At 66.3% G+C, this 112,928-nt stretch carries 103 protein-coding genes; 54 read left to right on the forward strand and 49 right to left on the reverse strand.

All coding sequences use genetic code 11. The features are described 5' to 3' along the window. Window positions 1-264: 264 nt before the first annotated feature. A complete protein-coding gene (gene purB, locus AC2A1N_RS13850) occupies window positions 265-1,632 on the reverse strand; it encodes an adenylosuccinate lyase (protein WP_242891110.1) in 1,368 nt (455 codons plus the stop codon). A gap of 292 nt (window positions 1,633-1,924) precedes the next feature. Between purB and AC2A1N_RS13855 the strand changes: the two genes are divergently transcribed. Beyond that, window positions 1,925-3,352, forward strand: a complete 1,428-nt coding sequence (locus AC2A1N_RS13855) for a class II fumarate hydratase (RefSeq protein WP_242891112.1) — start codon at window positions 1,925-1,927, stop codon at window positions 3,350-3,352. Between the two features lie 108 nt (window positions 3,353-3,460). On the opposite strand, the gene AC2A1N_RS13860 is transcribed toward AC2A1N_RS13855, so the two are convergent. The 7 genes from AC2A1N_RS13860 to AC2A1N_RS13890 form a co-directional block, all read right to left on the reverse strand. Beyond that, a complete protein-coding gene (locus AC2A1N_RS13860) occupies window positions 3,461-3,886 on the reverse strand; it encodes a hypothetical protein (RefSeq protein ID WP_032953534.1) in 426 nt (141 codons plus the stop codon). 106 nt (window positions 3,887-3,992) lie between these two features. Continuing rightward, window positions 3,993-4,598 (reverse strand): YggN family protein, encoded by a 606-nt coding sequence (locus AC2A1N_RS13865; RefSeq protein WP_061480100.1) that lies wholly within the window; start codon window positions 4,596-4,598, stop codon window positions 3,993-3,995. 28 nt (window positions 4,599-4,626) lie between these two features. Beyond that, window positions 4,627-5,514: a GIN domain-containing protein gene (locus AC2A1N_RS13870; RefSeq protein WP_072168170.1), complete on the reverse strand. Its 888-nt coding sequence runs from the start codon at window positions 5,512-5,514 to the stop codon at window positions 4,627-4,629. A gap of 25 nt (window positions 5,515-5,539) precedes the next feature. Next, entirely contained in the window at window positions 5,540-6,568 is a 1,029-nt protein-coding gene (locus AC2A1N_RS13875) for an ABC-2 transporter permease (protein WP_065178601.1), read from the reverse strand. Continuing rightward, the gene (locus AC2A1N_RS13880; RefSeq protein ID WP_061480097.1) at window positions 6,565-7,440 is read right to left on the reverse strand and encodes an ABC transporter ATP-binding protein; all 876 of its coding nucleotides are present in this window, start codon (window positions 7,438-7,440) and stop codon (window positions 6,565-6,567) included. Before AC2A1N_RS13880 ends, AC2A1N_RS13875 begins: the two co-directional genes overlap by 4 nt. After that, entirely contained in the window at window positions 7,440-7,799 is a 360-nt protein-coding gene (locus AC2A1N_RS13885) for a GntR family transcriptional regulator (RefSeq protein ID WP_005417481.1), read from the reverse strand. Before AC2A1N_RS13885 ends, AC2A1N_RS13880 begins: the two co-directional genes overlap by 1 nt. Before the next feature lie 2 nt (window positions 7,800-7,801). Further along, the gene (locus AC2A1N_RS13890; protein ID WP_134969016.1) at window positions 7,802-8,038 is read right to left on the reverse strand and encodes a hypothetical protein; all 237 of its coding nucleotides are present in this window, start codon (window positions 8,036-8,038) and stop codon (window positions 7,802-7,804) included. A 366-nt stretch (window positions 8,039-8,404) separates the two neighbouring features. Here AC2A1N_RS13890 and AC2A1N_RS13895 point away from each other — a divergent pair, with 366 nt between their 5' ends. From AC2A1N_RS13895 to AC2A1N_RS13915, 5 genes are all read left to right on the forward strand, one after another. Further along, a complete protein-coding gene (locus tag AC2A1N_RS13895; RefSeq protein ID WP_061480095.1) occupies window positions 8,405-8,992 on the forward strand; it encodes a glutathione peroxidase in 588 nt (195 codons plus the stop codon). Between the two features lie 96 nt (window positions 8,993-9,088). Then, window positions 9,089-10,066 (forward strand): FKBP-type peptidyl-prolyl cis-trans isomerase N-terminal domain-containing protein, encoded by a 978-nt coding sequence (locus AC2A1N_RS13900; RefSeq protein ID WP_014037761.1) that lies wholly within the window; start codon window positions 9,089-9,091, stop codon window positions 10,064-10,066. A 23-nt stretch (window positions 10,067-10,089) separates the two neighbouring features. After that, window positions 10,090-11,439, forward strand: coding sequence for a UDP-glucose dehydrogenase family protein (locus tag AC2A1N_RS13905; protein ID WP_242891114.1), 1,350 nt, complete (start codon window positions 10,090-10,092; stop codon window positions 11,437-11,439). Beyond that, the gene (locus tag AC2A1N_RS13910; protein ID WP_005410256.1) at window positions 11,432-11,674 is read left to right on the forward strand and encodes a SlyX family protein; all 243 of its coding nucleotides are present in this window, start codon (window positions 11,432-11,434) and stop codon (window positions 11,672-11,674) included. The genes AC2A1N_RS13905 and AC2A1N_RS13910 overlap by 8 nt, the downstream gene beginning before the upstream one ends. Window positions 11,675-11,684: 10 nt before the next feature. Next, the gene (locus tag AC2A1N_RS13915) at window positions 11,685-12,365 is read left to right on the forward strand and encodes a DUF2058 domain-containing protein (RefSeq protein ID WP_242891116.1); all 681 of its coding nucleotides are present in this window, start codon (window positions 11,685-11,687) and stop codon (window positions 12,363-12,365) included. A gap of 48 nt (window positions 12,366-12,413) precedes the next feature. Here AC2A1N_RS13915 and AC2A1N_RS13920 read toward each other — a convergent pair whose 3' ends face one another. From AC2A1N_RS13920 to AC2A1N_RS13935, 4 genes are all read right to left on the reverse strand, one after another. After that, complete coding sequence (locus AC2A1N_RS13920) at window positions 12,414-13,601, reverse strand: MFS transporter (protein ID WP_242891118.1); 1,188 nt, start codon at window positions 13,599-13,601, stop codon at window positions 12,414-12,416. A 79-nt stretch (window positions 13,602-13,680) separates the two neighbouring features. After that, window positions 13,681-16,365 carry a methionine synthase gene (metH, locus tag AC2A1N_RS13925; protein WP_242891120.1) on the reverse strand — a complete coding sequence of 895 codons (2,685 nt, stop codon included), beginning with the start codon at window positions 16,363-16,365 and terminating at the stop codon, window positions 13,681-13,683. A 57-nt stretch (window positions 16,366-16,422) separates the two neighbouring features. Then, complete coding sequence (locus AC2A1N_RS13930; RefSeq protein ID WP_242891123.1) at window positions 16,423-17,514, reverse strand: homocysteine S-methyltransferase family protein; 1,092 nt, start codon at window positions 17,512-17,514, stop codon at window positions 16,423-16,425. Between the two features lie 13 nt (window positions 17,515-17,527). Then, on the reverse strand, window positions 17,528-18,457 hold the full coding sequence (locus tag AC2A1N_RS13935) for an ArsR/SmtB family transcription factor (protein ID WP_019660391.1): 930 nt from the start codon (window positions 18,455-18,457) through the stop codon (window positions 17,528-17,530). A 153-nt stretch (window positions 18,458-18,610) separates the two neighbouring features. Between AC2A1N_RS13935 and AC2A1N_RS13940 the strand changes: the two genes are divergently transcribed. After that, window positions 18,611-19,759: an acyl-CoA dehydrogenase family protein gene (locus AC2A1N_RS13940; RefSeq protein ID WP_242891130.1), complete on the forward strand. Its 1,149-nt coding sequence runs from the start codon at window positions 18,611-18,613 to the stop codon at window positions 19,757-19,759. A gap of 72 nt (window positions 19,760-19,831) precedes the next feature. After that, complete coding sequence (locus AC2A1N_RS13945) at window positions 19,832-20,191, forward strand: hypothetical protein (protein WP_484372625.1); 360 nt, start codon at window positions 19,832-19,834, stop codon at window positions 20,189-20,191. 151 nt (window positions 20,192-20,342) lie between these two features. Here AC2A1N_RS13945 and AC2A1N_RS13950 read toward each other — a convergent pair whose 3' ends face one another. From AC2A1N_RS13950 to AC2A1N_RS13960, 3 genes are read right to left on the reverse strand one after another with little or no spacing between them, the layout of a single operon-like run. After that, window positions 20,343-23,516: a multidrug efflux RND transporter permease subunit gene (locus tag AC2A1N_RS13950; RefSeq protein WP_061480089.1), complete on the reverse strand. Its 3,174-nt coding sequence runs from the start codon at window positions 23,514-23,516 to the stop codon at window positions 20,343-20,345. Window positions 23,517-23,531: 15 nt separating this feature from the next. Further along, a complete protein-coding gene (locus AC2A1N_RS13955) occupies window positions 23,532-24,800 on the reverse strand; it encodes an efflux RND transporter periplasmic adaptor subunit (protein ID WP_242891135.1) in 1,269 nt (422 codons plus the stop codon). Further along, window positions 24,800-25,456, reverse strand: coding sequence for a TetR/AcrR family transcriptional regulator (locus AC2A1N_RS13960; protein WP_061480087.1), 657 nt, complete (start codon window positions 25,454-25,456; stop codon window positions 24,800-24,802). Before AC2A1N_RS13960 ends, AC2A1N_RS13955 begins: the two co-directional genes overlap by 1 nt. A gap of 250 nt (window positions 25,457-25,706) precedes the next feature. Here AC2A1N_RS13960 and AC2A1N_RS13965 point away from each other — a divergent pair, with 250 nt between their 5' ends. After that, window positions 25,707-30,683, forward strand: a complete 4,977-nt coding sequence (locus AC2A1N_RS13965; RefSeq protein ID WP_061480086.1) for an NAD-glutamate dehydrogenase — start codon at window positions 25,707-25,709, stop codon at window positions 30,681-30,683. Window positions 30,684-30,796: 113 nt separating this feature from the next. Here AC2A1N_RS13965 and AC2A1N_RS13970 read toward each other — a convergent pair whose 3' ends face one another. After that, window positions 30,797-32,611, reverse strand: a complete 1,815-nt coding sequence (locus AC2A1N_RS13970) for a hypothetical protein (RefSeq protein WP_242891137.1) — start codon at window positions 32,609-32,611, stop codon at window positions 30,797-30,799. Window positions 32,612-32,859: 248 nt separating this feature from the next. Here AC2A1N_RS13970 and AC2A1N_RS13975 point away from each other — a divergent pair, with 248 nt between their 5' ends. After that, entirely contained in the window at window positions 32,860-33,633 is a 774-nt protein-coding gene (locus AC2A1N_RS13975; RefSeq protein ID WP_053460818.1) for an NAD kinase, read from the forward strand. A 47-nt stretch (window positions 33,634-33,680) separates the two neighbouring features. Then, the gene (locus AC2A1N_RS13980) at window positions 33,681-34,625 is read left to right on the forward strand and encodes a 5'-nucleotidase (RefSeq protein WP_061480084.1); all 945 of its coding nucleotides are present in this window, start codon (window positions 33,681-33,683) and stop codon (window positions 34,623-34,625) included. 60 nt (window positions 34,626-34,685) lie between these two features. On the opposite strand, the gene AC2A1N_RS13985 is transcribed toward AC2A1N_RS13980, so the two are convergent. The 12 genes from AC2A1N_RS13985 to asnS form a co-directional block, all read right to left on the reverse strand. Continuing rightward, a complete protein-coding gene (locus tag AC2A1N_RS13985; protein WP_484372629.1) occupies window positions 34,686-35,237 on the reverse strand; it encodes a DUF2939 domain-containing protein in 552 nt (183 codons plus the stop codon). Window positions 35,238-35,279: 42 nt separating this feature from the next. Further along, on the reverse strand, window positions 35,280-36,272 hold the full coding sequence (locus AC2A1N_RS13990; RefSeq protein WP_061480082.1) for an aldo/keto reductase: 993 nt from the start codon (window positions 36,270-36,272) through the stop codon (window positions 35,280-35,282). Continuing rightward, window positions 36,272-36,958: a DUF2461 domain-containing protein gene (locus AC2A1N_RS13995; RefSeq protein ID WP_053500718.1), complete on the reverse strand. Its 687-nt coding sequence runs from the start codon at window positions 36,956-36,958 to the stop codon at window positions 36,272-36,274. Before AC2A1N_RS13995 ends, AC2A1N_RS13990 begins: the two co-directional genes overlap by 1 nt. Then, window positions 36,955-38,394 carry an exodeoxyribonuclease I gene (gene sbcB / locus AC2A1N_RS14000; protein WP_242891141.1) on the reverse strand — a complete coding sequence of 480 codons (1,440 nt, stop codon included), beginning with the start codon at window positions 38,392-38,394 and terminating at the stop codon, window positions 36,955-36,957. Before sbcB ends, AC2A1N_RS13995 begins: the two co-directional genes overlap by 4 nt. Next, window positions 38,394-39,761, reverse strand: coding sequence for an FAD-dependent oxidoreductase (locus tag AC2A1N_RS14005; RefSeq protein ID WP_242891143.1), 1,368 nt, complete (start codon window positions 39,759-39,761; stop codon window positions 38,394-38,396). The genes sbcB and AC2A1N_RS14005 overlap by 1 nt, the downstream gene beginning before the upstream one ends. A 31-nt stretch (window positions 39,762-39,792) precedes the next feature. Beyond that, window positions 39,793-41,067, reverse strand: a complete 1,275-nt coding sequence (gene kynU, locus AC2A1N_RS14010; protein WP_242891145.1) for a kynureninase — start codon at window positions 41,065-41,067, stop codon at window positions 39,793-39,795. A 138-nt stretch (window positions 41,068-41,205) separates the two neighbouring features. Continuing rightward, window positions 41,206-41,727, reverse strand: coding sequence for a 3-hydroxyanthranilate 3,4-dioxygenase (locus AC2A1N_RS14015; RefSeq protein WP_134968191.1), 522 nt, complete (start codon window positions 41,725-41,727; stop codon window positions 41,206-41,208). Window positions 41,728-41,746: 19 nt separating this feature from the next. Then, a complete protein-coding gene (gene can, locus AC2A1N_RS14020) occupies window positions 41,747-42,409 on the reverse strand; it encodes a carbonate dehydratase (protein ID WP_005417406.1) in 663 nt (220 codons plus the stop codon). 71 nt (window positions 42,410-42,480) lie between these two features. Further along, a complete protein-coding gene (locus AC2A1N_RS14025) occupies window positions 42,481-43,119 on the reverse strand; it encodes an FMN-binding negative transcriptional regulator (protein WP_134968192.1) in 639 nt (212 codons plus the stop codon). A 7-nt stretch (window positions 43,120-43,126) separates the two neighbouring features. Then, on the reverse strand, window positions 43,127-43,441 hold the full coding sequence (locus AC2A1N_RS14030) for a hypothetical protein (RefSeq protein ID WP_005417404.1): 315 nt from the start codon (window positions 43,439-43,441) through the stop codon (window positions 43,127-43,129). Between the two features lie 5 nt (window positions 43,442-43,446). Then, window positions 43,447-43,746: a hypothetical protein gene (locus AC2A1N_RS14035; protein ID WP_005417403.1), complete on the reverse strand. Its 300-nt coding sequence runs from the start codon at window positions 43,744-43,746 to the stop codon at window positions 43,447-43,449. Between the two features lie 30 nt (window positions 43,747-43,776). After that, on the reverse strand, window positions 43,777-45,171 hold the full coding sequence (asnS, locus tag AC2A1N_RS14040; protein ID WP_061480077.1) for an asparagine--tRNA ligase: 1,395 nt from the start codon (window positions 45,169-45,171) through the stop codon (window positions 43,777-43,779). Between the two features lie 128 nt (window positions 45,172-45,299). Between asnS and AC2A1N_RS14045 the strand changes: the two genes are divergently transcribed. The 4 genes from AC2A1N_RS14045 to rplI all read left to right on the forward strand — a co-directional run bounded on the left by AC2A1N_RS14045 (window position 45,300) and on the right by rplI (window position 47,088). Further along, complete coding sequence (locus tag AC2A1N_RS14045; RefSeq protein ID WP_061480076.1) at window positions 45,300-45,638, forward strand: HesB/IscA family protein; 339 nt, start codon at window positions 45,300-45,302, stop codon at window positions 45,636-45,638. Between the two features lie 216 nt (window positions 45,639-45,854). Next, a complete protein-coding gene (gene rpsF / locus AC2A1N_RS14050; protein ID WP_005417400.1) occupies window positions 45,855-46,292 on the forward strand; it encodes a 30S ribosomal protein S6 in 438 nt (145 codons plus the stop codon). An 11-nt stretch (window positions 46,293-46,303) separates the two neighbouring features. Then, window positions 46,304-46,534, forward strand: a complete 231-nt coding sequence (gene rpsR / locus AC2A1N_RS14055; protein WP_002804494.1) for a 30S ribosomal protein S18 — start codon at window positions 46,304-46,306, stop codon at window positions 46,532-46,534. Window positions 46,535-46,638: 104 nt separating this feature from the next. Next, window positions 46,639-47,088 (forward strand): 50S ribosomal protein L9, encoded by a 450-nt coding sequence (rplI, locus tag AC2A1N_RS14060; protein ID WP_021202733.1) that lies wholly within the window; start codon window positions 46,639-46,641, stop codon window positions 47,086-47,088. A gap of 130 nt (window positions 47,089-47,218) precedes the next feature. On the opposite strand, the gene AC2A1N_RS14065 is transcribed toward rplI, so the two are convergent. Further along, a complete protein-coding gene (locus tag AC2A1N_RS14065) occupies window positions 47,219-47,653 on the reverse strand; it encodes a hypothetical protein (protein ID WP_061480075.1) in 435 nt (144 codons plus the stop codon). 9 nt (window positions 47,654-47,662) lie between these two features. Beyond that, window positions 47,663-48,388, reverse strand: coding sequence for a DUF1963 domain-containing protein (locus tag AC2A1N_RS14070; RefSeq protein WP_156476683.1), 726 nt, complete (start codon window positions 48,386-48,388; stop codon window positions 47,663-47,665). Window positions 48,389-48,561: 173 nt separating this feature from the next. Here AC2A1N_RS14070 and smc point away from each other — a divergent pair, with 173 nt between their 5' ends. Together smc and zipA are read left to right on the forward strand one after the other, a co-directional pair. Further along, entirely contained in the window at window positions 48,562-52,065 is a 3,504-nt protein-coding gene (smc, locus tag AC2A1N_RS14075; protein WP_484372635.1) for a chromosome segregation protein SMC, read from the forward strand. A gap of 46 nt (window positions 52,066-52,111) precedes the next feature. After that, window positions 52,112-52,852, forward strand: a complete 741-nt coding sequence (gene zipA, locus AC2A1N_RS14080; RefSeq protein ID WP_061480035.1) for a cell division protein ZipA — start codon at window positions 52,112-52,114, stop codon at window positions 52,850-52,852. A 93-nt stretch (window positions 52,853-52,945) separates the two neighbouring features. On the opposite strand, the gene AC2A1N_RS14085 is transcribed toward zipA, so the two are convergent. Beyond that, entirely contained in the window at window positions 52,946-54,070 is a 1,125-nt protein-coding gene (locus tag AC2A1N_RS14085; RefSeq protein ID WP_061480036.1) for a pyridoxal phosphate-dependent aminotransferase, read from the reverse strand. A 252-nt stretch (window positions 54,071-54,322) separates the two neighbouring features. Between AC2A1N_RS14085 and ligA the strand changes: the two genes are divergently transcribed. The 10 genes from ligA (at window position 54,323) to AC2A1N_RS14135 (ending at window position 67,155) form a co-directional block, all read left to right on the forward strand. Beyond that, window positions 54,323-56,794, forward strand: a complete 2,472-nt coding sequence (gene ligA / locus AC2A1N_RS14090) for an NAD-dependent DNA ligase LigA (protein ID WP_404830561.1) — start codon at window positions 54,323-54,325, stop codon at window positions 56,792-56,794. A gap of 49 nt (window positions 56,795-56,843) precedes the next feature. Next, window positions 56,844-57,329: a GNAT family N-acetyltransferase gene (locus AC2A1N_RS14095; protein ID WP_061480038.1), complete on the forward strand. Its 486-nt coding sequence runs from the start codon at window positions 56,844-56,846 to the stop codon at window positions 57,327-57,329. Beyond that, complete coding sequence (gene epmA / locus AC2A1N_RS14100) at window positions 57,326-58,282, forward strand: EF-P lysine aminoacylase EpmA (protein ID WP_134968199.1); 957 nt, start codon at window positions 57,326-57,328, stop codon at window positions 58,280-58,282. The genes AC2A1N_RS14095 and epmA overlap by 4 nt, the downstream gene beginning before the upstream one ends. A gap of 138 nt (window positions 58,283-58,420) precedes the next feature. Next, window positions 58,421-59,149 (forward strand): DUF3011 domain-containing protein, encoded by a 729-nt coding sequence (locus AC2A1N_RS14105; protein WP_484372638.1) that lies wholly within the window; start codon window positions 58,421-58,423, stop codon window positions 59,147-59,149. Between the two features lie 47 nt (window positions 59,150-59,196). Further along, on the forward strand, window positions 59,197-60,261 hold the full coding sequence (mtnA, locus tag AC2A1N_RS14110; RefSeq protein WP_111201551.1) for an S-methyl-5-thioribose-1-phosphate isomerase: 1,065 nt from the start codon (window positions 59,197-59,199) through the stop codon (window positions 60,259-60,261). Between the two features lie 261 nt (window positions 60,262-60,522). Further along, a complete protein-coding gene (gene gyrA / locus AC2A1N_RS14115) occupies window positions 60,523-63,237 on the forward strand; it encodes a DNA gyrase subunit A (RefSeq protein ID WP_061480042.1) in 2,715 nt (904 codons plus the stop codon). 131 nt (window positions 63,238-63,368) lie between these two features. Continuing rightward, complete coding sequence (locus AC2A1N_RS14120; RefSeq protein WP_061480043.1) at window positions 63,369-65,897, forward strand: membrane-bound PQQ-dependent dehydrogenase, glucose/quinate/shikimate family; 2,529 nt, start codon at window positions 63,369-63,371, stop codon at window positions 65,895-65,897. Window positions 65,898-65,929: 32 nt separating this feature from the next. Then, window positions 65,930-66,316: a hypothetical protein gene (locus AC2A1N_RS14125; RefSeq protein WP_241776793.1), complete on the forward strand. Its 387-nt coding sequence runs from the start codon at window positions 65,930-65,932 to the stop codon at window positions 66,314-66,316. 81 nt (window positions 66,317-66,397) lie between these two features. Further along, window positions 66,398-66,823, forward strand: coding sequence for an XAC2610-related protein (locus tag AC2A1N_RS14130; RefSeq protein ID WP_241776794.1), 426 nt, complete (start codon window positions 66,398-66,400; stop codon window positions 66,821-66,823). A gap of 47 nt (window positions 66,824-66,870) precedes the next feature. Continuing rightward, window positions 66,871-67,155 (forward strand): hypothetical protein, encoded by a 285-nt coding sequence (locus tag AC2A1N_RS14135; RefSeq protein ID WP_061480044.1) that lies wholly within the window; start codon window positions 66,871-66,873, stop codon window positions 67,153-67,155. A 294-nt stretch (window positions 67,156-67,449) separates the two neighbouring features. Here the strand turns inward: AC2A1N_RS14135 and AC2A1N_RS14140 are convergent, their stop codons facing one another. After that, window positions 67,450-67,857, reverse strand: coding sequence for a DUF3037 domain-containing protein (locus AC2A1N_RS14140; protein WP_061480045.1), 408 nt, complete (start codon window positions 67,855-67,857; stop codon window positions 67,450-67,452). Next, a complete protein-coding gene (locus AC2A1N_RS14145; RefSeq protein ID WP_061480046.1) occupies window positions 67,835-68,611 on the reverse strand; it encodes a HipA family kinase in 777 nt (258 codons plus the stop codon). Before AC2A1N_RS14145 ends, AC2A1N_RS14140 begins: the two co-directional genes overlap by 23 nt. Window positions 68,612-68,851: 240 nt before the next feature. Here AC2A1N_RS14145 and AC2A1N_RS14150 point away from each other — a divergent pair, with 240 nt between their 5' ends. Further along, window positions 68,852-69,181, forward strand: a complete 330-nt coding sequence (locus AC2A1N_RS14150; RefSeq protein WP_061480047.1) for a hypothetical protein — start codon at window positions 68,852-68,854, stop codon at window positions 69,179-69,181. A 122-nt stretch (window positions 69,182-69,303) separates the two neighbouring features. On the opposite strand, the gene AC2A1N_RS14155 is transcribed toward AC2A1N_RS14150, so the two are convergent. Beyond that, complete coding sequence (locus AC2A1N_RS14155; protein WP_484372642.1) at window positions 69,304-69,975, reverse strand: DUF6602 domain-containing protein; 672 nt, start codon at window positions 69,973-69,975, stop codon at window positions 69,304-69,306. Between the two features lie 251 nt (window positions 69,976-70,226). Between AC2A1N_RS14155 and AC2A1N_RS14160 the strand changes: the two genes are divergently transcribed. The 11 genes from AC2A1N_RS14160 to AC2A1N_RS14210 all read left to right on the forward strand — a co-directional run bounded on the left by AC2A1N_RS14160 (window position 70,227) and on the right by AC2A1N_RS14210 (window position 81,942). Beyond that, entirely contained in the window at window positions 70,227-72,689 is a 2,463-nt protein-coding gene (locus tag AC2A1N_RS14160; protein ID WP_061480049.1) for a S9 family peptidase, read from the forward strand. A 165-nt stretch (window positions 72,690-72,854) separates the two neighbouring features. Further along, a complete protein-coding gene (locus tag AC2A1N_RS14165; protein WP_061480050.1) occupies window positions 72,855-74,687 on the forward strand; it encodes a M3 family metallopeptidase in 1,833 nt (610 codons plus the stop codon). Between the two features lie 132 nt (window positions 74,688-74,819). Continuing rightward, complete coding sequence (locus tag AC2A1N_RS14170; RefSeq protein WP_061480051.1) at window positions 74,820-75,164, forward strand: helix-turn-helix domain-containing protein; 345 nt, start codon at window positions 74,820-74,822, stop codon at window positions 75,162-75,164. Between the two features lie 205 nt (window positions 75,165-75,369). After that, window positions 75,370-75,660 carry a hypothetical protein gene (locus AC2A1N_RS14175; protein ID WP_061480052.1) on the forward strand — a complete coding sequence of 97 codons (291 nt, stop codon included), beginning with the start codon at window positions 75,370-75,372 and terminating at the stop codon, window positions 75,658-75,660. Window positions 75,661-75,682: 22 nt separating this feature from the next. After that, window positions 75,683-75,985: a hypothetical protein gene (locus tag AC2A1N_RS14180; protein ID WP_061480053.1), complete on the forward strand. Its 303-nt coding sequence runs from the start codon at window positions 75,683-75,685 to the stop codon at window positions 75,983-75,985. A gap of 65 nt (window positions 75,986-76,050) precedes the next feature. After that, window positions 76,051-77,295: a hypothetical protein gene (locus tag AC2A1N_RS14185; RefSeq protein ID WP_061480054.1), complete on the forward strand. Its 1,245-nt coding sequence runs from the start codon at window positions 76,051-76,053 to the stop codon at window positions 77,293-77,295. Further along, window positions 77,292-78,164 (forward strand): hypothetical protein, encoded by an 873-nt coding sequence (locus AC2A1N_RS14190; RefSeq protein WP_061480055.1) that lies wholly within the window; start codon window positions 77,292-77,294, stop codon window positions 78,162-78,164. The genes AC2A1N_RS14185 and AC2A1N_RS14190 overlap by 4 nt, the downstream gene beginning before the upstream one ends. Beyond that, on the forward strand, window positions 78,148-78,924 hold the full coding sequence (locus AC2A1N_RS14195) for a class I SAM-dependent methyltransferase (protein ID WP_185807429.1): 777 nt from the start codon (window positions 78,148-78,150) through the stop codon (window positions 78,922-78,924). Before AC2A1N_RS14190 ends, AC2A1N_RS14195 begins: the two co-directional genes overlap by 17 nt. Window positions 78,925-78,994: 70 nt before the next feature. Continuing rightward, window positions 78,995-80,251 carry an ABC transporter permease gene (locus AC2A1N_RS14200; protein ID WP_242891180.1) on the forward strand — a complete coding sequence of 419 codons (1,257 nt, stop codon included), beginning with the start codon at window positions 78,995-78,997 and terminating at the stop codon, window positions 80,249-80,251. Beyond that, complete coding sequence (locus AC2A1N_RS14205) at window positions 80,248-81,495, forward strand: ABC transporter permease (protein WP_061480057.1); 1,248 nt, start codon at window positions 80,248-80,250, stop codon at window positions 81,493-81,495. The genes AC2A1N_RS14200 and AC2A1N_RS14205 overlap by 4 nt, the downstream gene beginning before the upstream one ends. 126 nt (window positions 81,496-81,621) lie before the next feature. Further along, window positions 81,622-81,942 carry a hypothetical protein gene (locus AC2A1N_RS14210; RefSeq protein ID WP_242891182.1) on the forward strand — a complete coding sequence of 107 codons (321 nt, stop codon included), beginning with the start codon at window positions 81,622-81,624 and terminating at the stop codon, window positions 81,940-81,942. A gap of 13 nt (window positions 81,943-81,955) precedes the next feature. Here AC2A1N_RS14210 and AC2A1N_RS14215 read toward each other — a convergent pair whose 3' ends face one another. Next, a complete protein-coding gene (locus AC2A1N_RS14215; RefSeq protein ID WP_242891184.1) occupies window positions 81,956-82,939 on the reverse strand; it encodes a hypothetical protein in 984 nt (327 codons plus the stop codon). A gap of 138 nt (window positions 82,940-83,077) precedes the next feature. On the opposite strand from AC2A1N_RS14215, the gene AC2A1N_RS14220 reads away from it, so the two are divergent. Both AC2A1N_RS14220 and AC2A1N_RS14225 read left to right on the forward strand, forming a co-directional pair. Beyond that, the gene (locus AC2A1N_RS14220; protein ID WP_484372648.1) at window positions 83,078-84,043 is read left to right on the forward strand and encodes a DUF2268 domain-containing putative Zn-dependent protease; all 966 of its coding nucleotides are present in this window, start codon (window positions 83,078-83,080) and stop codon (window positions 84,041-84,043) included. Between the two features lie 49 nt (window positions 84,044-84,092). After that, complete coding sequence (locus tag AC2A1N_RS14225; RefSeq protein ID WP_484372650.1) at window positions 84,093-84,875, forward strand: SGNH/GDSL hydrolase family protein; 783 nt, start codon at window positions 84,093-84,095, stop codon at window positions 84,873-84,875. Here the strand turns inward: AC2A1N_RS14225 and AC2A1N_RS14230 are convergent. Continuing rightward, a complete protein-coding gene (locus tag AC2A1N_RS14230; protein WP_180869894.1) occupies window positions 84,850-85,734 on the reverse strand; it encodes a LysR family transcriptional regulator in 885 nt (294 codons plus the stop codon). The genes AC2A1N_RS14225 and AC2A1N_RS14230 overlap by 26 nt on opposite strands. Window positions 85,735-85,838: 104 nt before the next feature. On the opposite strand from AC2A1N_RS14230, the gene AC2A1N_RS14235 reads away from it, so the two are divergent. Next, window positions 85,839-86,969 (forward strand): agmatine deiminase family protein, encoded by a 1,131-nt coding sequence (locus tag AC2A1N_RS14235; protein ID WP_242891196.1) that lies wholly within the window; start codon window positions 85,839-85,841, stop codon window positions 86,967-86,969. 67 nt (window positions 86,970-87,036) lie between these two features. Further along, the gene (locus tag AC2A1N_RS14240) at window positions 87,037-87,759 is read left to right on the forward strand and encodes a hypothetical protein (RefSeq protein WP_231352190.1); all 723 of its coding nucleotides are present in this window, start codon (window positions 87,037-87,039) and stop codon (window positions 87,757-87,759) included. 3 nt (window positions 87,760-87,762) lie between these two features. Here AC2A1N_RS14240 and AC2A1N_RS14245 read toward each other — a convergent pair whose 3' ends face one another. Then, window positions 87,763-88,308: a thioesterase family protein gene (locus tag AC2A1N_RS14245; RefSeq protein WP_012511531.1), complete on the reverse strand. Its 546-nt coding sequence runs from the start codon at window positions 88,306-88,308 to the stop codon at window positions 87,763-87,765. A gap of 69 nt (window positions 88,309-88,377) precedes the next feature. Here AC2A1N_RS14245 and AC2A1N_RS14250 point away from each other — a divergent pair, with 69 nt between their 5' ends. The 4 genes from AC2A1N_RS14250 to AC2A1N_RS14265 all read left to right on the forward strand — a co-directional run bounded on the left by AC2A1N_RS14250 (window position 88,378) and on the right by AC2A1N_RS14265 (window position 91,037). Continuing rightward, window positions 88,378-88,953: a TetR/AcrR family transcriptional regulator gene (locus tag AC2A1N_RS14250; RefSeq protein WP_242891198.1), complete on the forward strand. Its 576-nt coding sequence runs from the start codon at window positions 88,378-88,380 to the stop codon at window positions 88,951-88,953. A 53-nt stretch (window positions 88,954-89,006) separates the two neighbouring features. Then, window positions 89,007-89,390, forward strand: coding sequence for a nuclear transport factor 2 family protein (locus tag AC2A1N_RS14255; RefSeq protein ID WP_242891200.1), 384 nt, complete (start codon window positions 89,007-89,009; stop codon window positions 89,388-89,390). A 153-nt stretch (window positions 89,391-89,543) separates the two neighbouring features. Then, window positions 89,544-90,323: a hypothetical protein gene (locus AC2A1N_RS14260; RefSeq protein ID WP_061480065.1), complete on the forward strand. Its 780-nt coding sequence runs from the start codon at window positions 89,544-89,546 to the stop codon at window positions 90,321-90,323. Window positions 90,324-90,518: 195 nt separating this feature from the next. After that, a complete protein-coding gene (locus AC2A1N_RS14265) occupies window positions 90,519-91,037 on the forward strand; it encodes a hypothetical protein (protein ID WP_061480074.1) in 519 nt (172 codons plus the stop codon). Window positions 91,038-91,083: 46 nt separating this feature from the next. Here AC2A1N_RS14265 and AC2A1N_RS14270 read toward each other — a convergent pair whose 3' ends face one another. The 6 genes from AC2A1N_RS14270 to hutI form a co-directional block, all read right to left on the reverse strand. Continuing rightward, window positions 91,084-93,192: a TonB-dependent receptor family protein gene (locus AC2A1N_RS14270; protein ID WP_484372655.1), complete on the reverse strand. Its 2,109-nt coding sequence runs from the start codon at window positions 93,190-93,192 to the stop codon at window positions 91,084-91,086. A gap of 191 nt (window positions 93,193-93,383) precedes the next feature. After that, window positions 93,384-94,820 carry a serine hydrolase gene (locus AC2A1N_RS14275; RefSeq protein ID WP_484372657.1) on the reverse strand — a complete coding sequence of 479 codons (1,437 nt, stop codon included), beginning with the start codon at window positions 94,818-94,820 and terminating at the stop codon, window positions 93,384-93,386. A 163-nt stretch (window positions 94,821-94,983) separates the two neighbouring features. After that, window positions 94,984-96,651: a urocanate hydratase gene (gene hutU, locus AC2A1N_RS14280; RefSeq protein WP_061480068.1), complete on the reverse strand. Its 1,668-nt coding sequence runs from the start codon at window positions 96,649-96,651 to the stop codon at window positions 94,984-94,986. Further along, window positions 96,648-97,502 (reverse strand): N-formylglutamate deformylase, encoded by an 855-nt coding sequence (hutG, locus tag AC2A1N_RS14285; protein ID WP_061480069.1) that lies wholly within the window; start codon window positions 97,500-97,502, stop codon window positions 96,648-96,650. The genes hutU and hutG overlap by 4 nt, the downstream gene beginning before the upstream one ends. Then, window positions 97,499-99,040: a histidine ammonia-lyase gene (hutH, locus tag AC2A1N_RS14290; protein WP_061480070.1), complete on the reverse strand. Its 1,542-nt coding sequence runs from the start codon at window positions 99,038-99,040 to the stop codon at window positions 97,499-97,501. Before hutH ends, hutG begins: the two co-directional genes overlap by 4 nt. Further along, on the reverse strand, window positions 99,037-100,260 hold the full coding sequence (hutI, locus tag AC2A1N_RS14295) for an imidazolonepropionase (RefSeq protein WP_242891204.1): 1,224 nt from the start codon (window positions 100,258-100,260) through the stop codon (window positions 99,037-99,039). The genes hutH and hutI overlap by 4 nt, the downstream gene beginning before the upstream one ends. Window positions 100,261-100,327: 67 nt before the next feature. On the opposite strand from hutI, the gene AC2A1N_RS14300 reads away from it, so the two are divergent. Continuing rightward, window positions 100,328-101,698, forward strand: a complete 1,371-nt coding sequence (locus AC2A1N_RS14300; RefSeq protein WP_242891206.1) for a formimidoylglutamate deiminase — start codon at window positions 100,328-100,330, stop codon at window positions 101,696-101,698. A gap of 27 nt (window positions 101,699-101,725) precedes the next feature. After that, the gene (hutC, locus tag AC2A1N_RS14305) at window positions 101,726-102,454 is read left to right on the forward strand and encodes a histidine utilization transcriptional repressor HutC (protein WP_134968801.1); all 729 of its coding nucleotides are present in this window, start codon (window positions 101,726-101,728) and stop codon (window positions 102,452-102,454) included. Between the two features lie 117 nt (window positions 102,455-102,571). On the opposite strand, the gene AC2A1N_RS14310 is transcribed toward hutC, so the two are convergent. From AC2A1N_RS14310 to AC2A1N_RS14320, 3 genes are all read right to left on the reverse strand, one after another. Next, entirely contained in the window at window positions 102,572-103,576 is a 1,005-nt protein-coding gene (locus AC2A1N_RS14310) for a restriction endonuclease (protein ID WP_242891208.1), read from the reverse strand. A gap of 236 nt (window positions 103,577-103,812) precedes the next feature. After that, window positions 103,813-104,304: a phasin family protein gene (locus tag AC2A1N_RS14315; protein ID WP_005417304.1), complete on the reverse strand. Its 492-nt coding sequence runs from the start codon at window positions 104,302-104,304 to the stop codon at window positions 103,813-103,815. A gap of 80 nt (window positions 104,305-104,384) precedes the next feature. Further along, window positions 104,385-104,660 carry a polyhydroxyalkanoic acid system family protein gene (locus AC2A1N_RS14320; protein ID WP_005417302.1) on the reverse strand — a complete coding sequence of 92 codons (276 nt, stop codon included), beginning with the start codon at window positions 104,658-104,660 and terminating at the stop codon, window positions 104,385-104,387. Window positions 104,661-104,785: 125 nt separating this feature from the next. Between AC2A1N_RS14320 and AC2A1N_RS14325 the strand changes: the two genes are divergently transcribed. From AC2A1N_RS14325 to aroA, 4 genes are all read left to right on the forward strand, one after another. After that, the gene (locus AC2A1N_RS14325) at window positions 104,786-105,592 is read left to right on the forward strand and encodes an FHA domain-containing protein (protein ID WP_088496097.1); all 807 of its coding nucleotides are present in this window, start codon (window positions 104,786-104,788) and stop codon (window positions 105,590-105,592) included. A gap of 181 nt (window positions 105,593-105,773) precedes the next feature. Beyond that, on the forward strand, window positions 105,774-106,859 hold the full coding sequence (gene serC / locus AC2A1N_RS14330) for a 3-phosphoserine/phosphohydroxythreonine transaminase (RefSeq protein WP_242891212.1): 1,086 nt from the start codon (window positions 105,774-105,776) through the stop codon (window positions 106,857-106,859). 51 nt (window positions 106,860-106,910) lie between these two features. After that, entirely contained in the window at window positions 106,911-108,110 is a 1,200-nt protein-coding gene (gene pheA, locus AC2A1N_RS14335) for a prephenate dehydratase (protein WP_061478961.1), read from the forward strand. Window positions 108,111-108,186: 76 nt separating this feature from the next. Beyond that, entirely contained in the window at window positions 108,187-109,494 is a 1,308-nt protein-coding gene (gene aroA / locus AC2A1N_RS14340) for a 3-phosphoshikimate 1-carboxyvinyltransferase (RefSeq protein ID WP_061478960.1), read from the forward strand. 110 nt (window positions 109,495-109,604) lie between these two features. Here aroA and AC2A1N_RS14345 read toward each other — a convergent pair whose 3' ends face one another. Together AC2A1N_RS14345 and AC2A1N_RS14350 are read right to left on the reverse strand one after the other, a co-directional pair. Continuing rightward, window positions 109,605-110,177, reverse strand: coding sequence for an energy transducer TonB (locus AC2A1N_RS14345; protein WP_061478959.1), 573 nt, complete (start codon window positions 110,175-110,177; stop codon window positions 109,605-109,607). 121 nt (window positions 110,178-110,298) lie between these two features. Continuing rightward, the gene (locus AC2A1N_RS14350) at window positions 110,299-110,937 is read right to left on the reverse strand and encodes an energy transducer TonB (protein ID WP_242891215.1); all 639 of its coding nucleotides are present in this window, start codon (window positions 110,935-110,937) and stop codon (window positions 110,299-110,301) included. 113 nt (window positions 110,938-111,050) lie between these two features. Here AC2A1N_RS14350 and serS point away from each other — a divergent pair, with 113 nt between their 5' ends. After that, on the forward strand, window positions 111,051-112,331 hold the full coding sequence (gene serS / locus AC2A1N_RS14355; protein ID WP_061478958.1) for a serine--tRNA ligase: 1,281 nt from the start codon (window positions 111,051-111,053) through the stop codon (window positions 112,329-112,331). A gap of 117 nt (window positions 112,332-112,448) precedes the next feature. Here serS and AC2A1N_RS14360 read toward each other — a convergent pair whose 3' ends face one another. Beyond that, window positions 112,449-112,805 carry an SH3 domain-containing protein gene (locus tag AC2A1N_RS14360; RefSeq protein ID WP_061478957.1) on the reverse strand — a complete coding sequence of 119 codons (357 nt, stop codon included), beginning with the start codon at window positions 112,803-112,805 and terminating at the stop codon, window positions 112,449-112,451. Window positions 112,806-112,928: the final 123 nt, after the last annotated feature.

Genomic DNA, 112,928 nt, shown 5'->3' on the forward strand with positions numbered 1-112,928 from the left:
GCGCTGGGCTACCACTCGCCTAACAACTACGCCCGGCAGCTCCGGGCTGCCGCCTGAAACGGCTTCATGGCGTCCGTTTTCAGGGGGCCAGATCAGTCAGCCGCATGGATGCGGCTGCCAAGCCTCCACGGACGGATTCACGGCGTCCCCCGCGAACCCAACCCGCCCCGCCAAGCACGACAGCAATCCAGAGCCGCTTTTGACGTCGCGGTTGCCGTTGCCTGCCGCAGGCAGCGCCCGCGGCCGCCGCCGCAAGCAACCCCCTTAGATCTTCTTCGCCAGCGACTCGGCCAGGCCGGTGTAGCTGCCCGGGGTCATGTCCAGCAGACGCTGCTTCGCATCCGCCGGCAGCTCCAGCCCCTGCACGAACGCACGCATCGACTCGGCGGTGATGCCCTGGCCACGGGTCAGCGCCTTCAGCTGCTCGTACGGATTCGGCAGGCCATGGCGGCGCATCACCGTCTGCACGGCCTCGGCCAGCACTTCCCAGGCCGCGTCCAGATCCGCATCCAGGCGCTGCGGGTTCACCTCCAGCTTGCCCAGGCCCTTGGCCAGCGAATCCAGCGCCACCTGGCTGTGGCCGAACGCGGTGCCCAGCGCACGCAGCACAGTGGAATCGGTCAGGTCACGCTGCCAGCGGCTGATCGGCAGCTTGGCGCTGAAGTGCTCGAACAGGGCGTTGGCGATGCCGAAATTGCCTTCCGCATTCTCGAAGTCGATCGGGTTGACCTTGTGCGGCATCGTCGACGAGCCGACTTCGCCTTCCTTCAGGCGCTGCTTGAAGTAGCCCAGCGAGATGTAGCCCCAGATGTCGCGGGCCAGGTCGATCAGGATGATGTTGGCGCGGCGTGCGGCATCGCCGATCTCGGCCACGTTGTCGTGCGGCTCGATCTGCGTGGTGTACGGGTTGAATACCAGGCCCAGGCCGCTCACGAAGCGCTCGGCGAAGGCCGGCCAGTCCACGTCCGGGTAGCTGGCGATGTGGGCGTTGTAGTTGCCGACGGCACCGTTGATCTTGCCGGTCAGTTCGACCGCGGCGATCTGCCGGCGCTGGCGTTCCAGGCGAGCGACCACGTTGGCCAGTTCCTTGCCCAGGGTGGTCGGCGAGGCGGTCTGGCCGTGGGTGCGCGACAGCATCGGCTGGCCGGCCTGGGCGTGGGCCAGGGTGCGCAGCGTGCTGGCGATGCCGTCCAGGGTCGGCAGCAGCACTTCACGGCGGGCCTGTTCCAGCATCAGGCCGTAGCTGAGGTTGTTGATGTCTTCGCTGGTGCAGGCGAAATGCACGAATTCCAGCGCCGGGGCCAGCTCGGAATCGTCCTTCAGCTGTTCCTTGATGAAATACTCCACCGCCTTGACGTCATGGTTGGTGGTGCGCTCGATCTCCTTCACACGCGCGGCCTGGGCCGGGCTGAAACGGGCGGCCAGCGCGCGCAGGCGGGCGACGGCGGCATCGGAGAACGGGGCCAGCTCGACGATGCCCGGCTCGGCGGCCAGGGCCAGCAGCCATTCCACCTCGACCGTGATGCGGGCCTTGATCAGGCCGTACTCGGAGAAGATCGGGCGCAGGGCGTCGACCTTGCCGGCATAGCGGCCATCGAGCGGGGACAGGGCGAGCAGGGCGGAATCGGACATGTCGGCAGGGCTGGGACGAGCGGCGGGGGCCATATTCTACGACGTGCCGGGCAGGCGTGCCCTGTAGAGCCGAGCCTACGCTCGGCTGCTCCGGGTAATCCAGCGCCCACGGGCCAGCCGAGCGCAGGCTCGGCTCTACAACACGGCCCTGCGGATGAAACGATCTGGCCCGCGCTCGTCATCCCACGCTGCGGGCAAGGGAGTATCGTTGGCGCAGCCGCCAGCCCGGGAAGCGACACCCTGCCAGCCGCCGCTTCCCTTTCCCCAACTGAAGTAGTGCGGAGTTGATGCAATGAGCAAAGCTGCAAGCAAGGGTTTCAGAATCGAACACGACAGCATGGGCGAGCTGCAGGTGCCTGCCGACGCCCTGTGGGGCGCGCAGACCCAGCGTGCCGTGCAGAACTTCCCGGTGTCGGGCCAGCGCATGCCGCGCGGTTTCATCCGTGCCCTGGGCCTGGTCAAGGGCGCCGCCGCCGGCGTCAACGCCGAGCTGGGACATCTGCCGAAGTCTGTGGCCAAGGCCATCCAGGCCGCTGCTGCCGAAGTGGCCGCCGGCAACTGGGACGCGCACTTCCCGATCGACGTCTACCAGACCGGTTCGGGCACGTCGTCGAACATGAATGCCAATGAGGTCATCGCCACCCTGGCCAACCGTGCTGGCAAGGCGGGCAAGACCGCCGTGCACCCCAATGACCACGTCAACCAGGGGCAGAGTTCCAACGACGTGATTCCGACCGCATTGCGCGTGTCGGCGGTGCTGGCCACGCACGAACAGCTGCTGCCGGCGCTGGTGCACCTGCGCAAGACTCTCGACAAGAAGGGTCGCAGCCTGCGCAAGGTGGTCAAGACCGGCCGTACCCACCTGATGGATGCGATGCCACTGACCTTCGAGCAGGAGTTCGGCGCATGGTCGGCACAGCTGGCCTCGGCGCAGGAGCGCATCGAAGACAGTCTCAAGCGCGTGCGCCGCCTGCCGCTGGGTGGCACCGCCATCGGCACCGGCATCAACGCCGACCCGCGTTTTGGCGCGCAGGTGGCCAAGGCACTGAAGCAACAGACCGGCTTCAAGTTCGACAGCGCCGAGAACAAGTTCGAAGGCCTGGCCGCGCAGGATGATGCCGTGGAACTGTCGGGCCAGCTCAATGCACTGGCCGTGGCGCTGATCAAGATCGCCAATGATCTTCGCTGGATGAACGCCGGTCCGCTGGCCGGGCTGGGCGAGATCGAACTGCCGGCACTGCAGCCGGGCAGCTCGATCATGCCGGGCAAGGTCAACCCGGTGATTCCGGAAGCGACCGTGATGGCCTGTGCGCAGGTCATCGGCCACCACACCGCGATCACCGTGGCTGGCCAGACCGGTAACTTCCAGCTCAACGTCACGCTGCCGCTGATCGCGGTGAACCTGCTCGATGGCATCGGCCTGCTCGCCAACGTGTCGACCCTGTTGGCGGACAGCGCGATCGCCGGGCTGAAGGTGCGTGAGGATCGCGTGGCCGAGGCGCTGGCGCGTAATCCGATCCTGGTCACCGCACTGAATCCGATCATCGGCTACGAGAAGGCTGCGGCGATTGCCAAGCGTGCCTACAAGGAACAGCGCCCGGTGCTGCACGTGGCGCTGGAAGACAGCGGGCTGGAGGAGGCCGAATTGCGGCGCCTGCTGGATCCGACCGCACTGACTGCAGGTGGCATCCAGGCTGGCGGTGGTGGCGCCGGCGGTTGATCTGCTGGTTGTAGAGCCGAGCCCATGCTCGGCTCAGATTCCGGGCAGTAGCCGAGCATGGGCTCGGCTCTACAAAAGGAAACGCCGCCCTGGGGCGGCGTTTCTGCTTCAGCGACGGTCGGCGACGATGTTGCCGAACGTGTCGGTGTAATCCTTGAACTCGGGTATGCGCTGGACCAGGTCCGCCGGGATCACTTCCATGCCCTCCGGCGGCTGGATCTTCACCGGTTGCATGTTGGGATCGGCCGGGGCGGCGACCAGGGTGTTCTGGCGCAGCACCTGCAGCCTGCCGAACATCGTCTGCAGCATCTGCTTCTGCCCTTCGTCCAGCGGGATCTGGATCTCGTCCACCTTCATCGTGCCATCGCCGAGGATGATGATGTTCGGTGCCGGCGGGCGACGCACGGTCACCATGCCTTCGCTGACGGAAATCTTGGGCTTGCCGCGCTCGGCGCGGTGGTTGCGGTAATCCTTGTCACAGCCGACCAGGCCCAGGCAGAGCAGGGCGGCCAGCAGCAGGAACAACTTCTTCATGGCATTCGGTTCGGGGGCGTCCGGGGCCGCCATTGTAAGCCGGTCGGCACGCTACGGCCGGCAGCGGGGCGCCGCTGCCGGCCGGGTGCGCTGATCTGTCACAGGCCTAGCGCTGGACCACGGTGTCCTTGCCGCAGTCGTCGACGTCACTCTGGTCCATCGTTGCGTAGGGCTTGAACGCCGGCAGCTCACGCGCCAGTGCCTGCTGGCTGGCCAGCATCGCCGGCATGCGGTTGCAGATGCGCTTGGCCTGGGCCTCGATCTTCTCGGCCTCGGCGTTGATCCGCTTCTCGATGCCTTCGCTGTCGCCGCTGAAAATGCCCTTCAGCGCTTCGCCGGCAGCGCTGGCGCCGAGCTTGGCGCCAGCCAGGCCGACATCCATGCCGTCCATTGCAATGGCGACGACGTGGCCGCGATATTCCAGCAGCCGTTGGCGCTGGGTTTCGTTGGCCGGCACGTCCTTGCCGTCGATCAGCAGGTGGCCATCCGGGGTGATCTCGGCACGCGGCTGCTTGTCGGCCGAGATCTTGATGTTGCCCTGAGTGATGTCCTTGCGGGCATCGTCCATGGCCTCCTTGACAGTCTGGCCGACCCCGCTGGTCGCGTCGGCCACGCTTTTGCCGACGGTGGTATCAGGCGTGGAGGACGTGCCGCCGCAGGCGATCAGCGGCAGACACAGCAGGGTGGCAGGCAGCACGCGCAGCAGATTCATGGCAGTTTCCTCGATCGGTCCGTAGCGGTTACTTTTTACGGGGCAGGGTGACGGTGCCGCTGACGTTGCGGTGGCCGACATCGCCGCTGCCGCTGTGGTCGACGGTCAGGCTGCCGCGCACGCCATCGACCTGGATGTCCCCCGAGCCGTGGCTGCGCACATGCACATTGCCGCCGATGTCGGACAGATCAACATCGCCCGAGCCGACCACACCGACCTCGACGTTGCCTTGCACGCGCTTGAACCCGATGTCGCCGGAACCGACCGTGTCCAGTCGTGCGTTGCCGCGGACATCGCTGATCTTCAGGTCACCCGAACCGACAGTGCCGGTGACCGCATCGCCACCGATGTTGCGCACCTTGACGTCGCCGGAACCCAGCGAGAGCAGGTTCAGCGAACTGCCGCCGTCAATGTCCAGGTCGCCCGAACCCACCGCTGCATGGATGCTGCCGCGGGTGCCACGCACGATGGCATCACCGGAACCGACATCCACGCTCAGCGACTGCGCGTTGTCCACGCTGGCATCGCCGGAGCCGACCTTGAACTGCAGCGGAAGGTTGTCCGGCACGCTGCCACGGATGTCCAGCCAGGCATAGCTGCTGCCCAGGCTGATGCCGCTGTCACGGCCCTCGCGGCGCAGACTCACCACCAGCTTGTCGCCCACCTTGCGCTGGTCCAGTACCAGCTGCTCCAGCCATTCCTGGCTGGACGCACAGGCACGGCCATCCAACTGGCCGCCGCCGGGGCTGGCGACCACCTTCAGGTCATGCTGATTGACCTCGAACACCACCGCTTTGGCACCGGCCACGTCCAGCTTCAGCGCGCGGGCAGCGGTGAACTTGCAGTTCGGAGCATCGGCGGCCAGCGCCGACAGCGGCAACAGCAACAACGCAGAACAGGCGAGCAGGGAACGCATGGGTGGTGCCTCCGGGTGGATGGAATCAGATCTCGCCGGCGCGCTTGCGCAGACGGATGGCAAGGACGATGAACACGGCGCCGACGGCAGCACCGATCCACAGTTCCGGCATCGCCAGTGACTTCAGCTGCGAGGCCGGCGACATCAGGCTGACCACCGATTCGAGGTCGCGACGCGTGCCTTCCTCGGCGCTGAGGCGATACACCAGGTCCGTGCCCGGTACGCCGCCCAGCAGCAGCCGGCCAACGATGTTCTGCCAGAACCAGCCCGTGGTCAGGCCGATCAGCGGCATTACCTTGGTGGTGCTGACGATGACGCCGGCGAACAGCGGCAGCATCACCGCCCACAGGAACGGCTTGCTGCGGGCCCAGGCCGAGCACAGCAGCAACCAGCCGGCGGTGGGTAGGGCCCACAGGGCGTAGACCGGGATCCAGGCAAGGTGGCCGGCGGCCAGGGTCAGCGGGCTGGCCGGACCCCAGATCAGGGTCATCGGGCTGCCACCGTGCATCAGCGCAACGATGCTGATCACCAGCATGAAGCCGAACATGGTGATGATGCCGGCAATCACCGCGATCAGTGGGGCCACGATCAGTGCGCTGATCACCTTGGACAGCACGGTCTGGGTATCCGACAGCGGCAGTGACTTCCAGAACAGGATGCTGCGGTCGCGGCGGTCGTCGTACAGGGCACCCAGGCAGTAGAAAAATACCACGAAGGCCAGTACCAGGAACGGCCAGGCCGAGCTGAGCACCAGGGTCAGGTCGAGGCCGTTGCCAAGGTCGGCCAGGTCCTTGGCACTGATGTCGCGGGTCAGCAGGGCCAGGTCCAGGCCGTTGATGTTCACGTCTTCGCCGTCGATGTGCAGGCCACCATCACGCGCGGCCCGGTGCAGGGCGAACAGGCCGAAGGCGATGCCGATGGTGCTCATCACCAGCGAGATCAGGCCGGCGATCAGCGGTGCATACAGGAAACCGCCACGGTTCTCCCAGTACTCGCGCTTGAGCAGCCAGCGCAGGGTGCCCATCGGGCTGACGGGGTGGTTGACGGCATTCATGCGTAGGTCCCCTTCATGATGGCGACGAACAGATCGGCCAGGCCCGGGCTGCGGGTCTCGCCAAGGGTGGAGAGCTGGGCGCGCGGCACGCCATCGAACAGCATCACGGTCTTGCCGAACGCCAGGCTGCGCTCGTCGATCGGCTTCAGCGCACGTGCGGTCTCCAGCTGGTCGGCGTTGACCAGCAGCTCGGTGTAGCGCTGGCCGACATCGTCCATGTCCGCGTCGAGCACGATGCGGCCATCACGGATGAACATGACGTCGCTGAGGATGTGCTCGATCTCTTCCACCTGATGGGTGGTGACGATGATGGTCTTCTGTTCGTCGAAATAGTCCTCCAGCAGGCGCTGGTAGAACTCCTTGCGATAGAGGATGTCCAGGCCGAGAGTGGGCTCGTCCAGCACCAGGATGCGGGCGTCGATGGCCATCACCAGCGCCAGGTGCAGCTGCACGATCATGCCCTTGGACAGTTCGCGCACGCGCTGCTTCGGTTGCAGCTTGGTATTGGCCAGGAAGCGCTCGCAGCGGGCGCGGTCGAAGCGCGGGTGGACGCCGGCGACGAAGTCGATCGCCTCGCGCACCTTCAGCCAGCGCGGCAGCACGGCGACGTCGGCGATGAAGCAGATGTCATTCATCAGCTCGTCGCGATGCAGTCGCGGATCCCGGCCGAGCACGCTCAGGTCGCCTTCCACCGAGGTGAGGCCGAGGATGGCCTTCAGTGCGGTGGTCTTGCCGGCGCCGTTGGGACCGATCAGGCCGACGATGCGCCCGCTCGGAATGCTGAAGCTGGCGTTGTCGAGGGCTACCGTGGTCCTGTAGGCCTTGCGAAGGCCTCGCGCGGTGATGACTGGTTCGCTTGCAGTGCTGTTCATCAGACGTTCCCCTGGGGCAGCAATTCGTCAAGGCTCAGGCCCAGGCGCTGGATGCGCTCCAGCACCGCGGGCCATTCTTCGTTGAGGAAGCGCTCGCGCTCGCTGCTGCGCAGCTGCGTGGCCGCCTGCTCGGTCATGAACATGCCCAGGCCGCGGCGCTTCTCGACCAGGCCTTCATCGGCCAGTTCCTGGTAGGCGCGCGAAACGGTGATGGGGTTGAGTTGATAGTCGGCGGCCACCTGGCGCACCGAAGGCAGGGCATCGCCCGGCTTCAGGATTCCGTCGAGCATCATGGCGATCACGCGCTCCTTCAATTGACGGTAGATGGGAGCGCCGTCGCTCCACTGGATGTCGCTCATGTTCAGCTCCGTGGGGTCAGCGGCTGGGCGAACGAGAAATACGGCATGGACAGGGAGCTGTGCAGCCGACGCGGGGGAGGGGGGGAGGAAGCGGCGTTCCCGGCCGGTGCAGCGTTTGCATCCTGCGCACTGTCAGGAGAGGCGGGGGTGGTGGGCGTGGCCAGCCAGGCCAGCACGATCAGGGTCGAAACAGCAGCGGCCGCGGGGGCGGTGAGGTTGCGACGGATGCGGGCGTTCATGGCTTCCCTCTGTCTCAGGTGACTGGTGTTGTATGCAACTATAACACCGGCACGCCTGGGTGCAAGCCCCTGCCGTCCCCAACTGATGGCAGGGGTGGTCAAATTGCTGAAATATCCACTTATCCATTTGATTGGAAAGGGAAATAAATTTGATGTAGGGGCTGATCCAGTTCCGCCTTCCATTCAGTGTTGTCCATGCTATGTCATCACTGTGCCGTCGTTGGTAAGGCCAGCGGGAAGACGCCACGCCGCGCAAAGCCGCTGGCGCTTGCCGCAACAAGGGGGGGGCGGGGGCGGTGCTATAGTTCGGCCGATTCCCGGCCGCTACCGGCCGGCCCTGTGAATGGCTACCGCGGACCGCTCTCGATGCCCCTGCCGACCGTTATCCCGCGCCGCCTGCGCGGCCTGTCCCTGCTGACCCTGCTGGTGGCCGGCCTGGCCGGTTCCGCCCATGTGCTGGCGGCCGATCTGCTGGACCTGGAGTACCGCCCACTGGCGAGCAAGCAGCAGGTCAACCTGCAGCAGCGCTACCACGGGCAGGTACTGCTGGTGGTCAATACCGCAAGCAAGTGCGGCTATACCCCTCAGTACGAAGGCCTGGAGGCGCTGCAGAAGCGTTACGCCGGCCGCGGCTTTGCCGTGCTCGGTTTCCCGTCCAACGATTTCAAGGGCCAGGAGCCCGGTGACGAAAAGCAGATCCAGGATTTCTGCACGCTCACCTATGGCGTCAGGTTCCCGATGTTCGAGAAGGTGCATGTCGTCGGTGCACAGGCGACGCCGCTGTACCAGAGGCTGACCGCGGCCACCGGCGTGGCGCCGGGCTGGAACTTCCACAAGTACCTGGTCGGCCGCGATGGCAAGGTCATTGCCCAGTTCGCCAGCAAGGTAACGCCGGACGATCCGCAGCTGACCGCCGCCATCGACAAGGCGCTGGCCGCAGCCGCCACGCATTGATATCCGGCACGGATGCCTCGACATCGACGGCATGCGTGCGACAATGTTTCTTTTCGCGCCGACGTCGGCGCCCAGACACTTCCAGGAATGCAGCGAATGAAGATGGGAATGCGCGGCGCCGCGGCGTCGGTTCTGATTCTGGCGATGGGCACTTCGGGTGTCGCTCTGTCGCAACAACCGGCTGCCCCCGCAGCCGCCAAGGAGACCGCAACCTTGAATTCCCCCAAGCAGAAGCTCGGCTACGCCATCGGCCTTGATGTCGCCAAGTCGTTTACCCCGATCGCCGATGAGATCGATGTGGCCGCGCTGCGCACTGCCGTGGAGCGTTCGTTCGAAGGCCTGCAGCCGCAGATCACCCAGGAACAGGCCAAGGCCACCGATGCCGCGTTGCGCCAGGTGGTGATGGCCCGCAGTGGCCAGCAGGTGCCGGGCATGGCGCCGGGTTCGCAGCCGCCGAAGGTCGATCGCGTCAAAGTGTCGCAGATGATCGGTTCGTACTCGGTCGGCCCGTCGCTGGCACAGCTGAAGGACGACATCGATGTCGCCTCGCTGTTTGACGCGATCAGCACCGGCCTGAGCAAGGGCCAGCCGAAGATGACGGAAGCTGACGCGACCGCCACCATCCAGGCCTTCATGGGCAGCAAGCAGGCCGAGATGCAGGCCAAGGCCGCCGCCGCTGCGCAGACCAACCGCGAGGAAGGCAACGCGTTCCTGGCCAAGAACAAGACCCAGCCGGGCGTCGTCACCACCCCGTCTGGCCTGCAGTACCAGATCATCCGCCCGGGTAGCGGCGAGCGCCCGCTGCCGAGCAGCAAGGTGCGCGTGAACTACGAAGGCAAGCTGCTCAACGGCACCGTGTTTGACAGCTCCTATGGTCGCCAGCCGGCCGAGTTCGGCCTGGACCAGGTGATCAAGGGCTGGACCGAAGGCGTCGCGCTGATGCCGGTCGGGTCGAAGTACCGCTTCTGGATCCCGGGTGAGCTGGCTTACGGTGAGAACGGCACCCCGGGTGGCCCGATCGGCCCGAATGCGACTCTGACCTTCGACGTCGAGCTGCTGGGCGTCCTGCCGTAAGCGACCACGGAGCCTGCACGGACATGCGCGTTGCGATTTTCGGTACCGGTTATGTAGGGCTGGTGACCGGTACCTGCCTGGCCGACGTCGGCCACCAGGTGGTCTGCGTCGATATCGACCAGGCCAAGGTCGATGGCCTCAACCAGGGCATCATCCCGATCTATGAGCCGGGCCTGGAGCCGATGGTGAAGGCCAACCACGCCGCGTCGCGGCTGGCGTTCACCACCGATGCCGCGGCCGCGATCGGCCACGGCCAGGTCGTGTTCATCGCCGTCGGCACGCCGCCGGACGAGGATGGAAGCGCCGATCTGCAGTACGTGCTGGCTGTGGCCCGCACCATCGGCCGGCACATGAGCGTGCCGACCGTGGTGGTCAACAAGTCGACGGTGCCGGTGGGCACCGCCGACAAGGTGCGTGCCGCCATTGCCGCAGAGTTGGCGGCACGTGGCGCGGACATCGCCTTCGATGTGGTGTCCAACCCGGAATTCCTGAAGGAAGGCGACGCTGTCGCCGACTGCATGCGCCCGGATCGCATCATCATCGGCGCGACCAGCGCCGAGCCGGTGGCGGTGATGCGGCGCCTGTACGCGCCGTTCAACCGCAACCACGACCGCGTGGTGGAAATGGACGTACGTTCGGCGGAGCTGACCAAGTACGCCGCCAACGCGATGCTGGCGACCAAGATCTCGTTCATGAACGAAATCGCCAACATCGCCGAACGTGTCGGCGCCGATGTCGAGCAGGTCCGCCAGGGCATCGGCTCGGATCCGCGCATCGGCTGGCATTTCATCTACCCGGGCGCCGGTTACGGCGGCTCGTGCTTCCCCAAGGATGTGCAGGCGCTGGCCCGCACCGCGCAGCAGGCCGGCCTGGAGCCGAAGCTGCTGAACGCCGTGGAAGCGGTCAACGATGCGCAGAAGGGCCATCTGTTCGCCCTCATCCAACGTCATTACGACAAGGGTGAAGACGAAGGTGTGCGTGGCAAGACCTTTGCCGTGTGGGGCCTGGCGTTCAAGCCGAATACCGATGACATGCGCGAAGCTTCCAGTCGTCGCCTGCTGGCGCAGCTGTGGGAAGGCGGCGCGACGGTGCGTGCCTACGATCCGGAGGCGATGCACGAGTCGCAGCGCATCTTCGGCGAGCGCGATGATCTGGTGTTCTGCAGCAGTGCCGACGAGGCGCTGCAGGGTGCCGATGCACTGGTCGTGGTGACCGAGTGGAAGCAGTTCCGCAGCCCCGATTTCCAGATGCTGCGCGAGCAGTTGAAGGACGCAGTGGTGTTCGACGGCCGCAACCTGTACGAGCCGGCGGATGTGGAAGCGGCGGGCCTGGCGTACTACGGCATCGGCCGGGGGCGCTCGCTGCATGTCTGATCTGCTGCCAACCGAACGCGAGCAGGCGCTGGAAGCGCGCCTGGTCGAACTGGAAATGCGCGTGTCCTTCCAGGAACAGGCGCTGGCCGAACTGAGCGATGCGCTGGCCGATGCCCGCATGCAGGGCATGCGCAACGCCGACGTGCTGCGCGTGCTGCTGGAAGACCTGGGCAAGGTCCGCAACGCGCTGAATTCTTCCGATCCGGCGAGCGAACCGCCGCCGCCGCACTACTGATCCGAATCCTATGAGCGATACCCTCCGCGACCAGCTGATGGGCCTGGGCTTCAAGCCCGCGCCCAAGCCCGAGCGCAAGAATGATGGCCCCCGCCGTGACGGTCGCCCGCAGGGCAAGGGTGGCAACGGCAATGGAAAGCCGCAGGGCGCTGGCAAGGGCGAGCACAAGCCCGGCGAGCGTCGTGGGCATGGCCACGGTCGCCCGGGCAAGCCCGGCCAGTCGCGTGGCCCGGGCCAGCAGGGCCCGCGCACGCCGCGCAGCGCCGAAGAGATGGATTTGGCCAAGGCCTATGCCATCCGCGCGCAACGCGAAAAGGAAGAGCGCATCGAGGCCGAGCGCCTGAAGCAGGAAGAGGCGCGTGTGCGCCGCGAGGCCAAGACCAAGCTGGAAGAACTGCTGAAGGACAAGAGCCTGAACTCGGAAGCGGCCGACATCGCCCGCCACTTCCCGTATGGCGGCAAGATCAAGCGCATCTATGTGACCGCCGAACAGCTGACCGCGCTCAATGCCGGCGAGCTTGGAGTGGTTCAGCTCAACGGGCGCTACCTGCTGGTGACCGCCGAAGTGCTGGCACAGTCCGAGGCGGTGTTCGCCCCGTCGGTGGCGCTGAAGGTCGATCCGAATGCGCCGGCCGAGGAAGATCCGTACGCGGATCCGCAGTACCAGGTGCCGGACGACCTGGTCTGGTAACTGCATCTGCCGCGTGATGAAAACGCCGGGCATTGCCCGGCGTTTTCGTTACCGGGTGCACGCAGTGCTGCGCCGCGCACGGATCAGCGGTAGGCTCAGCGCGAAGAAACAGAGCAGGGCGCCAATCAGGGCGAAGCCGCTGCCGGCCAGGAACGCGGTGCGGCCGTCGTCGATCTTCCACAGTTGGCCGGCAATGAGCGCGCCCAGCACACCGCCGACACCCGACGAGAATCCATAGAGCAGTCCCTGGCCGTGGCCATTGAGACGACCGGGGAAGTAGGTCGCCAGCATCTGCATCGCTGCAGCGAAGAACGCGGCAAAACCCAGCGCGTGCGCGGTCTGCGCCAGCAGCATCACCGGCAGGTTCTCCGGGAACAGTGCGGTCACGGCCCAGCGCAGGCAGGAACTGACCAGTGCGATCAGCAGCATCCAGCTGGCGTCGTAGCGGCGGAAGAAGCGGCCGATGGTGAAGAACACGCCCACTTCGAAGACCACGCCGATGGTCCACAGCAGGCCGAGTGTGGAGGTGCGGTAACCGTGATGGTCCATGTAGACCGAAAAGAACGTGTAGTACGGGCCGAACGACAGCTGTTCCATGAAGGCGGCCAGGAAGAATGCCAGCACCGGCGGTCGGCGCACGATCTGCCAGAAGCCGCTGGCGTCACCCGCCGTCCTGCCGATGTCGCGCGCGTAGTGATTGCTGAAGGCCGAGGCAACCAGCAGCACGAACAGGGGCAGCATCATCCACGGCAACAATCCGGCGTGGTTGCCGGCGTCATCGCCTTCGATCAGCCAGCCGAACAGGGTGACCACGGCGATGAAGCCGAGCGAGCCCCAGACCCTGATCAACCCGTAACGATGGCTGTCGTTGCCCAGGTGGGTGAGGGTGATCGACTCGAACTGCGGCATCACCGCGTTGTAGAAGAAGCAGAACACGATCATCGCCGGGTACATCCACGGCTGCGGCAGTGGCAGCAGGAAGGCAGCGAAGCTGAGCAGGGTCAGCATGCAGCCGACGCGCAGCAGGCGGACCGGTCGCGGTGATGCGGCCGCCAGCGAGGTCCAGGTACTGGGTGCGATCACGCGGGTGGCGTACCACAGGCCCATCATCACGCTGATCGCGGTCACGCTCATCCCGCGCGCGGTCAGGAACAGGCTCCAGTACGGCGTGAACGCGCCGAGCGCCGCGTAGTAGAACAAGTAGAAACTTGAGAGGCGGGCAACGGGAACGGTCATCGCGGGAATAATGCACGGTAGCGCCGGGCCATGCCCGGCGGACGGGAGATGACGCCGGGCATGGCCCGGCGCTACCGCCTCATTCGGGGTCGTAGTCGAGATTGGAGGCCAGCCAGCGTTCGGCCTGGGCACGGTCCACGCCCTTGCGCCGGGCATAGTCGGTGACCTGTTCGCGGCTGAGCCGCCCGACAACGAAGTACTGGCTCTGCGGATGGCTGAAGTAGTAGCCCGAGACAGCGGCCGTGGGCAGCATCGCGAAGCTCTCGGTCAATTCCATGCCCGCGTTCTTCTCAGCCTGCAGCAGGTCGAACAGGCGGCGTTTCTCGCTGTGCTCGGGGCAGGCCGGGTAGCCCGGGGCCGGACGGATGCCGCGGTACTGCTCGTCGATCAGGGCCTCGTTGTCCAGCGTCTCGGCGCGGTCGTAGCCCCAGAATTCGGTACGCACGCGCTGGTGCAGGCGCTCGGCCAGCGCCTCGGCGAAGCGGTCGGCCAGTGCTTTCAGCAGGATCGCGTTGTAATCGTCGTGCTCGGCCTCGAAGCGCGCGACGTGGGTGTCGATGCCGATACCGGCAGTGACCGCGAACGCGCCGATCCAGTCCTGCTTTCCGCTGTCGGCCGGTACAATGAAATCGGCCAGGCAGAAATCCGGGCGTTCGGCTGGCTTGTCCACCTGCTGGCGTAGGAAGTGCAGGGTGGTTTCGCCCTGCGGGTGCTGCACGCGGACATCGTCGCCGATGCTGGTGGCCGGCCACAGGCCGAACACGGCCTTGGCCGTCAGCCACTTCTCGCTGACGATGCGCTCGAGCATCGCACGGGCATCCTTGTACAGCTCGCTGGCCTGGGTGCCGACGATCTCGTCGGTGAGGATCGCCGGGAACTTGCCGGCCAGCTCCCAGGCCTGGAAGAACGGCGTCCAGTCGATGTAGTCGACCAGTTCGGCCAGGGGATAGTCGTCGAATACGTGCAGGCCGGGCTGATTCGGTGCCGGTGGAGTGTAGTTGTCCCAGCCGCCCTGGAATTTCTGCCCGCGCGCATGTTCCAGCGTGACCAGCCGCTTGGCGTCGCCGCGGTTGCGGTGGCGTGCACGGATTTCGGCATAGTCGGCTTCGTTGGCGGCAACGAAGGCCTCGCGCAGATCACGCGAGATCAGCGACTGCGCCACGCCCACCGCGCGCGATGCATCCTTCACCCACACCGTCGGCGCCTTGTAGTGCGGGTCGATCTTCAGCGCGGTATGCGCACGCGAAGTGGTCGCGCCGCCGATCAGCAGCGGCAGGTCGAAGCCCTGGCGCTCCATCTCGCGGGCGACGTGGCTCATCTCCTCCAGGGACGGGGTGATCAGCCCGGACAGGCCGATCAGGTCGGCGTTGTGCTCGCGGGCGGCATCGAGGATCTTCTGCGCCGGCACCATCACGCCGAGGTCGACCACGTCGAAGTTGTTGCAGGCCAGGACCACGCCGACGATGTTCTTGCCGATGTCATGCACATCGCCCTTCACCGTGGCCATGATGATCTTGCCGTTGCTCTTGGCGGTGTCACCGCTGCGCGCTTTTTCCGCTTCGATGTAAGGCAGCAGGTAGGCCACGGCCTTCTTCATCACGCGCGCGGATTTCACCACCTGTGGCAGGAACATCTTGCCGGCGCCGAACAGGTCGCCGACGATGTTCATGCCGTCCATAAGCGGTCCTTCGATCACGTCCAGTGGGCGGCTGGAGGCCTGCCGGGCCAGTTCGGTGTCTTCCTCGACGAAGGCATCCAGGCCGTGTACCAGGGCATGCGCCAAACGCTGTGCCACCGGCTTTTCGCGCCAGGCCAGGTCTTCGGTCTTCGCCGCGCCCTTCTTGCCCTTGTAGCGCTCGGCGATCTCCAGCAGACGCTCGGTGGCATCGCTTCGGCGGTTGAGGATCACGTCCTCGACACGCTCGCGCAGGTCCGGCTCCAGTTCGTCGTAGATCGGCATCGCGCCGGCGTTGACGATGCCCATGTCCATGCCGGCAGCGATCGCGTGGTACAGGAACACCGAATGGATGGCCTGGCGCACGGTTTCGTTGCCGCGGAACGAAAACGAGACGTTGGAGACGCCGCCGGAGACATGACAGTGCGGCAGGGTCTGCTTGATGATGCGGGTGGCTTCGATGAAGTCCACCGCGTAGTTGTCGTGCTCTTCGATGCCCGTAGCGACGGCGAAGATGTTCGGGTCGAAGATGATGTCCTGCGGCGGGAAACCGATCTCGTCGACCAGGATGCGGTAGGCGCGTGTGCAGATCTCGACCTTGCGCGCACAGGTGTCTGCCTGCCCGGCCTCGTCGAACGCCATCACCACTGCCGCGGCGCCATAGCGCAGCACCTTGCGCGCGTGCTCGCGGAACAGCGCTTCGCCTTCCTTCAGCGAGATCGAGTTGACCACGCTCTTGCCCTGCAGGCATTTCAGGCCGGCCTCGATCACGCTCCACTTGGAGGAGTCGACCATCACCGGGATGCGCGCGATGTCCGGCTCGGACATGATCAGGTTGAGGTAGCGCGTCATCGCCGCTTCCGAATCGATCAGGCCCTCGTCCATGTTGACGTCGAGGATCTGCGCGCCGCTGGCCACCTGCTGGCGGGCCACGTCCACCGCCTCCTCGTAGCGGCCCTCCTTGATCAGCTTGCGGAACTGCGCGCTGCCGGTGACGTTGGTGCGTTCGCCGACATTGATGAACAGCAGGTCCGGGGTGATGACCAGCGGTTCCAGGCCGGACAGGCGGGTAGGGCGGACAGGCGTCATGGCAGGCGTCGGCTCAACAGCAGTAGGGCGGGAAGTGCGGGACGGTGGCGGCAACGTTCACGCGGCCTGCTCCCGGGTGCCGGGCATTGCGCGCGGCGGCAGTCCGGCCACGGCATTGGCAATCGCACGGATATGCTCGGGGGTGGAGCCACAGCAGCCGCCGACCAGGTTCAACAGGCCATCCTCGGCGAAGCCGCGCAGCGTGGTGGCCATCTCTTCAGGGGTTTCGTCGTACTCGCCGAACGCGTTGGGCAGGCCGGCGTTGGGGTGGGCGCTGACGTAGCAGTCGGCGACCTGCGAGAGGGTTTCCACATGCGGGCGCATCGCATCGGCGCCCAGCGCGCAGTTCAATCCGATCGACAACGGTCGGGCGTGGGCGAGCGATGCGTGGAAGGCCTCGGCGGTCTGCCCGGACAGGGTGCGACCGGAAGCGTCGGTGATGGTGCCGGAGATCATCACCGGCAGCCGCCCGCCGCGCGCATCGAACGCTTCCTCCAGCGCATACAGCGCGGCCTTGGCGTTGAGCGTGTCGAAGATGGTCTCGACCATCAGGGTATCGGCGCCGCCGTCGATCAGGCCCTCGATGGCTTCGCGGTAGGTGTCGCGCAGCTCGTCAAAGCTGGTATTGCGGAAGCCGGGATCGTTGACGTCGGGGCTGATCGAAGCGGTGCGGCTGGTCGGGCCGATCACCCCGATCACGAAGCGCGGCTTGCCCGGAGTGGTTGCGGCCACTGCATCACAGCACGTGCGCGCGACCGCAGCGCCGGCCTTGTTCAACTCGTACACCAGGTGCTCGAGGTGGTAGTCGGCCTGGCTGACCGAGGTTGCATTGAAGGTGTTGGTTTCGACCAGGTCCGCACCGGCCTCGAGGTAGGCGGTGTGGATGTCGGCGACGATCTGCGGCCGGGTCAGCAGCAGCAGATCGTTGTTGCCCTTCAGGTCGTGACCCTCGGGCGCGGCGTGGTCGCAGCCGGGTCCATGGGCATGGTCGTAACCACCGGCGAAGCGCTCGCCGCGATAGTCCTGCTCCTGCAGCCCGTGGCGCTGGATCATCGTGCCCATCGCACCATCGATGATCAGGATCCGCTCGCGCAGGGCGTCGAGCAGGGCGTTGGCACGATCGGGATGCAACCAGGGCAGGGCGGGCATGGCGGTCTGTGGCTCAGGGCTTGTTGGCGATCAGCGAAATCACTTCGAAGTGCGGCGGCCGCTTCTCGCGGGTGACCGTCTCCAGGCTGGACACCTGCAGGCCGGCCTTGTCGACGAACCTGCGCAGCTCCTTGTCGCTGAAGCCGAGGTTGACGTGGCCATAGGCCTCCACCGCTGCCTTGTGCTCGTGGCGGGCCAGGCTGCACAGCAGCAGGCGGCCGCCCGGGCGCAGTACGCGTGCAGCTTCGGTCACCGCCTGCGCCGGTTTGCTGGCGTAGGTCAGCGCATGCATCAGCACGACCAGGTCGAAGCTGGCATCCTTGAACGGCAGGGCATGCATGTCGCCCTCGCGCACTTCCACATTGGGCAGCCGCCGCAGGCGTTCACTGGCGGCGGCAACCACGCGCGCGCTGGTATCGATGCAGATGTAGCGCTTGGCGTGGGGGGCGACCAGTTCGGCCAGCACGCCATCACCGGAGGCGATGTCCAGCACGTCGCCGGTCTCCAGCAACGGCAAGGCGGTGCGCGCCAGCGCCTCCCAGGTACGGCCCGGAGAGTAGTGGCGTTCCATGTCGCCGGCCACGCTGTCGGCCCAGTTCTGGTCGGAGGCGCGGTGGGCCAGCACGGCGGCCACGCGCTCAGCGTCCTGGCGCAGCAGCGGGTCATCGCTTCCGTTGCTCAAGGCATGCCACAATGCACGCTGCGCCGGGTCCAACTGGGCCTCGTCGAAGCGGTAATAGGCCGACACGCCGGCACGGCGGTCGCGGACCAGCCCGGCTTCCTTCAGGCGTGCCAGGTGGGTGGACACGCGCGGCTGCGCCAGCCGGGTGATCGCCGACAGTTCGGCCACGGTCAGTTCCTCCTGCTCCAGCAGCGCCAGCAGGCGCACGCGAGTGGCATCGGCGAACACCTTCAGGCGGGTCGACCAGTCTTCCAGATCCATAAACATCTACCTATCGCGATATAGAGATATATTCGCTGAAGGGGCCTGTCGCGGTCAAGTCGCCGGCGTACGGAAACTGCCGGGCCCCGGTACAATCGCAGCACCTGGGCGCGCCGTATGCGGCCCATAACTTCATGTACCCGGGAGGGTGTTGTGGATTTCAGCTTTACCGAAGAGCAGTTGATGCTGCAGGACGTTGCGCGGCGCATCGCGCAGGAAAAGATCGCCCCCAGTGCGGAGCACCATGACCGCACCGGCGAGTTCCCGCTGGACAACATCCGCCTGCTGGGCGAGAACGGCCTGATGGGCATTGAAGTGCCGACCGAATACGGCGGTGCGGGCATGGACCCGGTTGCGTACGTGCTGGCGATGGTGGAGGTCGCCGCCGCCGACGCAGCCCATTCGACCATCATGTCGGTCAACAATTCGCTGTTCTGCAACGGCATCCTGACCCACGGTACCGAGCATCAGAAGCAGACCTACGTACGTGCCATCGCCGAAGGTACGTCCATCGGCGCGTTCGCGCTGACCGAGCCGCAGTCCGGTTCCGATGCCACCGCCATGCGTTGCCGCGCGGTGAAGCAGGCCGACGGCACCTTCGTCATCAATGGCAAGAAGAGCTGGATCACCTCCGGTCCGGTGGCCAAGTACATCGTGCTGTTCGCGATGAGCGAGCCGGACAAGGCCGCGCGCGGCATCACCGCCTTCATCATCGATACCGACAAGGCCGGTTTCGGTCGTGGCAAGACCGAGCCCAAGCTGGGCATCCGCGCCTCGGCCACCTGCGAAATCGAGTTCAACGATTACGTGGCGCAGGCCGAAGACGTGCTGGGCCAGGAAGGCGAGGGCTTCAAGATCGCCATGAGCGTGCTCGATGCCGGTCGCATCGGCATCGCTTCGCAGGCCATCGGCATCGCCCGTGCCGCCTATGAAGCGACGATCGAATACGTCAAGGAGCGCAAGGCATTCGGCGCGGCCATCGGTACCTTCCAGATGACCCAGGCCAAGATTGCCGACATGAAGTGCAAGCTGGATGCAGCGCTGCTGCTGACGTTGCGCGCGGCTTGGGTGAAGGGCCAGGGCAAGCGCTTCAGCAATGAGGCTGCCATCGCCAAGCTGACCGCCTCCGAGGCGGCAATGTGGATTACCCACCAGGCCGTGCAGATCCATGGCGGCATGGGGTATTCCAAGGAAATGCCGCTGGAGCGCTACTTCCGTGATGCCAAGATCACCGAGATCTACGAAGGTACTTCGGAGATCCAGCGCCTGGTGATCGCCCGCAACGAAACCGGGCTGCGCTGAGTCGCCTGGCCGCGCCGCCGCAATGGCGGCGCGGCGGCAGGTCCACGCCACGCGTGGATGATGGTCATCCGGATGACGTCTTTGCCGTTGGCCTGCGGAGATGCATGCTGCTCCAATGCAGTCCGTTTCTTCGAGGATGACGACGTGGTCTATCGCGGTTGGGGAATCATGACGCTGGTGACGCCAATTGCAGCGATCCTGCTGCTGGCGTACTTCTTTCCGCATGACGGCCCCAAGGGCAATACCCTGCTGTCACAGGTTCTATTGGGCGCGGGCCTCGGCGCAGCGGTGAACGTGGTGCTGGGCCTGTGGCTCAACCGTGCGCCGCGGCAGAAGGGGGAGCCCGCGCCCCACCATTTCTTCTTCGTGCCCATGCAGTGGGCCTCGCTGATTCTGGTGGCGGTGTGCGCCGTGGTCGCGGTGATGCGCTGAGGCGGTGTCCGAAGAGCGCCAACCCAGGTTGACGGATATCGGCCATGCCGTTGTTCCGGTAGGTGCCAACCTGGGTTGGCATGAATTCAACTGTGGCAAAAAAAGGCCCCGGATCGCTCCGGGGCCTTTTCGTTCTCAGCGCACCGCCGGATCAACGATCCGGACGATGTGCGGCATCCGCATCGCGCTGGCGTTCCATGAACTCCTTGGACGGTTCGTCCAGTTTGTCGCCCAGCATGCGGCGCACGACCACGAAGAACACCGGGATCATCAGCAGGCCGAGCAGGGTGGCGAACAGCATGCCGCCGATCACGCCGGTACCGATGGCGTGGCGGGAGTTGGCGCCGGCACCGGTGGAGATCGCCATCGGGATCACGCCCATGATGAACGCGAACGACGTCATCAGGATCGGGCGGAACCGCAGGCGCGCCGCTTCGATGGTGGCATCACGCAGGTTCTTGCCTGCTGCGCGCTGCTCCACCGCGAACTCCACGATCAGGATCGCGTTCTTCGCCGCCAGGCCGATCACGGTGATCAGGCCGATCTTGAAGAACAGATCGTTGGGCAGGCCGCGCAGCATCGACAGGCCGAGGGCACCCAGCACGCCCAGCGGCACCACCAGCAGCACCGCCACCGGGATCGACCAGCTTTCATACAGCGCGGCCAGGCACAGGAACACCACCACGATGGACAGCACCAGCAGCAGGGTCGCAGCGTTGCCGGCCAGGATTTCCTGGTAGGACATGCCCGACCAGTCGTAGCCGAAGCCGGCCGGCAGGTCGTCGTTGACGATGCCTTCCATGGTCTGCATCGCCTCACCCGAGCTGGTGCCCGGTGCCTGCGAACCGACGATGTTGATCGCCGAGTAGCCGTTGTAGCGGCTCAGCGACGGCGGCGCCGACACCCATTCGGACTTGACCACCGTGTTCAACGGGATCATCGCGTTGGTGCCATCGGCGTTCTGGGTCAGGCTGGACGGGCTGTAGAAGCTCTTCAGCGATTCCTGTCCAGTGCGGTACGGACCATCGGCCTGCATGGTCACGCGCTTGATGCGGCCTTCGTAGAAGAAGTCGTTGACGTACACCGGGGCCAGCATCAGCTGGATGGTGCTGTACACGTCCGACACCGACATGCCCATCGACTGCGCCTGCACGCGGTCCACGTGCAGCTGCAGCTGCGGCGCGTTCTCCAGGCCGTTGGGGCGCACGCCAACCAGGTGGTCCGGCTTCTGCGCGGCCTGGCCGAGCAGGATGTTGCGGGCCTGGGTCAACTGTTCGTAGCCGGCACCGCTACGGTCCTGCAGCCACATGTCAAAGCCACCGAACTGGCCGAGGCCCTGCACGGTGGGCAGGTTGACCACGAAGATCTGCGCTTCCTTGATACCGTAGAACGCGCCGTTCATGTTCTGGATGAACTCGGGCGCGGTGAACTTGCGTTCCTCCCACGGCTTCAGGCGGATGAAGCCCATGCCCACGTTCTCGCCGGAACCGACGAAGCTGAAGCCGGCCACCTGCAGCATGCCTTCATAGCCATCCTGCTTTTCCAGGATGCCACGCATCTGCGCGAAAACTTCGTTGGTCTGGCCCTTGGTCGAGCCCGGCGGCAGCTGCACGATCGCCAGCGCATAGCCCTGGTCTTCTTCCGGCAGGAAGCTGCCCGGCATGCGGGTGAACAGGAAGCCGCACAGCGCGGTCAGCACCACGAACAGGATCATCCAGCGCGGCGCATGGCGCACCGCCGAGGTGATGTGGCCCACATAGGTGTGGCTGATCTTGTCGTAGTACTTGTTGAAGGTGCGGTAGACGATGTTCGGGTTGTCGTTGTGCGTCGGCTTGAGGAACGTCGCGCACAGCGCCGGGGTGAAGCCCAGCGCCAGGAACGCCGAGAATGCCATCGAGATGGCGATGGTCAGCGCGAACTGCTTGTAGATCTCACCGGCGGCACCGCCCTGCAGGGCGGACGGGATGAACACCGCGGCCAGCACGACGGTGATCGCCACCACCGCGCCGGTGATCTGGGTCATCGCCTTCTGCGTGGCCGGCTTCGGCGCCAGGCCTTCCTCGCTCATGATGCGTTCGACGTTCTCGATCACCACGATCGCGTCGTCGACCACGATGCCGATCGCCAGCACCATCGCGAACAGCGTCAGCTGGTTGATCGTGAAGCCGATCATCCACATGCCCAGGAAGGTACCGAGCAGGGCGACCGGGATCACCAGGGTCGGGATCAGGGTGGCACGGAAGTTCTGCAGGAAGATCAGCATCACCAGGAACACCAGCAAGACCGCTTCAAACAGGGTCTTGACCACTTCCTGGATCGAGATCTTGACGAAGGTGGTGCTGTCGTACGGCGAGAACCAGGTGACCCCGGCCGGGAAGCTGGGCTGCAGCTCGTCCATCTTGGCGCGCACCGCTTCGGCCACGTTCAGGGCGTTTGCGCCCGGCAGCAGCTGGATGGCGAAGGCGCCGGTCGGCTTGCCGTTGTACTGGGTGTCGAAACCGTAGTTGTTGGCACCGAAGGCAACGCGGGCGATGTCCTTCAGCAGCACGCGCGAACCGTCAGCATTGGCGCGCAGGATGATGTTCTCGAACTCCTGCGGCGAGCTGAAGCGGCCTTCGGCCGAGACCGTGGCGGTGAAGTGCTGGCCTTCCGGCGAGGGGTCCGAACCCAGCGCACCGGCGGCGAACTGCACGTTCTGCGCACGCACCGCGGCCAGTACCTGGCTGGCCGACAGGCCATAGCCCTGCATCTTTTCCGGGTTCAGCCAGATGTTCATGGCGTACTCGGAACCGAACTGCTGGGTGCTGCCGACGCCGGGGATGCGCGAGACCTGGTCGAGCACGCGCGAACCGACGATGTCGTTCAGGGCGTCACGGTTGATGGTCGGGGTATCGGACTGCAGCGCCACCACCATCAGGAAGCCGGCGTTGGCCTTGGCCACCACCACGCCCTGCTGGGTCACTTCCGAAGGCAGGCGTGGCGTGGCCAGCGAGACCTTGTTCTGCACCTGCACCTGGGCGATGTCCGGATCGGTACCGGTCTCGAAGGTCAGGGTGATCTGCGCACGGCCGTTGGAGGCGGACGAGGAGCTGAAGTACAGCAGGTGATCGATGCCGGTCAGCTGCTGCTCGATCACCTGGGTGACGGACTTTTCCGTGGTATCGGCGCTGGCGCCCGGGTAGGTCGCCGAGACGGTGACCTGCGGCGGGGCGATGTTGGGATAGGACTCCACGCCCAGGTTGAGGATCGCGATCACGCCGCTGAGCGAGATCAGGATCGCAACCACCCAGGCGAAGACTGGATGTTCGATGAAAAATTTAGGCATGACGGAAGGTTCCCGTTACTGCTTGTTCGAATCGGTGGCGGCCGGCTTGGCCGCATCGGCCTGCTCGGGCTTGGCCGCGTCGGCCGGTGCCTTGCCTGCAGCCGGTGCAGCGCCCGCCGGGGCGGCGCCGCCTGCGGCCGGCTTGCCGTTGGCGTCCTGGCCCGGGGTCCAGGGCTTGGCCACCGCCGGTGCACCTTCCTTGACCTTCTGCACGCCAGCCACGATCACCTTGTCACCGGCGGCCAGGCCGTCGCTGACCAGCCAGTTGCCGTTCTGCGCGCCATCGGTCTTCACGTTCTTGCGCACGACCTTGCCGTCGGCGCCGACCACCATCACGTAGCCGCCGGTGGTATCGCGCAGCAGGGCCTGCTGCGGCACCAGGAAGGCGTTGTTGCGCTCGCCCAGGTTGGCCTGGAAGCTGACGAAGGCGCCCGGCAGCAGGATCTGCTGCGGGTTCGGCAGCAGCGCGCGCAACGACACGGCGCCGGTGGCCGGGTCGACCGTGGTCGAGGAAAAGTCCAGCGTGCCCGGCTCACCATAGGTGGTGCCGTCGGCCAGCTTGACGTTGACCGTGGCCTTGCCGTCGCCGGACAGCGCCAGCGCGCCCTTGGCCTGCTGCGCGCGCAGCTGGGTCAGTTCGTCCACGCTCAACGAGAAGTTGACGTACAGTGGGTCGAGCTGGTCGACGGTGGTCAGCAGGGTCACATCGCCCTGGCCCACCAGCGCACCCTCGGTGACCTGCTGCTTGTTGGCCACGCCACTGATCGGCGCGGTCACTTCGGCATAGCCCAGGTTGATCCGCGAGGAGGTCACTGCCGCTTCGGCCTGCTTGACCGCGGCCAGCGCGGTGCGCTCGGCCGATTCGGCGTTGTCCAGGTCGGACTTGGAGACGAACTGCTGCGGGGCCAGCGAGCGTGCGCGGTCGGCGGCGACCTTGGCGTTGGCGTAGGTCGCGCGGGCCGAGGCCAGCTGGGCCTCGGAGGCGTTGAGCGAGGCACGCAGCGGCGCCGGGTCGATCAGGAACAGGGTCTGGCCCTGCTTGACCTGCGAGCCTTCCTGGTAGACGCGCTTGAGCAGCACGCCGGGCACGCGTGCGCGGACGTCGGCACTGCGGAACGGCGACAGGCGGCCGACCAGCTCGCGCTGCAGCGGCAGGGTCTGCGGCCTGGCGTCGATCACGCCCACCTCCGGCGGCGGGGGCGTCTGCTGTTCCGGCTTCTTGCAGGCAGCCAGCGCGACAGCAACGGCGCACGTCAAGGCAAGGGTGCGGAGTGGGGCGGTCATCAGGAGGAACTCCGGGGTTGGTTTGTAGACGGGGCCGGCGACGGCTGAGGCGCGAAGGCGCGCAGGAAGCTGTCGACGGAGAACTCTGCCCAGCGCCGACGCAAGAGCGCGTCATCACGGTGGGGGGTATGGAAGCGCTGTTTGTCGAAATCCTGACCGGCGATCATGCTCAGCAGCAGTTCGGCCATGAAGTGCGGGTCGTCATGCCGGAGCTGGCCCTGCATGCAAACGGTTTCAATCCATTCAGCAAGATGAAGCGTCAGTGCGCCGGCGCCATGCCGGTACAGGGTACGCGCCTCTTCGGGAAACTGGGCCGCGTCGGCGGCGATCAGCCGGCAGGCCTGGCCCACGTGCGGTTGGTTGAAGTGCTCCAGGAAGTCGGTGGCGAACTGGAGCAGGCTGGCACGCAGGTCGTCAGTGCGGAGTGCACGAACCATGGCGCCGGTAGCGTGGCCGACGTGGCGCTGCATTACCCGGCGCAGCAGTTGCTGCTTGCTGCCGTAGCGCGAGTAGAGGGTCTGCTTGGAACAGCCGGCATGCTGGGCCACCGCGTCCATGCTCATCTGCATGCCCTGCTGGGCCAGCAGTTCGCGCACGGCATCGAACACGCGCTCATCGCGTGCGTCGAGGGCAACGGGAAGGTAGGCCGGGTTCACGCGGTGGACTATACCGTCCAGTTCAGGATTGTGGAATCGAATCGGCGTCGCCGCGTGTGTCTTCCGGTAACACGCTTTGCCGATCCTGCCGGCAGTGCTGAAGCTGGCGCCATCTCCATACCGGAGCGAACTGAATAGGCGTCTAAACCGCAGCAAACCCGGATCTGCTTATTCCGTCCTGCAGCAAGGCCTTTTCGTGCGGTAGGGCTACAATTTCATTTTCCCAACTGAGCAAGCGCATCGCTCTGCCATGAAACCGCAAAAAACCGCAGCCAAGACCGTGAAAAACAAGACGAAACCAGCAGAGTCGGAGGTCGCAGTGACCGCTGGTTTCTCCCTGGAGCCGGTGTACACGGCCTTGCGCAAGCGCTACCCCGCGGCCGCACAGGCCGAAGCAGTGGCCTTCGCCACTGACTTCTACAAGCGCATGGAGTCGGACGAGTTCCCGCACCACAGCGCTGAAGAGTGGGCCGCTCTCGCGGCTGAGACGCTGGAATTCGCCCGGGCCCGCAAGGCTGGCAAGGCCAACGTCCGCGTGTTCAATCCGACCGCGAAGGCCAACGGTTGGGAATCGCCGCATACCGTGCTGCAGATCGTCAACGACGACATGCCGTTCCTGGTCGATACCGTCACCATGTCGCTGGCCGAGCAGGGCGTGGGCGTCCACGTGCTGGGCCACCCGGTACTGCGTTTCACCCGCGACAAGGCCGGCAAGCTGGTCAAGGTCGGCGAAGGTGATGCCGAGTCGGTGATGCTGCTGGAGATCGACCGCCAGCCGGCCGATGCAATGGCTGCCATCGAGCAGGCCATCAACAAGGCGCTGGATGAAGTGCGTGCGATCGTGCGCGACTGGCAGCCGATGAAGGACAAGGCGCTGGCACTGGCCGACGACCTGGGCAGCCGCCAGCTGCCGGTCGACGACGCGTCGCGCAAGGAAGCACAGGAGTTCCTGCGCTGGGCCGCCGACAACCACTTCACCTTCTTCGGCTACCGCGAGTACCGCGTCGAGAAGCAGGGCAAGGAAGAGGTGCTGGCGCCGCTGAACGACACCGGCCTGGGCCTGATGCGTGGCAAGGACAAGTCCGCCGCCCGTCCGGTCAAGACGCTGGCCGCGCAGGGCCTGAACACCACGTCCGGTTTGAAGGATGCGCTGATCCTGACCAAGACCAATGCCCGTTCGCGCGTGCACCGCGCCGGCTACATGGACTACATCGGCGTGCTGGAGTTCGACGCCAAGGGCAAGATCATCGGCGAGCAGCGTTTCCTCGGGCTGTTCACCTCCAGCGCCTACAACCGTCGCCCGTGGGAAATCCCGCTGGTGCGCCAGCGCCACGAGCACGTGATGAAGCAGTCCGGGCTGGCCCCGGCCAGCCACAGTGGCAAGGCCCTGCGCCATATCCTGGAAACCCTGCCGCGCGAAGAACTGTTCCAGTCCAGCGAGGACGAACTGTTCCGCACCGCGATGGGCGTGCTGGGCCTGCAGGAACGCGTGCGCAGCCGCCTGTTCCTGCGCCGCGACAAGTACAGCCGTTTCATCTCCGCGCTGGTCTACCTGCCGCGCGAGCGCTTCAACACCGACGTGCGCCTGCGCATCGAAGCAATGCTCAAGGACGCGCTGCACGGCGAGTTCGTCGACAGCTCGGTGGTGCTGGGTGAATCGCCGCTGGCGCAGGTGCACCTGATCGTGCGCCCGAAGCCGGGTGAAATGCTCGACGTCGACACCGCCGAACTGGAGCAGAAGCTGGCCCAGGTGCTGCGCAACTGGCAGGACGACCTGCGCGAAGCGCTGGTGAGCCGCCATGGCGAGACCGAAGGCCTGCGCATCGCCGCCCGCATCGGCAAGGCGCTGCCGGCCGGCTACATCGAAGACAACAGCACCGCCGTTGCCGCCAACGATGTCAGCCAGCTCGACGCGCTGACCGGCCCGGACGACCTGCGCCTGAGCCTGCAGGCCGTGCCGCGCGAAAGCGGCGATGGCCTGCGCCTGAAGCTGTATCGCCAGCTGGATGACATCCCGCTGTCGGACGCGCTGCCGATGATGGAAAACATGGGCCTGCGCGTGATCGCCGAACGGCCGTACCGCCTGTCGGTCGACAACGCGCCGGTGTACGTGCAGGACTTCGAGGTCGAGTCGACCGCTGGCGCGATCGATGCCGCCAGTGTCGATGAAGCCTTCGGCGAGACCTTCGCCCGCGTCTGGCACGGCGACGCCGAGAACGACGGCTTCAACCGCCTGGTGCTGGCAGCTGGCCTGCACTGGCGCCAGGTCGCCATGCTGCGTGGCTACTGCAAGTACCTGCTGCAGACCGGCGTGCCGTTCTCGCAGGCCTACGTGGAAGGCACCTTCGCGCGTTACCCGCTGCTGGCCCGCCTGCTGGTCGAACTGTTCGAGGCCCGCTTCGATCCGGCCACCGGCCATGAGAGCAAGGACGACATCGCGGCCGGCCAGGCCCAGCTGAAGGCCCACTTCGATGTGCTGGCCGCTGGCGACGATGCCACCCTGAAGGTGCTCAAGAGCGTGGTCGATGCCCGCAAGGGTGACCGCGACGCGCAGATGCAGGCCGCGCGCGATGCGCTGCTGAAGCTGATGGATCGCGTGTCCAGCCTGGACGAGGACCGCATCCTGCGCTCGTTCATGGGCGTGATCGACGCGACCCTGCGTACCAGCTACTACCAGACCGATGCCAACGGCCAGCACGGCCATGTCATCAGCTTCAAGTTCGATTCGGCGCTGGTGCCGGACCTGCCGAAGCCGCGCCCGTACCGCGAGATCTTCGTGTACGGCCCGCGCGTGGAAGGTACCCACCTGCGCTTCGGCGCGGTTGCGCGTGGCGGCCTGCGCTGGTCGGACCGTCGCGAAGACTTCCGCACCGAAGTGCTGGGCCTGGTCAAGGCACAGATGGTCAAGAACACCGTCATCGTGCCGGTCGGCGCGAAGGGTGGCTTCTTCGCCAAGACCCCGCCGGTGAACGGCGATCGCGACGCGATCTTCGCCAATGGCGTGGCCTGCTACAAGCTGTTCATCCAGGGCCTGCTGGACATCACCGACAACATCGTCAACAACAAGATCGTGCCGCCGGTGGATGTCGTGCGCCACGACATGGACGATCCGTACCTGGTGGTGGCCGCCGACAAGGGCACCGCGACCTTCTCCGACATCGCCAACGGCCTGGCCATCGCGCACGGCTTCTGGATGGGCGATGCGTTCGCCTCCGGTGGTTCGGTCGGCTACGACCACAAGGGCATGGGCATCACCGCGCGCGGCGCGTGGGAATCGGTCAAGCGCCACTTCCGTGCGCTGGGCCGTGACAGCCAGAGCCAGGACTTCACTGCGGTCGGCGTCGGCGACATGTCCGGCGACGTGTTCGGCAACGGCATGCTGCTGTCGCGCCACATCCGCCTGGTCGCTGCGTTCGACCACCGCCACATCTTCCTGGATCCGAATCCGGATGCGGCCACGTCGTTCATCGAGCGTGAGCGCCTGTTCACCCTGCCGCGTTCGAGCTGGGCGGACTACGACACCAAGCTGATCAGCAAGGGCGGCGGCGTGTACCCGCGCAGCCTGAAGTCGATCGAGATCACCCCGCAGGTGCGTGAGGCGCTGGGCCTGGACGAGAACGTCAAGGCGCTGTCGCCGAACGATCTGATGAGCGCGATCCTGAAGGCACCGGTCGACCTGCTGTGGAACGGCGGCATCGGTACCTACGTCAAGGCCGCCAGCGAGCAGCACAGCGATGTCGGCGACCGCGCCAACAACGCGCTGCGCGTGAACGGTGGCGAGCTGCGCTGCAAGGTGGTGGGCGAGGGCGGCAATCTGGGCATGACCCAGCTGGGCCGCATCGAAGCTGCCCAGGCCGGCGTGCTGCTCAACACCGACTTCATCGACAACTCGGCCGGTGTCGACACCTCCGACCACGAAGTCAACATCAAGATCCTGCTCAACGATGTGGTGCGGGCCAAGAAGCTGACCGTCGAGCAGCGCAACAAGCTGCTGGCCTCGATGACCGATGAAGTCGCCGAGCTGGTGCTCAACGACAACTATCGCCAGAACCAGGCACTGAGCCTGATGGAGCGGATGGCGGTCAAGCGCCTGGGTTCCAAGCAGCACTTCATCCGTACCCTGGAACAGCAGGGGCTGCTCGACCGCCAGATCGAGTTCCTGCCGTCCGACGCCGAGCTGTCCCAGCGCAAGGCACGCGGCCAGGGCCTGACCCGTCCGGAACTGTCGGTGCTGCTGTCCTACTCCAAGCTGGTGGCGTTCAACCAGCTGCTGGATTCGGACATCCCGGAAGATCCGTACCTGTCCAAGGAACTGCAGCGCTACTTCCCGACCCCGCTGCAGAAGAAGTACGCCGACGCGATGGAGCGTCACCGCCTGAAGCGCGAAATCATCGCCACGGCCGTAACCAACCAGACCATCAACCGCATGGGCGCCACCTTCCTGATGCGCATGCAGGAAGACACCGGCCGTTCCATCGCCGAGGTCGCCAAGGCCTACACCATCAGCCGCGAAACGCTGGATGCGCGCGCGTTGTGGGCACAGATCGATGCCCTCGACGGCAAGGTACCGGAGTCGGTGCAGATCGACGCCCTGGAAGTGATCTGGAAGCTGCAGCGCTCGTTCGTGCGTTGGCTGCTGTCGCGCCCGGGCGCGATGCCGGGCATCACCGAAGCGGTCAACCGCTACCAGGGTCCGTTCAACGACATCCGCGTTGCTTCGGGTGTGCTGCCGGATTCGCAGCGTCCGACCTACGAAGCCCTGGTGGCCGAGTGGAAGGAAAAGGGCCTGCCGTCTGCACTGGCACAGCAGCTGGCCGAACTGCACTTCCTGGAGCCGGCGTTCGACATCATCGAACTGGCCCGCACCCGCAAGCTGAAGCCGGTGGACGTGTCCAAGGTCCACTTCCGCCTGGGCGATGCCCTGCAGCTGCCGTGGCTGTTCGAGCAGGTCGACGCGTTGGAGGTCAACGGTCGTTGGCACGCGGTGGCGCGTGGCGTGCTGCGTGACGAGCTGGCAGCCAACCACCGCAACCTGGCCGGGCAGGTGCTGGGCACCAAGGGCAACAGTGCCGAGGCCAAGGTCGCTGCCTGGATGGGCCGCGACGACAACAGCCTGCGCTTCACCCTGGCGATGCTGGCCGAACTGGCCGAGCAGAAGACCCTGGACTACCCGACCGTCTCGGTCGCGGTGCAGCGCCTGGGCCAGCTTGCTGCGCATGGTGCGTAAGTGATGTAGTGCCGGGCCATGCCTGGCATGCGTGAAACGGAACGGCCCCGCGAAAGCGGGGCCGTTCTGTATCAGGGATCGCTGGCCACCGATGGCGGCCAGCGATCAGGTCATCAACGCGGGTAGCCGTAGCGCGCGACTTCGGCTGCAGCAGCGTTCATATGCTGCACTTCGTCACGCTGCCCAGGATTGATGGCGCGGTTGCCATCGTCCACGAAGCGCACTGGCGTGGCATACAGCGGCAGCTTGTTGCCGGAGCCGATGACCGGCACGCCCTGCGTGCCATTGACCTTCATGCCCAGTGCCTTGCCCATTTCCTCACGAAGCATGTCGGTGGAGCAGAGCAGGTTCATTGCCACCGCAAACTGCTTGCGCGGCTTGGAGTGGTGGACGCCATTGCAGCCGGTGGCCACACCACCGAAGTACACGCCATCCGCGCCGCTGTCGCTGATCACCTGCGGTGCATGATTGGCAATCCACTCGGGAATGGCATAGGTCGGCAGGTAGTACGGCACGGTGATATCACGCACCGCCGCTTCACGGAAGCGGAACGTCGCGCCCGAGTTGTCCAATGCCTGGTTGGTCTTCACCAGGCTTTCGCGCATCAACTCCAAGGCCATGGCCTTCGAACCGATCTCGCCGAGCTGGCCGGAAACGGCAAACACCACGTCAACAGTGGTCGTTTCACGAATCCACTTGTGGTCCCTGAGGCGATAGGAGACCTGCTCACCCGGCAGCACCTTGTCCGACAACCCGGGCCCGATGACGGTGGTCGTCCTCGGGGTCGGGTGCGGTTGGGTGCCGGTGACATTCTCCACAACCAGTCGCGTCAGGCGCTGGAACGCATTGGGCAGTGTGACCGTGCCGCCGCCCGTGGTGACCCAGGTGAGCAGTGCGGCGGCGTTGTCGACCTTGCCGCCACGAGACTTGTCAATGTCGACGCGCTGCACCGGATAGCGAAGTGCGTGCCAATGGCTGGAACCGGGGCCGCCGTCGTCGACGTACATGAACTCGAACTCTTCGCCAGGGTTGGTCCAGACGTGGGCCTCGCGGTCAAAGATGTTGTCATCCTTGATCTTCAGTCCCCAGCTCGGATCGATCACCTTCGAATCAGCGACCTTGAACACGCGGCGATCACGGTCCGACGGGCTGTGCGGGAAATCCAGGTAGTAGCCACGGAAGTTCTCGTTGGTGGCCGTGACCCGGGTGCGTGCCGTAGTCGTCTTCTGCGATGCTTCGTTCGGGAGCACCGGACGATAGGTTGCGTGGTTCAGCTTCCACCGGCGGAAAAAGGGATCGAATACGTAGTGATGTACATCTCCGGACTCGATCCGCAGGTTCGAGCGCGGGAACAACGTGTCCGCCGCGACGACCGCACTGGGCCATGACGCAGTGTGCCGGACGGTGACCGTGTCGTAGGGGTGCGCCCCATCCGGCAGGCCGAGCTCGCCCACATGCTGTCCATCGCGCAGATTCAGCGCCGTTGCGGGCACTCGCCCATTCGAGGGAATGCGCCAACGCCTCTCATTCGGGCCGTCGATCTCACGATAGGCGGTGTGAAGCAGTTCCCACTCGGACGTGGCCAGATTGGAGCGATAAGCCAGCGCGGTGAACGGGGATGCGATCATGCTGTCCACGGCGTCAGGCAGGTGAGCGAACTTTCCCTTGATTTCAAGGTAGTCGCCCCGCGCGCCTACACTCACGATGTTGATCTGCATGCTGTCGTGATGGCGCTGGATGGACGGCAGGCGGACCCGGTCCATCCAGTCAGAAGCGGTGACCGAAAAATCCAGGACCGCATACCTGTCAGGCAAGTTCTCGTTGTACCCGATCTTCTTGGGGGTTAGATGGGCGTAGCCTGACTGCGCGAGGGCAGTGCCGGCGGGCAGCAAGGCCGCAAGGGCAATCGCAATATGTCTGATCTTCATGAACTCTCTCTCATATGGAAGGCCACCATTCGCTTTCACCATCGCAGCGCTCTGGCATGCGTTCGTGGAGTGAAAGTGAACAGCCACTCCGATATTCAGCAGCGTGGACGATCGGTTCCATCGGACAGCGTCCAGATGCCTGCACTGGCTTCATGATCTGGATACGTGGCTGCATCAGGCACGGCCATGCGGTTGCGTCCGTGGAGCGTCCGGGTATGCTTTGCCCAGATCTCCCGGACCATTGCCTGATGAGCGACACCCCCCGCATCGCTTTCCTGGCCAGCACCACCGAACCTGCGCAGATGGCCCGCGCGGCGATGGTTTCGCGTTATGGCGATCACACGCCGGAGCAGGCCGACGTGCTGTGTCCGCTGGGCGGCGACGGCTTCATGCTGCAGACCCTGCATCGGCACGGGCACCTGGGCAAGCCGGTGTTCGGCATGAAGCTGGGCACCGTCGGCTTCCTGATGAACCAGTACCGTGGCGACGACGACGTGCAGGCCCGCATTGCCCGTGCTGAACCGGCCAACCTGCGCCCGCTGGAAATGGTGGCGCTGACCGAGTCCGGCACCAGCACCGGATCGCTGGCCTACAACGATGTCTCGCTGCTTCGGCAGACCCGGCAGGCGGCCCATATCGGCATCGACCTCAACGGTCAGGAGCGGGTGGCCGAGCTGATCGGTGACGGCGTGCTGGTGGCCACCCCGGCCGGCAGCACCGCCTACAACTATTCCGCGCACGGTCCGGTGCTGCCGCTGGGCTCGCACACCATCGCGCTGACGCCGTTGGCCCCGTACCGGCCGCGACGCTGGCGCGGGGCGATCCTCAAGGCCGACACCGAAGTGCGCTTCCGCGTGCTCGATCCCTACAAGCGTCCGGTCAGCGTCACCGCTGATTCGCACGAGACCCGCGATGTGGTCGAGGTGACCATCCGTGAGTCGAGGGACCGTCGTGTGACCCTGCTGTTCGACCCGGAGCACAACCTGGAAGACCGGATCCTGAGCGAACAGTTCGTTTTTTGAGGACAATGGGCGGCCGGCCCCGCCGACCGCTTGAAGGACCCCCACCGATGGGCGACAACTCCCCCCGTTTGCTGACCGTCGCGGTCACCTCGCGCGCGCTGTTCGACCTCGAGGAAAGCCATGCGCTGTTCGAGAGCGATGGCGTGGCGGCCTATGCCGAGTTCCAGCGCCAGCATGAGGACGACATCCTCGGCCCCGGCGTGGCCTTTCCCGTGGTGCGCAAGCTGCTGGCACTGAACCAGGGCGCCAGCCCGGAGAACCCGCGGGTCGAGGTGATCCTGCTGTCGCGCAACTCGGCCGATACCGGCCTGCGCATCTTCAACTCGATCCAGCATTACGGCCTGGGCATCATCCGTGCGACCTTTACCGCCGGTGAGCCGACCTGGCCGTACGTGAAGCCGTTCGGTACCGACCTGTTCCTGTCGGCCAACCCCGAATCGGTGCGCAGCGCGCTGCGCCATGGCATCGCCGCAGCGACCATCCTGCCCAAGCCACCGGGTGAGACCGCGGCCGCAGCGGCAGACCAGATCGACATCGGCCGCCCTGCCGGGCAGCTGCGCATCGCCTTCGATGGTGACGCCGTGATCTTCGGTGACGAGAGTGAGCGCATTTCGCGCGAGCAGGGCGTGGAAGCCTTTGGCCGCCACGAACGCGAACGCGCCCGCGAGCCACTCAGTGGCGGCCCCTTCCGCGGCTTCCTGTCGGCCCTGCACACGCTGCAGGAAGTGTTCCCGGCTGGCGACAGCGCGCCGATCCGTACCGCACTGGTGACCGCGCGGTCGGCCCCGGCGCACGAGCGGGTGATCCGTACCCTGCGGGAGTGGGGCGTGCGCCTGGACGAAGCACTGTTCCTCGGCGGCCGGCACAAGGGGCCGTTCCTGCAGGCGTTCGGTGCCGACATCTTCTTCGATGATTCGCAGCACAACATCGACAGCGCCCGCGAGCATGTGGCCGCCGGCCACGTGCCGCACGGCGTCGCCAACGAGGGATAGGGCGGATTCGACCGGTAGGTGCCAACCTTGGTTGGCGCTGCCGTCAGGCCACGGGTCCGATCAAGGGCTGTCCGACATCCCCAGCTGCAGGTCCACCACTTTCCAGCGCAGGCCCTGCGGCTCCAGCACCACCTTCATCGGTGGCTGGCCGGGGCCGCGATCGACATCGATCACGAAGCGGTCCAGCGCTTCGAAATGATGTTCGGCATGCTTCAACGGTCGCGCGGGTTCGGTCGGGCCGAAGGCATCGCCGCCCTGCAGTTCATTGCGGCCACGCTTCCACAGCACGTGGCCCTGCAGCATCGCGCCGATCCCGGTCGGGGTCACCATGGTTTCCACCGCGGCCCCCCCGAGCTGATCGCCCAGGCCGTAGAGCAGGGCTCCGAACGGGCTGGCCGCCACGTCCGGGCCCGCCTGGCGCACCAGGTAATCATTGAGCTGCGCACGCAGGCTGCTGCGCACGCACGGGAAATCGACGTAACGCTCCAGGCGCGCGGTGTCGCGCTGTTCGATGGCCTTGGACAAGCCATTGACAGTCAGGTACGGGCCGCCGAACCACCAGGCCGCCAAGGCCAGGACCAGCAGCACAAGCAGTGCGGTGAGCTTCTTCATGCCGGACAGACTGCCGCAACGGCGGCAGTGCCGGGTGAAGACTCACTGACTGGGCGAACCACGGCCATCACCGAAGGCATCGACCAGCTGTTGCCGTTCCGCCGGGCTCAGCGCCTCCACGCGCGTTGCCAAGACCTCGTCCAGGCTGCGGATGCGGGTGGTGCCGAGGATGCCGCTGGCCACACCGGGATGCCCCAATGCGTAGGCGAAGGCGGTCTGGGCCGGACGCTGGCTGTGGATCGTGGCCACTGCCCGGCGCATCTGGCGGGCACTGCGCATCAGCTGGCGGCTGCTGGGTTTCAGCCAGGCGCGCGCCAGGTACCAGCCATCGGCCAGCCGTGGCAGGCGCGGGCGTGCGGGCAGCAGGTGGCCCTGCGCCAGCACGGTGCCGGCCAGCACGCCGATGCCCACTGCCTGCAGCTGATCGATAAGCGGTTCGCGGTCCTGCTGCAGGGCGTTGTAGTCCAGCAGCACCACATCGAAGGCATCTGGATGGGCGATCATCCAGCGCAGGGTCGAGGCCGAGTGGGTGTTGATGCCGGTGTATCGGATCAACCCACGTTCGCGCAGGCGCTGCAGTGCCGCCAGCAGGTCGTCACTGATGTCGTGTTCGCTGGCGCCATGCAGCTGGTAGACATCAAGATGGTCCAGGCCGAGGTTGCGCAGCGACGCCTCGCAGCTGGCGGTGATGGCCGCGGGCGAGAAATTGCGTTGCTCGGCGCCGCTGATGCCGGCCTGGCCGGTCAGCGTGCCACCCTTGCTTGAGATCACCAGTGAATCGCGCGGGTACTGCTTCAGCAACGGGCGCAGGATGCGGCCCAGGCGCGGCTCGGCATGGAAGCCGGAATAGTTGTGACCGGTATCGAGCAGGTTCACCCCGTGGGCAAGCGCATGCTCGACCACGGCAGCTGCCTCATGCTCGGGGAAGCGGCGATGACCCCAGAAGCCGGAGCAGCCCAACCCGATCGGTGAAACGGCCAGGCCGGTGCGGCCGAGCACGCGCCGCTGGCGGGCCAGCGGAAGATTCTGCGACATCAGAATTCCAGGTCCAGCGCAGCGCACAGGTAGTCGACGAACGGGCCGAGCGCGGCCAGGTCCTTGCCCAGCGTGGACAGCAGGCGTGGGCCGGTCATGGTGGCGTCGTCCAGCGAGCGCCACATCACCCAGTTGCGGTGCTTGAGGTCGTCGATGAACTCGAAGTCGGCCGGGAAGCCACGCGGGGGCCGAACCAGCTTCTCGCTCTCCTCGAAATCGAAGCGCTTGCGCAAGGCCGGCGCATGCGCGGCGGCCTTCCAGCTGCCCGGGTTGTCGAGGATGAAGTGGCGCACGCGGCGCTGGGTTTCCGGTTCCGGGTGCCACAGGCCGGCACCGACAAAGCTCTCGCCTGGCTGCAGGTGCACATAGAACGAGGGCGCGGCCACCTCGCGGCGCCGCTCGTGGAACAGGCGCGCACCCTGCCAGGTCTTGTACGGTGACTTGTCGTTGGAAAAGCGCGCGTCACGGTGGATGCGGAACAGGGAGCCGCCGACGCCGCGGGTATCGGCGCGGAAGTGCTCGCTGACCTCGGCCAATGCCGGCTGCAGGTCGCCCAGCAGGCGCAGGAACGGCTGCCGGACGTGGTCTTCATACTGCTGGCGGTGGTCGTTGAACCAGGTCTTGTCGTTGTGCCGCGCCAGGCTGCGCAGGAACTTGAAGCTGGCGTCCGAGAAATAGGTACTCACAAGGTCTCCTGCAGGTGCTGGCCCCAGTCGCGCAGCGATTGCAGCAGGGCCTGGCGCCGCGCGTCGTCGGGCGACTCGGCGGCCAGCGCATCGAGCTGTTGCTGGTACTGGGGCAGGTTGAGTTCGCCCAGGCCGCCGTCGCCGAGCAGGCGCTGGCGCCGGTAATCCTGCCAGCGCTGGCGTTCAGCCGGCGCGAGGCTGTCGGGATGATTGCGCGCTCGGTAGCGGAACAGCAGCTCCGGCAGGCGCGGGTCGCGGAAGCGGCCTTCCAGCGCGGCCAGCTGCTCCGGCGCGGCGGTGCGTGCCAGCGCCAGCAGCGGCTTGTCGCCATTGCCGAGGAAGCCGTCATACAGCGAGGCATCGACATCGGCCACGGTCGCGACGCGGGGCTGGTTGTAGACCTGGCGTGCCTTCTCGGCCAGCTCTGGAGCGAACGCGCGCAGCCGTTCCACCTTGGCTTCGATCGCGGCCACGTCCAGGCCGAGGCGCGCATGGTCATCGGCGCGCAGGTGGTTCCATGCGATCAGTGCCGGCACCTTGTTCAGGTGTACTTCCTTCAGCGGCACGCGTGCCACGCCTTCGGGCAGCTCGCTGGCCCGCATGTACAGGCGCTGTGCGATCACCTCGGCCGGCAGGTCGAGCAGGTCGTTGATCTCGCCGTCCAGGTCGAACACGATCACCCGGTTGTTGATGGTCGGGTGCACGGCCAAGGGCAGAACCGGTGCGGCGCACAGGCGGCTGGCAGGGTAGCGCATGGAAATGTGCAGAACCGGCTTCATCGCCGCCACGTCCAGCAGGCCGCCGACGAAGCGCTTGTCGCGCAGCTTCAGCGCGTACTCCCACAGGCGCGGCTGCGACTGCTTGAACAGCCGTGCCATGCCGATGGTGGCGCGCACGTCTGACAGCGCTTCGTGCGCATCGCCTTCGCGCACATTGTTGGCCTCGGCCAGGTGCTCGAGCTTGAACGAGGTGGCGCCGTCCTCGCGCAGCGGCCACCGGATGCCGTCCGGGCGCATCGCGCGCATCAGCCGCAGCATGTCCAGCAGGTCCCAGCGCGAGTTGCCGTTGCGCCACTCGCGCTCGTAGGGATCGTGGAAGTTGCGGAACAACCCGTAGCGGACGAACTCATCGTCGAAGCGCAGCGTGTTGTAGCCCAGCGCGCAGGTGCCGGATCGCGACATCAGTTCGTTGATGCGGTCGAAGGCTTCGGCCTCGCTGATGCCCTCAGCCAGGGCCTGCTGCGGGGTGATGCCGGTGACCAGGGTGGCCATCGGCGAGGGCAGCAGGTCATCGGCCGGGCGCACGAAGAAGCTGACCGGCGTGTCGATCTCGTTGAGGTCGGCATCGGTGCGGATCGCGGCGAACTGCGAGATGCGGGTGCGCCGCGGGTCCTGGCCGAAGGTTTCCAGGTCGTAGAACAGGAAGCTGTCGGCCATCAGTGCGCGCCCTCCAGGACCGGCAACTGTGCGTGGATCTGCGCTTCCAGTGCGGCCCAGTCGATGTTGTCCAGTGAATCGTGACCGGTGGTGGCTGCAACCAGCAGGTCGCGCTGCAGTTCGGTGCGGCGCAGCGCCTCGGCGTAGGGCGTGTGCAGGAAGGTGACCATCGTGTAATGCGGCACGAAGCGGGTCGGCCAGCGCCGCTGCAGTTCCTGCTCCAGCTCGCGTTGCAGCAGGAATGCAGGGTCGGCCACGCGGTCGCGCATCTCCAGGTAGTTCTCAAGCGCCATCTGCTGGATGGCACGTGCATTCGGTTTGCGTTCGGCCTCGAACGCGGCGAACGCACCTTCCAGATCATCCGCTTCCATCAGATGGCGGGCCAGAGCCACGCAATCCTCGAACGCGCAGTTCATGCCCTGGCCGTGGAACGGCACCATCGCATGCGCAGCGTCACCGATCAGCACGGCGCGGCCCTGCTGATGCCAGCGGTCGAGGGTGAGCGTACCGAGCAGGCCCGGCGGGTGCTGTTCCCAGTCCACGCGCAGGTTCGGGATCAACGGCAGCGCGTCGGCGAACTCGCGTGCGAACAGGGCCTCGGCCTGCGCACCGGTATTGACCGTGGCGAAGCTGGGATCGCCCTGGTTGGGCAGGAACAGGGTGACCGTGAAAGTGCCTTCGTGATTGGGCAACGCGATGCACATGTAGTGGCCGCGCGGCCAGATGTGCAGCGCATTGCGCTCGATGCGGAAGCCGCCATCGGCAGCCGGCGGGATCTCCAGTTCCTTGTACGAATGGTCAAGGAAGGCGATGTCCTCGCCCAGCGGCGCACGACGGTTCATCGCCGCGCGCAGTGCCGAGCCCGCGCCGTCGGCGCCGATCAGGGTGTCAAAGCGGATGTCGTGCGGGCTGTCGTCACGGTCATCGATGAAACGCGCGTAGCCCGCATCGAAATCCACGGTATGCAGGCGGCGATGGAAATGCACGGTGGCACCGGCCTGTTCGGCCAGTTCCAGCAGCGTGGTGTTCAGATCGCTGCGATGGATCGACCAGATCACCTCGCTGTCGTCGCGGCCATAGCGCTGCAGCTGCGGTTCGCCGTCGCGTGGATGCACCATGCGCCCGCGCATCATCACCGCGCGCGCCATCACCTCGTCTTCCACGCCGGCCTGGCGCAGTGCATTGCGCCCGCGCTCGGCCAACGCCAGGTTGATCGAACGACCGCTCTCGTAGTCGGCAATGCGGGGATCGCCACGGCGTTCGTACAGGGTGATGCGCCAGCCTTGCCGTGACAGCAGGATGGCCAGCAGGGACCCGGCAAGGCCGGCACCGATAATGCTCAACGAGCGGGAGGCGTGTGCGATCAACGAACTGTCCAGCAGCAGGGGAGGGGGCGGCTTACAGGCCGGCCCAGGCTTCCACTTCCTCGACGAAATGGTGCACGTCCAGGTAGCGGTTGTAGAGCGGGGTGGGCGAGATGCGGATCACGTCAGGCTCGCGCCAGTCGCCGAGCACGCCGATGCCGCGCAGGTGCTCGAACAGTGCACGGCCACGCTCGCGGCCACCGATCACGCGCAGCGACAACTGGCAGCCGCGGCGCTGCGGATCGGCCGGGGTAATGATGTCCAGCACCTGCGGCAGGCGTGCGCGGACCAGTGCTTCGAGCAGGCCGGTCAGCGCCAGCGATTTGCTGCGCAGCGCCTCCATGCCGGCACGCTCGAACAGGTCCAGCGAGGCACGCAGTGGTGCCAGGCCAAGGATCGGTGGATTGCTGAGCTGCCAGCCTTCGGCACCGATGGCGGGGGTGAACTGGGGCGCCATCTGGAAGCGGGTCGATTCCTCATGGCCCCACCAGCCGGCAAAGCGCGGCAGGGTGGTGTCGCGGTGGTGGCGCTCGTGCACGAACGCGCCGGCCACCGCGCCCGGGCCGCTGTTGAGGTATTTGTAGTGGCACCACACGGCGAAATCGGGCGCCACGTCATGCAGGCGCAGCGGCAGGTTGCCAACCGAGTGCGCCAGGTCGAAGCCGATGCGTGCGCCCTGCAGGCGTGCGGCGCGGGTGATCGCATCGAGGTCGAAGGCCTGGCCGGTGCGGTACTGCACGCCGGGCCACAGCACCAGCGCCAAGCGCGGGCCGTGCTCGGCGATGGCGCGTTCGATCGCGGCCAGCGAAATCGTGCCGTTGGCTTCGTCCGGCTGCACTTCCACCAGGCACGCGGCCGGGTCGAAACCATGGAAGCGGATCTGAGCTTCCACCGCGTGGCGGTCGGTCGGGAATGCGCCGGCTTCCATCAGGATCACCGGGCGCTGCGTGGTCGGCCGGTAGAAGCTGACCATCATCAGGTGCAGGTTCACGCTCAGCGTGTTCATCGCTACCACCTCGCTGGGCAGTGCGCCGACCACACGGGCCAGCTGCGCGCTCACCAGGCGGTGGTACGACAGCCACTGCGTCGGGCCGGTGAAGTGGCCTTCCACCGCCAGTTCGCCCCATTGTTTCATCACTTCCTGCACCGCTGCCTGCGCACCGCGCGGCTGCAGGCCCAGCGAGTTGCCGACGAAGTAGGTCTGCTCGCCGCCACCATGGCGCGGAATCAGGAATTCGCCACGCAGCGGGCGCAGCGGATCGGCGGCGTCCAGGGCGATGGCGTGGGTGCGGCTGAGCAGGTCGGACATGGTCGGGCAACAGGCTGCAACGGGACCGCCAGTGTAGCGCCTGGCGGCGTGCCTGCCGCCGAACCTGTAGCGCCGAGCCCATGCTCGGCTGCCGGGCCACGAAGCCGAGCATGGGCTCGGCTCTACAGGGGCAGGTGCTCAGCCCGCCGCCGGCACCGGCAGCGGATCCACGTGCCCGCACTGGCTGCAGGTACGCAGTTCCAGGCTGGCGTGGTAGTGCGCAAACACCTTGGGCAGGTCGGTCTCGATGTTCTGCAGCGGGAAATACTCTTCGTGCAGCTTGTGGTTGCAGCGCTCGCAGTGCCAGATTACGCCGTCCATCTCATGCGGCAGCCGCTTGCGCTCGACCACCAGGCCGATGCCCCCGGGCGGGCGCCGCGGCGAGTGCGGCACCTTCGCCGGCAACAGGAAGATCTCGCCGGCGCGGATCGGAATGTCGCGTACCGCGCCGTCCTCCTGCACCTTCAGCACCATCTCGCCTTCGAGCTGGTAGAACCACTCGGGGCCTTCGTCGTAGTGGTAGTCGGTACGCGAGTTCGGCCCGCCGACCACCATCACGATGAAATCGCCGTTGTCGATCATCTTGTTGCCCACCGGCGGCTTCAGCAGGTGGCGGTTCTCTTCGATCCAGGCGTGCAGGTTGATCGGCGAAGCGAGCATGGTGGTCATCCGTAGGGGATCAGTCGCGACGGCCCTTGCGCGGCACGAAGGACAGCGCCTTTTCATACGCCGGCTGCAGCTCTTCCAGCGAACCGACGTCGATGCCCATTTCACGCACGCGGCCGTCTTTCAGGCTGTAGACCCAGCCGTGCACCATCAGCTTCTGGCCGCGGGCCCAGGCATCCAGCACGATGGTCGAGCGGCAGAGGTTGGCGACCTGCTCGATCACGTTCAGCTCGCACAGCCGGGCGTGCTTGAGTTCGTCGTCTTCGATGGCGTCGAGGATGCCCTGGTGCTTCTGCACCACGTCACCGACATGGCGCAGCCAGTTGTCGGCCAGGCCGACGCGGGTGTTGTGCAGGCAGGCATGCACGCCGCCGCAGCCGTAGTGGCCGACGATCAGGATGTGCTTGACCTTCAGCTGGTCCACCGCGTACTGCACCACGCTCAGGCAGTTGAGGTCGGTGTGGGCGACCACGTTGGCGACGTTGCGATGCACGAACACTTCGCCCGGCGCCATGCCGATGATCTGGTTGGCCGGCACGCGCGAATCGGAGCAGCCGATCCACAGGTACTCCGGGTGCTGCTGCTTGGCCAGCTGGTGGAAGAAGTCGGGGTCCTCCTTCTCGATGCGGTCGGCCCAGTCACGGTTGTTCTGCAGCAGCTTGTGGATGTCTTTCATGTTCGGTCCCTGGCGTCGGGTGGGGGCGCACCGCAGCCATCCGGCTGCGACGTCGCGGGAATCTGGGGTGTTCAGCCGCTGCGCGCGGCCTGTTCGCGGTGCCAGCGCATCCACTGCGCCAACTCGGTGGAGGAAGGCGTGCCCAGCTGTTCCAGTTCGGCGATCACGGCGCGCTGGTTGGCGTCGGGATGGTTCTGGCTCAGCTTCAGCTTCAGCTGCACGTGTTCGACCTGGAAACGGAAGCCGACGATGGCACGCAGTTCCGGGCCATGTTCGGCGCGCGTGGCATCGAACTGCCAGGCCTGGCCGACACTGGCTTCGAAGTGATCGCTGATCGCGCCGACCAGTTCGGCCAGCGCACCGGCATCGTCGAAGGTGTGCAGCTGGCCACGCAGCTCGGCGGCGGCGTAGTTCCAGGTCGGCACCCGTGCGGCAGGCTCCTTGTCCGGATACCAGCTGGCCGAGACGTAGCCGTGTGGTCCGTCGACCAGCACCTTGGCCGCACCGCTGTGGCGCGACTGCGGGTTGGCGCGGGCCCAGTGCCCGCGCAGCTCGATGCGCTCGCCCTCGCGCCGGTACAGCACCGGCATCCGGGTCAGCTCCGGCAGGCCATCGCTGCCGGGGGTGAGCACGGTGACGAACGGATCGCGCGCCAGCAGGCGGTCCAGCCAGAGCAGGTCGGTCTCGGCGAAGGCGCGTGGAGTGAACATGCCTGGATCAGGCGCGCGCGCCCAGCGACTGGATCATGCGGCCGCGCAGGCCCTCGTCGTTGTCGGCCTGCGGCGGCTGCACTTCGTGCAGGCTGAAGCCGCGCACCAGCGCGTCTTCCTCGTCCAGGCCGTCATACTCGACGAATTCGGCGTCGAACAGCTGCGAACGGGCGGTGTCTTCGCTGTCATAGCTCAGCGTGTTGCCGTCGCTGTCGAGCACCTCAGCGGTGCCGGCCGGGCGAACGCGCAGGCGCGCCCAGATCAGGGTGTTGCCGAGGCTGGCCAGCCACCAGCTGTCGCGCGAGGCAGAAATGTCATTCATGGGGGTTACCAGAGCGAGGCCAGCCAGAGCAGGGCAGCCATGCCCAGTCCGGCCAGCAGGGTCAGCAGCGATACCCAGGCCGGCGTCGCCAGCCCGGACAGCGAGCGGTCCGGCTGCTGGCGATAGTCGCGGCGCAGCAGCCAGGCCAGGGCATCGGGCTTGAGGAAGGCACCGCTGCCGAAGCGCTCGGCAAGCGCCGGATGGCGGTCGCGCACGTGCACCAGGGTCAGCGGCCAGAAGATCACGAAGGCACTGAACCCGGCCACTGCAACGCCGACGAAACACAGGGCGAAGAACAGGGTCATGGGGGCAGTACCTCCGTGGTCGTATGGGGCTTAGAAGTCCGCGCTGCCCGGGGCACGCGGGTAGGGGATCGCATCGCGGATGTTGGACAGCCCGCAGACGTACACCACCAGGCGTTCGAAGCCCAGGCCGAAGCCGGCGTGCGGCACCGAGCCATAGCGGCGGAAGTCGCGGTACCAGCTGTAGTGCTCACGATCCAGGCCGAACTGGGCCATGCGCGCGTCCAGCACGTCCAGGCGCTCCTCACGCTGGCTGCCACCGATGATCTCGCCGATGCCCGGGGCCAGCACGTCCATCGCGGCAACGGTCTTGCCGTCGTCGTTCAGGCGCATGTAGAAGGCCTTGATGTGCTCCGGATAGTTGGTCACCACCACCGGACGACCGACATGCTCCTCGGTCAGCCAGCGCTCGTGCTCGGTCTGCAGGTCTAGGCCCCATTCCACCGGGAAGTCGAACTTCCTGCCGGACTTCTGCAGCAGGCTGACCGCATCGGTGTAGTCGATGCGCTCGAACGGCGCGTTGATGAAGTCTTCCAGCTTGGTGATCGCGTTCTTGTCCACGCGCTCGGCGACGAAGGCCAGGTCGTCGCTGCGCTCGTTCAGCACGGCGCGGAACAGGTACTTCAGGAACTCTTCGGCCAGGCGTGCGTCTTCGGCCAGGTCGGCGAAGGCGATTTCCGGCTCGATCATCCAGAACTCCGCCAGATGGCGGGTGGTGTGGCTGTTCTCGGCGCGGAAGGTCGGGCCGAAGGTGTAGACCTTGCTCAGCGCCAGGCAGTAGGCCTCGACGTTCAGCTGGCCGGACACGGTCAGGAACGTTTCCTTGCCGAAGAAGTCGCGGCTGAAATCGATCGCGCCCTTCTCGTCACGCGGCAGGTTCACCATGTCCAGGGTGGACACGCGGAACATCTGGCCGGCGCCTTCGGCGTCGGAGGTGGTGATGATCGGGGTGCTGATCCAGTTGAAGCCGTTCTCGTGGAAGAAGCGGTGCACGGCCTGGGCCAGGCAGTTGCGGATGCGGGTGACTGCGCCGAACAGGTTGGTGCGTGGGCGCAGGTGCGCCACTTCGCGCAGGAACTCCGGCGACATCGGCTTGGGCTGGATCGGGTAGGTGAGCGGGTCTTCGACCCAGCCGACCACTTCCAGGGCGCTGGCCTGGATCTCGAACGACTGGCCCTTGCCCTGCGACTTCACCAGGGTGCCGGTGGCGATGACCGAGCAGCCGCTGGTCAGGCGCTTGATCTCGTCGAAGTTGCCCAGGCTGTCGTTGGCCACCACCTGGATCGGGGCGAAGCAGGAGCCGTCGCTCACATTCACGAAGGCCAGATTCGCTGAACCGCGCACCGTGCGCACCCATCCGCGTACCGTGACTTCGCCGCCTTCCGGGATCTTCCCGGCAAGCGCATGTTCAACGCTGACCACCGTCATGACTTGAATCCTCTGCTGATCGACTCGATCTGTGAACACGGGAGTTTACCGGTTGCAGCGTTCTGCTTGCGAGGCATTTTTCGCGGCAACGGCTCCTTATAATGTCCCCGTATCTCTGGAGTAGCCCCATGGCCGTCAGCCTGACCCCCATTGCCTTCGAACGCGTGCAGCGCTTTGTCGCCCAGACCCCCGGTGCGCTGGGCCTGCGTTTCGGCGTGACCAGGACCGGCTGCTCCGGCTGGGGCCACATCACCGAACTGGCCCGCGATGAGCGCGAGGGCGATACCGTGTTCGAGCAGGACGGCGTGAAGATCTATGTCGACGCCAAGAGCCTGGCGCTGGTGGACGGCACCGTGATCGACTTCGGCAAGCACGGCCTGAGCGAGACCTTCACGTTCAGCAACCCGAACGCCACCGCCGAGTGTGGCTGCGGCGAGAGCTTCACCACCGACGCCGACAAGGCCTGACGGCCCGGCGGGACCTGATCGTTCTGGTAGGGCCCAACCCGGGTTGGGCGCTCGCCCCCGGTTCAGGGTGCCAGGTGGCCCATCGGTTGCCCGGCCGCCTCATCTGCGCCATAATGCGCGGCTTCCTGCCTTCCTGGCGGGAATCCTTGCCCCACCGCGGTCTCAACGGCGGGGGGCTGTCCGGCCGCGAGGCCACATCCGAAAGGTAGAAAAAACATGAGTCGTCATTACGAAATCGTGTTCATGGTCCACCCGGACCAGAGCGAGCAGGTCCCGGCCATGATCGAGCGCTACAAGTCGCTGGTCGAGAACGGCAACGGCACCATCCACCGTCTGGAAGACTGGGGCCGCCGCCAGCTGGCGTACCCGATCCAGAACCTGGTGAAGGCCCACTACGTGCTGATGAACATCGAAGCCGACCAGGCCGTTCTGAACGAACTGACCGAGAGCTTCCGCTTCAACGACGCCGTGCTGCGCAACCTGGTCATCAAGCGTGACGAGGCTGACACCGAGCAGTCGCTGATCATGAAGAGCAAGGACGAGAAGGGTGACAAGCCGGAGCGCGGTGAGCGCCGTCGTCGTGACGACGAAGAAGGCGAGTCCAACACCACCGCTGACAACGAAGCCGGCGACGACGCCGCTTCCGCCGCCTAAGGAGCCTTCCCATGTCCAAGTTCTTCCGTCGCCGCAAGTTCTGCAAGTTCACTGCTGAAGGTGTGAAGGAGATCGACTACAAGGATCTCAACACCCTGCGCCAGTACCTGACCGAGAACGGCAAGATCGTGCCGAGCCGCGTCACCGGTACCAAGTCGAAGTACCAGCGCCAGCTGGCGACCGCCGTCAAGCGCGCTCGCTTCCTGGCCCTGATCCCGTACACCGACAACCACGACGTCTGATGCAGGCGGGGCGGCCCGACGCCGCCCCCGCTGTGCCAGCTATTCGGACAGCCTTTGTTGCGGGGCATCGCCTCGCTAACGAATAACTTATCTGGAGCAATACCATGCAGCTGATCCTCCTGCAGAAAGTCACCAACCTCGGCAACCTGGGCGACCTGGTTGATGTGAAGCCGGGCTACGGCCGCAACTTCCTCGTGCCGCAGGGCAAGGCCGTTCCGGCCACCGAGAGCAACAAGGCCGAGTTCGAAGCCAAGCGTGCCGAATACGAAGCCAAGGCCCAGGCCATCCACGCCGACGCTGAAGGCCGCAAGGCCAAGCTGGAAGGCGCGAGCGTGACCATCGCCGCCAACGCTTCGACCGAAGGCAAGCTGTACGGCTCGGTTGGCCCGCGCGACATCGCCGAGGCCTTCACCGCCGCCGGCCTGCCGCTGGAAAAGAGCGAAGTCATCCTGGGCGAAGGCGCCTTCCGCAACATTGGCGAGTACGACGTGCTGATCCACCTGCACGCCGACGTCGAGACCACCGTCAAGGTTGTCGTCGTTGCCGAAGCCTGATCCCACGCCGCAAGGCCTGGCATCACCGCAGAACGGGCGCCCGCAAGGGTGCCCGTTTTGTTTTGGGCGATCGTCGGATATGTGGAGTCGAGCCATGCTTGACTTGCCGTCCGTCCTGCACCACTGCTTGCTAGACAGCCTCACCCAGAAAGTAGCGTTCGAAATCTGCAAGCGCATTGGCAACGTCCGTCCGTAGTTGATCGAGTTGCAGAAGTTCTCCTGCGCGATGCGCCCGTTCGATCATCATGCCGATACAGGTCGCCATATCTGCAGATACAACGGACACGAGGACGTTCCTGTCGACGGTTTTCCAAGGCTGGCAGGCGTAGACCATATCCATGGTCAGCAGCTGCCTTTTGAGAAACAGCATCAAGCGGTCTGGTCCATCCGGTTCGAATGTCCAGATCGTCCCGGAGACCCGAAGAACGATTCCGAATTTGGTGATGGATCGAAGATAGTTCCCCTTCACATGACGCTCGAAGCAGATGTTCAGTTGTCTCTGGAGCGGGGCAAAAAGGGCGCCTGACGGCGGATCGCCATACTCGCTGCTGATCTGTATCTGCATGGGCAGCTCTCAAGTGGTCTGGATGACGAATCGACCGCAGTCCATCGAAGGTGAAGGAATGTTGCGATCAAGCAACAGATAACCCATTCCGCCGACCAGGATTCCTCGATGCGTCGGTGCTGCCCTATCAAGATCGAATTCATCGAACTGAAGGATGAATGCTTGGCCCTCTGATTCGTCATCCTGCAGCCAGCAAGGCCGTCCTCCAATTTGCGAAGTTCCCTGAAGTGCTTCGCGCTCATCCATTGCCGTCCCGGCGCAAATGCGGCGTGGTCCAATTGGCACACAGGGGGAGACTGTCGGTTCATGCCAGGGCCAGTGAGCAATTACGCGGCCACCATGGCTCATGGCTTCTTCGAATCTATCCCCGCCCGAGGTTACGTAAGGCGTGAAGACCGAAATGCTCAGCCCAGGCGCGATGTACAGTCCGGCGACGTGGCTTCGAATGAATGCGGCTGGAAAACTGGCCAGGTGAAGCAGTGCGTGTCCATGGATGCTGGTTGGCCAATGGGTACGGGCATCCAGCCAAGCGGTCCCGCCGAGCACGGGAGCGGTCATCGCGTCGTCGGCGGGGGTAAATAAAAGCGGTCGATGCATCCCCCCATCCTGCACGGCTTCTGATGTGCAGGGCTGTGAATCGGTCCAATAATCAATAAATATCAATGACTTGCGATTTGATCGGTGGCTTGGAAATCCGTCGCCCCAGGCGCAAAGCGACATCTGGACCCATTTCAAGCGCGCTCCGAGCCGGTCATCCCGCCCGTGGAACATTCGCGCCGTTATACTCATTCCATTGTGTCACCCTTGGCTTCATTGAATTCTTTTGAAATCAATGGCTTGAGGTGCTGGCTGACCTGACATCCACAATACGGACGCCCTCTGGGCGCCTGTTGGAACCCAATCACGCCATGCGTCTTTCCACGATCAAGCTGTCCGGCTTCAAGTCGTTCGTCGATCCGACCACCCTGCACCTGCCGACCAACATGACCGGCGTGGTGGGCCCCAATGGCTGCGGCAAGTCGAACATCATCGACGCCGTGCGCTGGGTCATGGGCGAGAGTTCGGCCAGCCGCCTGCGCGGCGACTCGCTGACCGACGTGATCTTTTCCGGTTCCAACGCCCGCAAGCCGGTCTCGCAGGCCACGGTCGAGCTGATCTTCGACAACTCCGACCACACGATCTCCGGCGAGTACGCCGCGTTCAACGAAATCTCGGTCAAGCGCACGGTCAGCCGCGACGGTACCAGCAACTACTACCTCAACGGCACCAAGTGCCGCCGCCGCGACATCACCGACCTGTTCCTCGGCACCGGCCTGGGGCCGCGCAGCTACTCGATCATCGAGCAGGGCATGATCAGCCAGATCATCGAGGCGCGCCCGGAAGACCTGCGCGTCTACCTGGAAGAGGCGGCCGGCATCTCCAAGTACAAGGAGCGCCGCAAGGAGACCGAGACCCGCATCCGCCACACCCGCGAGAACCTGGACCGGCTGGGCGACCTGCGCGACGAGATCAGCAAGCAGCTGGAGCACCTCAAGCGCCAGGCCAAGCAGGCCGAGCAGTACCAGGCCCTGCAGGAAGAGCGCCGGGTCAAGGATGCCGAGTGGAAGGCGCTGGAATTCCGCGGCCTCGACGGGCGCCTGTCGAAGCTGCGCGAAGGCCTGTCGCAGGAAGAGACCAAGCTGCAGCAGCTGATCGCCGACCAGCGCGACGCCGAGGCCCGCATCGAGACCTCGCGCGCGCGGCGCGAAGAGGCCGCCGACGCGCTGAACACCGCGCAGGCTGCGGTCTACCAGGTCGGCAGCACGCTGGCGCGCCTGGAGCAGCAGATCCAGCACCAGCGCGAGCTGTCGCAGCGCCTGCACAAGGCGCGCGATGAAACCCAGCAGGCCCTGGCCGAACTGGGCCAGCACATCAGCGGCGACGAGGCCAGACTGAGGGTGCTGCGCGAGGCGGTGGAGGCCGCCACTCCGCAGCTGGAAGAACTGCAGGAAGAAAACGAGATCAAGCAGGAAAGCCTGCGCGAGGCTGAAGAGCGGCTGGCCAGCTGGCAGCAACGCTGGGAACAGCACACCTCGCAGAGTTCGGAAGCCTCGCGCGCCGGCGATGTCGAGCGCACGCGCGTGGACTACCTGGACAAGCAGATCCTCGACGCCGACCGGCGTCGCGAGGCCTTGGCCGCCGAACGCGCAGGCCTGGACGTGGACGCGCTTGAAGAAGCCTTCGAGCAGCTGCACCTGCAGCACGACACGCAGAAGGCCGCGCTGGATGAATTGAGTGAAGACGTCGAGCTGCGCAAGCAGGGCGTGGCGGCGGTGCAGGAACAGCAGCGCAATGGCCAGAACGAACTGGCTGAACTGCGCAAGCAGGCCAACGGCCTGCGCGGTCGCCTGGCCTCGTTGGAAACCCTGCAGCAGGCCGCGCTGGGCCAGGAGCAGGGTGCAGCCGTGGCTTGGCTGAAGGCGCGCGGGCTGGATTCGGCGGCGCGCGTCGGCGAACGCCTGGACGTGGATGCCGGCTGGGAAAACGCGGTGGAAAGTGCGCTCGGCCAGCTGATCGAAGGCGTGCTGGTCGATGACCCGGCCAGCCTGGTCGGCGCGCTGGGCGAACTTGGCGAAGGCCACATTGCGCTGGTCGCCGACGATGCTGCTGAACTGAAGGTGGCGCCGACCTCGCTGGCGGCACGCGTGCGCGGCCCGGCAGCGATCCGTCGGCTGCTGGCGCACCTGCATGGTGCAAAGGACCTGTCCGAGGCGAAGGCCCTGCAGGCCAGCCTGCCGGAAGGCGATTCGATCATCACCCAGGGCGGCGAGCGGCTGGGCCAGGGCTGGCTGCGCGTGTCGCGCTCCGGTGCCGCCGAGCAGGGCGCGCTGCTGCGCGAGCGTGAAATCAACGAACTGCGTGAGCAGATCGAGCAGCTGCAGGACCGCGAGGCCGAGCTGGAAGAGCAGCTGAGCGGTTTCCGTGAGCAGCTGCAGGCGGCCGAGCAGCAGCGCGAGGATGCGCAGCGCGCGCTCTACCAGGCCCACCGCGCGGTGTCCGAGCTGGCCGGCCAGCTGCAGGGCCAGCAGGGCAAGGTGGAAGCGGCACGCACCCGCATCGACCGCATCGAGGGCGAGCTGAAGCAGTTGCAGGAAACGCTGGAAGCCAACAACGAGCAGGCGCGTGAAGCGCGCTCGCGGCTGGAGAGTGCGGTCAGCAGCATGGGCGACCTGGAATCGACCCGGCAGCGGCTGGAGGGCGAACGTCGGCAGTTGACCGAGGCCCGCGACCTGGCCCGCGATGCCGCCCGCGCGGTACGCGAGCGCGCGCATTCGCTGGCCCTGACCCTGGAATCGCAGCGTGCGCAGCTGGCCTCGTTGAGCCAGGCGCTGGAGCGCATGGGCACCCAGCGCGGGCAGCTGGACGCGCGGCTGGGCGAGCTGCATTCGCAGCTGGACGAAGGGGATTCGCCGGTCGAATCGCTGCAGGCCGAACACCAGAACGCGCTGGAAGAGCGCGTGCGCGCCGATCGCGTGCTGACCGAGGCACGCACGCTGCTTGACGGCATCGACGCCGAGCTGCGCAACTACGAGCAGACCCGCCACCAGCGCGACGAACAGGCGTTGGCCCAGCGCGAGCGCATTTCGCAGCGAAAGCTCGACCAGCAGGCCTTGGTGCTCAGCGCCGACACCCTGCAGGCGGCGGTGGAAAAGGCCGGCTTCGTGCTGCAGGACGTGCTCAATGCACTACCCGAGGACGCCCGCCTGGGCGACTGGGAGCAGGCCGTGCACCAGATCGACGCACGCATGCGCCGGCTGGAGCCGGTCAACCTGGCCGCCATCCACGAGTACGGCGAGGCTTCGCAGCGTTCGGACTACCTGGATTCGCAGCACGCCGACCTGACCACGGCGCTGGAAACACTTGAGGATGCCATCCGCAAGATCGATCGCGAGACCCGCGGGCGCTTCAAGGACACCTTCGACCGCGTCAACGCCGGCGTCCAGGCGCTGTATCCGCGCCTGTTCGGTGGTGGCCACGCCTACCTGGAACTGACCGGAGAAGACCTGCTCGACACGGGTGTGACCATCATGGCGCGCCCGCCGGGCAAGCGCGTGTCCAGCATCTCGCTGCTGTCCGGCGGCGAGAAGGCGATGACCGCAGTGGCGCTGGTGTTCGCCATCTTCCAGTTGAATCCCGCCCCGTTCTGCCTGCTGGACGAGGTGGACGCCCCGCTGGACGAAGCCAACGTCGGCCGCCTGGCCAACATGGTCAAGGAAATGAGCGAGAAGGTGCAGTTCCTGTTCGTCAGCCACAACAAGGCGACGATGGAGGCCGCGCACCAGCTGTCGGGCGTGACCATGCGTGAGCCGGGCGTCAGCCGCCTGGTCAGCGTGGACCTGGAAGAAGCGGCGCGATTGGCGGGCGCGGCCTGACGTGCCATCCTAGTTACCTGAATGAATTAGCCGGAGAACCTATCGAATGTCCGACACGGCACTGTTGCGCATCGGCATCCTGGCCGCCGGCCTGCTGTTGATCGCCGCGATCTTCCTGTTTGGCCGTCCGAAGAAGAAGCCCCAGGGCCGTCGCGTGGAGAACACGGAACCGGCCAGTGGCGAGCGCCGCGAACCGGTCCTGGGCGAGGACGGCGTCGTGGTGGCTGAGGGCCGCGTCGAACCGGGCATGCGCGGGGAAGGCGAGCAGGCCGAACTTGGCCTGGCCGACACTGACCCGGGCGCGGCCAACGACCTCGGCAAGCGCACTACCCAGGATTTCGACAAGATCGTCTCGCTGTTCGTGGCCGCCCGTGCCGGCGAGCAGCTGCGCGGCGAAGACATCGTGGTGGCGGCCGAGAAGACCGGCCTGGTATTCGGCCACATGAACGTGTTCCACCGCCTGGTGGAAGGCCACCCCGAGCGCGGCCCGATCTTCTCGATGGCCAGCATCATGAAGCCGGGCAGCTTCGACATGGCCAACATCCGTGCCATGGAAACCCCGGCCATCGCCTTCTTCCTGACCCTGCCGGCGCCGCTGACCGCGCTTGATGCCTGGGAGAAGATGCTGCCGACCGTGCAGCGCATGGCCGAGCTGCTCGATGGCGTGGTGCTGGACGACAGCCGCAATGCCTTGGGCCGCCAGCGCATCGCGCACATCCGCGACGAGCTGCGTGCCTACGACCGCCAGCACCAGGCACCGCCGCTGACCAAAACCCCGCGCTGGTAAAGCCTGTTGTGCCGGCCAACGGTCGGCACCCACCCCGGTAGATCCACGCCATGCGTGGATGGAGCGAACCAAGGTTCGCCCCCACCGACAGGGTCAGGCCGGTACGCCGGCCACCTTGGCGAACGCACGGCGGAATGCGGCCATCTCGTCTTCGGTGCCGACGGTCACGCGCACGCGCTGTGGCCAGATCGGCCAGCTGCGGCCAATGATCACGCCGTTGTCTGCCATCGCCTTGGCAAAAGCGGCACCGTCGCGCTGCACATCCACCACGAAGCAGTTCGCTTCCGACGGCACGCAGCTGAAGCCACGCTTGCCCAGCCACGCGATGGTGGTCTGCCGCACCTTGGAATTCTGCAGGCGCCGCTGCGCGATCAACTGGGGATCCTGCAGGCTGGCCAGTGCCGCGGCCAGTGCTGGCACGGGCAGCGGGTTGTCGCCCAGGCTGGCCAGTTCGCGCAGGCGGTCAGGGTGTGCGGCCGCCATGCCCAGGCGCAGGCCGGCCATGCCGTACAGCTTGGAGAACGTGCGCAGCACGATCAGGTCATCGCGCTGCGTCACCTGGGTGATCAGGCTCGGCTGCTCGCTGTACTGCAGGTAGGCCTCGTCGACCAGCACGCGGGTGGAGGCGGGCTTGTGGGCCAGCAGCCAGGCGAGCTCATCCGGTGGGCTGATCGAACCGGTCGGGTTGTTCGGATTGCACACGTACAGCAGCCCGGTCGGGCGTGCGTGCGCGGCGGCGACCATTGCACGCAGGTCATGCGCGCCGTCGTCGCGCAGCGGCACCTTCTGCACGTATGCACCGTGTGCGGCGGCGACCTCGCCCAGGGTCTCGAAGGTCGGGTCGGCCACCACCAGTCCCGCCTGCGGGCTGGTCCACAGCACGGCGGCGCGGTTCAGCGGTTCGCTGGAACCCGGATACAACCTCACGTGATCAGCCGGAATGCGTGCCTGCTCGATGAAGGCATCGCGCACCTGTCCGGCCAGGGCGAAGCGGTAGCGGCCGCAACCGGCGATGCTGTCGCGTGCCGCCTGCTGGGCTGCGGGCGAGGGGCCGTAGGGGCATTCGTTGAAATTCAGCAGCACCGCACCTTCGGCGGGGGCAGGAGCGGCGGCCGTCGCGGGTTGGGTATGGCCAAGCTGCGGCAGCCCGCTGCCAGCGACGGCGAGGCCAGCACCGGCCAGTTGCAGGAAGCGTCGACGGGAAGCAGGCAGGGTCACGGGCACGATTCCGAAGGGCAGACCGTCGCACGCTAGCGCTGGTTGCGGTGGGCGGCAAGCCCGCTTTTTGTAGTGCAGAGCCATGCTCGGCTGCAGCCGTGCCAACCAAGGTTGGCATCTGCCGGGGCGGGGAGAAGGTTGGCCACCAGGGCAGGGAGCGCCCGTCGAGCATGGCTCGGCGCTGCGAAGGGGGGCATTACAGGGCCTGACGGCCGGGCGCGGTAGAATCCCCGGCCATCCCAGAACCACCGGATTCCGATGAGCTCCAGCCCCGCCGAACGCGCCGAAGATCTCCGCCGGCAGATCGCCCAGGCCAACCGCGCCTACCATGAGCTGGATGCCCCGGAGATCCCCGACATCGACTACGACCGGATGGTGCGCGAGCTGGAAGCACTGGAGCGCGAACATCCGGAACTGGCCCGGGCCGACAGCCCGACCCAGCAGGTCGGCGCGCGTCCCTCCGGCCGTTTCCCCGAAGTCCGCCATGCGGTGCCGATGTTGTCGCTGTCCAACGCCTTCAGCGATGAGGAAGTGGCGGATTTCGTACGCCGCATTGACGAACGCCTGGGCCGCCGCAGCCTGCAGTTCTCGGCCGAGCCGAAGATGGACGGCCTGGCGATCAGCCTGCGCTACGAGGATGGTCATTTCGTGCTCGGCGCGACCCGCGGCGATGGCAGCACCGGCGAGGACGTGACCGCCAACCTGCGCGAGATCGGCGATGTTCCCAAGCGGCTGCACGGCAAGGACTGGCCGGACGTGCTGGAGGTGCGCGGCGAGGTCTACATGGCGCGTGCCGATTTCGAGGCCTACAACGAACGTGCGCGCCTGCACGGCGGCAAGGTGCTGGCCAACCCGCGCAACGCGGCGGCTGGATCGCTGCGCCAGCTCGACCCGAAGATCAGTGCGCAGCGCAGGTTGAGCTTCTTCGCCTACGGTACCGGTGAAGTGCAGGGCGGCGAGCTGCCCGATACCCATTCGGGCACGCTGGCGCAGCTCGGCGCCTGGGGTTTCCCGGTCAGCGCGCTGTGCAAGGTGGTGGAAGGCACCGACGGCCTGCTCGGCTACTACCGCGATATCGGCGAGCGCCGCGACAGCCTGCCGTTCGATATCGATGGCGTGGTCTACAAGCTGGATGACCGTGCCGGCCAGCAGGCGATGGGCTTCGTCTCGCGCGCGCCACGCTGGGCCATCGCGCACAAGTTCCCTGCACAGGAACAGAGCACTACCGTGGAGGCGATCGAGATCCAGATCGGCCGCACCGGTGCGGCCACACCGGTCGCGCGCCTGGCGCCGGTGGCCGTGGCCGGCGTGATCGTGTCCAACGCCACCCTGCACAACGCCGACCAGATCGCACGCCTCGACGTGCGCGTCGGCGACAGCGTGATCGTGCGCCGCGCCGGCGACGTGATCCCGGAAGTGGTCAGCGTCATCCTCGATCGCCGCCCGCAGGGCACCACGCCCTGGCAGATGCCGACGCGCTGCCCGGTGTGCGGCTCGGAGATCGTGCGCGAGGAAGGGGCCGCCGCATGGCGCTGCTCGGGCGAGCTGTCCTGCCCGGCGCAGCGCAAGGAAGCCATCGCCCATTTCGCCTCTCGCCGCGCGATGGACATCGACGGCCTGGGCGACAAATACATTGAAACCCTGGTCGACGCTGGCATCGTCAAGAGCGTGGCCGACCTGTACCGGCTCACTCGTGACCAGCTGCTGCACCTGAAGCTGGTGCTGGACGCTGAAGATCCCTCGGCGCTGGCTGCCGCACTGAAGCTGCACCTGCCGGCCGAAGGCAGTGGCGCGGTGCTCAATGCGGTGCTCAGGCTGGACGGCAACGATCCGGGCTGGCGCGCGCAGGCGCTGGCGCAGCCGGCCCGCTTCGAATGGAACACGAAGAAGATCGCGACCAAGTGGGCCGACAACCTGATCGCGGCCATCGACGCCAGTCGTGCCGCCACGCTGGAACGGCTGCTGTTCGCGCTGGGCATCGAGCACGTGGGCGAGAGCACGGCCAAGGCGCTGGCGCAGTGGTTCGGTGACCTGGAACTGATCCGCCACCTGCCGTGGCCGTTGTTCAAGCGCGTGCCGGACATCGGTGGCGAAGTGGCGCGCTCGCTCGGCCACTTCTTCGAACAGCAGGGCAACCAGCAGGCCATCGATGACCTGCTGCAGGTCGGCCAGGTCCGCATCAGCGATGTGCACGCGCCCAGCGCCAGGCTGCGCGAGGGGCTGGACCTGGCGCAGCTGTTGGTCGAATCAGAGATTCCCGGCATCACCCGCCTGCGCGCGGAAAAACTGGTGGCCGCGTTGCCCGGTGCCCAGGCCGTGCTCGACGCCGAACATGGCCAGTTCGTCAACGCCGGCCTACCGGACGACACCGCGCGTGGCCTGGCTGCGTGGCTCGATGCCGATGGTCATGGCGCGATGCTGCTGGCGGCCGAGAAGGCGATGCAGCAGATCCTGGCCAAGGCACCGGCGCTGGCCGAGATCGTGGCCGGCCCGCTGGATGGGCAGACCGTGGTGCTGACCGGCACCCTGGCCCAGCTCACCCGCGATGCCGCCAAGGAGCGCCTGGAGGCCCTCGGTGCAAAGGTCTCCGGCAGCGTCTCGAAGAAGACCAGCTTCGTGGTCGCCGGTACCGAGGCCGGCTCCAAGTTGGACAAGGCGCAATCGCTGGGCGTGCCGGTATGGGACGAAGACCGCCTGCTGGCTTATCTGGCCGAACACGAATGATGACCCCGCCGGGTGCATGGCGCCCGGCATGAAACACAAAGGAACACCGATGCAGACCGCCCCGCTGGATTTCCGCCTGGCCACCCGTGCCGACGAGGAGCTGTTGATCGCGCTGATGCGCGAGTTCTACGCCGAAGACAGGATCGACTTCGATGACGGGCGCGTGCGTCGCGGCGTGGACGCGCTGCTGGCCGATCCGCGCAATGGCGAAGTGCTGTTGTGGCTGGACGAGGCGGGCGAGGTGGTCGGCTACGCGGTGATCGCGATGGGCTTCAGCCTGGAGCAGGGCGGCCACTTCATGCTGCTGGACGAGCTGTACCTGAGCCATCGCGCGCGCGGTCGTGGCCGCGGCAAGCAGGCGCTGGCCATCTGCGAACAGCGCGCTCGTGGTCGTGGCGTCAGCCGCCTTCGCCTGGAAGTGAACCACCACAACGAACTGGCCCGACGCCTGTACCTGGCCAGCGGCTACATCGACGATACGCGCGATCTGCTGACCCTGCCGCTCGACCATCCGCGCCCGGAGGGCATCCTGTGAGCGAGGCCCTGCTGCGCGCGCTGCAGCAGCGCGCCGCGCTCAACGCGCTGGTGCGCCGCTTCTTTGCAGAGCGCGATGTGCTCGAGGTGGAGACGCCGATCCTGTCGGTCGCGGGCAACACCGAGCCGAACATCGACAGCTTCCATACCGACTTCACCGGGCATGTCGATGCCGGCGGACGCCGCCGCTGGCTGCGCACCTCGCCGGAGTATCCGCTCAAGCGCCTGCTCGCTGCCGGCGTGGGCGACTGTTACGAACTTGGCCGGGTGTTCCGCAATGGCGAGGCCGGTGGTCGCCACAACCCGGAATTCACCATGCTGGAATGGTATCGGGTCGGCTGGGACCACCATCGGTTGGTGCAGGAAACCGCCGAGCTGATCGGACAGGCGCTGGCCCTGGTGGGACGCCGTGCGACCCTGCGCGTGCTGAGTTACCGCGAGCTGTTCCAGCAGCACCTTGGCGTGGATCCGTTCGAGGCGGATGAGTCCACGCTGCGTGCCGCGTTGGGCGAGGTGCACATTGACCCGGTCGGATTGACCCGTGATGACTGGCTCGACCTGCTGATGACCCATCGTATCCAGCCGCATTTCGATGACGCGGTCATGACCGTGGTGCATGACTGGCCAGCCAGCCAGGCCGCGCTGGCACGCATCCGCGCCGGCACGCCGCCGCTGGCCGAGCGTTTCGAACTGTACCTGGGTGCAGTGGAGCTGGCCAACGGCTATCACGAACTGAACGACGCCGACGAGCAGCGCGCCCGCTTCCAGCGCGACCAGCAGCGCCGCCACGAACGTGGGCAGGTGCAGCCGCCACTGGATGAGGCGCTGCTGGCGGCGTTGCCGGCGTTGCCGGCCTGTGCCGGCGTTGCGCTGGGGATCGACCGCCTGCTGATGGCGATGAACCGCACACCGCGCATTGCAGATGTGTTGGCCTACGACTTCGCCCACGCGTGACCGTCACGCGTTGCTGAACATCCCAGGCTGAACGAAACGCGGGTTCTGCGCGCTTGCGTCGGCAAGCGGGATGATGCTTTTATCACGGCCAATGCCGGACACTGGCATGCAGTTCATCCATTCCTGCTGGGGAAGGCTTTGGTCAAGTGGTTTGCGGTTGTCGCTGCACCGATGTACTCCATCGCGCTCTGGGGTGCCTGGCTGCCGTCGCCGGCGTCGGCCCAGCAGGTGGGCTACGACGATGAAGTGGTGACCTGCGAGTCCCGCGACATGGGCTGGGTGCACTGCGATATCGATGTGTCCAACGGCGTCGATCTGGTGCGCCAGCTGTCCAGCAACAGCTGCATCCGCGGCAGCGAGTGGGGTACCGACCGCAGCGGCGTGTGGGTCACCCTTGGCTGCCGCGCCGAATTCCGTGCGCGCCGTGCGCAGGGTGCGGCACCTGCGGCAACGGAAGGCAAGCGCCTGGTGCGCCGCGTGGTGCGCTGCGAATCCAATGGCCGTCCGCAGAGCTGCCCGGTGCGCCTGGATGGCGCCCCCGTGCGCCTGCTGCGCCAGCTGTCGGTGCTGCCATGCCGCGAGGGGCAGGGCTGGGGCTACAAGCGCAATGAGATCTGGACCAGCCGTGGTTGCCAGGGCGATTTCGAGGTGGCCGACGAGGATGGCCGCTTCGTCGATGTGCCGCGCCGCCTGACCTGCGAATCGAAGTCGAAGAAGCGGCGTTTCTGCGGCGCCAGCATCTCCGTTGGCGCGGTCGTTTCCGAGCAGCTGTCCAGCACGCCCTGCGAGGAAGGCAGTACCTGGGGCTGGAGCCGCAACGGCATCTGGGTGGACGGCGGCTGCCGCGCCGAATTCTCGGTGAATTGAGCCGGGGCAGGCTCCAACCACGCGGGGCGTGGCCCTACAATGGGCCCATGAACACTGCCTCCGACATCGACTACGCCCGTTATGACCACATCCGCCCGATTCTGTGGACCGGCGATGCCTTGCAACTGCTGGACCAGCGCAAGCTGCCGTTCGTGGTCGAGCACGTGGTCTGCCATGACAGTGACGAGGTTGCCAGCGCCATCCACGCGCTGACCGTGCGTGGCGCGCCGGCGATCGGCATTGCCGCCGCCTGGGGCGTGGTGCTGGCCGCGCGCGAGGTGCAGGCCGCAGACGGTGCGCACGCCCTGCAGCAGCTGGAACCGGCACTGCAGCGCCTGAACGCATCGCGCCCCACTGCGGTCAATCTGGCCTGGGCGCTGGCGCGCATGCGCCGTTGCCTGCACGCCGCCGGCGCCGACTGGAAGGCACTGCTGGAGGCCGAAGCGCAGGCCATCGCCGAGGAAGACCTGGCCGCCAACCGCCACATGGGCGCACTGGGCGCTGGCTTGATCGAGGCCGGCAGCGGTGTGCTGACCCACTGCAATACCGGCTCGCTGGCCACCGCCGGCTTCGGTACCGCGCTGGGCGTCATTCGCGCCGGCATGGCCCAGCACCGCATTGCCCGCGTGTTCGCCGGCGAGACCCGGCCGTGGCTGCAGGGCGCGCGCCTGACCGTGTGGGAGCTGCAGCAGGACGGTATCGATGCCACCCTGATCGCCGACTCGGCGGCCTCGCACCTGATGAAGACCGGTGCCGTGCAGTGGGTGATCGTGGGCGCAGACCGCATCTGCGCCAATGGTGATACCGCCAACAAGATCGGCACCTACCAACTGGCCATTGCCGCGCGCCACCATGGCGTGAAGTTCATGGTGGTGGCGCCGTCCTCGACCGTGGACATGGAGACCGTGGACGGCAGTCAGATCGAGATCGAGCAGCGTGATCCGGGCGAACTGTACGGCGTGGGCGGTACCCGCACCGTGGCCGAGGGCATTGCCGCCTGGAACCCGGTGTTCGACGTCACCCCGGGCGAGCTGATCGACGCCATCGTGACCGAGCGCGGGGTGATCCTGAACCCGACCGCCGAGAACATGCGCGCCGCCTTCGGCGGCTGAGGCGGGCAGGACCGCGGACGTCTGTAGAGCCGAGCCCATGCTCGGCTGAGCCAGCGAATCCGCCGCAGCCGAGCATGGGCTCGGCTCTACAGGGGCGGTATGGGGCCCTAAGTTCCTGATTTGTGCCGGTAAAATCCCCGTAAAGGCAGGCGGAAAACAGCCCGTTGTGGTAGTATCCACAGGTTGAATCGAGGTTCCGGCGCGACCCCCTCCCGCAGAGGGCTGCGCCGGACTGGACCGCTACCAGACAACGGAACCCGAATGGCAGAAACCGCCAAGGAAATCATCCAGGTCAACCTGGAAGACGAGATGCGCAAGAGCTACCTCGATTACGCCATGAGCGTGATCGTGGGCCGCGCGCTGCCGGATGCGCGCGACGGCCTCAAGCCGGTGCATCGTCGCGTGCTGTACGCGATGAATGAACTCAACGCGCACAGCAACAAGCCCTACTTCAAGTCGGCGCGTATCGTCGGTGACGTCATCGGTAAGTACCACCCGCATGGCGATCAGTCGGTGTACGACACGCTGGTGCGCCTGGCACAGCCGTTCTCGCTGCGCTACATGCTGGTCGACGGCCAGGGTAACTTTGGTTCGATCGACGGCGACTCCGCCGCGGCGATGCGATACACCGAGGCGCGCATGTCGCGCCTGGCGCATGAGCTGATGGCCGATATCGACAAGGAAACCGTCGATTTCCAGCCCAACTACGACGAAAAGGAACTGGAGCCGACGGTCATGCCGACCCGGTTCCCGAACCTGCTGGTCAATGGTTCGGCCGGTATCGCGGTGGGCATGGCGACCAACATCCCGCCGCACAACCTGAGCGAATCGATCAACGCCTGCATTGCGCTGATCGACAACCCGGAGATCGACGTCGACGGCCTGATGGAGTACATCCCGGGCCCGGATTTCCCGACCGCCGGCATCATCAACGGCACCGCCGGCATCGTCGCCGGCTACCGCACCGGCCGTGGCCGCGTGCGTATCCGTGCAAAGGCCGACATCGAAGTGGCCGATAACGGCCGCGAGTCGATCATCGTCACTGAAATTCCTTACCAGGTGAACAAGGCGCGTCTGATCGAGAAGATCGCCGAGCTGGTCAAGGAAAAGAAGATCGAAGGCATCAGCGAGCTGCGCGATGAGTCCGACAAGGACGGCATGCGCATCTACATCGAGATCAAGCGCGGCGAATCTGCCGAGGTTGTGCTGAACAACCTGTACCAGCAGACGCAGATGGAATCGGTGTTCGGCATCAACATGGTGGCGCTGGTCGATGGCCGCCCGCAGTTGATGAACCTCAAGCAGATGCTGGAGGCGTTCGTCCGCCACCGTCGCGAAGTGGTCACCCGCCGCACCGTGTTCGAGCTGCGCAAGGCGCGCGCCCGTGCCCACGTGCTGGAAGGCCTGACCGTTGCGCTGGCCAACATCGACGAGATGATCGAACTGATCAAGACCTCGCCGAACCCGAACGAAGCCCGCGAGCGCATGCTGGCGCGCGTGTGGGAGCCGGGCCTGGTCGGTGCGATGCTGGGTGCCGCCGGTGCCGAAGCCTCGCGCCCGGAAGACCTGCCCAAGGGCGTCGGCCTGGTCGAGGGCGGCTACCAGCTGACCGAGATCCAGGCCACCCAGATCCTGGAAATGCGCCTGCACCGCCTGACCGGGCTGGAGCAGGACCGCCTGACCGACGAGTACAAGCAGCTGCTGGAAGTGATCGCCGGGCTGATCCACATCCTGGAAGATCCCGACCGCCTGCTGCAGGTGATCCGCGAGGAGCTGGTCAACGTCAAGGCCGAGTTCGGCGACGAACGTCGCACCGAAATCCGCCACAGCGAAGAAGACCTGGACATCCTCGACCTGATCGCGCCGGAAGACGTGGTGGTCACCGTGTCGCATGCCGGCTACGTGAAGCGCCAGCCGGTCAGCGTGTACCGCGCGCAGCGCCGCGGCGGCCGTGGTCGCAGTGCGGCGGCGACCAAGGAAGAGGATTTCATCGAACAGCTGTGGCTGGTCAACACGCACGATACGCTGCTGACGTTCACCAGTTCGGGCAAGGTGTTCTGGTTGCCGGTCTACCAGCTGCCGGAAGCGGGCTCCAACGCCCGCGGCCGTCCGATCATCAACTGGATTCCGCTGGAACCCGGCGAACGCGTGCAGGCCGTGCTGCCGGTGCGCGAGTACGCCGATGGCCAGTTCGTGTTCTTCGCCACGAAGAACGGTACGGTCAAGAAGACCCCGCTGGGCGAGTTCGCCTTCCGCCTTGCCCGCGGCAAGATCGCGATCAACCTCGATGAGGGCGATGCCCTGGTCGGCGTCGGCCTGACCGATGGCCAGCGCGACATCCTGCTGTTCGCCTCCAACGGCAAGACCGTGCGCTTCGGCGAGGACAAAGTCCGCTCGATGGGCCGTACCGCCACCGGCGTGCGTGGCATCAGGATGCCGGCCGGCGAGGAAGTGGTCAGCCTGATCGTGGCCGAAAGTGCCGGTGGCATCGAGGACGAGAACGAGGACGACAACGGTGTCGAGGAGGCCGCCGCCACGGGCGATGCGGTGATTGACGGTGCCGATGACAGCAGCGTGCAGTACATCCTCACCGCCACCGAGAACGGCTACGGCAAGCGCACCCCGCTGCCGGACTACCCGCGCAAGGGCCGTGGCACGCAGGGCGTGATCGGCATCCAGACCACCGAGCGCAACGGCAAGCTGGTCGCCGCAGTGCTGATGGGCTCCCGCGACGAAGTCCTGCTGATCTCCGACGGCGGTACGCTGGTGCGTACGCGTGGCTCGGAAATCAGCCGCGTCGGCCGCAACACCCAGGGCGTGACCCTGATCCGCCTGTCCAAGGACGAGAAGCTGCAGGCGGTGGAGCGCATGGATGCCTCGATCGACGAGGACGAGGACGAGGTGGCTGCCGCCGCCCCGGCCACGACCGACGGCGCACCGGCTGCTACCAGCAGCGAGGACGCCGCGCAGGAGTGATCCTGCCGCGAGCCTGAGGTACCCGACGACGCCGGCCCTGTGCCGGCGTCGTCGTATCCGGATGCCACGCATACGCGCGCGCTTCACGCAGGCGGTGGGATAACGGCGCATGCTGCCCCCGGAGATCGACGATGTCCGCCACGCCGCAGTCCGCTCCTGCTCCCGTCCGCGCCTCCCGGCATCCTCTCGTTACCGTGCTGTCGCTGCTGCTGGTCGTGCTCGGCCTGGTCATCGGCGGGCTCGGCGCGTGGCTGCTCAGCCTGGGCGGGTCGGGGTACTACGCCATCGCCGGGGCCGGCCTTCTGGCCAGTGGCCTGTTGTTGTTCGGCAATCGCCGCAGCGGCGCGCTGCTGTATGCGCTGGTGTTCGTCGGCACGTTGCTGTGGACCTGGTGGGAATCGGGCAACGACTACTGGCGCTGGGTGCCGCGGCTGGGCCTGGTGACCGCGCTCGGCATCGTGCTGGCGCTGCTCGCGCCGACCCTTCGCGAACCGGTTTCAAAGCGCCTGTCGCGCAGCGTGGCGGGCGTCCTGATGCTGGTGTTCGTCGCTGCCTTCGGGTTGGCGTTCGCACCGCATGGTGAAGTGGACGGGCACCAGCCGTTCCCGGAAGGCGCAGTCAGTGCCGGGCTGGAACCCACGCGGGATACCACCGGCCTGCAACCGGCCGACCAGCCTGCCGAGGGAGACTGGCCGGCGTGGGGCCGCAGCAATGCTGCCACCCGTTATTCGCCGCTGCAGCAGATCACCCCGGCCAACGTGGGCACGTTGCAGCTGGCCTGGCAGTTCCGCACCGGTGACCTGCCGAAGAAGCGCTGGGGTGCGGAAACCACGCCGCTGAAGATCGGCGACCGCCTGTACCTGTGCACTGCCCGTAACCGCCTGATCGCGCTCGACGCCGCCAGTGGCAAGGAAGTGTGGCGCTTCGATCCGAAGGTGAAGGACGCCTCGATCCCGTACACCGCCGCCTGCCGTGGTGTGAGCTACTACGAGCAACCGGCAACGCCGATCCTGGCCGATGCCACCCTGGCCGATGCCGCGGCCGATCTGGTGTTGCCCGAGCCGCCACCCAGCGTGAGCCGCAGCGCTGGACCGGGCAGTCGTCCGGCGTGCTGGGCTCGCATCATCGAAGGCACGCTGGACGGGCGCATCATTGCAGTGGATGCAGATAGCGGCCGTCCCTGCGCGAATTTCGGCAACAACGGCCAGGTCGACATCACCCTCGGTATGGGTGAGGTGCCACCAGGCTACGTGTCGATCACCTCGCCCCCGGCCATCGTGCGCGGCGTGATCGTCACCGGCCACCAGGTGCTGGATGGTCAGCGCCGCGACGCGCCATCGGGCGTGATCCAGGCTTACGACGCGATCACCGGCAAGCTGCGCTGGGCGTGGGACATGGACCAGCCCGAGCGCAGCGGCCTGCCGCCGCATGGGCAGACCTACACGCGCGGCACGCCGAACATGTGGACCACCGCGACCGGTGATGAGGCGCTGGGGCTGGTCTATCTGCCGCTGGGCAATTCTGCGGGCGACTACTGGAGTGGCTCGCGTACGGAAAACCAGAACCGCTATGCGACGTCGCTGGTGGCGATCGATGTGGCCACTGGCAAGCCGGCCTGGCATTTCCAGGCCGTGCGCAAGGACGTGTGGGACTACGACCTGGGTTCTCAGGCCAGCCTGGTCGATTACCCGACGGCGGCAGGCAAGGTGCCGGCGATCCTGCTGCCGACCAAGCAGGGTGATCTCTACATCCTCGATCGCCGCAACGGCCAGCTGCTGACCGCTGCCGAAGAGCGCAGGGTGCCGGTCGGCGGCGTCGAACCCGAGCAGCGTTCACCCACCCAGCTGTTTTCGCTGTATCACACGCTGCGCCGCGAACATGACCTGACCGAGCGCGACATGTGGGGCATCACCCCGATCGACCAGCTGATCTGCCGCATCCAGTTCCGCAAGGCCTACTACGAAGGCTTCTACACGCCGCCGAGCAGTGATCGCCATTCCATCGAGTATCCCGGCTACAACGGCGGCTCGGACTGGGGCAGCGTGTCCATCGACACGCGACGCGGCGTGATCGTGGCCAACTACAACGACATGCCCAACTACAACCGGCTGGTGCCACGTGCCGAAGCCGACCGCCTGGGCTGGCTGCCGCGCGAGAAGATCCGTGCCGACAGGGGCGGTGGCGAGGGGGCCGGCGATCCGCAGGTGGGAACGCCGTATGGTATCCAGGTCAACGCTGGCTGGCGGCTGCCGTTCACGGGTCTGCTGTGCAAGCAGCCTCCCTACGGCGGCATCCGCGCCATCGACCTGCGCACCGGCAAGCTGTTGTGGGATCGTCCGTTTGGCAGTGCGCGCGGCAATGGGCCGTTCGGCATCCGTTCCGGCCTGCCGATCGAGATCGGCACGCCGAACAACGGCGGTTCGGTGGTGACCGCCAGCGGGCTGATCTTCATCGCGGCCGCCACCGATGACCTGCTGCGCGCCATCGACCTGAAGACCGGCAAGGAGCTTTGGCATGCCAAGCTGCCCGCGGGCGGGCAGGCTACGCCGATGGTGTATGAACAGGACGGACGCCAGTTCGTGGTGATCATGGCCGGCGGCCACCATTTCATGGAAACCCCGAACGGCGATTACGTGATGGCGTTTGCGCTGCCGAAATAGCGGTTGCCGGCCTGAATATGGGCGACGGGGCCGTGACCGATGTCGCTGAAGTTGCGCTGGCGACCGGGCAGCATCCATCATCGGAACAGGACGGGGCCGGCCAACGCCCCCAGGGAAGGAAACGCATGCTGGACTCTGAACGCCTATCCGGGCGTGCCACCCGGTTGCTTGCAGGACTGCTTCTGCTTGGCCCCTGTCTATGGGCAAGCGCTCAGGCGCAGCCCCAGCCCGCCGCACGCAAGGTGCCCAGTGGTGCCGAACTGATTGCCGGCGATGCACGCTTTCTGAGCCGTGCGTATGCGCCCTGCATGGCGGCTGCGGGCACCGCACTGGAGGCCCGTCGTCGTTGTGTCGACGCTGAATTCAAGGTGCACGACGATGCGTTCAACGCCGCCTACAGTGCGGCGGCTCCACACTGACCGCCAGTGATCAGCAGGTGCTGCGCGATCTGCAGCGGCAATGGCTGCACCAGCGCGACAATCGTTGCCCGGAGCATGGGCGTGACCCGTGGCGGGCGCAACGTGGCGGTCACGGACGTGCAGCCGCGCCTGACCCGCGCTGGCGCCGATGCCCAGGGTGCGGCGGCCGTGCTGCTGACCGTTTCGGATTTCAATGGCGATGGCGTGCCGGACCTGCAGGTGTGGCAGGACAACAACGGTGTCTACAACGTTCCGGTGCATGCGTTCTACCTGTTCGACGCCAAGGTCAACCGCTATGTGCGTGCCAAGGCATTGGAAGCGGCCATCGGCGGGCGCGACATCGACCATATCGACAATGGGCGGTTTGTGCTGCGCGCGAAGGTCAGCCCGTGCGCGCGCGAGGACAAGGTCATCCAGCTGCGCGGAACCGGGCCACGCACACTGCTGCAGCGCCGCTATGACAGCTGCAGGGGCGAGGCCCCTACCGAATCGGACCTGCTGAAGTAGGTCTTCCCCCGACGAATGGATGCGTTCCGGAACTGGAGAGCTGAAGGATGAGCGAAGGCTATGGAAAAGGTGGGTCGGGCTTCGGCCTGACCCGGGACCAGTCGGTCGAGATGATCGTGCGTACCTGCATCGACAACGGTATTACCGACCACCGGCAGATTGCCTATGTGCTGGCCACAGCGCAGCACGAATCGCGTGATTTCGCCGCGCCCGAGGAAGCGGTGCGGTACCAGATCGGCATGGGCGTGGAATCGCTGCCGCATGAGCGGAGCGAATGGCATCGCATCGAGGCGTTCGCCGTCACGGTCGAGGTGTTGCGGCAGCGTCCCTAGCGTGGATGCAGCTGGGGTGACGACCGTCATGGACCTGGCCAATCTGCAGCAGGTGAAGCGGTTCCAGATCGTGGGCGCTGAAACGCCGGACAAGATGAAGCTCGCCCAGGCCTGCAAAGCGGAGCGCTGGTCTCACCTGCATTGCTGCAGCAGGCCACCACGGCGCAGAACAACAAGGGCTGGTATGGCTTGGTTTCGTGGTGCAGGGCGAGGGTAGGGAGCACCGGTACGGCCACGAAGACGGTGCGCCTGCTTCCCGCGAACGGCAGTCGACCAGCGGTCGACTCTACCCAATCAATGTTGCTCGGTTGGTGCCGGTACCCGCACCATCTTCGTCATCAAGTGTTCCACCACACCCGCCGGGTCCGCAGTGCGGCCGACATGCGTGCTCGACATCTGCACAACCGAGCTGCGCTTGGCGGTGAGGAAATGAAAGCGGGCGCGCGCGGGCAGCTGTGCGATGGGTCCGGCGCTGGCGTCGCCACGGCAGATGGCCACGATCGCATCCAGCCACGGTTGCAACGCATCCTGATCAAGCGCTGGAGCGAACGCGTGCAGGCGTGCCGGATCGATCTCGATGGCCGCTTCCAGATGGCGCGCGCCGGGGCAGGAGACGATCACTCCGACGTTGATGAACTCCTCGCGTTCCACCCGCGGTACCACGCGGATGACCGCATAGTCATACGTGTGCAGCGTGGGCACGGACGGCCTCCTGCACGAACACTGCACGCACTTTCAAGCGGTGCTTGAGATAGTTGATATAGCCCTGGCGATAGGCCTGTGGGCTGTCGAACGCCGGTTCGTCCACCAGCCAGCTGTCCGGCACCAGGCCAACGATGCGCTCGATTTCGGCATCGGTCAGGCGCGCGGCCAGCTCGGCATCCACCGCGGCGATGCGGCTGGCGAACGACAGCAGCACATGGTCGCGGATCAGCACGAACGGCTTTTCGCAGGCATCCCCGGCGTTGGCCCAGTCGTGGTGGAAGTACATGGCCGCACCGTGATCGATCAGGTACAGCTTTCGATGCCACACCATCAGGTTGGGATTGCGCGTGGTGCGATCGACATTGCTGGTGAACGCATCGAACCAGACGATGCGCGAGGCCAGGTCTGCATCGACCGGCATCGCCGCCGGATCGTAATTGATCGCACCGGGCAGGTAATCCAGGCCCAGGTTCAGGCCCTCGCTGGCGCGGATCAGCTCCTGGATCTCCGGGTCGGGCTCGGTGCGGGCGAACTCACGATCCAGCTCGACGAACAGGATTTCCGGAATCGGCAGGCCCAGCGTGCGTGCCATTTCGCCGGCGATCAGTTCGGCAATCAGTGCTTTCGGGCCCTGGCCGGCGCCGCGGAACTTCAGCACGGCCATGCCGTCGTCGTCGGTCTCGACCACGGCGGGCAGGGAGCCACCTTCCCGTAACGGGGTGATGTAGCGGAGGGCATGTACGGTGCGCATGGGCGCATTCTAGCGTGGTGCAGGTGCACTCCCCCCTGATCGCCGAGGACCGAGTTCGGCCTTCACCTGTCCCTTCCGCCTGCAATGGCAGCATCTTGCTCCAGGAACCCTTGGGTTCATGGGCGCACTGGCACTCTCGATGCCGAGGCTTCGGGCTGGGCACCTGCTCGGCTGCCAGCGACGCGCACTGCGAAGCGGAAACCTCATCCACGATGTCCAGCAGGCTACGGAGGTGCACCGATGAGCGATGAATTCACTCCCATGCTGCCGCCCTTGGACGATGCCAAGGTCGAGGAAATGATCGGCAAGGTGGTGCTGGTGGGCGTCACCCGCTATGGCGGTGACGGCCAGGTGCAGGGGCTGGAACAATACGCCGGTACGGTGCTGCGCATCAGCGCCGACGAAGGCGTGGTGCTGGCGGACGAGAATGACGGCCATGAGCGCTATCTGCCGCCGATGCTCGACCAGTACCTGCCCGCCGAGCCCGGCGAGTACCGCATGCGGAACAGTGGCATGATCGTGGTCGACCCCGATTACCTGACTGCCTGGGACCTGCACGCCCAGCAGTGACGACAGACCACGCCTGGCAGATGCCGGCCGCTCTTCGCGGCGGCAGCTGCCAGTGCGACACTTTGCCAAGTTATCCTGCTAATGATTTCGGCCCATTCAGGATAGTCATTACGCGGCTGGTCTTAAGGGTCTCGCTCCTCCACAGAGGAGTCCAATAGGTACTGCTCCCACTTCACATCTCGAACTGAGTATGAAGATGTAACGACCGTCATGGCTGACAGGAATCTAGCGAGACCCTCACCGGGATCATCAAATATTAGATAGTCATCGCCAAGAGTTCTTTCTGAAAAGATGCCTTCATTCCGAAGAAGCATACCCTTGGTTAGGTCTAGATAGATGTCCGGCTTCTTCGCTTCAGGAAAACTGGTGAGAGCATTTGATATGTCCTGAAGAATCGATCCACCGTAGCCTACGACGCAGTGCAGGATTCGATGCATGGGCCAGTCCAGTACACCCAACTTCGTGCCCCCGAAGCTTGTCGGCTCCAAGCACTTGACGCTTGCGATGTTCTCTGAGATTCCAAGTAGAACGGACGTGGTTACACTTGTTTTCACTTCGATCGTCGCAACGACTCCCTCGTGAAAAATTAGGTCGTGGCCGCTGTTGAAGCGAAGCCTCGGCATGGACTTCAGCATCAGAACGATATCTTGCTGGCGTGACCGTCTTCCTTGCGAGTCAATGATGACGCCGCTCACAGCACTGGTCATTTCAGGGATGTGTGATTCGAGAAAGTCATGAATCAGTCTTTCGCGAACGGTTCCCGCAGTGGCAGAGTGCCCGATCACTTTGCTCATCTCGTATTGAGAGACTAGTGATTTGAGGGCGCTTCGGCAGTATTGAAGATAGGGGGGGGGCTTTGGAGGTTCCCATGTCAAGCGCCGGATGGAGGGAGTTCATGATAGTTGAGCGCCAAGTGATGGCGTGGCGGCCTCCACTTTGCCCCATCCGGCCACTAGCCCTTCCGGCCCATTCACGACAACCCCTGCGGTGCTAGATTCGGGCCCTTGCCCGTCCTCGGGCGCCCATTCACACCCAGGGGATAAGGATGCTCATCCGTCGAACCTCTCTGGCGGCGGCTGTTGCCGTTGCCACCGTCGGCCTGCTGGCCGCTGGCCCCGCGCTTGCCGATTACGCAAAGCCGCCGGAACACCTGCTCAAGGTGCTGAAGGCGCCGCCGCCGCCGGCGCCGAACGTGGCCCCGGGTGGCCAGCGCCTGCTGCTGACCACCGCGCAGACCTACCCGTCAATCAGCCGCGTCGCCCAGCCTTACCTGAAGCTGGCCGGCGTGCGCCTGGAGCCGAAGAATCGCAGCCGCCATGACACCCCCGGTGGCTACGGCATTCCGGCCTGCGTGGCCGACTTCACCCTGGTCGATATCGGCAGCGGCAAGGAGACCAAGGTCAACCTGCCGCAGGGCTGCGCCACCGGCGCGCTGTGGTCGGCCGATGGCAGCCACTTTGCGTTCCAGAACGCGGTCGATACCAGCGTGCAGCTGTGGGTAGGCGATGCCGCTACCGGCCAGGTGAAGCAGGTGCCGAACGTCCAGCTGAACCCGATCTTCGGCTACACCGTGCAGTGGCTGGGCGGCAGCCGGAACCTGCTGGTGAAGCTGGTTCCGGCCAACCAGGGCCCGGCGCCGTCCAATGGTGGCGTGCCGACCGGCCCGGATGCGCAGGAGTCCTTGGGCAGCAGTGGCGAGAGCAGCACCTACGAAGCCCGCGACACGCTGACCAGCGTGCATGACGAAAAGCTGTTCGCCTACTACGGCGTCTCGCAGCTGGCCGTGGTCGATACTGCCGCCAACAGCGTGCGTCCGGTCGGGCAGCCGGCGCTGTTCAACGAAGTCAGCGCCGCGCCCGATGGCGTGCACGTGCTGACCGAATCGATCAAGGCGCCGTACTCGCATGCGGTGACCTACCAGCGCTTCGCCAACGACGTGGCCGTGCTGGATATCGCCAGCGGCAAGTCCACGCCGATCGCCAGCCTGCCGCTGGCCGACCGCGTGCCGGTGCACGGCGTACCGGAAGGCCCGCGTGGTTTCGACTGGCGTGCCACCGATCCGGCCACCCTGGTCTATGCCGAAGCGCTGGACAAGGGTGACTGGAAGGTCAGCGTGCCGCATCGCGACCGGGTGCTGATGCTGAAGGCGCCGTTCAACGGCAAGCCGGTCGAGATCACCCGCACCGCACAACGCTTCGAAGGCTTCGCATGGACTGCCGACCCGGCCGTGGCGTTCCAGTTCGAGAACGACGAGAACCGCCACTGGATGCAGACCCGCATCGTCGATGTGGACCAGCCGAAGAAGGAAGGCCGCCTGCTGTGGGACATGTCCAGCGATGAGCTGTACGGCAACCCCGGCAACCTGGTCTTCACCCGCCTGCCGAATGGTGCGCAGGTCGTGCGCCGTGAGGGCAACCATGTTTTCCTCAGCGGGCGTGGTGCCTCGCCGCAGGGCGACCGTCCGTTCCTCGACCGCCTCGACCTCGGCACGCTGAAGAGCGAGCGCCTGTTCCGCAGCAGCGCCGATGCCTACGAGCAGTTCCTTGGTTTCAGCAATACGCCAGGGCGCTACCTGACCTGGCACCAGTCGGTGATCGATCCGCCGAACGCCTTCATCCGTCAGCAGGGTGAGGCGGTGGCCGATGCGAAGACCGGCGAGGCGCAGTTCGCGTCCACCGCGACCGCGCTGACCAAGCTGGTCGACCCGACTCCGGAAGTGCGCCAGATCAAGAAGCAGCTGGTGACCTACAAGCGTGCCGATGGCGTGGACCTGTCGTTCACCCTGTACACGCCGCCGGGCTACAAGGAAGGCCAGCGCGTGCCGGCGATCCTGTACGCCTACCCGGCCGACTTCGCCAACGCCGCGCAGGCGGGGCAGGTGTCCGGTTCGCAGCAGACCTTCACCCGCCTGCAGCCGTACCGCCTGATGCTGCTGGCCGGCTACGCGATCATCGACAACGCCTCGTTCCCGATCGTGGGCGATCCGAAGAACGCCTACGACACCTACCTGGAGCAGCTGGAAGCTGACGCCAAGGCGGCGGTGGACAAGGCGGTGGACATGGGCGTGGTCGATCGCAACCGCATCGGCGTGACCGGCCACAGCCATGGCGGCCTGATGACCGCCAACCTGATCGCCCATACCAATCTGTTCAAGGCTGGCGTGGCGACCAGCGGTTCGTACAACAAGACCTTTACCCCGTTCGGCTTCCAGAACGAGCGTCGCTCGGTGTGGCAGGCGCAGGACGTGTACCTGAAGGCCTCTCCGTTCTTCTATGCCGACAAGATCAAGCTGCCGTTGCTGCTGGTCCACGGCGAGGACGACGCCAACCCGGGCACTGAGCCGTTCCAGTCGCGCAAGCTCTACCAGGCGATCCGAGGCAACGGCGGCATCACGCGGCTGGTGATGCTGCCGAACGAACCGCACTGGTACACCGCGCTGGAATCGAACGAGCAGCTGGTGGCGGAAATGCTGAACTGGTTCGACACCTACGTGAAGAACGCCAAGTAGGGAGACGGGAAGGCCGCCCCAGGGCGGCCTTGCTGTATCGGGATGTGAGTGGGTAGACGGCCTGGATCCGGATGCGCAATCGGGAATCGGGAAGCCACCTGCCATGAGGCATCCGGGTCCACCCGGGCTGCTAAGCTGGGAGTGGAAACAGACCAGGAGACATCGATGCATCGCAATGGGATGCGCGCCATCACTTTTGTCATCGCGACGCTGTTGGCCGGGATGACACACGGAGTGGAAGCGCAAGCTCTGCGGGCAGATGACCGCAGCTACTTTGGCAGCGCCTCCCAGGAACGTGAGGCGTGGCAGAACCTCGAGCGGAGGACCCATGCCCTCAAGGCACTTCATGCGCCGCCAGACGTGAGGTTCCAGCAGGCCGAACAGCTGTATGGCGAGTGCCTCCGCCACCATGGCTACCTGCATCTTCAGGCAGCGCGCAATGCCGATGATGCCCGGTGGGCCAACACCCAGGGCGAAGTCGCCAGCACATGTGGACGCATCGCGGCGATTGCCAAGCAGGCATTGCGTGATGCGCCCGCGCACGCTGCCTGGATCGCGCCGCATGCCGACCTGCGTGAACGGGCTTTGCGGGAGGATGTGCAGCCGGCCAATGCAGCGCTGGTGGATGCGGTCGACACGTTGGCTGACCCGGCGCTGGACAGCTTCGGGCGCCTGCACCGGCAGCTGTTGCAGTCGGCGCCCTTTGCCCGCTTCGAACATGAAGGCCGCACGCTCGACAGCCGCACCGACGCGCGAGCCCTTTCCCGCCTGCCGGACCGTTCACTGCGCGAAGCGGCATGGCGTGCCTACTGGCAGGGAATGGCGTCGCGGCGCAGCGAAATGGCAACGGTGCTGCTGGGCCTGGTCCGCCTCAACGAGCATGCGTCGGAACTGCAGGGCGATGGAACTGCGCCTGACCGCAGCTACCGGCACATGGGCCTGGATCAGGCCGCCGTCGACGCGACACTGGCGGCGGTAGCGCGCCACGCGCTGCTGCGGCGGAACTACCAGCAGATGCAGTTGACCCATCTTGAGCGCATGGGCCAGGCGTCTCCACAGATCTGGGACATGGACCTGCCTGATGCGGGCTATATTCCTCCGCCGCTTGACCTGGCGCAGTTGCGTGATGCGGCGGCAGCATCAATGCAGGTGCTGGGGCCGCATTACGTGACAGGGCTGCGCGGGCTGCTCGATCCTGCGGGCGGACGCATGGATCTGGGCGGATCGGCAGGGCGGCGCGCGATGGATGCGTTTTCGATCAGCGCCCCCGGTGTGCCTTCGTTGCTGTTCGTTGGCCATCGCCAGGGCGATCTGGAGGGGGATGTCCAGATCGCTCACGAAGCCGGCCATGCCATGCATGGCCAGTGGATGCAGCGCGGCGGCGCATCATCATTCCAGCGCAACGGCAACAAGTGGTTGACCGAGGCCTTCGCCATCTACAACGAACTGAAGTTCCGCGATCAGCTCTACCGGCAGGCCAGTGATCCACGTGCCAAGGCGTATTACCTGAAGTCGTTGCTCGATGACATCATCCTGCAGCTGTTCGTCTCGTCTGAAGAGGCCGATCTGGAACAGTCCATCTATCAGGAAGTGGCCGCCGATGGGGTTGGCAATGCAGACGCGCTTGATGCGCTGACGATGAAGGTACTGGGCCGGTATGGGGGCGCATCGGAGCAGTATCCCGAGCTGCGCAGCACCTGGGTATCCAAGCGGCTGATGTATGAGGATCCGCTTTACCTGGCCAATTACCTGTATGCCGGACTGATTGCGGTGCAGCTCTTCGCCCAGGACCAGCAGGATCCGGAGGGATTCAGGGAGCGCTACCTGGCCGTCCTGGGCGAGGGGTTTGATCGCCCACCGCAGCAGCAGGTCGAGCAGTTGCTGAATGCGAAGCCTGACTGGTCACGCCTGGTCGAGCAAGATCTGGGCGTTTTCCAGCAGTACCTGGTGCGGCTGCAGGGGCTGCACGCGGAAATCGAGCGCAAGCGCGGTCGCTGAACAGGCGACGGACGGATGCAGGCTTCACAGAAGGCAATGCATATGCGTTGACTCGCCCTGGATCATGTTTGACACTCGGGGTTCCTGCCCGTCCTTGGACTTCATGGGTAGATCAGGGAGTTCCGCCGCCCCATGGATGTCAGCACGATCCCTTCACGAATCAGATTGGCCCGCGCCAACTGCGGTTTGTCACAGACCGAAATGGCACGCCGCCTCGGCGTGAACCGCGCCACCGTCGCGCATTGGGAGCGTGAGGAAGGATTCACGCCCACGATCGAGCACCTGCACAGGATGAGCGGGGTGCTTGGCGTGGCCTTTGCCTGGCTGGCCCAGGGGGAAACTCCTCCTGCCGAACCCGCGGTGCGGGGGTCCAGGGCAAGACTGGAAGAGAAGATGATCGAGCTCTCCAAGCACCTGCCGGTATCGTTCCTTGCGAGCGTTGTCGCGCTGATGGAAAACGCCGAAACCTATCTCTGATCCAGCACCGGCAGCGTCGCGCTGCCAGGCGGTCGCGCGGTGCGACAGGCCCGTACCTTCGCCGCTGCTGTGCAGCGCACAGCAGCGCGTTTGCTCCCCTTCTCCGACACTGGCATTAATCGATCGCGGTCCGACGTTCGTGCACGACGGACGGAGCGCGACTCGTAGTTGCCTGAAAGTCCATCACTCTGGAGAAAGGTTAGTTATGAGCAATCGCATCAAAACCACCGCGCTTTCCTCGCTCACCCTGATCATTGCCGGCGCTGCGGGTACCGCAGGCGCAGCAGCACTTCCGGCACCGGCCGAGCAGGGCCTGCAGTCGGCCACCGCGATCAACGCCGATCTGGATGCGCTGCGCATGTCCGAGTTCGCAGAACTGCAGGGCATTGCGCTCGCCGGCGGGCACCATTCCGATTCCATCGGTTCCCATCATCATCATGACGCCGTGCCCGAGGAGCAGGCCCAGGGCCTGTCCAACGCGCGTTTCGACGTCTGAGCCAGTCAAAGGGAGCAACATCATGAAGGACAACCGCAACGTGCCCAAGGCGCTGTCGGCGCTGACGCTGCTGGTGATCGGAAGCGCTTCGGCCGGTGCCGTGATGGCAAGCGAGGCTCCGGTGGCTTCCAGCGCACTGGACCAGGCCACCGCAATCGTGAGCCTGGACGACCTGGCCATGGCCGAGTTCCAAGCCAACGCGCGCGCCAACAACCTGGAAGCGCTGGCCACCGGCCACCACGACGATTCGATTGGTTCGCACCATCATCACGATATCGTCAAGGAGCCGGAGTTGAACGTGGAAGCCACGCGCTTCAACGTCTGACCTGTCGGCCTGCGGGGGACAGTGTCCCCCGCAGCTCTTTGATGCGTGATGCAGGGAGAGCAACGATGAATGCGCAGCTGAAACCGCTGGAAGCCGATGTGGCACGCCCGGCGTGCCTGATGGAGATCACCCGCACAGGTGCCCGGATGGATGCCGTGATGGAAGGCATCATGTGGGCCCGCCTGCGACGCATGCGGACACGCCTGCAGGAAGCACTGGGGAATGCGGAGCATGGCGTCATCGCTCGCTCCATCCATGCCATCTATGAAGCGCTGCCGGCCGACCGCCAGGCGCGCGTACTGCTCAGTTCCGAGTTCTGCGAGAGCTACATGGCGCTTGACGCCGCTCGCAAGCAGCGGCCGGAGGCCGGTGCCGATGCAATGGCATGGGATGCTGAGAGCGCACGCAATCTGTGTGCCATCCATGATCTCGTGCAGCGAGAAAAGGCACTGCTGGACCTGGCCTCTGGCTCCACTCCGCGCTATCTGCTTGAGAGCCGCGATTGGGTGGTCGACAGCCCGGTGGGCGATCAGCTCGCCCGCAAGGATGTGCAGGGGCGTTGGACGCTGGAAACACGGCCGATGCTGGGTGATTGCGTTGCCGTTGACCTGCACAGCAAGGTCGCCAGGCACCATGAACCCCGTTCCGGCGTGCTCAGCCAACCCTGCATTGCGCTGGATGAGGCGGAGCAGGCGGTCGTGCTCGACAAGCTGTCGCGCGCGCTGGCAGGAATTGATCGTGCGGAGCCGCTGTATGGCCTGGTGATCCGCAACTTCGTGCGCCGTATCGTGGTTCGTAAGTCCGAGGAATCAACGCCCGATGTCGCGCGCCGTTTCGGGTCGGAACATGTGCCGCGCCAGCCCGGTTCGCTGCGCCTGCTCAATATCCATCACCCCGAACTGAGCGTGGAAGCCTGCATGGAAAGCATCATGCACGAGAGCACCCACAACTTCCTTGCCGCGTGGGAGCTGGCCAATGGCTTCTTCGTTGCCAACGACTATCAGCACCGGGTCGTGTCGCCGTGGTCGGGCAATCCGATTCCCAACTCGTCCTACATCCACGCCGTTTTCGTCTATTACGTCTGCCATCGGTTGCTGAAGAGCCACCTTGCGGTGGCTGACAACATCGACGCTGCTGCCCGCGCGCATGTCCACCGTCGCCTCGCGGTATGCGCTGCTGGATTCCTCATCGAGCAGGATCTCAGCAGCCGGCTGATGAGTACCCAGCCGCTCAATGCCGACATCGGAAGAATGATGGATGACATGCAGGCGGACATGAAGCGTGAATATGGCTATGGGAGGCAGCAATGAAGGCCCGGACCATCGTGTTGTATACCGATCATGCCGATCCGGTCGCGTGCCGCGCGGCGCAGGCGGGGGCAGAGTTGCTGCACCTTGACGACCTGCTGCCGATGGTTCGCGCCGGAAGCTGGCCAGCGGTCCTGGATTTCGAGCCCAGCGTGGAAATGCGCGAGCAGTTCATCGGCGCACGGGTGGTCAACCGTGTGTTCTCATTGGCCAATACCCGCATGGATGAATTCCTGAGGGGCAGTGGAATCGATGCGCGTTGGCTGCACATCCGCCTGCAGTCATTGCTCGAATCGGCGGCCAGCGTCTGCCACGACACCGGCGTGCGTGGTGTCTCGCGCACACTGATGCCGCTGAACGTACAGTGGTTCGAGCTCAAGCGGGTACTTGCCGATATCCAGACGCCCGACTTCGTCTATTCGATCGGGTATGAGGCGCCGGATCTGCGTGGCTTGGTCGATCCTCTGCAGAAATCGGTGTGGTCACTGTTCGATTGGAAGCAGGAGCGCAACCTGCTGCCGGAAGAGAAGCGGCGTCACCAGTTCTTCGTTTCGCGGCCGCAGGGCGTCCCACTGGTGTCCTACTTCTGCGGTGAGTCGGCGCATGGCATCTTCTTCCCCAGGGGCGACGCGGTGCCGATCGATCTACAGCGCGTGCATGCCATCAACCAGGCCGCGCGTCGTGCCTTCCGTTCCGAGACGGGGGAGTTGCTGCTCTTCGCAGAGGGCGGACAGCTGCGGTTCCATGCATTCTCGCCCTATCTTCTTTCCGTGGCGGATGAGCCGGCCATGGTGGAGATGCTGGGCAGGTGGCTGGCGGCGGATGATTCCAGTGCGAGGAGCGATGATGCCCGACATGCACGCGTGCATTGAGCGCCTTTCCGAGATCCGCGAGCGCATGGGGTGGCTGTACGGTAGCGAGGATCTCTGCGTGCTGCTGTACAGCCTGGTCAAGCGTGCCCGGCCACAAAGTGTGGTGGAACTCGGTACGGGCTTCGGCGTGTCTACGGCCTGGATCGCCGCCGCACTGAAGGAAAACGAGACCGGTGTCCTGCACAGCTATGACAATGGATCGCACTATGCCAGCGATCCCGCGCGGCGCTTCCTGGCCGAACTGGAAGGGCCCTTGCGCGCGCTCATCGAACCAGGGCAGGACTATCCTTCGTTCATGCGTGCGATGTTGGTCTGGGCGGGTGTCGCGGACTTCGCGCAGGTGCATGTCGAGGACATCGACTTCGCTGCCATCGCCACCGCCCCGGCTCTGCACGGCGGCATCGACATGCTGTTCTCGGACTTCAACCATTCTCCAGACAGCATCCAGGCCCTTCTGGGACATTTCCTGCCCCGCCTGTCGTCCACTGCGTCGGTGTTCATCGACAGCGCTTCGACCCAGCGCCTGAGCTACCTGACGCTGGAGCGGATCGTCGACGACCTGAACTGCAACAAGATTCCGGTGGGTCTGGCGCGCTGCTGGGCGCCGCAGGAGGCAAGCGCTGCGATCGATCGGGTGCAGCGCTCGCGGTTCCGCCTGATGCACCTCATCGAGGGCCGGGCACGCGCGCAGAACAGTACGGCGTGGTTGAGCATCGAACCGGTGGATGTCGTTCCCACCGTCGCCGAGTTCTTCCATTGAGCTGTCGAGGATGATGATGCTGACGTACTACCTCGGGCTCGCACGAACCCGCTTGCTGGAAACCAAAGGCATGACGCTGGCACTGGTGCTGGCGTTGGGGCTGGGCATCGGCGCCAGCGTGACCATGCTCACCGTTGTTCGAGCCATGTCCTGGGACCCGCTGCCAGGGCGCAGCGGGCAACTGTTCCATCCCTTCCTGGACCCGCTGCCGGCCGGGTACCAGATCAAGGGAGGGCTGGATCCGCGGGTGGCCATGACCTGGCCGGATGCCAGTGAACTTCTGCGCAATGCACCTGCGCAGCGGCAGACGGTACTGGCCGCGGGCCGGCTGCTGGTGGATCCGCAACCGGGCGCACCGACGGCATTCTTCGTTGATGGCCAGTACACCAACGCGGACGCAGCGGCGATGTTCGACATGGAGGTGCTGCAGGGACGCTGGTGGTCCGCGGACGAAGATCTGCAGCGCTCCCGGGTCGTGGTGGTCAGCCGCACGCTGGCGCAGCGGCTCGGTCATGGAAGCTCCCTGGTTGGACGGACCCTGCAGCTGGATGGGCAGGCCTTCAGGGTGGTCGGCGTGATTGCTGACTGGGTGCCCCGGCCGCGCTTCCACACCGACCTGCAGCAGGAACCCTTCAAGGGGCGCGACGATGTCTTCATTCCGCTGCAGACCGCGGTGGAACTCCAGCTTCGGGTTGCCAACAGCATGTACGGCTGGTCAGGCAACACGCCGACGAACCACATGCTGGATGCCAGTACGGCGTGGGTCCAACTCTGGGCCGAGATCCCGGACCCGGCCGGCCAGCAGGCGTACCTGCATTTCCTGCAAAGCTATGTGCAGGACCAGCACGCGCGCGGGCGCTTCGATCGGCAGACGCCCCCGCACCTGGACGGCCTGCGTAGCTATCTGGTCCAGCGCCGGATCATTCCGGATGAGGTGCGGTTGCAGCTGGCGCTGTGCCTGGCCTTCCTGGCCGTCTGCCTGGTCAACATGGGGGCACTGATCTTCGCCCGTTTCGTCCGCCGAACGCACGAGATCGCAGTCCGCCGCGCGTTGGGGGCCCGCCGCAGGGACATCATCCTGCAGCTATGCACCGAAGCGTTGATGATCGGGTTGCTGGGAGGAGGCGTGGGCCTGCTGGTCGCACAGGCTGGCCTGTTCCTGGTACGGATGCAGCCGGAAGACTATGCCAGCCTCGCAGTCATCGACCCGACCATGGTGATCGCCACGCCCGTATTGGCCTGCATCGCCAGCCTGTTCGCCGCCGTCCTGCCCGCACTGCGGGCGGCATCCACCCGTGTCGCCATGCAGATCAAGGCCGCTGAATGAGCGTTTCACAGATTCCGCTGATTGCCCGTGCGATGAAGAAGAACCGGCTGGTGGCCGGCATCCTGTTGCTGCAGGTGATCATCGCCACCGCCTGCGTCACCAATATCGCCTTCCTGCTTGCGCAGCGCGTGGAAACACTCGCCTACGACACCGGGCTGCGGGAGCAGGGGCTTGGCATCATCGAAACCGAGTTCGTCGGCAGCGCCGCTGCCAATGCCGCCACCGCGGTCAAGGCAGACATGCAGGTGCTGCGTAACGTGGCCGGGGTCCAGGCCGTGGTGGCGGCGGAGTCGCTGCCGTTGAGCCAGCACAACTGGACCGTCGGTTTCACCAACGTGCCGGTGCAGGGCCAGGACATGGCAGGCATCGTCGAAGCCGAGCCCGCCGTCTATGGGATGTCTGCCGGCGCAGTGCAGGCGCTGGGCATGCATCTTGTCGCCGGCCGTGACTTCTCCGCCGCATCATTCGTGCAGACCGAGGCAGCGCAGGATTACGCCGGTCTCTACAAGGCCAGTGAAGCCATCGTCTCCGCAGCGCTGGCACGTCATCTGTTTGGTTCGGCCAACGCGGTGGGCCGCGACCTGTATACGGACGGCATCCATCCATTGCGCATCGTCGGGGTCGTCGACACCCTGTCCAGGCCGGTGCTGCGGACCGATGGAGACAACGACATGAGCCTGCTGCTGCCGCTGATTCCCGATGGCACCCGGGTGATGTACGCGGTGCGCAGCGAGCCGGACGCGCTTTCCGCGGTCCTCGACTCGGCCAGCACTGCGCTGGCCGCGCGCGAAGCGAACCGGATGCTGCCCAGGGTCCAGCGCTTCAGCGAACTGCGTGCGGAATACTTCCGGCGTGACCAGACTATGGCGATCATCTTCCTGTGCGCCGGCATCTCGCTGTTGATCGTGACCGGCACGGGCGTGTATGGGCTGGCCAGCTTCTGGGTCCGCAAGCGCTATCCGCAGATCGGCATACGACGTGCGCTGGGTGCCCGCAGGCGCGATGTGACCAGCTACTTCATGATCGAGAATCTGATGCTGACCTTCGTCGGCGCGCTCGCTGGCAGTGTGCTGGCATTGGCGTTGAATGTCTGGGTTTCGCGCTACTACGAGGTACCTCGCATCGATCCCGAGTACCTGGTGCTGGGCGTCGGGCTGGTGTTCACCCTGGGGCAGCTGGCTGCCTGGGTACCGGCGCGGCGGGCGGCGCGCGAGGCGCCCGTGGCGGTTCTCAACAGTACCTGATGGATCGAAGGGCGACCTCGTGTCATTGGCCGTTGCGGTTGCGTAACCATATGTGATGCGGGTGCCATGGCGTGCGGAAGCTGCGATACGCTGCAGGCCTGTTGCTGTCTGTCATGGGTTTCACCTATGAAGTCCAAACGTGTTGCCGCAGTGTTGGCGCTGGTGATGACGCCGAGCCTGCATGGCCAATCACTCCCCTCCGAACTGGCGCAGCTGGGCATTGTCGCCGGCATGCCTTATGCCAAGGCCAAGCGCCTCATGGATGCGGCAGGGTGGCAGGTGAGTCCGGTTCAGGGCGCGCCTGAGTCACTCGAGGGCTTTCCGGAAGTCGGATGCCAGAAGGGCGCCAAGCAATGCGCCACGACCTTCGAAAAGGGAGGGCAGCAGGTCGCGATGCGATTGGGCACTACCCTGGCAGGGCAGCCGTTCGTGCAGGGCGTGGACTGAGCGCGCGTTGCGCTCAGGCCAGCGGTAACCGGTCCTGAGCGTGCGACAGCCGATCGTGCAGCTCGCGCACATGCTCGGCCTTGGCATGCACCCGGGAGGTGTCGCCGAAGCTGCGCAGGTAGGTGCACGCGGCAAAGCCGGCACTCTTCTTTTCGTACTCGGCAATCCAGGCCAGTCGATCCGGATTGTTGGCCTGTTCGGCTGACCACGCGGCCACCGGCGGCCGGATGCGGTACTTCAGGCCGACGCGCCACGGCTTCGGTGTCAGTCGCGCACGGAAACAATGCTGCAGCCGGCACATGCGCGCGTACAGGGTGTCGGTGCCCAGTGCCTTGAAGAATGCCTGGAGCTGCTCGTCCTCCGGTGAGAACGTGGCATGCATCGCCAGCACGCGCAGCCCGGCGGGTGTGCGGTAGGCACGCAGGTGCCAATCGGGATGCTGTTCGCTGAAGGCGTCCACGCGTTTCAGCGCAAGCCCTTCAGCACCACCGGCGGCGGCCAGGCGCTGCTTCCGCCGCATCAGCAGTGCCGCGTTGACCAGCAGCACTGCCGCCACGCCCAGTGCCAGGCCCACCAGCCAGTGCCAGAGCAGGGTGCCGATGATGGCGCCGGCAAGCAGCAGGATCGCAGCGACGATGGCCGGTATCACGCATCCGGCCGGTGGCTGCGCATGGTCGATGTCGGCAAACAGCACGTCGGGGCTGTTGAGACACAATGCGCCATAGCTGTTGCGGGTGATGATGACATCGCCGTCGCGCTGCACGATCTGCTCGCGGATTGGCACACCCTCCACGCCATAGTTGCTGCGCACTTCGCGACGCGGCAGCACCTGGCCGGCGAGGATGGCATTGAGGGCTTCGTTGGCGCGGCGGTCGGCGTGGGCCTGGGCCTCGGCAGGTCCCTCATCGGACCAGCCGAAGCGGCGCACGACCACCGGCCGGCCACGGAAACGGGCCTGCAGGCGGGCTTCGGCCCAGTACGCGGGAACGATCATCATCGTGCGGTGCTCCATCATCCATGGCAGGTGCCTGAGTGAGTCTGGCACAGCCCCGAAGGGCCTGCATGTGCCCGCTGCGGTGGCCGGGGCGGAGTGATAGATTGCGCGCTTCGCATGCACTCCACCAAGGACGGAGCGATGTCCAGTTTCCCGCGTTGCCTGTTTGCCATGGCCTGTGCCGGGGCGGTTGGGGTGGCGTCGGCGGGTACTCCGCCGGGGCCGCAGATCCTCACCACCAATGCCAGCCGCTTCTACGCGATCTACGACAGCACCGGCGGCAAGCCCAGCGTCGCCCAGCTGGCCGGTTACCTGGCCGAAGGCAGTCCGGGCCTGGGTGAACTGGCGAAGGCGCGCCGGGTCACGCCCGAACGCATGGCCGAAGCCATTGCCAGCCAGCCCGGGGTGTATGCGCAGGGCCGCAGCTGCCTGGCGGAGCTGCCGGCGGTGAAGCAGCGCCTGGTGCAGGTGTTCGGCAACCTGCAGGCGATCTATCCGCAGGCCGCGTTTCCGCCGGTGACCCTCGCGGTCGGCCGTGGTCGGCCGGTCGGGTTGACCTCGAAGAATGGGGTGATCATCGGCCTGGAAGCGCTGTGTGCAGCCGATTTCATGAATCCCAACGTGCAGGACCGTTTCGTGCACGTGATCGCGCACGAGTACGTGCACATCCAGCAGACCGGCCTGAACGATTTCGAGCCCGGCGACCCGCATGCGACGGTGCTGCGTGTTTCGCTGGGCGAAGGTATCGCCGAATTCATCGCCGAATTGATTTCCGGCAACGTCGGCAACAGTCGCCATGCGGCGTGGACGCGCGGCCGCGAGGTCCACATTGAAAGCGCCTTTGCGCTGGATGTGGACAGTACCGATCTGTCGCCGTGGCTGTACAACTACAAGCCTGGTTCGCAGGAGCCCTATGACCTCGGGTACTGGGTGGGCTACCGCATCGCCAAGGCCTATTACCTGCGGGCCAAGGACAAGCGCGATGCAGTGCGTGCGCTGATCCAGCAGGACAACCCGAAGGCAATCCTGGCTGCCAGCGGCTGGACGCCCGGCATGTGGATGCCGGCCAAGGTGACCGGCGTGGCCGCGCGGTCGGCGGCGCGGTAAGCGCGGGGCCGCGCGCTAGACTGGCCCGGACATTCAAGGGAGAGACCCCATGCGTTCCTTGTCCGGCGGCCTGGCCGCAGTTGCCCTCGGTATCGCGCTGAGCGCCCACGGGGTGGCGGCCGAGATGCCCGCAATCAACCCGTTACTGCTGGAGCCTGTCGAAAGCCTGCGCGCGGACGAAGTGCGTTTCATGCAGCAGCGTCTGGCCGATTGGCCGCAGCTGCAGCACTATCGTGAAGCCAACGCGCGGCTGCCTGCGGCGGTACCGGGGCAACCACGCGTGGTGTTCTTCGGTGATTCCATCACCGAAGGCTGGGGCAGGGAAGGCAGCGCATCGTTCTTTCCCGGCAAGGGCTGGCTCAACCGCGGCATCAGTGGCCAGACCACGGCGCAGATGCTGGTGCGGTTCCCGCAGGACGTGCTGGCACTGAAGCCGCAGGTGGTGGTGATCCTGGCCGGCACCAACGACATCGCCGGCAACACCGGCCCGACCACGCAGGCGATGATTGAAGACAACCTGCACGCGATGGTGGACCTGGCACGCGCACATGGCATCGCCGTGGTACTGGCATCGGTGCTGCCGGTCAGCGATTACCCGTGGTTGCCGGGCACGGCACCTGCGCCCAAGGTGCGCGCATTGAACGCGGCATTGAAGCGCTATGCCGATGCGAAGCAGCTGGTCTATCTGGACTACTACACGCCGATGGCCAATGCCGCCGGAGGGCTGGATCCGCAGCTGGCCGAGGATGGCGTGCATCCCACGGTGAAGGGCTATGCGGTGATGGCGCCGCTGGCCGAGGCGGCGGTCAAGCGCGCGCTGCAGCAGAAGTAGCGTCAGCGGGCAGGCTCGCCAGCAACCACTCGCAGAAACTGATCACCAGCGGATCCGCCGCGCTGTCCTCGTGCACCAGCCAGCTCCAGCGCGGGCCGCGCACGCGTGCATCATGCAGGGGTTGCAGCAGCCCTTGTTCACAGGCGCGTGCGGCCAGCAGCTCGCTGACCAGCGCGATGCCCAGCCCTTGGCAGGCAGCATCCAGCAGCTGCCCGGGTTCGGAGAAGTTCATGCCCTCGCGGCGCTGGCCGACATCGGCGCCGCCCTGGACCTGCCACTGGCTCCAGTCCATTTCCCGCTCGCCATGCAGGGTCAGGCGTTCTTGTACCGGTGTGGCGAGCAGCGCCGGATGGCAGGCCGGATAGAGACGGTCCTGCAGCAGTACGCGATGCTGGCACTGCGCCTGTGAGTCGAGGTCGTCACGCACCGCCACGTCCAGCGTCTGGGTGGTCATGTCCGGCGCATCCTCGCTGGTCAGCAGCCACAGGTCGGCGCCGGGGTGCAGGCGATGGAAGCTGGCCAGGCGCGGCACCAGCCAATGGCGGGCGAAGGCCGGGCTGGTGTTGACGATCAGTTGATTCGGCTTGCGGTACTGATCGAGCCGGCGGATGCCGCTGGCCAGCTGCCGCAGCAGCGACTGGGTGGTTTCCAGCAGGTCGATGCCGGCGTCGGTGAGGGTGACGCTGCGGCCCTGCCGGAAAAACAACGGCTGCTGCAGCGACGCCTCCAGGCCCCGGATCTGCTGGCTGATGGCCGACTGGGTCAGGTGCAGTTCCTCGGCCGCCCGGTGGAAGCTGCCCAGGCGGGCGGCGGCCTCGAATCCTCGCAGCGCGTTCAGCGGGGGCCAGTGCTTGAGCATTTCAGATAAGTAAAACTGTTCAGTTGATGGCCGAATCTATCGTTTGTTCTTATGGATTGGCAAGCGCAGCATAGCCCCATTCCACACAGGCCCTGGAGCCCGTCATGAGCAGCCGTCGTCATTTCCTCACCCAACTGGCAGGTGCCGCCGGTCTTGGCGGGCTGGCCGCACTGGGCCTGGCCGGGCTGCCGGGCCGCGCGTCCGCAGCGGGGCCGGGTGCGGGCATCTGGCGCATGCCGGACGAGCACGGCCCGCAGGAGCGCGTTTTCCTGGCCTTCGCCGCGCAGCCTCGGGTCTGGGGCGCGCACGCTGATGCGGTGAACACCGCCGTGGCGCGGCTGGCCCGTACCATCGCCCGCCACCAGCCGGTCAGCGTGCTGTGCCGCCCGGCACAGTTGAAGCAGGCGCAGGACCGTTGCGGCCGCGACAACATCGAGTTCCTCGAGGTGCCGCTGGATGACATCTGGGTGCGCGATTACGGCGGTTGCTTCGTCACTAATGACCGGGGCGGGCTGGGGCTGGTCAACTTCAACTTCAACGGTTGGGGTGGCAAGCAGAGCGCACGCAACGATGGCGCGGTGGCGCCCTGGCTGGCGCAGGTGACCGGCGCCACGCTGTTGGAAAGCGATCTGGTAGGTGAGGGCGGTGGCATCGAAGTCGATGGCCATGGCACCGCCATCCTCACCGAAAGCTGCTGGGTGAACCGCAATCGCAATCCGGACTGGTCGCGCGCGGATGTTGAGGCGGAGCTGAAGCATCACCTTGGCCTGCGCAAGGTGATCTGGTTGCCCGGTATCGCCGGCGAGGACATCACCGATGCGCACGTGGACTTCTATGCCCGTTTCGTGCGCCCGGGCGTGGTGATCGCCAACCTGGACAACGATCCGGAGTCCTACGACTACGATCTGACCCGCGAGCACCTGGACATCCTGCGCGGGGCCACCGATGCCGATGGCCGTCGCCTGCAGGTGCACACGCTGCCGCCGCCCCTGGACGGGCGCGACAACGTGCATACCCGCGACAACGACGATCTGGCCATGGGCTACATCAACTACCTGCCGATCAACGGCGCCGTGGTCGCGCCGGAGTTCGGTGACGACGAAGCCGATGGCGTCTGCCGTGAACTGCTGGAAGACATGTATCCCGGTCGTGTGATCGAGCAGGTGGACATCGATGCGATTGCCGGCGGCGGTGGCGGCATCCATTGCGTGACCAAGAACATGCCGAAGGTGTAGTCAGCCAAGGTAAAGTGGCCCCGGAGCCGGCCACGCAGCGTGGCCGCCAGGGACGATGGGGTGGGTGATGCGGAAGGGAATCCAGGGATGGCTGCGCCGCAGCGGCGCAACGATGGCACTGCTGCTGGCGGCCGTGCCGGCGTTCAGTGCAGACACGGCGGCGCCTTCGCCGCTGACGCGTGAACCGGTGGGCGGCGTTTCACTGGCCGAATGGACCGCCCGCTGGTGGCGGTGGGCCGACGCCCAGGGCGGCGCGCCCTATCTCGACCCGGATGGCCGTGTGTGTGATCTGGGCCAGGAAGGCCCGGTCTGGTACCTGGCCGGCACCAATGGCCGTTTCCGGCCACATCGCGAATGCGTGGTGCCGGCGGGCAAGTACCTGCTGCTGCCGATCATCAACATGGCGCACTACCAGGTGGATGAGTCTGTGTCCTGCAAGGAGCTGCAGGCCGGGGCGGCGGTCAACAACGATTACCTGATCAGTGCAGTGGTGCTGCTGGATGGGCAACCCCTGGGCGACATGCGCATGCATCGGGTGCGCAGTGAAGGCTGCTTCCGCATGGATGCCGATGACGCAGACTCACGGCTGGCCGCCGCCGACGGTTACTGGGTGATGCTCAAGCCGTTGCCGCCGGGCCGGCATACCCTCAGCGTGGGTGCCAACTACGGCGTGCCGGAGGGTGGCGCGTACAGCCGCATGCGGCAGTCCTTCGAGTACGTGCTGCACGTGGGAGGGCGTACCCAGGTCGTATCGCGCGGACAGCACATGATGCCGGTGGCGGCTCCCTGAGGCTCAGGCGTCGTCCTGCTTCAACGCTGCGTCGGCGGCCAGCAGCGCTTCGGCGGCCGCACTGAGCGGCGGCGAGGGCGGGGCGACCACGCCGATCGCTTCCATCATCTTCGGCATGCCCAGGAACTGGCGCGCGCGACGGTCGTAGATGCCGGTGACCAGCAGCGCGCGCGTGGCGATCTTCTGCTCGGCACCGATCAGTACGCGCTGCTCCATGATGCCGCGCGAGCCGACCCAGCCCACCAGACGCGTTTCCAGGGTGAAGCGCTGGAACGGCTTCAGCTCGCGACGGAACTGGATGGTGCCGGCACCGACGATCGGTGCCCACTTCTCGCGCAGCGCCACCCGGCCCAGGCCCATGCGCAGGATCAGGTCCAGCCGGCCCAGGTCGAAGATGTTCCAGTAGCGGCCGTTGGTCATGTGCAGGTTGCTGTCCAGGTCATTGGGCAGTACCCGGAACTGCAGCCGCGAGACCCCGAACGGGGCCTCCAGCTTGGGCCGGAACAGGCTGCACAGCAGCAGGTGGAGCAGGCGGAACCAGAGATTCATGGCTATGACGACTGTTATAGAACGGCCGGTACGCTAATCTATGACGACTGTCTTAGCAAGGAGACCGCCGTGAGCCCGCGACCCTCTGATGCGCCACAACGCGTGATTGATGCTGCGGCACAGATGCTGGCGCGGGTAGGCCTCAATGCCACCAGCATCCGTGAGGTGACCAAGCTGGCCGAGGCACCGCTGGGCTCCACCTATCACCACTTTCCCGGCGGCAAGCAGGAGTTGCTGGCGCGCGCCACCCACATGGCTGGCGACAAGGTGGAGGCGCTGCTGATGGAGCTGCTGGAGGGTGGGGCGGTGCAGGGCCTGCAGCAGTTCCTGGCGATGTGGCGCGAGCGTCTGCTGCGCTCAGAATTCCGCGCCGGCTGCCCGGTGCTGGCCGCTGCCGTGGAGGAGCCGGTGGAGGCGACGCCCAGCCAACCCCGCGCGGCGGCGGCCGAGGTGTTCGCGCGCTGGCACGGCCATCTCGCCTCGGCGTTCGTCGCTGAAGGGCATGCCCCGGCAGCGGCGGGTGAACTGGCCAGCCTGGTGATCGCCAGCGTGGAAGGTGCGGTGGCGATGTGCCGCGCGCTGCAGGACATTGCCCCGTTCGACCAGGTGGCCGCGCAGTTGCTGAAGGCGGCCACGCGGCCTTGATCGGCCGGTGCGGGCAGGCCAGACTCGCCAGCAGCCCACGACTGGATGCCGCCATGGACGAATTGCACCATCGTCAGTTGATCGAGCACTACCTGCAGGCCTACAACCGCTTCGATATCGACGCCATGCTGGCCGTGCTGGCGCACAACGTACGCTTCGAGAATCACAGTGGCGGCCAGTTGACGATGGTCACCGAAGGCGTCGATGCCTTTGGCGAACTGGCACGCCAATCTGCGCGCCTGTTCCTCGAGCGCGAGCAGCGCTTGCTGGCGCTGGTGCTCGATGGTGATCGGGCGACGGCGACGATTGGCTGGCGCGGCGTGTTCGCGCAGGATGTTCCCGATGGACCGCGTGCGGGCACTGAGCTGGAACTGCAGGGCCAGAGCGAGTTCGTGTTCGCGGGTGGCCGCATCGAACGGATCATTGATCGCAGCTGAGGATCGGCCGCTTGGAACCGCCGTCTGGACAGCGGAGCTGCCCGCGGTAGAATCCGCCCAACCCCGCCTACGCGTGCCCGGCAAGGATGTCCGCATGCAGCATCAGGTTCCCGAGGTCCCTGGCCGCGATGCCTCCCGCCCCCTGGCGGCGGCATGAAGCGCTCGCGCCATTTTTCACGCAGCCCACTGACATTGCCGATGAACCGCGGCAGCGAAGTCGTGCGTGCGCGCAGGCACTTGCAGCAGCGCGGTTGGCCACGCCTGCAGATGGCACTGATCGTCGCCCTGACCGGTGCGGCCGGTTTCCTTGCCTCGCACCTGCTGCGCCTGGCCGGTATCGACGCGATGTGGTTTCGCTACCCGATGGCCGTCGTGCTGGCCTACGGCGTGTTCCTGCTGCTGATGTGGATCTGGATCCGCTGGCGTTGGGACAACGTACTGGATGGCCTGTCGCCGGATGTGGGCGGTGGCAGCCCATCCCCTCGCGGCAGTGCCGTGGAATCACCGTGGAGCGGCGCCGGCGGCCGTTCCGGCGGTGGCGGTGCGTCGGCCTCGTGGAACGAGCCGGCATCGGTGAGCAGTGGCGACGCCGGAGAGCTGCCGTTGGCCGGGCTCGCTGAAGACGAAGCGGGCTTGCCGTTGCTGGCCATCCTCGGCATCGTCGCGCTGGTGGCGACCGTCCTGCTGGCCAGCGTGTGGGTGGTGTGGTCGGCGCCGGTGCTGATGGCCGAACTGCTGGTGGACGCGGCCATCGCCGGCGGCCTGTACCGGCGCATGCAGGGCATGCACGAGCAGGGATGGTGGCGGGTATGCGTGTCGCACACGGCCTGGCCGCTGATCGGCCTGTTGCTGTTCTTCGCGGTACTGGGCTGGCTTGCTCAGGAACTCGAGCCAGGTGCGAGCCATCTGCTGCAGGTCATCCAGGGGCTGTAATGCGGTTGCTTCCTTCATATGGCCCGGTCCCGACCGGTTTTCAGCCGCAATGAACAGTGGGCTATGATCGCGGTCGCCGAGGATTCGTGTCCTGGCGGTTTCACCTATCCGGAGCTTGTCGTACTGCATCGGGAACCGGGGCGCTGGATGGCCGAACGCCCACTGAGACACACAACCACTGACGAGGAAGAGCGCATGGATGTCGCTGCACGCAGGAACAGGACGTTGTTTCGTTGGATCATGGTGACGCTGCTGGCGGTGTTGTTGCCGTTTGCAGCACTGGCGCAGCCGGCAGCCGGGCAGGGCGATGGCGCTGAAGCCGGCACTGCCGCGGAAGAGACGCAATGCCGTGCCTGCGCCTATGAGCGCATTGGACCGAAGATCGATATCGGCCTGGTGGCACTGGTGTCGCTGTTGGTGGTGGGTCTGCTGGTAGCGGTGTCCCGCGAGTGGGGAACCACCTCGCAGCGCTGGACCTGCCGTACCCTGGCCCTGCTGTTGGTGGGCATCGGCCTGGCGTTGTTGTGGTGGGCTGGCAGCGTCGTCTACCTGGGCTACAACCCGTGGCAGGAGCCGCTCGCACCCGGCGGCGGCTCGCTCGGTTCGACGCTGCTGAGTACGTCGCCGAAGTGGCTGGCGGCACTGGTGCTGGTCGGCTTCGCGCCTTCCATCTGGAAGCGCAGCGAGCGCCTGCCGCCCTGGCGTATCGGCTGACCCTGGAACGACGGTGCCGGGTCAGACCCGGCGCCGCCTGCAGCAATCACTCAAAGCGCCAGCGCACGCCCGCGTAGACGCCGCGGCCTTCGCCCGGCGTCGAACGCGCGACATCCTTGCCGGCGTCGTCATAGCCCGGCGTGACGGTGGCGGCGTAGCGGCGGTTGCCGAGGTTGCGCATCTCCGCCCAGGCCTGCCAGCGGCCACCGGGTGCGTCGTAGCCGATGCGGCTGCCGAAGATCACATGGCTGTCAGCCCAGTAGCTGTTGGCGTAGTCCACGGCGATACGCGAGGCGTATTCGGTATTGAGCGCCGCGTACAGGCCGGATGCATGATCGAAGCGCAGCTCGGCCTGGTAGGCGTGGCGCGGCAGGCCGGGCAGGCGGCTGCTGCCGAAACGTGCATCGTGGCGGTAGCGGAAATCGCTGAAGGTATACGCCTGGCGCAGCGACAGGCGGCCCGGTGCAGCCTGCCACAGCGTGCTGTCCAATCCGGCCTCGATACCGCGGTGCACGGTGGGGCTGGCATTGTTCTCGGCGATGAACAGGTTCGGCACCGGTTGCAGTTCGACGCTCAGCAGTTCGTGGTTCACGTGGGCGTAGTAGCCGGTCAGTTCCCAGCGGACCAGCGCCGCGTCACCGCGCGCGCCCAGTTCCAGCGTGGTGGCGGTCTGGTTCTGCATCGGCACCGGCGCGCGCTGGCGGCCGGTAGACGGGCCATTGCCCGGCCCGAAGTACTGGTTCGAGCCCCAGATCATCGACCATGGGTGCGGTGCCTCCACCGAACGGCTGAGGTTGCCGAACCACTGGGTCTGCGCGCTGTGCTGCCAGGTGAAGCCCAGTCGCGGCGCATAGTCCCAGTCCTGCTCGCGTAGGCGGCCGCCGCTGCTCGGCCAGGTCACCTGCACATCGCGGCGGGTGTTGATCAGTGCCAGCCCAGCCTGCATGCGCAGGCGGTCATTGAAGGCGAGGGTGTTGCTGACGTGCAGCGTGCTGTCGGTGCCGTGGTGGCGGAAGTCACGCGTGCGCGTGCCGGCAGCGTAGCCGTTGCTGGCAAAGCGCAGCGACTCGCGCACATCGGCATCCAGGTCATGGGTGACGCGCAGGCCGACCGTGGTCTCGCTGTCCAGCCCGAACAGCCGGTGGCGGCGGCGGTAGTCCAGCGTGGCGTTGAGGTTGGCGTAGTCCAGCTGCTGGCGGTACAGGCTCTCGTTCAAGTCCATCGGGTAGGAGTGGTAGACCAGCCCGGCCTGCAGCGACGAGTCCTCATCGATCTGCAGCGTGGTGACATTGCCCACCCAGGTGCTGCCCGGCTGCGGGCGACGCGCATCGATGGCCAGGTTGGCCGCGTTCGCGGCACGTGGATCGTTGCGGATCTGATCGCGGGTCAGGCGACCGGGTGTTTCGTGATTGGTTTCGCGGTAGCGCACGAAAAAGCGCGTCTGCAGATCGGGGGTGATCTGCCAGCCGATGTTGGCCATCGCACCCTTGCCGTCGCCGCGCGCATGGCGCTGATAACCATCGAACTCGGTATCGGTGTAGGCCAGGAAGTAATCGAGATCTCCGTTGACACCGCCCCAGCTGATGCCGCGTTTCTGGTAGCCACGGCTGCCGGCTTCGTAGTGCAGCTGCACGCCCGCCGAATCACGGCCGCTGCGGCTGACGTAGTCGATGGCACCGCCCAGCGCCAACGCGCCGCGCTCGAAACCGTTGGCGCCGCGCAGGACTTCCACGCGCGACAGCCACAGCGGTTCCAGCAGCTCGTAGGGCGTGCCACCTGGGCCGGTCAGCGGCAGGCCGTCGATCGACACCGCAATGCCCGAGGCATGCGCGCCCGGCCCCCGGTTGATGCCCGACCCACGGATCGAGATCTTGGTGCCCTCGTTGCCCGGCGACTGCGCGCTGATGCCCGGCTGGTAGGCCAGCACATCGGCATTGCTGGACAGCCGGCTGTGGGCCTTGGCCACGTCGATGACGTTGCTGGCGCCGGGCACCCGCTTCAACGCCTCGCGCGCCTGCGCGCTGGCATCGGCTGCAGTGACCTGTACGGCATCCAACGTGGTGGCCTGCGGGACTGCAGCGGCAGTGGAGGCGAGGCCAAGGGAAACGGCCAGAGACAGCAGCGAGGGGATGGGGCGGTACGACGAGAGCGACATGCGGAAATGCTGTAAACCAGTAAAGTGGCGCGCAAGTTAACAGGTCGGTGGCGCCACGTCACCCACCGGCGGCGTATGGCCGCCCGCAACATCCATGTAGAGCCGAGCCCATGCTCGGCTATCGCGCGCAGCGCGGGTTTCCTTCGCTCGAAACGAAGAGCAGCCGAGCATGGGCTAGGCTCTACAGCAGGTTACGGCGAGGGCTTGGCCAGCGCTTTGGCCTTTGCATACAGCCGATCAGCCGCTTCCCTTTCGCCCAATGCCGCATGACACTCGGCCAGGCTGTCCCACACATTGGCTGAATCCGGATACAGCTCGGTGTTGAGCGTGAACACTTTCAGTGCTTTGCTGGCACCCAGACTCTCGCGGATGGCATAGCCGCTGGCGTTGATCGCTCGTTCCAGCTCGCTGCCCGTCACCCGGTTGTTATCGCGCAACCAACTGCGTATCGCCTCGGCAGTGCCTGCATCATCATCGAGCGCATACGCGACCAGCCGCTCGGACAGCACCGCGTGCGGAAACGCCTGCGGCGCCGCGACCGCCATCGTGCTCTCCACCAGCGTGCTGGACCAGACATTGCGGGCGCTGCCGTTGGTCAGGTACACGAACACCCAGTAGCCGTCGGCCAGCGTGCCCTTGTACGCCAGCCGCGCACGTACACGGGTGCCGCCATCATGGCCGACCTGGGTGTAGCCGTCGCTGCGGGTGGTGTCCCAGCCGGTGGAGAAGAAATTGCTGCCGCCACCGCTCAGTTTCTGCGGCTGCCAGAGTTTTTCCAGGGTTGCCGTGTGCAGCAGCTTGCCGGTCGCCAGCGCCTGCAGGAAACGGTTCATGTCACCCACGGTGGTCTGCAGATCGGCATGGCCCCAGCCGTAGTCCGGCCAGGGATCTTCATTGGCCGGCTGCAGCTGGCCGTCCTTGCCGATGTAAGGCACCGCCGCGCGCTTGGCTGGCACGCTGGCAACGCCCCACGAGGTGCTGGCCATCTTCAATGGCTGCAGGATGCTTTCGCGCGCGATGGCCGGGTAGGGCTTGCGGTAATGCGCTTCCAGCAACGCGGTCAGCACCAGGTAGTTGGCCTGGGTGTACTGCACGCGGCTGCCGGTGGCGAACTGCATCGGTGCAGCGCCGGCCACCTTCAGCGCAGTGCCAAGGTCAGGGGCTACACCAGGGTAGCCCTTGCTAACCCAACGGTTGTCGACACGATCGTAGTATTCGCCGATGCCCGAGCTGTGGTTGAGAAAGTCGCGTACGTGGATCGCCTGCCATGCGGTCGGCAGGTCCGGCACATAGCGGCTGGCCGGCGCATCAAGATCCACCTTGCCCTGATCGACCAGTTGCATCACCAGCGTGCTGGTCAGCAGCTTGGCCATCGACTGCGCGGCGAAGATGGTCTCGACGGTGGCGGGCGCATGGGTAGCGGGATCACGTTCACCGCTGGCGCCCTGGTACAGCACCTGACTGTTGTGAGCGACCAGCACGGCTTGGCCGGCGATGCCGTAGCGTTCGCGGTTGGCCTGCAGTTGGGCGTCGAGCCGGGTAGAGAGAGCGGTGGGTACGTCACGCGCCGAAGCAGGCGGAATCACCCATAGCGTGCAGAGCAATGCGGCAGCGAGCGTGCGGTACATCGCGGTGATCCATCAGCGGTGATGGCGCATCTTGGCATGTAGAGCCGAGCCCATGCTCGGCTGCCTTCGGGCCAGGCATCATGCACCCGGAAAAATGAGCCGAGCATGGCTCGGCTCTACAGGTGCTTTCGGGTAGTGCCGGCCGCTGGCCGGCACCCTGCGATCAGCCCAGGATCCCCGGCAGATCCAGTCCCTTTTCCTTCGCGCAGTCGATCGCGATGTCATACCCCGCATCGGCATGGCGCATCACGCCGGTGGCCGGGTCGTTCCACAGCACGCGACCAATCCGCTTGGCCGCGGCCTCGGTGCCGTCGCAGACGATCACCATGCCGGCGTGCTGCGAGAAGCCCATGCCGACGCCACCGCCGTGGTGCAGCGACACCCAGGTCGCGCCGCTGGCGGTGTTGAGCAGGGCGTTCAGCAGCGGCCAGTCGGATACCGCATCGGAGCCGTCGGCCATCGCTTCAGTTTCGCGGTTCGGCGAAGCGACGCTGCCGCTGTCCAGATGGTCACGGCCGATCACCACGGGCGCCTTCAGTTCGCCGTTGGCGACCATTTCGTTGAAGGCCAGGCCCAATCGATCGCGGTCGCCCAGACCGACCCAGCAGATGCGTGCAGGCAGGCCCTGGAACTTGATCTTCTCGGCGGCCATGTCCAGCCAGCGGTGCAGGTGCGGGTTGTCCGGAATCAGTTCCTTCACCTTGGCATCGGTCTTGGCGATGTCTTCCGGGTCGCCGCTCAGTGCCGCCCAGCGGAACGGGCCGATGCCGCGGCAGAACAACGGGCGGATGTAGGCCGGCACGAAACCGGGGAAGTCGAACGCATTGGCCACGCCTTCTTCCAGCGCCATCTGCCGCAGGTTGTTTCCGTAGTCCACGGTCGGTACGCCGAGTGCGTGGAAGCCGAGCATGGCGCGGATATGGTTGGCCATCGACGCGCGCGCTGCCTTCTCCACTTCCTTCGGCGCGGACACGCGCTTTTCGTCCCACTGCTCGACGGTCCAGCCCTGCGGCAGGTAGCCGTTCACCGGGTCGTGCGCGGAGGTCTGGTCGGTCAGCAGGTCCGGCTTCACGCCGCGCTTGAGCAGTTCGGCCAGTACATCGGCGACGTTGCCGAGCAGGCCCACCGACTTCGGCGTACCGGCCTTGCACGACTCGTCGATCAGGCGCAGCGCTTCGTCCAGGTTGTCGGTCCAGGTATCCAGGTAGCCGGTGCGCAGGCGCATGTCGATGCTGCTCTTGCGGCACTCGACGGCCAGGCAGGAGGCGCCGGCCATCACCGCGGCCAGCGGCTGTGCGCCGCCCATGCCGCCGAGGCCACCGGTGAACAGCCACTTGCCGGTCAGGTCACCACCGAAATGCTGGCGGCCCATTTCCACGAAGGTTTCGTAGGTGCCCTGCACGATGCCCTGCGCGCCGATGTAGATCCAGCTGCCGGCGGTCATCTGGCCATACATGGCCAGGCCCTTCCTATCCAGCTCGTTGAAGTGGTCCCAGTTGGCCCAGCGCGGTACCAGGTTGGAATTGGCGATCAGCACGCGCGGTGCATCGGCATGGGTGCGGAACACACCCACCGGCTTGCCCGACTGCACCAGCAGGGTCTGGTCGTCGTCCAGGCGCTTGAGCGTTTCGACGATGGCATCGAAGCTCTCCCAGTCACGCGCGGCGCGGCCGATGCCGCCGTACACCACCAGCTCCTGCGGCCGCTCGGCCACGTCCGGGTGCAGGTTGTTCATCAGCATGCGCAACGGCGCTTCGGTCAGCCAGCTCTTGGCGTTGAGCGTGGTGCCGGTCGGCGCGGCGATGGTGCGGGACGGGTCGTTGCGGGTCATGCGGCGCTCCGGTTCGTAGCGAATTCAAGGCAGGCATTGAGCACCTGCGCCAGGGTGTGGCGCAGCGGTGCGGCGTGGTCGGGGTCGAGCGGGGTGGGCCAGCTGTGTTCGTCCACCTGGTCCGGCAGGGGTTCGTGCATGTAGCCACGGCAGGCCAGCTCCATCTGCAGGCTGTGCACGCCGCCGGCGATGTTGCTGTAGTGGCGGGTGATCCAGCCGCCCTTGAAGCGGCCGTTGCGCACCTGGCTCATGCCACTGATCTTCAGCAGGTTTTCCACCACATCGCTCAAGGCGTTGTCGCAGGACGTGTCGGGTGCGCCGGACGGCCCGGCGGTACCGAGGTTGAACTGCGGCAGCTCGCCGTCGAACAGGTGCGGAATATGCGAGCGGATCGAATGCGCGTCGTACACTACCACCGTACCGTGCTGCGCGCGCAGGCGGGTGATCTGCGCGGTCAGCGCATCGTGGTAGGGCAGGAAATACGTGTCGCGACGCCGCGCGATCTCGGCGTCATCCGGTTCGCGTCCGGCGTGGTACAGCGGCTGGTTGTCGAAGGTGGTCAGCGGGCACAGGCCGGTCGTGTTCTGGCCAGGGTACAGCGAGACCCCGCTGGGGTCACGGTTGAGGTCGATCACCGAACGCGAGATCGCCGAGCGCACCGTGGTCGCGCCCATGCCGCGCACAAAGTCGTACAGCTCGTGCACCCACCAGTCGGCATCGCGACGGGCCAGCCACGGCGAGTGGTAGTCGCCGATCAGGTCGTGCGGCAGCTCGCTGCCGGTATGCGGGAAGCTGACGATGAGGGGGGCGTCGCCCTCGTGCACGGTCAGCCATTCGGGATGGGTATTCATGCCTGCGGCTCCACGGTTGGCAGCAGGTCGGTCAGGCCCTGCGCCAGCGCGCCACTGCGCACCAGATTCGTGGCGGTCACCATGTCCGGATGGAAGTAGCGGTCTTCTTCCAGCGTCGGCACCTGCGCACGCAGGGTGGCGCGCACGGTTTCCAGCGCGGCGCTGGAGCGCAGCGGGGCGTGGAAGTCGCAGCCCTGCGCAGCGGCCAGCAGCTCGATGCCGATCACGTTGGCGGCGTTCTCGGCCATCTGCATCAGGCGGCGCGCGCCATGCGCGGCCATCGACACATGGTCTTCCTGGTTGGCCGAGGTCGGGATCGAATCAACGCTGGCGGGGTAGGCGCGCTGCTTGTTCTCCGAGACCAGCGCGGCGGCGGTCACCTGCGGAATCATGAAGCCGGAATTCAGGCCGGGGCGCGGGGTCAGGAATGCAGGCAGGCCGGACAGCGCAGGGTCGACCAGCATCGCCAGGCGGCGCTCGCTGATCGAGCCGATCTCGCACACCGCCATCGCCAGCATGTCGGCCGCGAAGGCCACCGGCTCGGCGTGGAAGTTGCCACCGGACAGTGCTTCGCCGGTATCGGTGAACACCAGCGGATTGTCGGACACGCCGTTGGCTTCGATTTCCAGCGTGGTCGCGGCCTGGCGCAGGATGTCCAGCGCTGCGCCCATCACCTGCGGCTGGCAGCGCAGGCAGTACGGATCCTGCACGCGCACGTCGTTGTCGCGATGCGACTCGCGGATGTCCGAGCCCTGCATCAGCGTGCGCAGGGTGGCCGCGGTGGCGATCTGCCCGCGCTGGCCGCGGATGGCGTGGATGCGCGGGTCGAACGGCGTGTCGGAGCCCTTGGCTGCTTCCACCGACAGCGCGCCGGTGATCAGCGCCGCCTGGAACACGGTCTCGATCTCGAACAGACCGGCCAACGCATACGCGGTGGAGAACTGGGTGCCATTGAGCAGCGCCAGGCCTTCCTTCGCTCCCAGTTCGATCGGCTGCAGGCCGGCACGTGCCAGTGCATCGACCGCCGGCAGGCGCTCGTCACCCATGAAGGCTTCGCCGACGCCCAGCATCACGCTGGCCAGGTGCGAGAGCGGCGCCAGGTCACCCGAGGCACCCACCGAGCCCTGTGCGGGCACCACCGGCAGCACGCCCTTGACCAGCATCGCTTCGAGCAGCAGCAGGGTTTCCTCGCGGATGCCCGAAGCACCCTGCGCCAGGCTGACCAGCTTCAGCGCCATCATCAGGCGCACCACGCTGGCCGGCATCGGCTCGCCCACGCCGGCGGCATGCGAGAGCACGATATTCCGCTGCAGGGTGGCCAGGTCTTCGCGCTCGATGCGCACGCTGGCCAGCTTGCCGAAGCCGGTGTTGATGCCATACACCGGCGCGCCCTTGGCGACGATGGCGGCCACCGCCGCAGCGCTGGCGCGCACCACCGGCAGCGCGGCCGGGTCCAGTGCAAGCGGCGCACCGCGATAGACCTGCCGCCACTGGGCGAGAGTGACATGGCCGGGGCGAAGAACCAGGGTGTTGCTCATGTGTTGCTCCAGGAGGCAGGCAGGTCGGGCTGCCCGCGCACCACGCGCGCGTGCAGCGGGTTGAATCCAATGCGATAGACTAGGTCGGCGGGCGCATCGATGTCCCAGATCGCCAGGTCGCAGTCCATGCCCACGGCCAGGCGACCGATGCGCTCGCCGTGGCCCAGTGCGCGCGCCGCTTCACGGGTGAAGCCGGCGATGCACTCATCCACGGTCAGGCGGAACAGGGTGGCGCCCATGTTCATCGCCAGCAGTGGGCTGGTCAGCGGCGAGGTGCCCGGGTTGCTGTCGGTGGCCAGCGCCAGCGGCACGCCGGCCGCACGCAGCGCGGCGATCGGCGGCAGGGTGGTATCGCGGGTGAAATAGAAAGCACCGGGCAGCAGCACGGCGACGGTACCGGCAGCGGCCATCGCGGCGATGCCGGCGTCATCCAGATGTTCAATATGGTCGGCCGACAGTGCACCGAAGCTGGCCGCCAGTTCGGCGCCATGCTGGTTGCTCAGCTGCTCGGCGTGGATCTTCACCGCCAGCCCGTTGGCGCGTGCCGCTTCGAAGACCTGCCGCGCCTGCGCCGGCGAGAAGGCGATGTTCTCGCAGAACACATCCACCGCTTCGGCCAGGCCTTCGGTGGCGATGGCCGGAATCATCACCTCGCACACCTCATCGGTGTACTCCTGTGCTTGGCGGCCCGGCGGAATCGCGTGTGCACCGAGGAAGGTGGTCACCACGTTGACCCGGCATTCCTCACCCAGCGCACGCGCAACCTGCAGTTGCTTGCGTTCGTCGGCCAGGGTCAGGCCGTAGCCGGACTTGATCTCAAGGGTGGTCACGCCCTCGGCGCGCATTGCCAGCAGGCGCGGCCGGCTTTCGCGGGCCAGCTGTTCCGGTGTGGCGGCGCGGGTGGCGCGCACGGTGGAGACGATGCCGCCGCCGGCACGGGCGATGTCGGCATAGCTGACGCCCTGCAGGCGCTGCTCGAATTCGTTGGCGCGGTTACCGGCGTAGACCAGGTGGGTGTGGCAGTCGATCAGGCCCGGCGAGATCCAGCGGCCCTCGCCGTCAATGCGGGTGGTCGGCTGCAGGTGGGCGTCGCTGCCGGCCGGGCCGACGTGGATGATGCGGCCGTCGGCGCAGGCCAGTACGCCATCGCGGATGACACCCAGTCCCTCGCCATCGAGGGTAATCAGGTGGACGTTGGACCAGAGGGTATCGACGTGCATGGCATCCACAACGCGGCTGTGCTTATATGTCTATACAATATAGGCGTCCATTTCGGGTTGTCCAGCCATGTCCGATTCGCGTTCCCCGCACAGTTTCCATGCCGCCCACGCCCTGCTGGCCGAGGGTTGGGCCCGCGATGTCCGCCTGCAGGTGCAGGACGGTCGTATTGCGGCGATCAGTACGGGGCAGGGCACCCAGCACGGCGACACCCGCGCCGGCATCCTGGTGCCGGGCCTGCCCAACCTGCACAGCCATGCCTTCCAGCGCGGCATGGCTGGCCTGACCGAGATCGGCGGCGGCGACGGTGACAGCTTCTGGAGCTGGCGCGAGCTGATGTACCGCTTCCTGGCCCATCTGCGTCCGGACGCGGTGCAGGCCATCGCCGCCCAGGCCTACATGGAAATGCTGGAAAGCGGCTTCAACCGCGTCGGCGAGTTCCATTACCTGCACCACGATGCCGAAGGCCGCGCCTATGCCAATCGAGCCGAGATGAGTGCACGGATTGCCGCCGCCGCCGACCAGACCGGTATCGGCCTGACCCTGCTGCCGGTGTTCTATGCCCACGCCGATTTCGGCGGCGCGCCGCCGAACCCTGCGCAGCGACGCCTGATCCACGACATTGACGGCTTCGCGCAGCTGCTGGACGCCGCAAAGCCGGCATTGGCCACGCTGCCTGACGCGGTGCTCGGCATTGCCCCGCACAGCCTGCGCGCGGTCACCGGCGAAGAACTGAGTGCCTTGCTGCCGCTGACCGACGGCCCGGTGCACATCCATATCGCCGAGCAGGTGCGCGAAGTCGAGGCCTGCCTGGCCTGGAGCGGCCAGCGCCCGGTGCAGTGGTTGTACGACCATGCACCGGTGGATGCGCGCTGGTGCCTGGTGCATGCCACCCACATCACCGACGACGAGCGCGCGGCCATCGTGGCCAGCCAGGCGGTGGCCGGCCTGTGCCCGATCACCGAGGCCAACCTGGGCGACGGCCTGTTCCCGATGCAGGCGTTCGCGCGCGAGGGCGGTCGCTTCGGTGTCGGCTCCGATTCCAATGTGCTGATCGATGCCGCCGAAGAACTGCGCCTGCTCGAATACGGCCAGCGGCTGACTTTGCGCGGGCGCAATGTACTGGCCCCGGATGCCAGCCGCAGCACCGGTCGTTTCCTGTTCGAAGGCGCACTGCGCGGTGGAGCGCAGGCGCTGGGCGTGGCCGCTGGCCTGCAGGTCGGTGCCAGTGCCGACCTGGTCGAACTGGACGCCGCGCACCCGGCGCTGCAGGCGCGACAGGATGACGCATGGCTTGACAGTTGGGTGTTCGCCGCACGTAATGGCGCGCTGCGATCGGTCTGGCGCCATGGCCGCCAGTGCGTGGCCGAGGGCCGCCACCTGCAGCGCGAGGCGATCACCACCGCCTTCGCCGCCGCCCTGCGCGGCGTGCTGGGCTGATCGCCTCCGCCACCGGGACCTCATTACGTGAAGGCCAGCAAGTCCGCCACGCTCAACCAGCGTATCCGCAGCGATCTGGAAAGCCGCATCCTCAGCGGAGAGTGGGCGCCGGGCTTCCGTATTCCGTACGAGCACGAGTTGATGGAGCAGTACGGCTGCTCGCGGATGACGGTGAACAAGGTGCTGACCGCATTGGCCGAGAGCGGCATGATCGAGCGCCGCCGTCGCGCCGGTTCATTCGTGGCGCGGCAGCCGCCGCACCTGGAGCAGGTGGCGCTGGAGATTCCCGATATCGCGATGGAGGTCGGTTCGCGCGGCCATCAGTACGCGTACCGCCTGCTGCAGCGCGAGCTGCGCCTGGCCGACACCGGCAATGCCGGTGAAGTGGAGCTGGCCGGCAGCGAGAAGCTGTTGGCGATGCGCTGCCTGCACCTGGCCGATGGCCGTCCGCTGGCGCTGGAGCATCGCCTGATCAGTCCGGTGGGCGTGCCCGAGGTACTGGAAGTCGATTTCAGTACCACCGCGCCGGGCAGCTGGCTGCTGCAGAACGTGTCTTGGACGCGCGCGCAGCATCGCATCAGTGCCTGGGGTGCGGACACCGCCACGGCCAGGCTGCTGGACGTGAAACCGGGTACCGCCTGCCTGGTGATCGAGCGCCTGACCTGGCGTGGCGATCAGCCGATCACCCGCGTGCGCCAGGTATTCCTCGGCGACGCGTGGGACCTGGTCGCGCGCTTCGCGCCTGGGGCGCGCTAGAGGCGTATCCACGCATGGCGTGGATCTACTGAATCCCGGTTGGGATTATCCGACGCGTGTGAATCCCTGGTAGATCCACGCCATGCGTGGATGCTGCCCCATCAAGATGCTGCCCCATCAATACGTAGCGCACTGCCGCCAGCGTACCGGCTCATCCACGCCGGGGCGGGCGTTGAGCTGGATGCGCACGTTGCGCAGGGCGGGGTAGTGCAGCACTTCCTCGCAGACCAGCGGCCAGACCTTTTCCAGTTCGCCGGTGCGGTTGATCGCCAGCGTCTGCCGGGTCAGCCAGACACCGCTGGCGATGCCGGGCTTGCCGGCCAGGGCGCGGGCCAGATCGGCCTGGAAGCGCTCCAGCGTGGCCGCATCCGGATTGGGATTGCTGCGCGCGTCGGCCGCCGGGGCGACGGCAGCCGCGGGTGCAGGGGCGGCCGGGAGCACTGCCGCGGTGCCAGCAGGTTCCGCCGCAGGCGCGGTTGAAGGCGTCGCCACCGCCGGTGCGGCAGCAACCGGCGCGGCCTCTTCCACACGCAGGCCCTGCAGGCCCAGGCCAACCAGCAGCCCCAGCGTTGCCGAACCCAGTGCGGCGATGGCGATGCGGCGCAGCGCTTCGTGGCGGGCGCTGGCGCGCACGCGCGCTTCGATGTCGCCGGGCAGGTAAGGCTGCAGCAACGGCCACAGGCGCGGGCCGTCCAGCACTTCAACCGCCTGCTTCTCGGCGGCGCTGCGGCCGTCGCGCTCGATGCGGCCTTCGGTCAGCAGCACGCCGCCCTTGGCCCCGGCCAGGCGCGCGGCCGCACCCAGCTCGTTCACTGCGGCGGTGCCGATGCGGTAGGCCAGGCCATGCTTGCACGACACCAGCCAGTGGTTGGGGCCATCGCTGAGCATGAAATCGCTGCTTGGCTCGCGGGCTTCTTCCGCCGGATCGATCAGCTCACGCAGGCCGCGCTGTTCGCGCAGCATGCGCTTGACCAGAACCGAGAATTCGCGCCAATGCATGCCCGCCAAGGCCTGAAGGCCGAGTTGCATCTCCTTCTGCCGCCGCTTGACCCACCACAGATAGACAACGGCCAGGGAACAGCTAAGCAGGGCCGACAGCAGGGCCAGGATCCAGGGGAGCATGCAGGAGTAGGGCGGAAGGGGCGAAAGCGGAGGACGACAGTGTAAAGGTCGCGGTGCCTGGCCGGGTCAGGATGTTCCTGACAGAAAGCGTGATGGAGCGCGCAGATCGGCGCACAGCGGGCACGAAAAACCCGCCAATCCTGAAGCCGTGAGGGGAGGGAACAAACGGCAGCCGAAGCGATTGGAGGGTTGCTCGCGATTGTCGACCAATTTTTATTGCGTTGCAACAATTGCGCTCAGGGCACGCTGTCCGGCGACTGATGGCTGCCCGGAGCAGGGGCGTCGGTGCCGGACGCGGCGCGGTTTTCCAGCTTGGCCAGGCGCGCGTGCAGGGCATCAATGCGGGCCTCCAGCGCGGTCACTTCGTCGGCGGTGGGTACATGCAGGCGCTTGAGTACGCCCTGCACCTGGTCATCGAAGGCCTTCTCCACCTTGTTCCAGGTGCCGGAGGCCTTCTCGCGGGCCTCGTCCAGCGAGGTCTCGACATTGTCACGCCAGCCCGGGCCCTGATCGCCGTTGCGTTCACGGCGGCGAGCTTCCCACGCTTCGCCTTCCTTCACCAGGCCATCGAAGAAGCGGCTGCCCTCGGCCTGGGCGCGACCCAGCGCACCCAACCCGGCCAGCCAGACCTGCTGGGCCGAATCGCTCAGCTTGCGCGAGAAGCGCTCGGCCTGGTCACTGAAAGAGGCATCGTCGTTGCGGCGGTCGTCGTTCTCGTAGTGGTTCATCGCACTTCCCGTGGGAGTTGGGCCTGCCCCGAGAGTAGCGCGCACCGGCGTTGCACGGCCGTGACGGCCGCCGCCGGGGTTCAGCCCAGCTTTTCCTTCAGCACACGCTGGATCTCGCCTTCGACCATGCCCTTCATCGCCGACAGCAGGAAGCCCAGCTTGGCGGTTACGCGCACGGCACCCGGCTGCAGTTCGATCGCACCGTCCACGCCGCTGCCGGAGAAGTTCAGTACGTCGGCGGTCCAGGACGACTTCAGGCCAAAGCGCTCGGACAGCTTGGCAGCGACCTGTTCGATCGCGGCGCGCGCCTGTGCATCGGGCAGGGCGTGGGCGTGGCGGACATCGATGGTGGACATGCAGGCTCCTGGCGCAGGGCGGGGTAGGTCGAAGAGGGCAAGCATTGTGCGCATCAAGGGCCGCCGCGCCAAGCACTCATCGTGGGTTCTTCTTCGTTGGCGACCAACCTGCTAGGCTGCGCCGCGTGCAGAACCTGCTTGTTCACTTCAGTCAACAACAACAGCCCGACCAGCCCTTGCGGCCCGGGGTGCAGCGCATCGTGCGCCAGGCCAACGGCAGCGTGCGGCTCGGAGATCCCGGCCACGGCGCACTGCTGCTGGCCCAGTTCTGCATGGATGATCGCGGCCTCTGGCTGCAGGTCGGCAACGGCATCCGCGGCGTCCACGTCAACGGTCGCCCGGTACGCCGGATGGCCCTGCTGCGTGCAGGCGATGCGGTGTATGTGGATGGCGTGGAGATGGTCCTGCAGGGCGAGGTCGAAAGCCTGCTGCAGGCGCCTGCGCCGAAAACCGAAGATGGCAGCGACGAGCAGCAGCGGCTGCTGCGCGGTGTCGGCGGCCTCCATCATGGCCGCAGCTTCACCCTGTCGCGGGCCCGCCTGATCGGGCGTGGCAACGAGGCCGACATCGCCATCGATGACCCGGCTTTTGCCGAGCAGCATGCCCGCGTGGAAGTGCACGGCGAACGCGTGCTGCTGCGCGACCTCGGCAGTGCCGACGGCACCCGCGTCAATGGCGTGGCCGTGCGCCATTGCTGGCTGCAGGCCGGCGACCAGGTGGTGTTCGATGGCCAGCACCGTTTCGTGCTGGAAGTGCCGCATGATCCGCGTCGGCGGTCGTTGCCGGTCGAGGACGAGTCGGGCGAGGACGTGGAACAGGCGCCGGTGCTGCCGGCTGCGCCGCGCAGGGTGCGGCGCTGGCCGTGGCTGCTGGTCAGTGCGCTGCTGCTGGCCGCGCTGCTCAGCCTGCTGCTCTGGTTCGGCGCGCGCTGACGGTAGTGCCGGCCGCTGGCCGGCAACCGCCGCCCCTGAATCCGTGAGGTTGCCGGCCAGCGGCTGGCACTACCCGGTCGCGTTGCCGATGGATTCCAATGAAACCAAATTTCCCTTGCTGCACAAGGCCGCAAGGCTGGTGCACTGCGGCATACTAGGGGTCTTGCCCCACAGGTGTGACATGACGCGCGCGTTCAACTTCAGTGCCGGCCCTGCGACCTTGCCGGAATCGGTCCTGCGCCAGGCGCAGGCGGAAATGCTGGACTGGCACGGGTCCGGCGCTTCGATCGTGGAAATGAGCCATCGCGGCGCGGAATTCATGTCCGTGGCCGCCGAGGCCGAGGCCGACCTGCGTCGCCTGCTCGATATCCCGGAAGACTATGCGGTGCTGTTCCTGTCCGGTGGTGCCACCACCCAGCAGGCGCTGATCCCGCTCAACTTCGCCGCCCCCGGCCAGCGTGCTGACTACGTGGTCAGTGGCCACTGGGGCAAGACCGCGGTCAAGCAGGCCGGTGTCTACGTCGACGTCAACATCGCCGCCAGCAGCGAGGCCGATGGCTATCGCACGCTGCCGCCGCGCGCCGATTGGCAGCTCTCGCCGGATGCCGCCTATGTGCACATCACCGCGAACGAGACCATCCACGGCGTCGAGTTCCGTGATGTGCCCGATACCGGCAATGTGCCGCTGGTGGCCGACTTCAGCTCGTCCATCGCCAGCGAGCCGCTGGACGTGCGCCGCTACGGTGTGATCTATGCCGGCGCGCAGAAGAACCTGGGCCCGGTCGGCATCGCGGTGATGATCATCCGCCGCGATCTGCTCGAGCGCAGTGGCCAGCCACGCGCGGACATCTTCGATTACCGCTCGCATGTCGCCCGCGATTCGATGCTCAACACCCCGCCGACCTGGAACTGGTACCTGGCCGGCCTGGTGTTCAAGTGGATGCTGGCCGAGGGCGGCGTGGCCGAGTTCGCCAGGCGCAATGCCGCCAAGGCCGCGCTGGTGTACGGCGCCATCGACGGCTCCGGCGGCTTCTACCGCAATGAGGTTGCACACGCGGCCCGTTCGCGGATGAACATCCCGTTCTTCCTGCCCAACGCCGATCTCGATGCCCGCTTCGTGGCCGAGGCCAAGGCCGCAGGCCTGCTGGCGCTGAAGGGGCACAAGGTCGTCGGTGGCATCCGTGCCTCGCTCTACAACGCCATGCCGCTGGCCGGGGCCGAGGCGCTGGTCGCCTTCATGGCCGATTTCCAGCAGCGTCACGGCTGAGCAATGAACGGCGCGCAACGTCGGGTGCGTGCCCCGCAACAAGGAATTCCGATGGCAAGCAGCAAATCCAGCAAGAAGGCGCCGAAGAAGGCCGAACCGGCCAATGAAAGCGTGCCCACCAAGGCGAAGGGCAAGGCCAAGGCCGCCTCGAACCCGGCACCCACCCTGGCGCCGCTGGCGCTGGCCGATGTGCGCTCGAAGATCGACCAGATCGACCGCGACATCCAGAGCCTGATCGCCGAGCGCGCGCGCTTCGCCCATCAGGTCGGCAAGGCCAAGGGCAAGCTCGCCGCCGCCGTCGACTACTACCGCCCCGAGCGCGAAGCGCAGGTGCTGCGCATGGTGGTGGACCGTAACGAAGGCCCGCTCAGCGATGAACTGCTGGTGCACGTCTACCGCGAGATCATGTCGGCCTGCCTGGCCCAGCAGGAGCCGCTGAAGATCGGCTACCTCGGCCCGGAAGGCACCTTCAGCCAGCAGGCGGTGCTCAAGCACTTCGGCCGCTCCGCGCTGGGCCTGCCGATGGCCAGCATCGAGGAGGTGTTTCAGGAAGTGGAAGCGGGCAACGCCGATTTCGGCGTGGTGCCGGTGGAGAATTCGGGGCAGGGCACCATCCAGATCACTCTGGACATGTTCCTGACCTCCAACCTGAAGATCTGTGGCGAAGTGGAACTGCGCGTGCAGCAGTACCTGATGTCGCGCAGCGGCCGCATCGAGGACATCGAGCGCATCTACGCGCACCCGCAGTCGTTCATGCAGACCTCGGCGTGGCTGCGCGCGAACCTGCCGAAGGCCGAAAAGATTCCGGTGTCGAGCAATGCCGAAGGTGCGCGTCGTGCGCGCAACGCCGACGACGCGGCGGCCATCGGCGGCGAGAGCGCCGGCCATGTGTACGGCCTGAAGAAGGTGGTCACCAAACCGATCCAGAACGATGCCGACAACACCACCCGTTTCCTGGTGGTGGGCCGCAACATTTTCCCGACCTCCGGCCACGACCGTACCTCGGTGCTGGTGTTCATCCATGACAAGCCCGGTGCGCTGTTCGACGTGCTCAGCCCGTTCGCCCGCCACGGCATCAGCATGAACCGCATCGAGTCGCGGCCGTCACACCACGGCAAGTGGGAGTACGGTTTCTTCATCGACCTGGCCGGCCACATCGACGACGCGCCGATGCAGGCTGCGCTGGCCGAACTGGAAGCGCACTCGGCGCAGATCAAGGTGCTGGGCTCCTATCCGGTGGCCGTGCCCTGAGTGCTGCTGCGGCGGCAACAGCCGCCGCTCCCTGATGCATCGCCGGCGCTGCCGGTGTTTACGGAATGATCGAACGATGAGCAACGCGCAACACTGGATAGCCCGCAAGGGCCAGCCGCTGCAGGGCAGCCTGACCATTCCCGGCGACAAGTCGGTCTCGCACCGCTCGGTGATGTTTGCCGCGCTGGCCGATGGCACCTCGCACATCGAGGGCTTCCTGGAAGGTGAGGACACCCGTGCCACGGCGCGCATCTTCAGCCAGCTGGGGGTGCGCATCGAAACGCCCAGCCCGTCGCAGCGCGTCGTGCACGGCGTCGGCATCGATGGCCTGAAGGCGCCGGATGCACCGCTGGATTGCGGCAATGCCGGTACCGGCATGCGCCTGCTGGCCGGCCTGTTGGCGGGCCAGTCGTTCGACTGCACGCTGATCGGCGATGAATCGCTGTCCGGCCGCCCGATGCGCCGCGTCACTGGCCCGCTGTCGCAGATGGGCGCAAGGATCGACACCCAGGACGACGGCACACCGCCGCTGCACGTGCATGGTGGCCAGACGCTGCACGGCATGGATTTCGCCTCGCCGGTGGCCAGCGCGCAGGTCAAGTCGGCGGTGCTGCTGGCCGGGCTGTATGCGCAGGGCGAAACCAGCGTGACCGAACCGCACCCGACCCGCGACTACACCGAGCGCATGTTGTCCGCATTCGGCGTGGACATCGCGTTTTCGCCGGGCAAGGCCCGCCTGCGCGGTGGCCAGCGCCTGCGCGCCACGGATATCGTGGTGCCCGCCGATTTCTCCTCGGCCGCGTTCTATCTGGTCGCCGCCAGCATCATTCCCGGTTCCGAGCTGCGCCTGAAGCAGGTCGGCCTGAATCCGCGTCGCACCGGCCTGCTGCACGCGCTGCGCCTGATGGGTGCGGACATCACCGAAGAGAACCCGGCAGAACAGGGCGGTGAACCGGTGGCCGACCTGGTGGTGCGCTACGCCCCGCTGAAGGGCGCACGCATTCCGGAAGAACTGGTGCCGGACATGATCGACGAGTTCCCGGCGCTGTTCGTGGCCGCCGCGGCCGCCGAGGGCCAGACCGTGGTGAGCGGTGCGGCCGAACTGCGAGTGAAGGAATCCGACCGCCTTGCGGCGATGGCCACCGGCCTGCGTGCTCTGGGCATGCAGGTGGACGAAACCGAGGATGGCGCCACCCTGCACGGCGGCGTTCGGCTGGGGAGTGGCACCATCGAAAGCCACGGTGACCACCGTATTGCCATGGCGTTTGCCATTGCCGGCCAGATCAGCGACGGCGAAGTGCGTATCAACGACATCGCCAACGTCGCCACGTCCTTCCCGGACTTCGACGGCCTGGCGCGCAGCGCCGGCTTCAACCTGGCCTGATCGGCCGATCAGGTTTTCGGGTAGGTGCCAACCTCGGTTGGCACGCTTCTCCACATAAAAGGACGGAGGCCGAAGCCTCCGTCTAAACATCACGAACCCCTCGTCCGCGATCAACGCTGTCCGGTACGGAAATCCACCGGGACCCGCACCACACTGGCCACTGCACGGCCTTCATGCATCGCCGGCTGGAACTTCCAGTTCTGCACGGCGCTCAGCACCGCACGATCCAGGTCACGGCTGCGCTCGCCGCTGCGCGAAACAATCGCAGCATTGGTGACCTGGCCGCGGGCATCGACATTCAGGCTTGCGATCACGCTGCCCTGCACGCCATTGCGCAGCGCGGCAGCGGGGTAGGTCGGCTTGCTGTTGCCTGCCAGCGGGCGCGCCTCGCGATTGCGTACGGCAGGGGTGGCCTTGCGCTGGTTGCCGGCCGCTGCGGCATGGCGTGCCGCAGGCTGCTGTACGTCGGCGACCGGCGCCTGCTCGGGCGCGGGCAGCATGCGCTCGCCGACCGGTGCCGGCGCCACGTCTTCCTGGTTCGAGTGACGCAGCCAGAGCAGCGCGGCGGCAAACATCGCCACGATCAGCGCGATCCACATCCAGGGCGACGTGGGCTTGTGCTGTTCGCTGGCGTCCTGCGGCAGCTGCGGCGAATGAAGGTCTTCGTGGGTGGTGGCGGTCATCGCGAACTCCTTCCGTCAATTGGACGACGGGAGAGAGTGTTGCGCGGGCCAGTGGCGTGAAGTGTCAGCGTTGCGTCAACGCAACCGGCAGGGTTCAGTTTGCCTGCCGGGAAACGTTCAGTTACTGGGTCTTGAAGTCGAACGGCACTTCAATGCTGCCCGGTACGGCCTGGCCGTTACTCTGTGCCGGGGCGAAGCGCCAGCGGCGCACCGCATCGGTCGCGGCACGGTCGAGCTCGCGTGAGCCGCTGCGCTGGATTACCGTGACATTGTTCGGATAGCCGGTGGCATCCACGTCCACGCGTACGACCACACTGCCGGTCTCGCCGGCGCGCAGCGCGGCGGCCGGGTAGGCCGGCGGTGGCGACTGGCCGGCAATCGGCATCGGCTGGCTGTTGCCCGTGGCAGCCGGCGCGGGAACCGGTGCGGCCGGGGCCGCTTCGGCGACGGGCGCCGGCGGTGGCGGGGCCGTTTCCACCAGCTTCGGCGCTTCTTCCTCCACCGGTGCCGGCTTGGCATCGGGCATGTCGCTGGAACCGGCGGCCGCCGCCAGCGGTTCGGGCAGCGGTTCCACCTGCGCCGTCTCCTGCGGGGTCTGTGCGGCCGGGTCGGCGCGGAAGAATTCCTTGTCGCGACCGGTGAACCAGACCAGCACGAACAGCAGCACGCCCACGCCGAAGGCGATGCCCGCGATCTTCAGGGCGTTGCGCGGGATATGCACGGTAAACGACTTGGCGGACGACGAGCGGGGTGCAGACATGGACCGGACCAGTACGGAATGCCCCGATTCTGCCACGGCGGGAATGAACCGGGCGGCAGAAATCCGTATAACAAGCGATAATCCCATCCCTGATACCCACCACGACACCTGCCATGCTTGATCCAGCCTTGCTCCGCCACCAGCCCGCCGACCTCGCCGAACGCCTGCGCACCAGCCGTGGCTTCGAGCTCGACGTGTCTGCCTTGGAGTCCCTGGAGGCCGATCGCAAGCGCATCCAGGTGCGGACCCAGGAGCTGCAGAGCCTGCGCAACAGCCGTTCCAAGGCCATCGGCCAGGCCAAGGCCAAGGGCGAGGACGTGTCGGCCATCATGGCCGAGGTCGCCGCCTTCGCCGACGAGCTGAAGGCCTCGGAAGTGGCGCTGGACGAGCTGCGCGAGAAGATCGAAGCGATCTCGATGGGGATCCCGAACCTGCCGGCCGATGACGTGCCAGCCGGTGCTGACGAGAACGACAACGTCGAGCAGGCGCGCTGGGGAACCCCGCGCCAGTTCGATTTCAAGGTGCTCGACCACGTTGAACTGGGCGCCCGCAATGGCTGGCTGGACGGCGAGACCGCGGCCAAACTGTCCGGTTCGCGCTTCACCGTCCTGCGCGGCCCGATCGCGCGCCTGCACCGCGCCCTGGCTCAGTTCATGGTCGACCTGCACACCGGCGAGCACGGCTACGAGGAAACCAACGTGCCGCTGCTGGTCAACGCCGATTCGCTGCGCGGCACCAGCCAGCTGCCGAAGTTCGAGGACGACCTGTTCAAGACCGCCGTGGGCGACTCCACGCGTTACCTGATCCCGACGTCGGAAGTGCCGCTGACCAACATCGTGCGTGACGAGATCGTCGACGCCGAGCGTCTGCCGCTGCGCATGACCGCTCACTCGATGTGCTTCCGTGCCGAGGCCGGCAGCGGCGGCCGCGACGTGCGCGGCATGATCCGCCAGCACCAGTTCGAGAAGGTCGAGCTGGTCTCGATCAGCCGCCCGGAAGACAGCGACGCCGAGCACCAGCGCATGACCCGCTGTGCCGAAGTGGTGCTGGAAAAGCTGGGCTTGCCGTACCGCAAGGTGCTGCTGTGCACCGGCGACATGGGCTTCTCGGCGGTGAAGACCTACGATCTGGAAGTCTGGCTGCCGTCGCAGGAGACTTACCGCGAGATCTCCTCGTGCTCGAACTGTGGTGACTTCCAGGCCCGCCGCATGCAGGCGCGCTGGCGCAACCCGGCCACCGGCAAGCCTGAGCTGGTGCATACCCTGAACGGCTCGGGCGTGGCGGTTGGCCGTGCGATGATCGCGGTGATGGAGAACTACCAGAACGCCGACGGCAGCATCACCGTGCCGGAGGCCCTGCGCCCGTACATGGGCGGCCTGGAAACCATCGCCTGACAGCCGGCGCTCAGTGTCCTGTAGAGCCGAGCCTATGCTCGGCTGCTCCTGCCCATCGCGGGCCGCATTGTTTCTATCGGCGCTCCGCGCGCCGCCGCCCGAGCATGGGCTCGGGCGCTACGGGGCTTCTGAAACCCGCAGCTTCTCCAACGGCACCCATCCAGGTTCGCCCGTCTCCGGCACGCACCACGCCCAGCCATTGAGCGTGTGCTGCCCGCGCAGCACCTGCCCGGGATCCACATCCAGTTCACGCGCGCAGTAATCTTCCGTGGCAAACGCGCCACCCTGCGCATCGCGACCGATCACCGGCGCCGGCACGAAACCGGGCTGCTGCCCTTCGGCTTGGCACAGGAACCAGTCTTCCCAGCCCTCCGGGCCTTCATAACGTTCGCCCACCACCAGCGCCTGGCCACGGCGCAGGGTGATCGGGTGCGGAAATTCGCTGCGGTGCGCAGCCGTCACGATGTAGTTCATGCCCCCAGCCTAGCGCGTCGCAAAAGAAAACGGCCCCGCACAGCGGGGCCGCCAGGGTGGGCCGGGATGGGGGAGGGGATCCCGGCCCGCGTTCAGCGCCCAGACGAGGAGAGAGGGGCGCCG

Source organism: Stenotrophomonas maltophilia group sp. SKK55 (assembly GCF_057179845.1).

Bases quoted from the DNA above. Each gene is read 5' to 3' on its own strand.
- purB (WP_242891110.1), bottom strand. From the start codon at position 1,632: ATGTCCGATTCCGCCCTGCTCGCCCTGTCCCCGCTCGATGGCCGCTAT.
- AC2A1N_RS13855 (WP_242891112.1), top strand. From the start codon at position 1,925: ATGAGCAAAGCTGCAAGCAAGGGTTTCAGAATCGAACACGACAGCATG.
- AC2A1N_RS13860 (WP_032953534.1), bottom strand. From the start codon at position 3,886: ATGAAGAAGTTGTTCCTGCTGCTGGCCGCCCTGCTCTGCCTGGGCCTG.
- AC2A1N_RS13865 (WP_061480100.1), bottom strand. From the start codon at position 4,598: ATGAATCTGCTGCGCGTGCTGCCTGCCACCCTGCTGTGTCTGCCGCTG.
- AC2A1N_RS13870 (WP_072168170.1), bottom strand. From the start codon at position 5,514: ATGCGTTCCCTGCTCGCCTGTTCTGCGTTGTTGCTGTTGCCGCTGTCG.
- AC2A1N_RS13875 (WP_065178601.1), bottom strand. From the start codon at position 6,568: ATGAATGCCGTCAACCACCCCGTCAGCCCGATGGGCACCCTGCGCTGG.
- AC2A1N_RS13880 (WP_061480097.1), bottom strand. From the start codon at position 7,440: ATGAACAGCACTGCAAGCGAACCAGTCATCACCGCGCGAGGCCTTCGC.
- AC2A1N_RS13885 (WP_005417481.1), bottom strand. From the start codon at position 7,799: ATGAGCGACATCCAGTGGAGCGACGGCGCTCCCATCTACCGTCAATTG.
- AC2A1N_RS13890 (WP_134969016.1), bottom strand. From the start codon at position 8,038: ATGAACGCCCGCATCCGTCGCAACCTCACCGCCCCCGCGGCCGCTGCT.
- AC2A1N_RS13895 (WP_061480095.1), top strand. From the start codon at position 8,405: ATGCCCCTGCCGACCGTTATCCCGCGCCGCCTGCGCGGCCTGTCCCTG.
- AC2A1N_RS13900 (WP_014037761.1), top strand. From the start codon at position 9,089: ATGAAGATGGGAATGCGCGGCGCCGCGGCGTCGGTTCTGATTCTGGCG.
- AC2A1N_RS13905 (WP_242891114.1), top strand. From the start codon at position 10,090: ATGCGCGTTGCGATTTTCGGTACCGGTTATGTAGGGCTGGTGACCGGT.
- AC2A1N_RS13910 (WP_005410256.1), top strand. From the start codon at position 11,432: ATGTCTGATCTGCTGCCAACCGAACGCGAGCAGGCGCTGGAAGCGCGC.
- AC2A1N_RS13915 (WP_242891116.1), top strand. From the start codon at position 11,685: ATGAGCGATACCCTCCGCGACCAGCTGATGGGCCTGGGCTTCAAGCCC.
- AC2A1N_RS13920 (WP_242891118.1), bottom strand. From the start codon at position 13,601: ATGACCGTTCCCGTTGCCCGCCTCTCAAGTTTCTACTTGTTCTACTAC.
- metH (WP_242891120.1), bottom strand. From the start codon at position 16,365: ATGACGCCTGTCCGCCCTACCCGCCTGTCCGGCCTGGAACCGCTGGTC.
- AC2A1N_RS13930 (WP_242891123.1), bottom strand. From the start codon at position 17,514: ATGCCCGCCCTGCCCTGGTTGCATCCCGATCGTGCCAACGCCCTGCTC.
- AC2A1N_RS13935 (WP_019660391.1), bottom strand. From the start codon at position 18,457: ATGGATCTGGAAGACTGGTCGACCCGCCTGAAGGTGTTCGCCGATGCC.
- AC2A1N_RS13945 (WP_484372625.1), top strand. From the start codon at position 19,832: ATGACGTCTTTGCCGTTGGCCTGCGGAGATGCATGCTGCTCCAATGCA.
- AC2A1N_RS13950 (WP_061480089.1), bottom strand. From the start codon at position 23,516: ATGCCTAAATTTTTCATCGAACATCCAGTCTTCGCCTGGGTGGTTGCG.
- AC2A1N_RS13955 (WP_242891135.1), bottom strand. From the start codon at position 24,800: ATGACCGCCCCACTCCGCACCCTTGCCTTGACGTGCGCCGTTGCTGTC.
- AC2A1N_RS13965 (WP_061480086.1), top strand. From the start codon at position 25,707: ATGAAACCGCAAAAAACCGCAGCCAAGACCGTGAAAAACAAGACGAAA.
- AC2A1N_RS13970 (WP_242891137.1), bottom strand. From the start codon at position 32,611: ATGAAGATCAGACATATTGCGATTGCCCTTGCGGCCTTGCTGCCCGCC.
- AC2A1N_RS13975 (WP_053460818.1), top strand. From the start codon at position 32,860: ATGAGCGACACCCCCCGCATCGCTTTCCTGGCCAGCACCACCGAACCT.
- AC2A1N_RS13980 (WP_061480084.1), top strand. From the start codon at position 33,681: ATGGGCGACAACTCCCCCCGTTTGCTGACCGTCGCGGTCACCTCGCGC.
- AC2A1N_RS13985 (WP_484372629.1), bottom strand. From the start codon at position 35,237: ATGAAGAAGCTCACCGCACTGCTTGTGCTGCTGGTCCTGGCCTTGGCG.
- AC2A1N_RS13990 (WP_061480082.1), bottom strand. From the start codon at position 36,272: ATGTCGCAGAATCTTCCGCTGGCCCGCCAGCGGCGCGTGCTCGGCCGC.
- sbcB (WP_242891141.1), bottom strand. From the start codon at position 38,394: ATGGCCGACAGCTTCCTGTTCTACGACCTGGAAACCTTCGGCCAGGAC.
- kynU (WP_242891145.1), bottom strand. From the start codon at position 41,067: ATGTCCGACCTGCTCAGCCGCACCCACGCCATCGCCCTGGACGCCGCC.
- AC2A1N_RS14015 (WP_134968191.1), bottom strand. From the start codon at position 41,727: ATGCTCGCTTCGCCGATCAACCTGCACGCCTGGATCGAAGAGAACCGC.
- can (WP_005417406.1), bottom strand. From the start codon at position 42,409: ATGAAAGACATCCACAAGCTGCTGCAGAACAACCGTGACTGGGCCGAC.
- AC2A1N_RS14025 (WP_134968192.1), bottom strand. From the start codon at position 43,119: ATGTTCACTCCACGCGCCTTCGCCGAGACCGACCTGCTCTGGCTGGAC.
- AC2A1N_RS14030 (WP_005417404.1), bottom strand. From the start codon at position 43,441: ATGAATGACATTTCTGCCTCGCGCGACAGCTGGTGGCTGGCCAGCCTC.
- AC2A1N_RS14035 (WP_005417403.1), bottom strand. From the start codon at position 43,746: ATGACCCTGTTCTTCGCCCTGTGTTTCGTCGGCGTTGCAGTGGCCGGG.
- asnS (WP_061480077.1), bottom strand. From the start codon at position 45,171: ATGACGGTGGTCAGCGTTGAACATGCGCTTGCCGGGAAGATCCCGGAA.
- AC2A1N_RS14045 (WP_061480076.1), top strand. From the start codon at position 45,300: ATGGCCGTCAGCCTGACCCCCATTGCCTTCGAACGCGTGCAGCGCTTT.
- rpsF (WP_005417400.1), top strand. From the start codon at position 45,855: ATGAGTCGTCATTACGAAATCGTGTTCATGGTCCACCCGGACCAGAGC.
- rpsR (WP_002804494.1), top strand. From the start codon at position 46,304: ATGTCCAAGTTCTTCCGTCGCCGCAAGTTCTGCAAGTTCACTGCTGAA.
- rplI (WP_021202733.1), top strand. From the start codon at position 46,639: ATGCAGCTGATCCTCCTGCAGAAAGTCACCAACCTCGGCAACCTGGGC.
- AC2A1N_RS14065 (WP_061480075.1), bottom strand. From the start codon at position 47,653: ATGCAGATACAGATCAGCAGCGAGTATGGCGATCCGCCGTCAGGCGCC.
- smc (WP_484372635.1), top strand. From the start codon at position 48,562: ATGCGTCTTTCCACGATCAAGCTGTCCGGCTTCAAGTCGTTCGTCGAT.
- zipA (WP_061480035.1), top strand. From the start codon at position 52,112: ATGTCCGACACGGCACTGTTGCGCATCGGCATCCTGGCCGCCGGCCTG.
- AC2A1N_RS14095 (WP_061480038.1), top strand. From the start codon at position 56,844: ATGCAGACCGCCCCGCTGGATTTCCGCCTGGCCACCCGTGCCGACGAG.
- mtnA (WP_111201551.1), top strand. From the start codon at position 59,197: ATGAACACTGCCTCCGACATCGACTACGCCCGTTATGACCACATCCGC.
- gyrA (WP_061480042.1), top strand. From the start codon at position 60,523: ATGGCAGAAACCGCCAAGGAAATCATCCAGGTCAACCTGGAAGACGAG.
- AC2A1N_RS14120 (WP_061480043.1), top strand. From the start codon at position 63,369: ATGTCCGCCACGCCGCAGTCCGCTCCTGCTCCCGTCCGCGCCTCCCGG.
- AC2A1N_RS14135 (WP_061480044.1), top strand. From the start codon at position 66,871: ATGAGCGAAGGCTATGGAAAAGGTGGGTCGGGCTTCGGCCTGACCCGG.
- AC2A1N_RS14145 (WP_061480046.1), bottom strand. From the start codon at position 68,611: ATGCGCACCGTACATGCCCTCCGCTACATCACCCCGTTACGGGAAGGT.
- AC2A1N_RS14150 (WP_061480047.1), top strand. From the start codon at position 68,852: ATGAGCGATGAATTCACTCCCATGCTGCCGCCCTTGGACGATGCCAAG.
- AC2A1N_RS14155 (WP_484372642.1), bottom strand. From the start codon at position 69,975: ATGAGCAAAGTGATCGGGCACTCTGCCACTGCGGGAACCGTTCGCGAA.
- AC2A1N_RS14160 (WP_061480049.1), top strand. From the start codon at position 70,227: ATGCTCATCCGTCGAACCTCTCTGGCGGCGGCTGTTGCCGTTGCCACC.
- AC2A1N_RS14165 (WP_061480050.1), top strand. From the start codon at position 72,855: ATGCATCGCAATGGGATGCGCGCCATCACTTTTGTCATCGCGACGCTG.
- AC2A1N_RS14170 (WP_061480051.1), top strand. From the start codon at position 74,820: ATGGATGTCAGCACGATCCCTTCACGAATCAGATTGGCCCGCGCCAAC.
- AC2A1N_RS14175 (WP_061480052.1), top strand. From the start codon at position 75,370: ATGAGCAATCGCATCAAAACCACCGCGCTTTCCTCGCTCACCCTGATC.
- AC2A1N_RS14180 (WP_061480053.1), top strand. From the start codon at position 75,683: ATGAAGGACAACCGCAACGTGCCCAAGGCGCTGTCGGCGCTGACGCTG.
- AC2A1N_RS14185 (WP_061480054.1), top strand. From the start codon at position 76,051: ATGAATGCGCAGCTGAAACCGCTGGAAGCCGATGTGGCACGCCCGGCG.
- AC2A1N_RS14190 (WP_061480055.1), top strand. From the start codon at position 77,292: ATGAAGGCCCGGACCATCGTGTTGTATACCGATCATGCCGATCCGGTC.
- AC2A1N_RS14195 (WP_185807429.1), top strand. From the start codon at position 78,148: ATGCACGCGTGCATTGAGCGCCTTTCCGAGATCCGCGAGCGCATGGGG.
- AC2A1N_RS14200 (WP_242891180.1), top strand. From the start codon at position 78,995: ATGACGCTGGCACTGGTGCTGGCGTTGGGGCTGGGCATCGGCGCCAGC.
- AC2A1N_RS14205 (WP_061480057.1), top strand. From the start codon at position 80,248: ATGAGCGTTTCACAGATTCCGCTGATTGCCCGTGCGATGAAGAAGAAC.
- AC2A1N_RS14210 (WP_242891182.1), top strand. From the start codon at position 81,622: ATGAAGTCCAAACGTGTTGCCGCAGTGTTGGCGCTGGTGATGACGCCG.
- AC2A1N_RS14215 (WP_242891184.1), bottom strand. From the start codon at position 82,939: ATGATGATCGTTCCCGCGTACTGGGCCGAAGCCCGCCTGCAGGCCCGT.
- AC2A1N_RS14220 (WP_484372648.1), top strand. From the start codon at position 83,078: ATGTCCAGTTTCCCGCGTTGCCTGTTTGCCATGGCCTGTGCCGGGGCG.
- AC2A1N_RS14225 (WP_484372650.1), top strand. From the start codon at position 84,093: ATGCGTTCCTTGTCCGGCGGCCTGGCCGCAGTTGCCCTCGGTATCGCG.
- AC2A1N_RS14230 (WP_180869894.1), bottom strand. From the start codon at position 85,734: ATGCTCAAGCACTGGCCCCCGCTGAACGCGCTGCGAGGATTCGAGGCC.
- AC2A1N_RS14235 (WP_242891196.1), top strand. From the start codon at position 85,839: ATGAGCAGCCGTCGTCATTTCCTCACCCAACTGGCAGGTGCCGCCGGT.
- AC2A1N_RS14240 (WP_231352190.1), top strand. From the start codon at position 87,037: ATGCGGAAGGGAATCCAGGGATGGCTGCGCCGCAGCGGCGCAACGATG.
- AC2A1N_RS14245 (WP_012511531.1), bottom strand. From the start codon at position 88,308: ATGAATCTCTGGTTCCGCCTGCTCCACCTGCTGCTGTGCAGCCTGTTC.
- AC2A1N_RS14255 (WP_242891200.1), top strand. From the start codon at position 89,007: ATGGACGAATTGCACCATCGTCAGTTGATCGAGCACTACCTGCAGGCC.
- AC2A1N_RS14260 (WP_061480065.1), top strand. From the start codon at position 89,544: ATGAAGCGCTCGCGCCATTTTTCACGCAGCCCACTGACATTGCCGATG.
- AC2A1N_RS14265 (WP_061480074.1), top strand. From the start codon at position 90,519: ATGGATGTCGCTGCACGCAGGAACAGGACGTTGTTTCGTTGGATCATG.
- AC2A1N_RS14270 (WP_484372655.1), bottom strand. From the start codon at position 93,192: ATGTCGCTCTCGTCGTACCGCCCCATCCCCTCGCTGCTGTCTCTGGCC.
- AC2A1N_RS14275 (WP_484372657.1), bottom strand. From the start codon at position 94,820: ATGTACCGCACGCTCGCTGCCGCATTGCTCTGCACGCTATGGGTGATT.
- hutU (WP_061480068.1), bottom strand. From the start codon at position 96,651: ATGACCCGCAACGACCCGTCCCGCACCATCGCCGCGCCGACCGGCACC.
- hutG (WP_061480069.1), bottom strand. From the start codon at position 97,502: ATGAATACCCATCCCGAATGGCTGACCGTGCACGAGGGCGACGCCCCC.
- hutH (WP_061480070.1), bottom strand. From the start codon at position 99,040: ATGAGCAACACCCTGGTTCTTCGCCCCGGCCATGTCACTCTCGCCCAG.
- hutI (WP_242891204.1), bottom strand. From the start codon at position 100,260: ATGCACGTCGATACCCTCTGGTCCAACGTCCACCTGATTACCCTCGAT.
- AC2A1N_RS14300 (WP_242891206.1), top strand. From the start codon at position 100,328: ATGTCCGATTCGCGTTCCCCGCACAGTTTCCATGCCGCCCACGCCCTG.
- AC2A1N_RS14310 (WP_242891208.1), bottom strand. From the start codon at position 103,576: ATGCTCCCCTGGATCCTGGCCCTGCTGTCGGCCCTGCTTAGCTGTTCC.
- AC2A1N_RS14315 (WP_005417304.1), bottom strand. From the start codon at position 104,304: ATGAACCACTACGAGAACGACGACCGCCGCAACGACGATGCCTCTTTC.
- AC2A1N_RS14320 (WP_005417302.1), bottom strand. From the start codon at position 104,660: ATGTCCACCATCGATGTCCGCCACGCCCACGCCCTGCCCGATGCACAG.
- serC (WP_242891212.1), top strand. From the start codon at position 105,774: ATGACGCGCGCGTTCAACTTCAGTGCCGGCCCTGCGACCTTGCCGGAA.
- pheA (WP_061478961.1), top strand. From the start codon at position 106,911: ATGGCAAGCAGCAAATCCAGCAAGAAGGCGCCGAAGAAGGCCGAACCG.
- aroA (WP_061478960.1), top strand. From the start codon at position 108,187: ATGAGCAACGCGCAACACTGGATAGCCCGCAAGGGCCAGCCGCTGCAG.
- AC2A1N_RS14345 (WP_061478959.1), bottom strand. From the start codon at position 110,177: ATGACCGCCACCACCCACGAAGACCTTCATTCGCCGCAGCTGCCGCAG.
- AC2A1N_RS14350 (WP_242891215.1), bottom strand. From the start codon at position 110,937: ATGTCTGCACCCCGCTCGTCGTCCGCCAAGTCGTTTACCGTGCATATC.
- serS (WP_061478958.1), top strand. From the start codon at position 111,051: ATGCTTGATCCAGCCTTGCTCCGCCACCAGCCCGCCGACCTCGCCGAA.
- AC2A1N_RS14360 (WP_061478957.1), bottom strand. From the start codon at position 112,805: ATGAACTACATCGTGACGGCTGCGCACCGCAGCGAATTTCCGCACCCG.